Genomic DNA, 115,343 nt, shown 5'->3' with positions numbered 1-115,343 from the left:
TGCATTAGAAACCGTTCGAGGAACGGGGTATCGGCTAATTGGAATATGGGAGCAAGAGGGGAAACAATGAAACTATTTTTTCGTGAGCACATCCCGTTAATTCTTTTAACTTTGGTACAGCTTACCGTTGTAACGACTGTATTTTACCTTGATGGTTATCGAAACTGGACAGTTGCAGCCTATGCCATCTCGTTAGGAATATGTGTATTTGTGGTTTATCTGATTTATCGTTATATCAGTCATAGGAAGTTCTATCAGCTTTTGAGCAAAAAAGAGTTCAAGCTTGAAGAGTCCTATCAACTTGGGGAACAATCGCCGCTTCCTGTTTCGGTTAACGAACTGCTACAGTCGCAGTATCGTCATTATGAGAATGCAATGGTCGAAGGTGAGCGCAATTGGCAAAACCATATTACGTTTATGAATCAGTGGGTACATCAGATGAAAACACCTCTATCTGTACTTGAGCTCATGCTGCAAGAGGATGATGAGCCACGTAATGAAAGTATGCTCGAGGAGACAGAGCGACTTCGCACAGGGTTAGAAATGATTCTTTATATGGCGCGTTTGGAAACGTTCGAGCATGATTTCGTAGTAGATAAAGTTGTACTCCGAGAACTTGCGAATGAAGTTATATTGGAAAATAAACGATTATTTATTCGGAACTATGTGTATCCTCGAATTGAGATAGAAAAAGATCTAATTGTCGAAACAGATCGGAAATGGCTTCGATTTATTTTGCTCCAACTTATTTCGAATGCGGTTAAGTTTGCTTCTGGAACTGAAACTCAGATTACGATTGCAGCATACGCTAATGATCGTGGTGTTTATTTGGAAGTTCGTGATCAGGGAGTTGGCATACCTTCATCGGATATGAAACGAATATTCCAACCTTTCTTCACAGGTGAGAATGGTAGGCGGTTTAAAGAATCTTCCGGTATGGGGCTATATATTGCAAAGACTGTTATGGACAAAATGAATCAAGGGATAGAGGCGGAATCGGAAGTTGGCCGGAGTACGGTTATTCGTCTTATTTTTCCATATGCAAGAGCTGGTAAGGCGAGAGATCGATAAGGTCTTCTCGCTTTCTTTCTGCATTCTTACAATATTGTAAGTTAGGTGAAGGGAATGTTCGTCGAAATAGAGTGAGCTTTGATTTACACTGAAGCTATCACAGACATAGATAAGGAGAGTGCGAATGATGGATCTACTCCAAGTGCGCAATCTAAATAAAATTTATCCGGGGAAAGTCTCTTATAAGGCTTTAACAAACATCGACCTCACGATCGAAAAAGGGGAATTCGTTGGCATAATGGGACCGTCGGGTAGTGGGAAAACGACGTTACTTAATGTTGTCTCAACAATTGATCGTCCGACTTCAGGTGAAGTTCGAATAAACGGCAACAACCCTTACGACTTGTCGCAGGAGAAGCTGGCACACTTTCGCAGACGCGAGCTCGGTTTTGTATTCCAGTCATTCAATTTACTCGATACGATGACCGTTAAGGAAAATATGTTGCTCCCTTTGACGCTAGATGGGATGAGCCTTCAAGAGATGAAGCGTAGAGCGGAGTCAATTTCGGAGAAACTTGGTATCGCACACATTATGGACAAGCGCACATTTGAAATATCAGGTGGTCAGGCACAACGTACGGCTATCGCACGAGCGCTCATTCATGGGCCACAATTACTTCTTGCAGATGAGCCGACGGGAAACCTTGATTCCAAGTCAGCACGAGATGTAATGGAGCTGATGGGTAAGCTTAATAAGGATGAAGGCGCAACGATGATGCTCGTAACACATGACGCGATGGCGGCAAGTTATTGTGATCGGGTCGTCTTCATTAAAGATGGTCAATATTATACCGAAGTTCATTGTGGGGATAATCGCTCTGCCTTCTACCAAAAAATTATAAACGTTCTTTCTTTGCTGGGAGGTCAAGAAAATGAATTTCCGACAGTTCGCGTTTAGAAATGTCATCCGCAAAAAAAGAACGTACGCGGCTCACTTTTTGAGTAGTGCTTTCTCTGTTATGGTATTTTTTATCTACGCCGTGTTGCTATTTCATCCAGATCTGCAAGGCCAATTGAAATCTAGCAGCGGAGTTGCTTCTTACCTTGGGACGATGGGGCTTAAAGTGTCACAGTATTTGATCTTCATCTTTTCATTTCTGTTTCTGCTCTATTCAACAAGTGCATTTCTGAAGGTGCGGAAGAAGGAATTTGGCATTCTCGCTATACTTGGCATGTCGGAGTCACAACGAAAGAAACTCACTTTTATCGAAAATATGATCATTGGAACAGCTGCAATTGTAGGTGGTATTTTAGTAGGCGTATTGTGTACGAAATTAATGTTGCTAGCTAGCTCACGGTTACTTATGCTCGAAGAGGGGTTAGCTTTTTATATTCCATTTCAAGCAATCTGGATGACGGCAGGTGCATTTACTCTTCTTTTCATTGTGATCTCCCTATTAACGACTAGAATTGGTAGACGCAATGAGGTGCTGGAACTTATTAAGTCGGATGAGAAGCCAAGGCCAGAGCCGAAAGCATCGCTTCTGCTAACTTTGCTTTCTATCGTATTGATAGGTGCAGGTTATGGCATGGTGTTTCATTTCGTTAATAACGATGCTTACTATTTATGGCTTATTGCCTCTGCGGTTGGTTGTGTCGTATTAGGTACTTATTTTTTGTTCACGCAGCTAAGCGTTTATGTTATTCGTGCACTTAAACGCCGTGAAGGACTATTTTTCCGCAAAGTTAATTTGTTAACGTTCACTGATCTTGCTTACCGGATGAAAGATAATGCGATTATGTTTTTTATGGTGGCTACGGTCATGGCAGTAGCATTTTCGGGTGTGGGTGTTTGCCTAGTCATTGGTGATCCTGATCGCTCAGAGCGGGAAAACCCGTATGCCTTTACTTACGTGACTTATCCAGGCAGTGAGCTGACGGAGAAGCATTTGAATAGTATTGACGGGGCTTTGCAAGAAGAGGGATTTATATTTGAAAAAACGGCAGTAGAAACAAATAACGATGACAAATACCCTGTTATTAGACTTTCGGAATACAATAAACTTGCAAAGCTGCTTAATTATAAGCAAAGGACATTAAACGATGATCAAATGTTTATTCTATCAGGCTCCATCGGCAGGAAGGGTAAATCTAATCATGTAGATTTTGTTGTTGATTCAAGTTTGTTAGAGGGAAAGCAAATAACGGGGCTGGAACTTAAGGAAAGAGTAAATGATTATATTCTTCCAGTTGCAATCGATACGATTATCGTTCCGGATGTCATATATGCTTCGATATCTTCGAACAAAGCTACTCAATCAACCGTCTATTATGTGATGCCTGAATGGGAGAAAACACTTCCTATTGCTAGGGAGCTTCAATCAACGGTAGATAAGGATCTGAAAGTAGAGAAAGTAGAGGGTTCGACTGAAAATGAATCCACTCTGCAAATTGTCTTGTCCGCATTAGTGGTAGATTGGTATAATGCAAAGCAACTAAATGGTATATTGCTAATAATAAGTGTTCTCGTTGCAGTTGTGTTTTTCACCTTTGCTGCCAGCTTTATTTACTTCCGCTTGTATGCGGATTTAGATCGGGACGAAAAGCAATATGAGATGATTGGAAAAATCGGATTAAGTAGCAAAGAGCTAGGGAGATTAGTCACAAGACAACTTTTACTTATGTTCTTCTTGCCATTTGTAATAGGTGCCGTTCATAGTACCATTGCTTTCGTAAATATGGGTAATCTTGTGCAGCTACCGATGTTGAAACACGCACTTTATATTTATGGAGCGTTTCTTGCTGTTCAAATCATTTATTTCTTCCTTATTCGATCACGTTATCTTGGGCATATGCGGAGGAAGTTAACGTAGAAATACACTTATTATCTTGCTCCAATCGATAAAGTCGAGTTTTAAGCACATAAATACGCTTATTCTCTAGAAGGAGCAGATTTTTGAGGATTCTAACCATATAAATGTACTTATTCGGTGGTTGATTTTTGATATGAAAAGGGATATCTCACTTGTGAGACATCCCTTTTTGTTTAGACGTCGTTATTTACCGCTTTCTTAGCTCAAAAAATTCACATTCCCCGCGATTATGATACATGAGATCGCTGACACCAGATTGTGTCACAACTAATCGCTCATCGAAGCGAACGATAAGAGAGCTTGCATCTACGATATGATTATCTTTAAACACTCGAACTTTTACTTGTTTATCGAGAACTTCCTGAAAATCGGAATCAGTCATTAGCTTAAAGTGAAGAGACATGAGTACACTCCTTTGAATCGACGTCTATTTGTTCCTGCTTTAGTCTAACGTATCCTAGTGTAATGAACAACTATACGATTCGGCATACCTTCTTTTTTACCCTAATCCCGCATAAGTATGGATAGAGTCGTTGGACAGGGTACGAGGAGGCGAGCCGATATGGCCAAATGGGGGAAGAAAGGCTGGCGGTTTGGACCGCCACGAGGCTTTCAGTTCAATTTATTTCAGGGCAAATCCTTCAAACGAGTGAAGACAGTTAGTTGGGGAAGTGGTAAGTCTAAGCCTGCTCCTACTAGAAATAGCGGTATGAAGTGGGGGATGCGGCAAAGTTCAAGTAAACCCGCAACAAGTTGGGGAAGCAAAGGGGCTAGGGCTAGCTTTTCTTTTGGACGTCAAGGCGTGAAGAAAAGTGCTACACCATCTTGGGGAACTCGGGAGCCGCGTGTTCGTCCACGTATGCGAAAGAGAAAGATTTTTCTCATGTTTATCGTATTTATGATGTTGCTTTCTATTCCTTCATTTATTTTTATAGAAAGAAATTTGCGTCCACCGCTTATGACGATTGCCAAAGTAAGGGTGAAGCAGGTTGCCACACAAGCGATTAATAAAGCGATAACTGAACAAGTCGCCCGCAAGTCAGAATCCGAAAAACTGATCGATTGGAAGATGAACGGTAATGGCAAAATATCTGGATTTATGCTCAACTATGCGGAACATATGAGCATCACTTCACAGACAATTGAAACGGTCCAGTCTACGTTAAGTGAAATTAAAGATATTCCTGAGCATATTCCGATTGGTCATGCGCTTAACAGTGCGATTATCTCGTCGTTTGGCCCTAGAGTTCCTGTTAAATTCGAGCCAGTTGGCGCGGTTAAAGTGGAACTGAGTACACGCGAGAGGAACGCAGCGATCAATATGGTGCTTGTGGAGGTTTATATAAAGGTTGTTGCAGAGGTGTCAATTATTATTCCGTTTGATACAGAGCCGCAAATTGTTGAGACGGAAATTCCTATCTCATATTTGCTCGTCGTTGGCGATGTGCCTATGTATTATTACGACAGCACAGGAAAAGCTGTAGGAGATACGGCGCAACAAGCACCTAATATTTCTGTGCCGCTTGCACCAGGTTCGGGAGTTACTTCTAATCCGAATGAAAGCGAGTCGGGCGCAGAAGGTGGGAAAGAGGCAGGAAATGAAGCTGGGGCAGCAGGTGAAGTTGATGCAACGCATGAAACCGAGTCGTCAGCGGAGTAGATTTTCTCATCTATATCCCGATCATTGGACAGCGTCAGTGTAGTAATAACATAAAAACAGGGAGGCGAAAAATCGCTTCCCTGTTTTCAATCCCGTGTAATATACGAATGTAGCGAATTAACTATTTACAAAATTCATAAGCCCTTTGTTTAAGTCATCGGCTTGACAGATCGGTGACCCGTGACCACTGTTATCCAGAGGATACAACTTAGAACCCCGGATCTGCTGCTGAGTGAGCTCGGCACTTTTGAGTGGAATGAGTTGATCATGTACGCCATGAAAGATTGCTGTAGGGACATTGATTTGTGCTAGATCTCGAGTAACATTTTGCCTTGCCGCTTCTTGTAATATTTTTATAAGTGCATATGAAGCAGATTGGAAACCAAGATTCACAAACCAATCTAATGTAGCTGTTCCCAGATTTCGATTAAAGAACATTAAAGACACATCGCTCAGAAACTTTGGCATGTTGACATACATTTGATTAATAAGGGCGTCTGCTTGCTCCTTCGTAACCCCGTATGGTGAATCGGGAGCTTTAACAAAGGAGGGAGAAACAGCATCAATTAATGCCAATTTGTTAATATGGCGTCCTCTATAACGAGACATATAACGGATGGAAATGGCACCGCCAACAGAAAAACCAACCAATGTCGCATTTTCTATCTGCAGTGTGTTTAAAACGATAGCCAGATCGTCCGCTAATCGGTCATAAGAATAACCGTGCCATGGCTTCGAGGATTGTCCATTGCCGCGAATATCCATACTAATACATCGGAAACCATGCTCTGGCAGTACGTTGAATTGGTATTCGTACATCTGATGATTTAAAGGCCAGCCGTGAACGAAAAAAATAGGTTTGCTGCCAGGACCGGGGTCGATATCCTGTACAAAGATATGAACACCTTTTTCGACTTCAATATACATGGGCAGACCTCCACAGAAATTTGTTAGGTAGTTCATGTTATGACTGTCGCTAGGTGGATATGTACATATTTCTTAGAATACGTGTAACATGATCATATTGAATAGGGATAGATCGAATAGTAGGCTTAAAGGATATATAACTAGTCGCAACTCTACTTATAATCGACCTAATCGATTTTATTAAGCATCAGAGCATGAGTGCGAACACCTAAAGAATGCTAAAAAAGCTGACACCGATTAAATATCGATGCCAGCTTTTTCGAACTTTTCTACTTATTGATTACCGAGCCACTTTAACTATAACATTACTACTTAGATCTCCGACTTCTCCACTCCGCTTGCTCCCAGCGCCGAAGCATTGGATATGGATCGAATGCCCACTCGATAAGACCACGATCACTGTACACTCCATAATGCAAATGAGGTGGGAATTTGCCGGAAGTACCCGGATTTCCGTAGCCAGAACTGCCTACCCAACCAACGACTTGCCCAGGCTCAACGATATCGCCAACTTTAATCGTTTTGTCGAACCCGGATAGGTGTGCGTAATAGTGATAATGATTGTTCAAGTCGCGAATACCAATTCGCCATCCCCCAAAGCGGTTCCATCCCATAATTTCAATTATCCCATAACAGGTGCTTCGAACTGGGGTCCCGTGCCCAGCAAAAATATCTGTCCCTTCATGAATTCGCCGACCTCCCCAGCCCCTCTTATCTCCCCATGTATCTTTATAGGAGTAATTATTGCCGATTGGAAGTGGGAAAGCATGATCATACAGATTAAGTTTCCCATAATGCTTATAGATTGCTGCGAATTGTTCGATACGTTGAACGGACCGGCTGTTCTGATAATAATCCCATAATCCAATAGGGAACTGTTCATCAGACGTTCCTTGGCCAGACACATGACGGATGAGCGAATAGAGAAGGTCAAAATCACTATTGCGTTCAGCGACACCATTTCCATCTCCATCTTTGCCGATACCATTGAACCATTGAATGGAGAGTGGTGAATTATCCTCATCATCGGGGTTCAACATACCTGCCCATCGCTCCTTATCGATAAATACACCAACTGTCTCTCCTAATAAAGGTCGAGCCTTCGGGCGAGCTTTAGACATCGATCTTTCGTACTGATCAACTGCAGCGACCCAATACCATTCGACATCAGTGACGATGCTGAGTTTGTTATACAATTCGCGCTGAGTATCGTATGGATTTTGGCTGGTCGTATTGATCGAATCATCTTTACGGAATTGTGTTATCGCAGATGAAGCTTTAGCCGTCGAACATGTTGGAGATAAGAGCAGCGTTAGAGCTACAAATGCTGCTGTCATCGGAATCATTACCTTCAATCGTCTCACCCTTTCAGAAGTATGACGGTCATAAAGGTATGATTTGCAAATGATTGGTTTTTATCCAACAAATTCAAAGGACGATAAATAGCTCAACATGAAAATTAGTGGTTGAATGTTAGGGCTCAATTTCGATCGATCCGTTTTATTGCGATATTCATCGTTAGTGGAATCGTCAGAAGACTAATTACCGTGAATGCGACTATTACATTAAATAACCAACCACTGAGATCGCTCAATGAAAGCACGATCGTCAAAAGCAAGATCCGGGAAATACAAAGCAGCCACTCCCGCCAAACGAGAAACATCGTCCTTTGTTGATCGCTAAGAAAACGAATGGAGTTAAAGGTTATAGCATTCCAAGTGGAAGCGAATAATAACATACCAATTGCAGAAATGACGTTTGAAGATATGAGCAAAATTGATTTGGCAGAAGCTGTAGGCATCGGTATCGTAACAATGATAAATCCAAAGCTAAGTAGTGCAGCACCAATCCAAAGCCATTTCATATTTGTAAGTTTTATCCGTTTATATAAGAACAGAGCACCAACACCAGCAAGAGTATATAAAGCATTCAATAATGAAATGAGCGTTTTGTCTTGTGTAACGGAAAAAGTAAATAGTAACGTAAATAAGTTCTGGAATTGAAGAAATATACCAGCCGCAAAAATGCTAAAAGTTAGCCAAAAGTATTTGGGCTGCATCATCTGCTTACCAACTTGTTTAAAAATACCTAATGGGCTTAAAGTTGGTTCCCCACTGTTACCTTGAGTTGAAATACGACTTTCCTCTTTAGGCAAATGAGGGAGCAGTTTAGCATAAATAATCATGATAATTACAAAAACAATCATTGCAATAAATGAAGCAGAATAACCAAACTTCAATATGACTTGTGCATAAATAATGGGTACAATCATCGACAGCACTTGGCCAGCAAGTGTACTATAGGCAAAATATACAGAGAAGTCGTTATCTCGGCCGATAATCGTTAAACTAATGTTTTGTGTTGCTGAATATAAGCCCCAGCTTAATCCAACAGGCAGTGCAATGGAAGCGAGCCACCATATTTTTTCAAAAGGAGGCATCCAAGCTAATAAAGCGAATGCTAATCCAACACTAATCGCAGAAATCGTTATCAGCTTCCGCATACCGAGTTTATGAACAAGGAATGTCCCACACCCATACGAGATGCTCCAGCCTGTAAATAATACGATATTGTACCAGGCTACATCCGAAATACTTTGCCCAGCTTCCCAAATGTACAAATTAATAAATATGCCCACATAAATGTAGATGATGGAGCTGATGATGTTCATTATAAATATTTTTCTAATACTTGATGACATGGCGCATTCCCTCTTCGTTACGAAATTTCTGCTTTAGTTACAGCAATGATTAGTGTGTTTTATTGAAAAAATTATCAATGTGCAGGTGAAATAAGTTTTAAAATGTCTAAAGGATCTTCTAATTTATATTGAGCATGTATGCCATCAACTGAAGGAGCACCCCATAAAGCAAGACCGAAGTCGATACCGGCGTCAGCTGCGCACTGCATGTCGTATACTGTATCGCCGATATAGATAGCTTCAGATTTTTCTACACGAGATATTTCAATAAATTTATGAAGTGGATCTGGGTTCGGTTTATGTTTCAGTGTATCGTCTGCGGTTACGGCAAACGGCAAATATTTCATAAGACCAAACGGGATAAAATCATCTTGCAGTTGCTGTTTCGTCTTAGATGTGACGATTCCTGTCTTTATATTCGCGTCATGCAACGTTTTTAATACAAGGTCAAAGTTCGGATAGACATGTATGTCTGTATAAAATTGCTTCATATAATCGTTCCAGAGGATGTTCGCTTCATCAACATTTTGAATTCCTAGCATGGGTAGCGAAATTGATCCTGGTATGCCAAGTACAAAGGCCAGTTCTTCCCTTGCGAAATTACGTCCTAGCAGGTCTTTGAGCGTTTTTTGAAGTGAACCGATAACCGCTTTTTCGGTATTGATGATCGTTCCATCTACGTCAAAAATGATACATGAATACATATAAATCCCTCCGCATTGTTCAAAGTTATATGAAATAAATACGGCAGCTATTGTTGCTCAACATGCTCCCCAGCAACCATAATGTCTACCTCCAAAGCTTCCAGTTGTGCTCTCATTTGCTCGTCAGGTGTCTCATTCGTAACAATGATATCGATTTCTGCAAGATTGGCAATACGATGAAATAACTTTTTACCAAATTTGTTGGAATCAGCAAGTATAATAACTTGTTCTGACTGCTCTATAATTTTACGGATAAGAAAACGTTCTTCTTCAAAGTAGGTTGAAAGTCCGTCAGCCGTGATACCGCATGCGCCAAGAAATGCTTTTTCTATTTGATAATCACCGAGCATATCGATGGCTCTCTGTCCATATACAAAGCGATTTTCATTATGAAATATCCCACCAAGCAGATGGATGCGCATTCCCTCTTTGTGGGCAAGCACGTCAGCAGTATGAATGGAATTGGTTACAATTGCATTCATCTTGCTAGTCATAAACTCTACGGTATGGCGAACAGTTGTAGAGGCATCCATATACAGATAATCACCATCATGAATAAGCGTTGCAGCTAGCTGACCAATCGTTTGTTTTGAAGTGAGGTTTTGCTGCATTCTCTGCTCATAGTTTGGAAAGTCCTTGGACATTGGGGGAAGTATTGCTCCTCCACGAGTTCGTAAAATACTTCCTTGTTGTTCAAGTTTGATAATATCCCGTCTTGCTGTATCCCGTGAGATATTGAGCAGGCTACATATTTCATCTACTTCAATCCGTTGTTTTTCTTGTAAATAGTTCAAAATAGCGACCAACCGTTCCTCTTGGAACATTGTAAACGCTCCTTCCTGCATATTCACTTAAGTTAAATTAAGTAATTGTAAGTCATATTACTGATTATAAGCACTTCTTTGGAAATTTCAAGTAAAATTCATATATCTCATATTGCGATAGAAAACATTCCAATAAACTATAGATTGTGCGCTATCATTAGAGGGCTTGACAATACTTTTTCTGTCCCAGACATGTTATAATGTTGACAATGCCGTAAACTTATAACTGATCGTGAAAGCAGGTAATGTGGAATGAAACAACGTGAGAAGCTTCAAAAGCCTGACTGGCTTCGCATAAAATTAACAACTGACGGTAACTATGCCGAGATAAAAGAGATGATGCGCCATAAGACGCTACACACGGTCTGTGAAGAAGCGCGTTGTCCGAATATTTATGAATGCTGGTCTAATCGTACAGCAACGTTTATGATTCTAGGTGATATTTGTACTCGTGCTTGTCGTTTCTGCGCCGTGAAAACGGGTATGCCAACGGAGCTTGATACTGCTGAGCCAGAACGTGTTGCAGAAGCTGCTGAGCAAATGGGGCTACAACATTGTGTTGTAACATCGGTAGCCCGTGATGATCTAGCAGATGGTGGAGCATCAATCTTTGCAGCTACAATTAAAGCGATTCGTAAACGTCTTCCGTTCTGTCGTGTGGAAGTACTAATTCCTGACTTTATGGGTAATAAAGATGCTCTACAAGTTGTTATGGATGCTAACCCAGATATTCTTAACCATAATATTGAAACGGTTGAGCGTTTATCTGACCGTGTTCGTGCCAAGGCCAAATATAGCCGTTCGTTAGAACTGCTGAAGCGTGCAAAAGAAATGAAACCGAAAATCCCTACGAAATCAAGCATTATGCTTGGGGTAGGCGAAGAGTGGGATGAAATATTGAAATCGATGGATGATCTGCGTGCAGTAGATGTCAACATTTTGACACTTGGTCAATACTTGCAGCCTACACCGAAGCATATGCGAATCGTACGTTATGTTCACCCAGATGAGTTTGCTGGATTGAAGGAAGAAGGTAAGAAGCGCGGCTTCCGCCACGTGGAGTCTGGTCCACTTGTACGCAGTTCATACCATGCGCATGAGCAAACGGATTCTGCACACGCAGCGATTGAAGCGGACACTTTAAACGCTATGACAGCTACTTATGAGTTCGAGTCATCAGGCTCCTGCGCTAGTGCTGGCGCTAGCATTAAGTAATTCATGCTCAAGTGAGGTGTAACAATGGCTTTGATCCATATCGGTGGCAAATCGTACGAGCTTATCCATGAAAATAGAAGCGGCTGGAATCCAGAAGCCTTTCGTAATCGCTTTAGTGAAGTGTTAGAACGTTATGATTACATTATCGGCGACTGGGGTTACAATCAGTTGCGTTTGAAAGGTTTCTTCAAGGATAATCATCAAAAGGCGACTAAAGAAAGCACATTTTCGGCAGTATCGGACTACATTAACGAATATTGTAACTTTGGCTGTGCTTACTTTATTTTGGAGAAGCAGAGTGGTGGCCGTAGAGAAACAACTGAAGATGATATGGATCTTGATCTTGATTTAAGTGACGAAGTTGTTCGTTTAGAAGGTTTTGATCTGCGTGCAGCTGCCGAATCTGCTGCATCAGCTACAAGTGAGATAATTTCTTCTGAGGATGAAGTTAAGCCCCCTCAAAGGGAATTAATCTTCTCTTCATCCCGTCATCGTAGTACAAGCAACAAAAATAGCGAGCGTAGTGCAGAAGATCAAAGTAAGCCTGCTACTAACGAAGGTCGTCGCCGAGATCAAAATTATCGAGGTAAAAACCATCGGGGTGGAAATGATACCAAAGGCAAGAAGCCAATTAAGCTTGCTGCGAATGAAGCAGCAGCTACTTCAGAGCCAACTCGCAGCCATACTAACAAAAAAGACGCCGGACGCTCCTAGAAGGAGCGAACCAGCGTCTTTTTTTATGATTAACGAGGATCGATATCGATAAAGGCTTCACGAACACGATTCCAAAATGGGAACGGGCGATATCTTGGAAAACTAACTTTACGGGTAGCGACACTGCACCTGATGGATCGGATATCGCTATGTGTAATATTGACATGATCAATACTAAGTTGGATACGTTGTTCCTTCTTTGAAATAATGTCGCAATGATGATGCTTCGGCAACAAAACGGAAGAACCTAATGTACGGAATACCCGATTATTGATGGAAGCAATCTCAGCGATTTGTAACGATTCAATGGAAGGATGAACAATAGCTCCACCTAAACTTTTATTATAAGCTGTACTGCCCGAAGGTGTTGAAATTACGATGCCGTCACCTCTGAACATCTCAAACATTTCATCGTTGATATCAATCTGAGCAACGAGTGTACCGTCTACGCCTTTTAAAGTGAACTCATTTAATGCTAAATAATGAAGAGTTTCCGAGCTTGTCTCTACCTCAATTTGGGCTAATGGGTACCTTACCATACGAGGTGTTTCTTCTGCCATTAGACGTACCAGCTCTTCCAGCTCATCTGCGTTCCAATCAGCATAAAAGCCGAGGTGACCAGTATGTATACCTACAAACCCAACTTCAGCAATACAATCCACGTATTTATGGAAGGCTTGTAACAGTGTGCCGTCACCGCCGATAGATATAACAATGTCAGGGTGCGTTTCATGTTGCGTAAAACCTCGATCTGCGGCTAAGGAATGAAATTGTTGAACTAGCGATTTGGACAGAGAGTCGCCCCTGTCAATAACGGCGTATTTCAAAGTCGTAATTCTCCTTCCGAGCAATCATTCATGTATCTTTGATGATATAGGAAAACCGTTCTAAATTCAATGAAACAGTGTAATCTTCATTCAAGGGCCAAGCCATCCCCATAATAGATAGACAAGAATCATCGCAATAAATCCGTGCAGAAGTCTTGCAAGTAGAAATGGTCGATATCTTAAATTAGTGCGACTAAGTAAACTAGCTATTTGCGCATGTACCGATAACCCGCTCCAAGAGAGTACCCAAGCGGCCATTGCGACTCCATGCATTAGTCCAGTACTGCTAGATCCAGAAGCTCTTGCCCCTAGTGTTACTTCAAATAAACCGAATATACCGGCGTCTGCTAGCTGAATAGGCATTCCAAGCAAACCAAAACATAATCTTAGTATCTCTGTTAGTAGCTCTACAAGTCCAATATGAGTTAACATTTCCATCACGACGGAAAAGAAGACGACAAGTCCACCTACGACGATCATAAGTCTTAGGGCTGATTGTACGGAGTCTTGGAGCAGTCTGCCAAGTCCCCTTCCATCGAGCAGTCTAGCCTCGTGCATTGCTTTGAGTGCAAGTGCAATACGGCTTTTTGCTATGCGTCCTTTTATAAGTAAGGAGGCGTTAGAGTTGTTTTTTTGTACATGATTCAAAGAAAGAGAATCGGATTTAGCATCGTGAAATCGCATCAGAAATCCAATCAACAGCCCTCCTCCATAGTGTGCGAAGGCTAATATGGGAGCTACTGCGACATTTTGAAAGAAGCCGACGGATACTGCTCCAATAAGAAAGATGGGATCTGAAGTTGTTGTAAAAGCGACAAGTCGTTCCCCTTCCGCACGTGTAATAAGTTTTTGCGCCCAAAGCTGGGCTGTAAGCCTTGCTCCAACTGGGTAGCCAGACATGTACCCCATCGCTACAACAAATCCGCCAATGCCCGGTAAACGAAACAAAGGACGCATAAAGGGGTCAAGCAGTTTTCCGAAGAAATGGACGATTCCGAACCCTAATAGAAGCTCTGATATGACAAAGAAAGGGAAAAGTGCTGGAAATAATACTTCCCACCAAATAGATAATCCTCGAAGGGAGGACAACAACGTTTCTGTCGGGTAAACGGCCATCAGTAACGCAATAAAAAAAGCGACGAATGCCGTAATCGATAAAGGATGAAAAAACACTCGCAGCATAGGCTCCTCCTAAGGTAATTGCTTGTACACACTCTTCTACTACTTATATGAGTAAAGAAGCACTTCCATCACTAAAATGCCATTGAATGATCATATGAATTTCCTCGAAATCTTCTGCGGTCAGACTAGTTTTTGTGTTCCGTTATGGTACAATAGAATCATCCTGACATACTTGGAGTGATGATAATGAGTATTATCGCTGGCATTGTTGTTTGTGCTTTTATCTACGTCATCAGGGAATCAATTGCATCGCCGCAAGAAGAGGAATATGAAGCTTAATAAAGGTTTATTATGGATAAAGTCCGCGTCTTTCGCATGCGGGCGTTTTTTTTTACTCGAGAAATGAACGAAATATATAATTCTAAATACCTACAAAATGGAGCTGGATATGACGATGAATAGGAATATAAGCATCTACGAAGCAATTGGAGGAGCAGAGGTTCTTAGGTCTATAGTCGAATCTTTTTACCCGAAAGTGAAAGAACATCCACTATTAGGCCCGCTTTTCCCAGAAGACATTGATCCAGTTATAGACAGGCAGTTTCAGTTTCTAACTCAATTTTTTGGAGGTCCAACTCTATATTCTGATGCACATGGTCATCCGATGATGAGAGCACGCCATCTGCCTTTTCCAGTAACGCCAGAGCGCGCGATGGCTTGGCTTGATTGCATGAGGAGGGCGCTTGAGGAAATGAATATAGATGCTGAGCTGCGGAAAATTATTTTAGATCGTTTGTCTGGACCTGCGCATCATTTTATTAATACAACCGAATAGGAGACTAAGCCTATGGAGCCGCTATATGAGTCCAAGATTTCATGCATTTGCTGTGAAACAGTTTTTATTACAACTAGAGTGCGACCAAGTTTCAAAAAAGCTACCGCTGTGGATTCTGATTTTTGTGGTCATTATGCTAAAGGAACCAACCCTGAATTTTATGTCGTACGTGTATGTCCGAAATGTGGATTTGCTTCAACAGAAAACGGGTTTTCAAGTTTGAGCGAAGTCCAGAGGAAAAGTTATTATGAGAGAATTGGAAATAATTGGAGAGGTCAAAATTTTAGCGGTGAAAGATCCATTGAGGAAGCGATGATGAGCTACAAGCTAGCATTATTGACTGCGCAAGTAACGGATTCGAAGGATCGAGTAATCGCAAGTATTCTCCATCATATAGCGTGGTTATACCGATACCAAAATAACGAAACCGAAGAGAAGAAGTTTTTGACGTTCGCGCTGGAAGCTTACATTCGTGTGTTTGAGACTGAGGGCATTTCATTGAACAACGCGAAGTTAATGTACTTAATTGGGGAATTGAGCAGAAGAACGGGTGAATTTAATGAAGCGGTTAAGTGGTTCTCTCGTGTCGTAAACGACAAAAAAATTGTAGACGCCGCGATGATTCGTGCATGCCGAGAGCAATGGCAACTCATACGTGAGGAATCGGAGGCCAGACGATTAAGCTTGTCCGGCACTTCTTCCTAGTGAGTAAGTAAATGGTACGGGGATTTAGACCATACGCTTACTTAATGGACCATCCGAAAGTAAATAATCTTGATCTGCATCAATTAAAGTGATTTTATTATGGCAGCATGGAAATACCAACAGTCGCTTTTTCCCATCGTGGATTTCTGGAAGTTCCTTTGGTTTTAAGGGAAGAAGCACGTTTTCCGCATCGCAGAATGGGCAGGTAGATACATAAAGATCGCCCATTACTGTTTCATAAGGCCATGCATTCTGGAATGGGATCATCATTATTCGTTGCTCTCTGGTTCAGAAGTTGCTTCTTTTTTGGCAAGCTCGGCAAGCTTTTGAAGTAAAATATGCTTTGGCATATGCATTAGGTGCTCCAGGGGCACATTTAATTGTTCGGATAACTTGATAGCTGTTTCAGCTGAGATTTGCAAAGGTTTAGACATGGTTTTGTCCCTCCAATCAGGATATAATAAAGTTATACACCGCCGAGTAAGTTTGCGCAAATTTTTTGCGGGTACTGCTCGGTTTTTTATTTGTTCTATACATAAATACTATCAACTTAATGAGGTGAACGATAATGTCTAGCAAATATCCTTTGACTTGGGATTTGGAAGTGATTTATCCAGGTGGATCTAGTTCTGAAGCTTTTGCTCAGGAACTGGCAGGAATGGAGTCCAACATAGGAAAACTTAATGAGTTTTTAAAAGGAAATGAAGGCGCATTATCTATTCGTGTTGGGGCAATGACGGAGCTTGTACAATCAATATTGCTTGCATTAAGGCAGTCAGAATCGTTTGTGGGTTGCTTAATCGCTCAAAATGTACGTGATCACGCAGCAATTGGACTTAATGATCGTGTAAAAACAATCGGAGCGAAATTGCTGTCTGCGATGACAAAGTTTGATAGTGAGCTCCGTGGCATTGACGATTCCACTTGGACTGAATTGTTGAAGGATGTCAATCTGAATAAGGTTGCATTTAACTTAAATGAACGTAGAGAAATTGCTAAGTTAAAGATGGCTCCTGAGCTCGAAGCTTTGGCAGGGAATCTTGCTGTAGATGGTTATCATGGTTGGGCCGATAATTACAATGTCATTGTATCCCGTGCTCAATTCCATACAGAAGAGCCAAATGGGGAGAAAAAGATATTATCTGCAGGTCAGATGAGCAACCGTCTCTCAAACGCGGATCGTTCAGTACGTCAAGCGGCATTTGTAGAATGGGAACGTGAGTGGTCTTCCCTTGCTGATCTTAGCGCTGAGACATTAAATAGAATCTCTGGTTTCCGCTTGAAGCTATACGAAAATCGTGGTTGGTCTTCCGTTTTGCAAGAGCCGCTTCAAATGAATCGTATGAGTGAAGCGACGCTGAATGCAATGTGGGAAGCAATCGAAGAGGGCAAAAACGCGCTTGTTCCTTATTTGAAACGCAAGGCTGAACTGCTTGGTCTTGAGAAGCTGGATTGGCATGATGTCGAAGCGCCAATTGGATCAGCTACGCGTACAATTCCATTCGACGAAGCAGCCGACTTTATTGTAGAGCAATTTCGTGCGTTTGATCCTGCGCTTGCCCAGTTTTCAGAGAAGGCTTTCCGTGAAGGCTGGGTAGAAGCAGAAGATCGATCAGGCAAACGTCCAGGCGGTTTTTGTACTTCATTCCCGAAGAGCGAGCAAACGCGCATTTTTATGACGTTCTCTGGAACTGCGGATAATGTTTCGACGTTAGCTCATGAACTAGGACATGCTTATCATCAGCATGTTATGAATGATCTTCCAGGGCTTGCTCAGGAATACGCAATGAACGTTGCGGAAACGGCGTCTACTTTTGCTGAAATTATCGTATCGGACAGAGCGATGAAAGCAGCGACGGACGAGGCAGAGAAGCTTGTTCTGCTTGAAGATAAGATTCAACGCTCTGTTGCGTTCTTTATGAATATCCATGCTAGATTCCTGTTTGAAACACGCTTCTATGAGCGTAGAAGTGCAGGACTTGTAACGGCAACGGAGTTGAATGAATTGATGGAGAGTGCTCAGCGTGAAGCATACCGAGATTTGCTTGGTGAAGTGCATCCTCATTTCTGGGCTTCTAAGCTTCATTTCTATTTAACAGATGTACCGTTTTACAACTTCCCGTATACGTTTGGTTATTTGTTCAGTGCAGGATTGTATGCTAAAGCACTCCAAGAGGGCGAAGGTTTTGCTGAGAAATATGTAGCTTTGCTTCGTGATACGGGTAGATTGACTGTGGAACAACTTGCGGACAAACATTTAGGCGTAAATCTCGAACAATTAGACTTCTGGAGAGATGCAGTTTCACTTACAGATGAAGATGTTAAGTTGTTCTTGCAAATGACTGAGAAGAAGTAATTGTAACGCATATCGAACGATTAGTTATGATGGCGCGTAGCCTCAATGAAAGCGTTTCTATTTTATATTGTGTAATATATATGATTATGATATCTTAAATACAGCGATTTGTTGTTATGACAAGGTATTATGAGTCATATAAGGAAAGAGGGGAGTACGATTCAGCTTTCTTCAAGACAAATGGAGCTTATCGAGCTGGTTCAGAAACATTCACCTGTTACAGGTGAACAGTTAGCTGAATATTTAGGAGTTAGTCGTCCAACTCTTCGTTCGGATCTATCTCTTTTGGTTATGTTAGGCATGCTGGATGCCAAACCGAAAGTGGGCTATTTCCTTGGAAAAACATTTCGACAGACTCATGAGCCGCTTGGGCGATATAGCAGCATGAAGGTTAGAGAGGTACTAGGAGTACCCGTTAATATTCCAGAAACTCTCTCCGTGCATGATGCGGTCATTACGCTCTTTATGGAGAATGCAGATACGTTGCTCGTAGTGAATGAGGAGAAACGTTTTGCAGGTATTATTACGCCGAAGGATTTGCTTAAGATTACATTAGGCAATGCTGGTGCGGCGTCAATTCCTGTCAGTATGGTCATGACTCGTTATCCCAATATCGTTACGCTTTTGCCTGACGATTCTGTAATAGACGCAATGAGGAAGATGTCCCAGCATCAAGTGGACTGTTTGCCAGTCGTAGTTCCTTCCGCTTCCCCTGGACAATATCCTGAGGTAGCAGGTTGGGTGTCGAAATCGAACATTATCCGACTTATGGCAGATATCGCAACTGAAGGTGAATTGGGGGACACAGATTTATGACACATCAAATCATTTACGTATGCTCCGATGCAGTAGGTGAAACGGCGGAAGCTGTAGCCAAAGCAACGGTCAGACAATTTCCCTCTGAAAGTGTAAAGATTAAACGATATGGACATATTCGTTCCGAGGACGAAATCGTTCGTATTATCGCAGAGGCAGCAAATACAGGAGGCTTTATTAGCTACACACTCGTTCAACCAGAGCTTCGTGAACTGATGAAGGTTGAAGCGATTAAGCAAGGTGTACGAGCAGTAGATGTTATGGGGCCAATGATGCAAGCCTATATCGATACCTTTGGAAGTTTTCCAAGGAGAGAGCCGGGTTTGCTTCATTCTATCGACGAAGCCTATCATAAACGTATGGAAGCGATAGAGTTTGCCGTAAAATATGATGATGGCAAAGATGCGAGAGGGTTATCTCAAGCTCAAGTTGTACTCATTGGTGTGTCACGGACTTCGAAAACGCCGCTTAGTGTGTTTCTTTCGCATAAAGGAATTTTAACGGCTAATTTGCCGCTTATGCCAGAAGTGAACCCGCCAGTTGAGCTTAAGCAAGGTCCTGGTCGACTAATTGTAGGACTAACTATGCAGCCTGACCATCTGCTCGGCATTCGATCAGAGCGACTTAAAACGCTTGGATTGCCTTCATCTGCCCAGTATGCCTCTGAAGAGCGGGTACTGGAGGAACTTGAATACGCTGCATCTGTTATGAAGTCATTGAATTGTCCCGTTATCGACGTGACGAATCGCGCAATTGAAGAAACTGCTGGTATTATTATTGATTGGATAAGTAAATAACTTACAATAATATATATGGAGGGTTTTTAAGATGAGCAAAACATTTGTAATGGTTAAACCAGATGGTGTAGAACGTGGACTAGTAGGTAAAATTGTTGCTAGATTTGAAGAAAAAGGCTTTACGCTTGTAGATGCAAAGCTTACACGTTTAGACAGAAAATTGGCTGAAACACATTATGAGCATTTGAACACTAAGCCATTCTTTGGCGAATTGGTTGACTTTATTACTTCTGGTCCAGTATTCGCAATGGTACTAGAAGGCAAGGACGCTGTTCAAAATGCACGCTCTCTTATTGGTGCTACTAACCCTACCGAAGCAACTCCAGGTACAATTCGCGGTGATTATGCAATTGACGTTTCCAGCAATATTGTTCATGGTTCCGATTCAGATGAAAATGCTGAAAGAGAAATCAATTTATACTTCTAATAAAAATTACCATTAGTGGTAGTTGACGACTCAACTATCCTATGGTAAATTCTATACCAAGAAAACAAGTCATTACGGAAGCACCGTATAAGGTTGCAGCATGCTGCGCCTTAACGGTGCTTTTTTGCGTGCACATTTTGATAGCGTCTACTATAATCTGGCTGGGTTTAGGGAGGAGGAATGATTTTGAAACGTTATCAGCTAGCGATTGCAGTAAAGGAAAAAGAGTATTCACTCAGGCTTGCAGAGTATGTTCGTAGCAGTCCTTTTGGGGATCGATGGCAAATTTCTGTTTTCACTCATCCAAATGCATGTAAGCAGTTTTTGAATCAAGGTTATAATATCGATCTTCTAGCCGCTGAGCCTGATCTACTGGCAGAGTTACAGCCCGATTTATCACAAATACCTTCAATTGCACTAGTAAGTAAGCTTGGCGAAAGTGGTGAGAAGTTCGAGCTTCTGCAATATCAGTCCTTGCCACAATTGCTTAGAGGAATGTCTGGACACTTTGATGTGATGTCTCAAATGGGGAAGCAGTCAAGTAAAGGCAGTAGAAACAAAGTTACAATATTGACCGTCCATTCCGCCTCAGGAGGGGTGGGGAAGACAACATTTGCATTACATTTAGCCAATGCGGCTAGCAATCTCGGGCACCGTACATTCTATTTAAACTTAGAGCGCTTTAATACAGCAAATCTTTGGCTAAACCATGATGGGTCAGAATATGAGTCAGGTGTCGGATTGTCAGACTTACTCTACGGAATAAAAACGAGAGCACAACTATCTGATCAGTGGCTTCTGCAGCATCGAAAGTATCACTCTCTACTGAAATGCGATTACTTGCCTAGTTTTACTAATTTAGAAGATCGACTCTCTTTAAGCGCTGAAGATGCAGTTGCAATCGTAAATACGATTTCCGAAAGCGGTCATTATGATGTGATCGTCCTCGATATGGAAGATGGATTGGATGAGCTGCATGTATCACTACTGGAACGGGCTGATCATAATTTTTGGATTGTAAACGGGGAGCAGTCGGTTCTTCGTAAACAACAATTAGCAGAAAAGTACGGAGAACAGAAGTGGGGAGAACAGTTTCAGAGTCTTATTCGAAAGTCAGAGTTAGTGTGTAATCGAGTAGACGAAGTCAGTAAGCATAAGTCTAATGGATTAAAGTTTGCTCCTTATTCTCTGCCAGATGTTCAAGAGTGGAGAACTGGTGAACCTCACATTCTGCTTTCATCTTCACATTATCGTGCAGCAGTAGGCAAGTTATTGAAACACGTACTATCTGAAGGAGATCATGCTTATGGTATCCGATGAAATTGTTTATGAGCTTCGTTGCAAGATTAGAGGCAAAATTGATTTTGGCGGAGCGATGTCGGATGACGAACTGATGGAAAAGACAGAAGAGATTGTTTTTCATTGGTGTGAACAGAATCCAATAACAGCAGTCGAAAAAGTTAAGTTAGTACGGCGGTTATTTCACTCTTTCCGAGGTTTAGATATTCTTCAACCTTTGATGGAAGACCCTACCGTGAGCGAGATTATGATTAACAGCCATACAGAAATATTTGTGGAAAGAGATGGTCATATCCATTTACTGCAAGGGGTATTCGAGAGCAAGGAAAGGCTTGAGGATCTCATTCAAACGGTCGTAGCTGGAGTGAACCGTGTCGTTAACGAATCATCACCAATCGTAGATGCTAGGCTACAGGATGGCTCACGAGTAAATGTGGTATTACCTCCTGTGGCATTAAAGGGACCATGTATGACGATAAGGAAGTTTCCAGATCAGCCGATGACGATGGAGCAATTGGTCAAAAGGGGATCGATTACTGAGGAAGCGGCGTTATTTCTTCAAGAGCTAATGGAAGCCAAATTCAATATGTTTATTAGTGGAGGTACTGGCACTGGGAAGACAACATTCCTAAACGCTTTGTCACAGTTTATCCCAAGTGATGAGCGGATCGTCACGATAGAAGATTCGGCAGAGCTACAAATTCGTTCAGTGCCTAATCTCGTATCTATGGAAACGAGAAACGCCAATACAGAAGGAAAAGGTGAAATAACGATAAGAGATTTAATTCGGACTGCGCTTAGGATGCGCCCAAATCGGATTGTCATTGGTGAGGTTCGAGGTGGTGAAGCGCTCGATATGCTTCAAGCTCTGAACACTGGGCATGAAGGTTCGATTTCTACGGGACATGGTAATAGTGTCAAAGATATGGTGGGCCGTCTTGAGACGATGGTACTAAGTGCTGCGGAGTTACCATTACTCGTCATACGTCAACAAGTAGCATCAGCAATCGATGTTATGATCCACCTCTCTAGATTTAGAGATCGCACTAGAAAAGTAACTGAAATAAGTGAGGTGCTTGGGGTAGTGAATGGGGAAGTGCAGCTAAATCCCCTATTTCGATTCCGTGAAGAGGGCGAGCGAGATGGATATGTAGTAGGTCAATTAGAACGAACAGAAAATGTCTTGCAAAGTACCGAGAAGTTTCGGATGGCTGGGAAGGGGCTGAGTGGCGGAATTGCAGGTTAAAAATAATGGACGTTCTTTTAATCGGATGAAACGCTTCGCAACTTGGTGTGGATGGGAAAGTATTTTACCTTCCAGTAGCAATTACGAGTCTAGGCCGCTCCCGCGTTATACGTACTATCAACTTAGTAGAAAAGAGTTATTTAGTTCCATTCTGGTTGGTTATGTTGTCATTTTTATGGCTCTATATTTATTTTATCATTCCTTTATTTTTTCTATTATTGTGGCTGTTGCTGGCGTAGCAGCTCCGAGAATTAGAAGACAGGCTTTACTCAATCGGCGAAGAAATCAACTGAAGTTGCAATTCAAAGAAGCTTTGTTTTCTCTTACTTCTTCACTTGCGGCAGGTCGTTCTCTTGAAAATGCTTTTCGCGGCACTTTAGAAGATATGAAACTTCTTTATTCTAATCCTGAAACAGATATATTGAAGGAATTTCAAATTGTTTGTTATCGGCTGGAAAATGCCGAGCCGATAGAAAGCGCTCTCAGAGATCTAGCGGAACGGGCAAAAATTGAGGAAATTACACAGTTTGTTGATGCTTTATCTGCTTGCAAGCGTTCAGGTGGTGATTTACTTGAGGTTATGAAGCGTGCATCTACGATTATTGGCGAGAAACTTACAGTAGATAGCGAGATTATGGTATTGCTCGCACAAAAACGTTTTGAAGCAAAAATTATGATGGCTGTCCCTTTTGTTTTTCTTAGCTTTTTAGCATTCGCAGCACCTGACTATATGCAGCCATTGTACAGCGGGGCAGGCTATTTAGTATTGACTGCAGCCTTTCTACTTTTGCTTGGCTGCTTTTGGCTAATGAACAAAATTATGAGTATTCAAATATAGAGGGTGACGGGCATGGGGCTGGTCATAGCCATATTATTGACAGGAATGTGGCTCTATCTCATTTGTAAGTCCTCCATACAGCAGATAGGGCAATTGTTTACTGGGAAAGTTGTGAAGGGTAAAAGAAGTCAGTACTTAATCAAGAAATATGCGATCATAAAGCCGTTTCAACATTTGATGGAACTACTGTATCAAATGGATGGGGTACAACTTCAACTAAACGCATTTCATATGAAGCTTCTAGTTCTGAAAGGTGCCACATGGACAATTGAAAGTTCGAAAGAAGAGGCTGCAGCTTCCGTGGCAAATGGTTATGTATCGTTAGTTATTTTTATTTGGTTATCGTGGTTCAGCAATGAAAAGTTGCTTATGTTTGTTGGTCTATTGTTAGGAGTAGGGATAGGTCTTCGCAGTTTCGTTGATGCAGGACGTAAAATTGATCAACGTAGGAAGCAAATCATAATGGCTCTTCCAGATATGCTCAGTAAGTTGATGTTATTAGTAGGGGCAGGAGAAACCGTACAGGGAGCTTTTGTAAGATGTTTGGATGGTAAAGAGGAGATAGAACATCCTCTTTACAAGGAGTGGAGATCAGCCCTTGTCTCTATGCGTAATGGTCAGTCGTTTAGCACCGTTTTGGAGCAATTTAATAGACGTTGCGCTGTGCAAGAAGCAGCAATCTTTACAACAGTCATGTTACTGAATTATCGCAAGGGTGGTGAACATTTTGTTTTGGCGGTGAAGGAACTTTCCTTTTCACTTTGGGAAAAGAGGAAAGCCATTGCCCGAACAAGCGGGGAGGAAGCTTCATCTAAGCTTGTATTTCCGCTTGTTGGTATTTTGTTGATTATGATGGTAATCGTTGCAGCACCAGCCATTTTATTAATGGCTTAACTAATCAAAATGATGAGGAGATGTTAATGATGAAGAAACTAATAAGTGGGATTGGCGCATTTTGGAGAAATGAAAAAGGTATGGGTACTCTTGAAGTCATTCTAATCGTGGCTGTTGTTATTATTATTGCGCTTTTATTCAAGGATTGGATTGTAGCCCTAGTTGAGGATCTTTTGGGTAAGGCTGATAAAAAAGCAGATACAATATTTGAATAAGAAGATGTTGTTCAAATGGTATCGGGAGGAGCGGGGGAGCTTCACGATAGAGTCTGTTATCGTATTCCCTATGCTTCTAGGGCTAGTATTGTTGTTTATCCTCTTCGGCATGTATCTCTATCAAAATGTAATCGTTCTTTATTCTTCGAACGTTACAGCAGAACGAGCTGCTTTTGGCTGGGACAATAGTCATCGTGAGCCTAAGAGTGGAATGCTTCTAAAATCTGAATATGACGGTTTATATAGAAGGATGGGTTCAGATGGGATGTTAGCTAGTTTGTTTGGTATGACTGGCTCTACTGAGGAAACATCGCTAAAGTTGCCGAATTCTAGTGAGGGCGGACAAGCTAATGATTCACAGAGTTTGACCAATAAGAAGATGATGCAAGCTGCAAGTTGGATGAGTGTTTTAGATGGGGCCTATTCGGGTCAAATGGTTTATACGGGTAGCGGGCTTAAACGATTCGTTGAAGTTCGAATGGAAAAGCCGATTGATCTGCTCACATGGGAAAAGAGCTGGATGAAAGAAGATCCAGCTGCAACTTCGATGGGGCATATCGTTGATCCTGTTGAATTTATTCGAAGCGTTGATCTAGTGCGATATTACACGGCTAAGTTCATAAATAGTCCGGTAGGTAAGACAACAGCTAAGGATCGAGCGAATCAAGCGCTCGCTCCTTACCAACAACCTTAATGAGGGAGGGAAGAACTGTGAAGAAAATGCGCCCATCCGGATTACTATTTGAGCAAAATGGAGCGGTGACTATATTTGCAGTCATTGTTTTATCTTCTCTTCTATTATTTTTTTCGGTATTGATAGACTATGCTAGAATTGCAGCTTTTCATATGTTGGCAGAGGATGCCGCTCGAACAAGCACAAGATCAGTGTTATCTGCGTATGATTCTTGGCTATATGAGCGATATGGTTTGTTCGGACGTGGTGGAACGGAAGGAAATGAAATTTTCAAAGCAGTTATGAAAGGTAATAGTGAAGCAACTAAACATAGTTCTTCAGACTGGTTTAATCTGTTGGATACAAAAGTAGAAAGTGCTGTAGTTCAGCCAGCATCCGTACTTGGAGAACATCCAGTATTTAAACGACAGCTTCAAGAAGAAATGAAATATAAAGCACCGATCGACTTTACGCTGGAGGTTATTGCGAAGTTTACTCCGCTAGCACAAGGATTAAAGGAAAGTTCTAATGCTGTTCAGACATTGGAGCAACTTCGTAAATTGTATGAGAAGAGAGAAAAGCTGCTGGAACAATCTCTTCTTCTGCAAGAACAAGCAGTAGATGCATTAATAAGCAGTGAGGCGTTACCTTTAGTACCTGTTGGTGCTGGGGGCAGTGGAGGAGGAATAACCTCTTTAAGTTTGACTGAAGGATTCAACACCTATATGACTCAGGTCGAGCATGACGCTGTACTACAAGAAGGCCAGTTACCAATTTTCACAAGTTCAATTGCACAATATGAATCCGATGTTTCAAGTCTAACTAATCAGCTAAGAAGTTTTAGTAGCAAGCTTGAGCAACGACATTCTAAGCTACTTTCGGATGCAATCATTAAGGTTGAGGGAGCGGAGCAACTAAACTTGCAAATGGAGCGGGTGCTCCTTCAAGCAAATACAAATGTACCTAATGGATATGATGGTGTCGCTGGTAAAAAGGTGCCTGGTTCTGGTGCAATTGCTACTAATGGAAATCCAGCACAGGAGTTAGCTGACATTAAGAAATCAGGTCAGCAGCTAATCCGAAAACAGAGTTGGTTTGCGGATTATACAATGGAATTAAGACTACAAGGGACACGCAATACAACGCTAACAAGTGAGTTCGAACAACTTGCAAGTAGATGGACAGGTGCAATGTCAAAGCCATTATCGGCAATGGATCAAGCGCATCTCGTCATCGCTCAAGGGGAAATAACTAAAGCCTATACAACGTATGAAACGCAATATTCACTTCCAGGCTCAATTATCGTTGCACGTAGAGCTTCAGTTCTAGATAGCTCAATAAAAGATCAACTAGCTGTGCAACAGCAGAAAAAGGAATCTTTGTGGGTACAAGCAAGCCGAATGATGCAAGGACTTTCATCCATTCCAAATCAATCGGGCCATCATGCTGTGTTCCAGAAGGTGCAAGATCGTTATAAACAAAACCTTCTATATAATCAACAGTTAGATGATGCTACGGGGTCTAGTCAGCGTCCAAAAGCCCGCGATGCTAATGAAGCAGCGGAACAGTCAGCAACATTTACGGATGGGCTATTTTCGGGAATGTCGGATATGCTCTCGCAAAGCCGCGATTATTTCTATTTGGGTGAATATGCCGTTAATAAATTTTCCTTTTTTGAACCACAACAACTGCGAATGTTGTTCCAGAATGGAGATGTTGAAGGGGTAGCTCAAATGACTTCCTTTCACAATCAAGAAGTGGAATATGTATTGTATGGATTTCATGATCCTTTGGGAAATCTTATCGCTGCTTACGGTGAACTATTTGCTATCCGTATGGCTATTCGAACGATGGAAGGGCTTGTCGTAAGTCGTACATTAGGTCATCCACTACTTATTCTATCTGCTGCGTTAATTTATGGTTTGGAGAAGACGATGGAAGATATGATTTCATTTGCGACTAGAGGTTCTGCTCCACTGTCCAAATATGTAAAGGTTGAAATGTCCTATACGGATTATCTTAGAGTCTTTATGTTGCTTCATGGAGGCATGGAGGAAAAAAGATTAGGTCGCATTATTGCAGTAATCGAACAAAGCACAGGACTAACGCTTACTTCCGTACCAGCGGGAATAACGAGTGAAACTAAAGTATCGATGGAGCTGTGGTTTCTACCTGGAGTTATGAGTATGCTAGGACGCTTCGATTTACTCAAAGGAAAGGTTGTTGGCAATCGTTATGAGACGACGCAAACAATGGGTTCATCCTACTAAAAGGGTAAGTCGAGCTATTACGTCCAATCAACAAGGTTCAATTGTTGTGGAAGCGGCAATTGTGATGCCAATTATTGTTTTTGTACTACTAATATTTGCAGTTATTTTATCGCTTTGTTCTGCTCAAATGGCGCTCCATTCTGCGGCGAACCAAAGTGTTCGACAGCTAGCTGCACACATATACCCAGTGGAACTTGCAAGGGTACAGGCAGCAGCAGCTGCCGGCAATGCAATACCATCTGGACCAGCGTTGCCGGTTCCTTTGCCCAACTGGACGGATATTGCGGCAGAGGCTGCAGAATGGCTTCCCAATCCCACGGGAGAATTTGTTTCCTCGGTACTTCGAGGAGATTTTCGTCCGGTACAAAATATGGCTGCAACTGAGCTTGGTCGAGGTGTAATTGAACCATTTGTCAGGCAATACGCAAATACAAGCTTATTACGTCCTGAACGTATAAATTTGAAGCGAATAACATTACCAGATTTAAAAAATAAGGAAGATCTATATATCGCGATTGAGCTGGAGTATGAGTACCCTTTCAAAGTACCTTTCATTAATAAGCCAATTGTATTACGAGAACAATCGTATGAACGCGTCTGGCTAAGTGATGCCATAGGTGCAAAAACGACGGATCCCAATACTGGTGAAAAGGCAAACGTAAGCTTGCAGATTGTTACGATTGAACCTAGCCCTTTGCGACCGGGAAATAAGGCTACTGTCGTTGTGAAGACGAAGCCAGGTGAGGTCGTTTCACTAGAAGTCGCGTATAAGAGCGGGAAGAGCCAAGCGAAGCATCTGGGTAAAGCGACAGCCGATGAAAATGGTTATGTGAAGTGGACATGGCACGTTTCAGGCAATACAACTCCAGGAATATGGGAGTTAACCGCTGAAACACCGGATGGAGCAAGCAGTGTATCCAAACACTTTTCAGTAGAAAAGAAAGGTGTGGTGTCTCCTTAGTTGTCGATTATGAACTAGCAATTAGGATTGGAGGGAATTAGTTGAACGTCGTCACAATAGCTGCAATATTATTGATTATGATTGCTTTTGTTACAGACATTCGAAAACAACTTATACCAAACTGGTTATCAGTAGGTGCATTCGTTTTAGGTGTGAGTTATCACAGTGTATTTAGTGGTGCTAATGGGTGGTTATGGACATTGTGGGGCGCCGCTGCAGGATTTTTCCCTCTCTTACTTCTATATATGATGAAGGGTATCGGTGCAGGTGATGTTAAGTTATTTGGAGCAATTGGGGCTTGGATCGGAGTATTGGGAGTTGCAGAGCTTATGATGTATTCAATTCTGTATGCTGGAGCAATTGGAGTGCTACTGCTTGCAATACGAAGGACATTCGCAAAAAATATTGCAATTGCCGTCGTTGCCATTGTTTCACCGTCTGCCTCTTGGACAAAAGGGGAATGGCTTGCATGGACTAAAGCAGGTAAAAGCTTTCCTTTTATGCTAGCAGTTGCTCCAGCGGCTGTCACCTTATTCATATTGAACTATTAAATAGAGAGGGAGGAGTTTGAGTTGCATCAATTTCGAATAGATTTTGCGATGAATAGAGATCATGAAATGATGATTGACCTTGAAGGTGGCATTAATAGAAGCCAGTTGGATGAAGTAGAGCTTAATATGTTGCGATCAGTAAAAGTACCCTATCTTCTTCCAATTGATTGGTTAGAGATGAATGGGAAAATAACGTTTCGATATACGTTAACGGGATCGAAAATGGTTGTTCATCGTCTACAGCAGCAGCCGATCACAATGTCGCAGTATTATAGTTTAATTCTCGCGGTAACCGATGCATTGTTGGAATGCAAACAATATATGCTGAGACCTGAGGGTTGCATATTAAACGATCAATTTATATTTACGGGTGAGCGACTTGGTGACATTCGGCTTGCATATGTGCCACTAAAAAGTAGTGAGGAAGATTATATTCATAAGAAGGAAGATTTGCTTTCACTTGTCGTTCGGTGGACATCATTTGTGGAACCCATCGACGGGGCAGGCTTAAAACGAGTTCTTCAACTACTCAATAATAATCGGTTGCCACTTACAGAACTACGTGATACGCTACTAGATTTGATTTCTTCAAAGGCTGAACCAATATCTTCAGAACAAGCAGAAACCCGTCAAAATGTTTCGAGCCAGATGCCATCTTCTCTACAAATGAAGGTGGATACTGATGGGGAGCCAGATTCCGCGACACATCCGCGGCGAATAGAAAGTAAGCCGGATATGGGGCAGAGTCAGCGAGCTATTGATAGGGCTAACATGTCCTTAGAAGAAGGGGATGATATCCTTCCCCATGAAGATACTACTTTTGAAAATATAATGAAAAACCGTAGAAAAAATAAAATAATAGTTGCAATATTTCTCGTATTAGCTGCTTGTTTGTGGAGATTTGTTTATGTAGAATCTCCGTCTAATCAAAATCTTTTGATGAGTGCCGGAATAACATTATTATTGTTAGCCAGTGTACTTTATATAAGAAAACGCAATGCAGTAGTACTACAGGAGAAGCAGAGCAGAGTGGAGTATGGAGAGGCATTAGAGTCAAATTCCGAAAAGCTTCGAATGAAGAAGCAATGGGATATGGTTCAAGAGCAGATACCAAATACTACGAATTCTTTTGGGAGTTATGCCGTACCTTCAGAGCGTTCTGCATCACAAATTCTAGGAGGCAGTATACTTCCAACAACTGTTTTGGGTAATGCACTAAAGGAAGATGAAAATACGATGTTACTGGAGTCGACTGAAGGTCACTCAGCAAGGTTGAGACGAGTATGGAGGGGTCAAGAGGAAGAAATTGAATTAGCATCTGAAAGTTTTAAAATTGGTAGAGCTACTGAAGGAGTAGGTTATGCGGAAAGTGCGGATGGTGTTTCTCGTGTACATTTAGAGATTGAGCGAATTGACGGGGAACATCACGTTAAAGATTTGGGATCTAGAAACGGTAGCCTGTTAAATGGTAACCTAATGGTCCCTTATAAATCATACAAGCTTGCGACTGGAGATACGATTCATCTTGCAGGGAATAAGGGACCAGTCTATGAATTGCAGAGAGGGTAATCGTTTGCTATTTTCCTATCAACTGACTTAACGCACCTTTGACGGTTGGATAGCGGAAAACATATCCGTTATCCAGAGCTTTCTTAGGCAATGCACGTTGACCATCAAGTAATAACGTAGACATCTCTCCAAAAAAAGTACGCATAAGCAAGGCAGGTACTGGAAACCAATGAGGTCTGCCCAAAGCGTGCCCGATTGCTTGGCCAAATGTATTGTTAGATACTGGTTCGGGGGCTGATGCGTTTACGGCCCCCCGCATTTTGTCATTGTCCAGGCAATACAAGATAAGTCCAATCATATCCTCGATATGAATCCATGAAAGTCCTTGCTTGCCAGTTCCGATTTTCCCGCCTCCGAATAATCGATAAGGTAATATCATTAAGGGAAAAGCACCGCCTTTACGATCAAGCACTAAGCCTATTCGTAATTTCACAAGACGATCAACAGAGATGCGATCAGCGGCTTCTTCCCATAGCTGTACAACTTCAGACAGGTAATCTGTAACATTCGTTTTGCTGTCCTCATCGAACACTTCATCTTGAGAAATACCGTATGCTGATATGCCGGAGGCATTAATAACAACTGATGGTTTTTGAGAAAGTGACTCCATTAGAGTAGCAACTTTTGCTGCAGCCCATTGTCTGGAATGGAGTATGCGATCTTTTGCAGATGTTGTCCATCTTTGATTGATCGATTCTCCTGCCAAGTTAACGATTGCGTCGCACCCTTCAAGTTGAGAAGAATCTACTTCAAGCTCACTCCAAGTTACAAAACGCAGCATTCGATGAATGTGGATTGCTTTTACAGACCGGCTCCTCGTAATAATCCAAACTTGATCTCCACGTTTTAGTAGTGCATTCGTTAACGCTTTTCCAATAAATCCAGTCCCTCCGGCAATCGCAACGCGCATGGTATATATCCCCTTATTGAGCGTTATTTCACTTCTTCAATTTTCGTTAACCATAGCTGCTTAATGCTTGTATCATCCTCAACAGATTTCTCGATATATTCAAATTTCACTTTGCTGTCAAAAGGTAATGCTTCAATAACAGCTGTAAGCTCTTCAGTAATTCTATACGCTCCTGCGCCGTCGCCTGTTGTTATTTCAATTGAAGTGGAATCAATCTGTCCCGAATAGATACCTTCTGCACTAATTTTTGCGCTTTCAGAAGCATCTCCACCGTTAGTTGCTTTGTTGTCATCTTGACCATCAGTTGATGGGGTGCCCGGCTCCATAATGCCATTCTCATTCGGTAAGTTGTCCGTTGGAGCGACAGTTGGGATGTTGCTCTGACCATTGTTAGCGCCTGTTTCCTTCGTTGTTGATCCACATGCTGACATCGTTAACATGATTGCTAGAAGTACTGCACCTGCGGTTGCGGCTTTTGTTCTTTTTTTGCGTGATAAGTTCATGATGAACCACCTCCTATATATTAAAACGAAATGTCGGGCGGGGAGGTTGCATATTTCGGAAGACTTATGAAGCTCTAGGACTACTTAAGTCTATTTATTTAGCAAATGTTTAAACGCAGAATAATCGATGCCTTTGTTGTCTAAAAAAGTAACTAGGCTGCGATAATCACGTTTAGGAGTAGCTCTTATGTAACCTTCTATACAATGATCTCGAGTCACGCTTGTAGCACCATATTCAATAGCAACTTGTCCGATTTTAGCTGCAATCGAATGTTTGGCGATATCCCGGAATGCGGTTGGAACCGGAGATACAAGCACATCAAGAAACTCTTTGGAAGGTTCGGTCCACATACTGCGGCTACGTTCAACCCAGTAGTTTTGCCAATCTAATTTAGACTTCCCATCTCTCATCGGCAATACCTTTAAAAACTTTCGGAACATAAAAAATCCACCGATGGACATGGCTATTACCATGACAACGGCCCAAAAAGCAATAAAATACATGAACCAACTCGGCGCTGCACTCATAATTAACTGTCACCTCAATTATGAATTATAGCGTATTCCTAGATTTATTTCGACATTCCTTGTAAAATAAGGTGTGATCAACCGAAAGGGGCGTTTTAATAATGTTGAAAATAGGTTCCCATGTATCATTTTCGGACAAGGGGTTGCAAACAGCAGCCAAAGAGGCTATTTCTTATGGCTCAAGTACTTTCATGATTTACACCGGAGCTCCGCAAAACACACGGCGCAAACCGATAGAAACGTTATATATTGAAGAAGGCAAGGCACTTATGGAGAAGGCCGGTATTAACGAAATCGTTGTACATGCGCCATACATCGTAAATTTAGGTTCTTACAAGGACGATACTTTTGAGCTTGGTGTGAATTTTCTGCAAGAGGAAATTCGTAGAACAGATGCTATTGGTGTCCGTAATATCGTATTGCATCCAGGTGCATATACGGATAAGGACGCAGAATACGGAATTGCTCGAATTGCTGAAGGATTAAATGAAGTATTAGCTGGAACAAGTGGCACAAATGTAAACATTGCACTAGAAACGATGGCTGGCAAAGGAACTGAAATCGGTCGGAGTTTTGAAGAGATCGCTGCGATTATCGACAAGGTTACTTACAATGAACGACTTACTGTTTGTATGGATACTTGCCATATGCATGATGCTGGTTACGATTTGGTCGACGATTTAGAAGGTGTTCTTGATCAATTTGATCGTATAGTTGGATTGGATCGTGTAGCTGTTGTTCACGTCAATGATAGCAAAAATGGCAGAGGTGCCGGTAAGGACCGTCATGCACCAATTGGAGCGGGCTGGCTAGGTCACGATGCACTTTCAGCTATCGTTAACAACGAGAGGCTTAAAGGTCGTCCATTTATATTGGAAACACCATGGATTGGGAAAGAAGATAAGTCAGAACGTCCAATGTATGAAGTTGAAATTGCACTTCTGCGCGGTGAAGTTAAGTCGCGTTTTGGCGATGAATTCCTAGCTGATGTGGAGCGTCTGCACCATTTCTTCGGAAAACAAGAAGTTGATTCAAGAGGTTTCGTGTTAGATACATGGTCTTTGCTCAAAAATGATGCAAAAGCGAAAAAAGCTGATCCACGTGAACCAATGGAACGTCTATATGACCTAATCATCGCTGGTGATGCGCTATCTTCAGAACTATCTGAAGAGCAAGTTAACCAGAGATTGACGGCATGGTTCGCAGGTAAAGGTTTGCTTGCTAGAGCTTAATAATGAACAACAAATATAATATAGAAAAGGAAGATTGAAGGTTATGTCATCCCAATCACATAACATGCCGAAGCCGAACGCATCGAGAGACAACAGCGGGCGTGCACGCATGCTAATTTCTTGCCCGGACCGTCCGGGTATCGTAGCTGCCGTATCGCATTTCTTATACGAGCATGGAGCGAATATCGTGCAATCGGATCAATACACGATGGATCCAGAAGGTGGCATGTTCTTTATCCGCTTTGAATTTGATTTGACAGATCTTGAAAAAGAATTGCCAATATTGGTTGAAGATTTCGCACGCGTAGCTGATCGTTTCGAAATGAAGTGGCACACATTCCGTGCTAGTCGTAAGAAGCGTCTTGCTGTGTTTGTATCCAAGGAAGATCATTGTTTGCTGGAGCTATTATGGCAATGGCGAGCAGGCGATCTAGATGCTGATATCTCCATGGTAATAAGCAATCATCCAGACATGAGAGAATTGGTTGAATCATTTGGCATTCCTTATCATCATATTCCGATAACTGCAGAGACTAAAGCAGAGGCGGAGCGTAAGCAAATGGAGATTGTGGCAGACAAAGCTGACATTATTGTACTTGCTCGCTATATGCAAATTATTTCGCCGAAGTTCATTGAGCATTTCCCGAATAGAATAATCAATATCCATCATTCCTTCTTGCCAGCATTCGTTGGGGGCAAGCCATATGCGCAAGCGTATAAACGCGGAGTGAAAATTATTGGAGCTACGGCGCATTATGTTACTGAAGAGCTTGATGGTGGTCCAATTATCGAGCAGGATGTTCAACGTGTAAGCCATAGAGACAATGTGGATGATTTGAAACGAATTGGTCGTACAATTGAGCGTGTTGTTCTTGCAAGAGCTGTTAAATGGCATATCGAAGATCGTGTTCTTGTTCATCAGAACAAGACAGTTGTTTTCAATTAATCGTAAATGGTATAATGGTTTAAAGCTTTAGTGCCTTAAAGTTATGCAACACCCGAGACAATAGGAGGAAAATAATATGACTGTTATTCAAAAATCGATTGATCAACTTTCCATAGATACAATTCGTACACTTGCTATTGATGCGATTGAGAAAGCGAAGTCTGGACATCCTGGGATGCCGATGGGCGCTGCACCAATGGGATATCAATTATTCGCTAAAACAATGAAACATAATCCGTCCAACCCGGAGTGGGTGAACCGTGACCGTTTCGTATTGTCTGCAGGGCATGGATCGATGTTGCTATATAGCTTACTTCACCTATCTGGTTATGATTTGCCTATGGAGGAGCTTCAAAACTTCCGTCAATGGGGTTCACTTACTCCAGGGCATCCAGAATTTGGACATACAGCAGGAGTAGATGCGACGACTGGTCCTCTTGGTCAAGGCTTAGCGATGGCAGTTGGTATGGCAATGGCAGAAGCGCATCTTGGCGCTGTATATAACAAAGAAAACTTTAATGTCATTAATCATTTCACATATTCGATTTGTGGCGACGGCGATCTAATGGAAGGTATCTCTCATGAGGCAGCTTCACTTGCAGGTCACTTGCAACTAGGCAAGCTAGTTGTACTATACGATTCAAATGATATTTCTCTTGACGGCGAGCTTAACTTGTCTTATTCCGAAACGGTTCAAAAGCGTTTCGAAGGATACGGTTGGCAAGTACTTCGCGTAGATAACGGAAATGATCTAGGCGCATTGTCCGCTGCGGTAGCAGAAGCACAAAAGGACCAATCCAAGCCTACTTTGATTGAAGTTAAAACAGTTATCGGCTACGGAAGTCCAAATAAGGGCGGCAAAGGCGGACACCAAGGAACACATGGTTCCCCACTTGGTCCAGACGAAACTAAACTTACGAAGCAATATTACGGATGGTCAGAAGACCACCAGTTCCATGTGCCGGATGAGGTAAGAGCTCATTTCGCAGATGTGAAGAGCCAAGGTGAAGGTGCTAATGCTGAGTGGAATGCACTATTTGCATCTTACAAAGAAGCACATCCAGAGCTTGCAGCACAGTTCGAACTTGCTATTTCTGGAGACCTTCCAGAAGGCTGGGATGCGGATCTTCCCGTTTATACGACAGAGGACAAGCCTGTTTCAACTCGCGTTGCTTCGGGTAATGCATTAAACGGTCTTGCAAAGAACGTTCCAAGTCTTGCAGGTGGTTCAGCAGATCTTGAAAGCTCGACAATGACGAACCTTAAAGGTATTGCGCAGTTTAAACCAGGCAGCTACGATGGCCGCAACATCTATTTCGGCGTACGTGAGTTTGGTATGGCTGCAGCAATGAACGGCATCAGCTTGCATACAGGTATGAAAGTATTCGGTGGAACGTTCTTCGTCTTTACTGATTACTTGCGTCCAGCTATTCGTCTTGCAGCGCTTATGAACCAACCTGTTGTCTATGTACTTACACATGACAGTATCGCAGTTGGAGAAGATGGCCCGACGCATGAGCCGATCGAACAACTTGCTTCGATACGTATTATTCCTGGTCTAACAGTTATCCGCCCTGCGGATGGTAATGAAACGTCTGCAGCTTGGGCTTATGCAGTAGAGAACAAAGCGAACCCAGTTGCGTTAGTGCTTACGCGTCAAAACTTGCCGATCCTTGAAGGCACAGTTACTGGCTCGCGTGAAAATATCCGTAAAGGTGCATACGTTGTATCCGATGCGGCGAATGGAAAACCTCAAGCTCAAATTATTGCGACAGGTTCAGAAGTTCAACTTGCTGTTGCAGCTCAGAAGGAATTGGCGGAACAAAATATTCATGTTCGTGTCATCAGCATGCCAAGCTGGGATCTGTTTGAGAAGCAGTCGAAAGAATATAGAAATTCTGTCATCCTTCCAGAAGTGAAGGCTCGTCTTGCTATCGAGATGGCACATCCATTTGGTTGGGAGCGTTATACTGGTGATCAAGGAGATATCCTTGCTATTGACCGCTTTGGCGCGTCAGCACCTGGTGATCGTGTTATTAAGGAATACGGTTTTACGGTCGAGAATGTCGTTAGCAAAGTAAAAGCTTTGCTGTAGTAATGGCTTCTGGGCATTGATTCCATATATAAAGGAGCACACATCATCATGTCCCAATTTGAAAATGTAACAGTCGTCAAAAAAGCTAATGTTTACTTTGACGGCAAAGTAACAAGCCGCGCTGTGTTGTTCGCAGACGGTACAAAAAAAACGCTTGGTATTATGATGCCGGGCGAATATGAGTTCGGAACGGATTGTCTTGAAATTATGGAAATTTTGGCAGGAGATTTGAAAGTTCTTCTTCCTGGCGAATCCGAATGGATTCATATTCAAGGCGCTGGTGAGTTCAACGTTCCAGCAAACACGAAGTTTAAGCTTCAAGTTGCTGAAGTTACGGACTATTGTTGCTCATACATTTACGAATAAGTTTGTGATCATGAAGAAACCCATCCGCGATTTGGATGGGTTTCTTTCATTGAAGTCCAAAGATTCGTTAATTTGTGACATTACAAGCTGCTTTCGCATTGAATCCTTTCCTACAAATCGGCTAAAGTTAAGACATACAACTGAGTTGAAAATTGGAGGTTTGTAACGAATGAAAGAAAAAAACTACACGCCGCTGGTGGCGGTGCTGACGGTCGTCATCGTGGCGCTCATTGCCATTTTGTTTTTCCTGCCGGCATATGACGGGGAGATTGGCTTTGATGTAAAAATATTGCCGATGTTGAATGCGATTTTTAATAGCTTCACGTTCCTTTCACTACTTATTGCATTGTTTGCTATTATGAAAAAGAACGTGAAGATGCATCGTACATTTATCGGCCTTGCGTTCACAACGACTACGCTGTTCCTTGCTTCTTATGTGACGTATCACTATTTAACAGAATCGACGCCTTTCGGCGGAGAAGGTATTGTGAGAAGTATTTATTTCTTCATCTTGCTCACACATATTGTTCTTGCAATTGTTGTCGTTCCGCTTGCTCTTCTTTCAGTTGCCAAAGGTCTTTCTAATCAAATTGACAAGCATAGAAAAATAGCTCGCTGGACGATGCCAATATGGCTTTATGTAAGCTTGACCGGTGTAATCGTTTACTTAATGATTTCGCCTTACTATACGTAACATAGTCCGAAGTTGAAGGATTTCTTCATCTAGTTTTCACCTGTACGTTGCTTGTATTTGGACCTGTAATCCGATATCCTTAATTAAAAGTTGAAGGCCGTTCTCATTAATTGGGAACGGCATGTACGAACATTTTGGGAGGTAATTGATATTATGAGTAAAACAATACAATTTGACTATAGCAAAGCTCTTTCGTTTGTTGGTCAGCATGAAGTTGATTATTTAACACATCAAGTACGTCTTGCCCATGAGCAATTACATAATGGCACTGGCGCTGGCTCTGACTACTTAGGCTGGATTGATTTGCCTACGAACTACGATCAAGAAGAGTTCGCACGTATTAAGAAATCAGCAGAGAAAATCCAAGCTGATTCTGAAGTGTTAATCGTTATCGGCATCGGCGGTTCATATTTAGGCGCTCGCGCTGCCATTGAAATGTTGTCACATTCCTTCTATAACATACAATCTAAGGAACAACGCAAGACTCCTCAAGTTCTATTTGCAGGGAACAACATCAGTTCGACTTATGTTACGCATCTATTGCAGTTGCTTGAGGGTAGAGACTGGTCAATTAACGTGATTTCAAAATCAGGTACAACGACTGAGCCTGCTATTGCATTCCGTATTTTCCGCGCTGAGCTTGAGAAGAAATATGGCAAGGAAGAAGCTCGCAAACGTATCTATGCAACAACGGATAAGGAGAAGGGTGCTCTTAAGAAACTTTCTTCGGAAGAAGGTTACGAATCCTTTATCATTCCTGATGACGTTGGTGGACGTTACTCTGTACTAACGGCAGTTGGCTTGCTACCAATAGCAGTTGCTGGCATCGATGTTGATGCCATTATGAGAGGTGCGGCTGATGCATCTCAAGAATATAGCAATCCTAACTTAGCGGAAAATGAAGCTTATCAATACGCAGCAGTGCGTAATGCTTTATATCGTAAAGGCAAAGCAACAGAAATACTTGCAAACTACGAGCCATCCCTACACTTTATTTCGGAATGGTGGAAGCAGCTATTCGGTGAAAGTGAAGGAAAAGACTTCAAAGGTATTTATCCGGCAGCAGTTGATTTCTCAACAGATTTGCATTCTATGGGTCAATTTATTCAAGAGGGTAACCGTAATATTTTTGAAACGGTTATTCAAGTAAGAGAAGTAGCGGAACATATTACAATTCAGGAAGATCCAGCTGATCTAGATGGTCTTAACTTCTTAACTGGTAAAACGATGGACTTTGTAAACAAAAAAGCTTTTGAAGGTACGCTTCTTGCGCATACAGATGGTCAAGTACCAAACCTAATTGTGAACATTGCTGATTTGACACCTTATACGTTTGGTTATCTTGTTTATTTCTTCGAGAAAGCTTGCGGAATTAGTGGTTACTTGTTAGGTGTTAACCCGTTCGACCAACCAGGGGTAGAGGCTTACAAGAGTAATATGTTCGCATTGCTTGGCAAACCAGGTTTCGAGAAGGAAAAAGCAGAGCTAGAAGCTCGCCTGTAATAGGGGAGACTAGGAGTGTTTGAATGATGTTGAACAGATATTCCACTGTCAGGATGGAAGCGAGTAATGAGATTGTTATAAAAAAATCTCGCTTCATAGGATATGCGAAGCCAGTTGAATCAGAGGAGGAAGCAGTCGCGTTTATCGATGAGATTAAGCGGCTGCACCGATCAGCCACTCATAACTGCTCCGCTTATCTCATTGGTGAACGTGATCAGTGGCAGAAGGCTTCTGATGATGGTGAGCCAAGCGGGACGGCTGGCAAGCCTATATTAGAAGTTATCAAAAATAAAGGCCTTAAAAACGTCGTAGTTGTCGTTACCCGTTACTTCGGAGGCATAATGCTTGGTGCAGGCGGACTTGTACGTGCTTATACAGATGGTGCAGTAGCTGGAATCGAAGCAGCTGAAGAGATTGTAAAGGTGCTTCACCGTGAGGTATATGTTGACGTTGACTACACGTGGTACGGGAAGCTTGAGAATGAGCTTCATGGTCGCGGTACGCGTATAGGCGGTACAGACTTCACTGATAGAGTAATTGTCCGCTGCTTGCCAGAGACGACTGAGGCAGAACCTTTCGTCGCTTGGATGACGGATTTGACGCAAGGTCAGGCAATTATTACGATGGGGGAAGATCTTTACTTTATCGATGGCGAATAAATAGGAAAGAGCCGAGCGAATATGCTCGGCTCTTTTTCTGTTTTTAATACGGAACCTTCTATATAAGTTAATTAAATAAATCTCTTAAATAATTGTTATTTAACCATTGACTTCCTTTAGGGGTGAATGCTACATTTATAATACCTAGTAAGTTCATAGGAATTATATATTTATACGTAAGGCAATACCTACGGCACGAGTCGATGGTTTGGAGGTAAAGTCACAGTGAATGCTTTATTTAGGGGAAAAGGCTGGAGCTTTGGGTTTAGATCTGCAATTATCATTTATTTTATTTTCCTTATCGTTTTACCCATAGGCGGCATATATACCCAATCTTTTTCGCTTGGGTGGACGCCATTTTGGGAGAGTGTCACTGATCCACTTGCATGGAAGGCCGTATTGTTAACGATTAAACTTGCAGCTATCGCGACCATACTTAATATGCTGCTTGGTACGATGATCGGATGGGTACTTATTCGTTATCGGTTTCCAGGCAGAAGTCTACTGAATAGTCTAGTAGACTTGCCATTCGCACTTCCTACTGCCGTGTGCGGATTGCTTATTCTTCTCCTTCTAGGCCCGAATAGTTTAGTAGGCTCACTTTCACAATCGATTGGCATAGACATTGTGTTCCATGAACCTGCGATTGTAGTAGCGATGTTGTTTGTTACATTTCCGTTTGTTATTCGGGCTATCCAGCCGCTCTTAGAGGAACTGGACAAATCCGAAGAAGAAGCGGCCTATACACTAGGTGCCTCCAAAGCGAGGACGTTTATTTCAATTATTTTCCCTGCGATGCTTCCCGGCATTCTAAGCGGAGCGATGTTAGCGTTCTCCAGAGGACTTGCGGAGTTCGGAGCAGTCGTGCTCGTAGCAGGCAATATTCCTGGGAAGACACTCGTAGCATCTGTATATATTTTTGGTGAAATTGAAAGCAATAATCCTCAAGGAGCGGCAGCAGTGTCTGTCATGCTACTTACGTTATCCTTTCTCATACTCTGGGTAGTCAACCTTCTTCAAGCAAGGAGGTCTGGACGATGACGATAAAGAATCTTTGGATAACATTGACGTATATCGTATTCGGAGTTCTTCTCGTAATACCACTCATTAAGATTTTCACTGGTGCCTGGGCGGATGGAATTGAAGGTTTTGTAGATGCCATTCTACGACCGCAATCACTTCATGCCTTAATGATGACTGGAATAATTGTCATTGTTGTAACGGTAATTAATACGTTGTTTGGCGTTATGCTTGCGCTGTATCTTGTTCGTGCTGAGTGGCTCGGCGTAAAGCTGAAACGATTGCTCAACAGTATTGTGGATTTACCATTTGCAGTGTCACCTGTTATAGGCGGATTAATGATTGTACTTATTCTCGGACCCAATACAGTGATGGGTGCAATGTTTGCGGATGCGGGAATTAATATCGTTTACGCATTGCCAGGAATGATTTTGGCGACGTTGTTTGTGACATTCCCTATTATGGTACGTGAAGTGATGCCTGTACTGCAAGAAATCGGGGCACAGCAAGAGGAAGCGGCCTCAACTTTAGGCGCCTATTCGTGGTATACCTTTTGGCGAGTGACATGGCCATCTATCCGCTGGGGAGTTATTTATGGAGTCGTACTTACGGTGGCACGTTCACTTGGCGAATTCGGCGCAGTGCTCGTCGTTTCCGGAAATATAATGAACAAAACGCAGACAGCTACAACATTAGTTTATCAGGATGTAGAAAATTTCAATGTCGTTGCTGCTAACGGAATTGCACTAGTGCTTGCAGCTACCTCCGTGGCGCTGCTACTTCTTATGGAATGGTCCAAAAAACGAAAGGAAGTGCATTAACGATGCATATTGAAGTGCGCAACTTGGACAAAAGCTTCGGCGACTTTCACGCGGTTAGAAATGTAAGCTTTGATATTGAAAAAGGAAAGCTGATTGGTCTACTAGGACCAAGTGGCGGAGGGAAAACATCGATACTTCGTATGCTCGCCGGTCTTGAGACACCGACATCGGGGGACATCGTGTTCCATGGGAAACGTGTTAACGATCTTCCACCACAAGAACGTGGAATTGGCTTCGTTTTTCAAAACTATGCGTTGTTCAAACATATGACGGTTTACGATAATATCGCTTTTGGCCTTAAGGTGAAAAAACAATCTAAGGAACAAATTAAGGAGCGAGTCACGTACCTTGTGGAGCTTACTGGGCTTAAAGGCTTTGAACATCGCTATCCTCATCAACTTTCTGGGGGTCAAAGGCAGCGTGTTGCTTTCGCACGAGCGCTGGCACCAGAACCACAATTGCTTCTCCTAGATGAGCCGTTTGCTGCGATTGATGCGAAGATTCGTACGGAGCTTCGTACGTGGCTGAAGGAAATGATTGAACGTGTCGGGATCACTTCTATCTTCGTTACTCATGACCAAGAGGAAGCTATCGAAGTAGCAGATGAAATTATGATTATTAATAAAGGTCAGTTAGAACAGAAGGGCAGCCCATGGGATATTTATAAAAATCCTGAATCGCCTTTTGTCGCAAGCTTTATCGGAGAATCGTCAATTGTTGAAAATATTGGATCTCTTAAAGGGTTTGAAAGCGCGCTTAAAGAAGCTGGAACAAAAGCACTTATCCGTCCTGAGTATATTGAGCTTGGCAAGCCAGGTGAAATAAAAATAGCGTCTGCAGCGATGCCAGCAGTTGTGAAACATTTGCATTTCCGTGGCAGTGAATGGATGGTTGAATTAGAGATTGGAACAACGAAGTTGATCACATACCGTTCGCTTGAGAAGGAAGTTCTTAAACCAGGAGAAGCGGTTAATGTTCTCGTTCACCGTGCTTACTTGTTTAATGATTATGACAGCTGGATTATGGAAAATCCGCTTAAAGTAGATCCAATGCCAATTCATATTTAAGGGGACGACCCCGCAGAAAGAGTGTTGTTATGATGATACAAATTCAAATAACAGCAAGGCGAATACTTCCGATCGTGCTTTCCATCTTTCTTCTGATGGCAACGGTTGGTTGCAGTAATAAAGAAGTACCGGATGATGGAAATGTTGTACCTGAAGGTGATGTAACGCTAGTAATCGGAGCCTATTCTGTAGTGAAGGATGCTTTCGGGGAGTTGCTCCCAAAGTTTCAACAGCTTTGGCTTGAGCAAACCGGACAACGAGTCACCTTCCAAGAATCTTACGAGGCATCAGGGACACAAGCTCGTGCTATCGTCGGAGGTTTCGAAGCAGACGTAGCGGTTCTTGCTATGGAAGGGGATATTGATCGAATATCCAAGGCAGGATTTATAACGCATGACTGGAAAGCAAAACATGATGGCGGAATGATCACAAGCTCTATTGTTGTACTTGGTACGCGTGAGGGCAATCCGAAAGCTATTCAAGATTGGACTGACCTAGCTCGTGATGGGGTTAAAGTATTATATCCTAATCCGAAAACATCAGGTGGAGCGCAATGGGACATTAATGCAATCTATGGCGCAGGTCTGAAAATTTCAGAAGAGCAAACGGGCACTCCATCGGCGCAGTATGCGAAGGACTTTTTGAAGGCAATACACGCAAATGTTGAGTCGCTTGATAAGAGTGGCAGAGCTTCAATGGCTGCTTTCGAATATGGAGTAGGAGATGTCATCGTTACGTATGAAAACGAGCTGAGAGCTCGAATTAATAAAGGTGTCAACTATGATATCGTTATTCCAAAACATACGATACAAATAGATAATCCTGCTGCAGTTGTAGACGCAAATGTTGATAAACATGGTACACGTGCTGTTGCTGAAGCTTTTATTGCTTATTTGCACAGTGAGGAAGTACAACGATTATTCGTGGAGCATGGTTTCCGCTCAGTGAATGAAGTAGTGGCAGAAGAAACAAAGGATCAATTTGTAACACCAGAAGGATTATTTGATATCACCTATTTAGGAGGTTGGGATAAAGTTCGTGAGACTCTCTATTCGAAAAAAGGTGTTTGGTATCAAATTTTAGCTGATATATAAGATGCACTATGTGCAAAGAAAATGGCTATACAGGCTCAATATTGAACTACAACCCGTAAGATGGACACTTGAAAAAAGTGAACTCTTACGGGTTTTTGTGTTTTAATTATCCCATTAAAAAATAAGTATGAAAAAGATAGAAGAGCTTATGTGTTACATTAACTAAAACGTAAATAGCAACGTCTAATTAAAACGAGGAGAATAAAAAATCTAACTATGACAAATTAGAAACACTATTAACTTTTGGAGATACAAAGACGAAAAAGACTATACAATCTGTTGGCATCGAGATTGAGTATCAAATTTGTATCGTAGTAAGAGAAGAAGGATTGATATTCCTTTTGACAAATTAAATCGATGAATCGACGGTTGCAATCTCAAACGAAATCGACTACCATTAGTTTAGAATAATTCTAATTAGATGGTGAACGAACAGATAAAATCTTTGACCATAGATGAATCATTAATAAGGGAGTGAAAACATGAGCGTAACGGCTGAGATCGATAAAGTAAAAAGATGCTTGATGGAGAACGGATACAAGCTAACGACGCAACGTGAAATCATCGTCCGAGTACTACTTGAGAATGAACAAGATCATCTTAGTGCTGAAGATGTATATATGCTAGTAAAAAAGAATTTTCCAGAGATAGGTCTTGCAACCGTTTATCGTACATTGGAGCTACTATCCGAACTACAAATCGTTGCTAAGATGAATTTTGGCGATGGGGTAGCCCGCTTTGACCTTCGTGGTGAAGACCATGAACATATGCATCATCATTTGATCTGTCAGAAATGTGGAGCACTAGAAGAGATTAAGGAAGATTGGTTAACTGAGCTTGAGGAACGCCTTGAGAGGGAATATGGCTTTAAAGTGCTTGACCATCGACTGGACTTCACTGGTACTTATAAAGAATGTAAAAATGAAACGTGTAAACGAAGTAATAAAGCTGTTTCATAAAAGTTTGCTATAACTAGATATAAGTAAACGAAAGATCGCATTCATTTAGCCGACTTGGCTAGGTGAATGCGATCTTTTTCATATTGCATTTGACGATAAGAATGATCGTAACTAGAATGGGAATGATGGAAAAATGTCCGGTATCGCAGTTAAGGAGGGATTAATGTTGAAACGTATTTTACTCATCGAGGATGAAGCTAATCTTGCAAGATTTATTGAATTAGAGCTTCAGCATGAAGGTTTTGCTGTAACGGTGGCATCGGAAGGCATCACCGGATTAAAGTTAGCATTAGCAGATCATTGGGATCTTATATTGTTAGATCTTATGCTGCCTAATATGGGCGGTTTGGAAGTATGCAAGGAAATTAGAGCGGTGAAGCAAGTGCCGATCTTGATGATAACAGCGAAGGACAGTATAACTGACCGTGTTTCTGGACTCGACAGTGGAGCGGATGACTATATTTCAAAACCGTTTGCGATAGAAGAATTATTTGCAAGAATTAGAGTTGTGTTCCGAAGACAGCAGGATGTGGATGGTGATCAAGATTCTCTACTTAGCTGTGGCGTATTGAAACTTGATTCTGCTTCTCGAATTGTAAAACGCGGGTCAGATACGATAGATCTAACGAAACGTGAATTTGCGTTGTTGGAAGCTTTTATGAAAAACATTAATCGTGTGCTACATAGAGAAACGTTGCTTGATATCGTGTGGGGTTATGAGGCGGTTGTAGATACGAATGTTGTAGACGTGTACGTTCGTTATTTGCGAAATAAAATCGATGTGCCTGGTGCAGTCAGTTATATCGAATCCGTTCGTGGAATCGGGTATGTGATGCGTAAATGAAGCGGATTTTTTCGGTTTTTTCTTATATCCCTATCCACTGGAAGTTAACGCTATGGTCGGCATTATTGTTATGTTTGTTGTTTGCTGCTAACAATGTCGTTCAATTTGTATTTGTAGAGAAGTGGATGATGAAGCAGGAAGAACAAGAAATCGAACGGGATATGAAGGAGCTTCTTAATTTATTGCTGGCCAAAGAGGTCGCATTCGAAAAAGAAAATTATGCACTAATACGAACGCAATTGGAACGGATTAATGTACGTAACGGGATGATTAGAATAATATCCGATGAAGGAAACCCGATTATCGTTGCGGCAGACAATATGTCAGATGAGTGGGTTAGCCGCAAAATAACGGATGAGAATAGCAAAAATATTTTACAAATAGAAGATGAAATGATCGTGATGCGTAGATCCATTACGATTTTCAATTTTCAAGGAACGGTAGAAGTTGTTCGAAGTATTGCAGAAGTTGAACGTTTAATAATGGCCTTTTATCGGATTATGGTGATCAGTAGTATCGTTGTTATTATCATAAGTGGTTTAGGCGGCAGATTATTAGCGAGAGGACTCATGAAACCACTGCAATCGATGAACGAAACGATTCGTAAAGTTAAGCAGAATGGTCTTAAAGAGCGAATGTCGCCAGGACTTGCGAATGATGATATTTCGTCGCTCAAAATAATGTTCAATGAGATGATGGATCAAGTAGAACGTTCCTTTCATCAGCAGAAACAATTTGTAGAGGATGCTTCTCACGAATTGCGCACTCCGATTGCAATTATTGAAGGTCATTTGGCATTACTCCGCAGATGGGGGAAAAATGATCCTAAAGTGCTTGAGGAGTCACTGCAAATTTCTATGACTGAATTAGTGCGTTTAAAAAAACTTGTTGAAGATTTGCTTACCTTATCAAGGGCAGAAAAATTAAATTCCGTAAGAGTAGAAGAGTATTGTTCTGATCCGATGGAAGTCATTTCGGAAGCAGTCAAAAAGAGAGCAGTTGTGCACCCAGATTTTCATTTCAAGCTTGAGCTTGAATATTTTCAGTTGATCACTTTGAGAATAAGCGATATGCAACTAGAGCAAATCATTCAGATCTTACTTGATAATGCAATTAAATATTCAGGGAATAGTAAAAACATAGTGATACTTACTTCAAGAAGCAATGGTGATGCGATACTAACAATCAAAGATTACGGTATCGGTATTTCTGAGCAGGATTTACCTTTTGTTTGGGACAGGTTCTATCGTGCTGATAAATCGAGAAACGGAAGTAGTGAAGGTTATGGCTTAGGGTTATCTATTGCGAAACAACTTGCAGTCAGCTTGCAAGGGGATGTCCGGCTTATGAACAATCCAGAAGGAGGGACGAGCGCGTTGTTAGTACTCCCAATTTATGAGGAAACGATAAAGTAATATAGATTTTTTCGTTTTCACAGCGTTTTCTCATTTTTATGGGATACAATAAGTTTGGTAATGATATTCATTATCAAACAAATTGTTCGGAAACGAGAGGGAGTCAAACAATGAGACAGAAGTATGTAGCAGGGTTTTTAACTTTTATGATGATGGCAGTATTTGTTCTATCCGCATGTGGTACTGACAAAGAGAAAGCCAATGAGAAAGCAGTTGAAAACACAGGAGCAACGAAAAAGAATCAAGTCGTGAATGTATTCACGGCGAGACATTATGATATAGACTTTTCAATGTTTGACGAGTTCGAGAAACAAACGGGTATCGTTGTTAACGAAATTAAAGGTACTGCAGAAGAGCTAGTAGAGCGTATGAAACGTGAAGGCGCAAGCTCAGAAGCGGATCTATTCATTACTGTAGATGGCGGCGTACTTGATTATGCAAAATCAAATGGCGTTCTTCAAAAAATCGAATCAGAAGTTGTGAACGGCAACGTTCCTGCTAAACTTCGTGATAAAGACAACAACTGGGTTGGCGTAGCTACAAGAGCACGCGTTATTGCTTACGCGAAAGATCGTGTAAAACCAGAGCAATTGTCAACATACGAAGCTTTGACTGAAGAGCAATGGAAGGGTAAAGTACTTGTTCGTTCTTCAAGCAACTTATACAATCAATCCCTTGTAGCTTCCTTGATCGCATTGAATGGTGAAGAGCAAACGCAGCAGTGGGCAAACGGAATGGTAGCAAACTTTGCTCGTACACCTGATGGTGGCGACCGTGACCAAGCAAAAGCTGTAGTTGCTGGACTTGGTGATGTAGCGATTATGAATACGTACTATGTTGGTCAAATGCTTAACTCCAAAGATGCAGAAGAAGTTAAAGTTGCACAAAACATCGGAATCTTCTTCCCTAACCAAGAAACAACAGGAGCACATTTGAACATTAGTGGTATTGGTCTTGCTGCACATGCTAAAAACAAAGACAATGCGATTAAACTAATTGAGTTCATGACAGGCAAAGAAGGTCAAGAAATGTTGACTAACGCAAGCTTCGAATTCCCAGTTAATGAAAAAGCAGAAGTGCCTGCATTGCTAAAAGAGTGGGGAGAGTTTAAGACGCAAGAGCTTGATTATGCGAAACTAAGCGAGTTTAACAAAAAAGCGACTGAACTTATGAACAAGGCAGCTTGGAAATAAGATGAAAAAGCTTTCCAAACTGCTCAGATTTAGACATAAAATGAACGGTTGGATGTTATTGAGCGGAATAGGGGCTATTGCAGCCCTTCTTCCGTCTCTTTACATTTTGATGGGATTAATCGGCAAACCAAATGAAAACTGGGCTCATATTAAAGAGTATATGTTGCTTGATTATGCGTGGGAGTCCTTCATTCTTGTTGTTGGAGTTGTAAGTATTACAGTTATACTAGGCGTGTCGCTGGCGTGGTTGACTGCGGCTTATGAGTTTCCTCTGCGTAAGTTTTTTTCATTTGCTTTAGTACTTCCTCTTGCCATTCCGCCATATATAGCAGCGTATACATATGGTGAGATGTTTAGTTATACAGGCAGTATTCAAGTGTTTTTGCGCAATAAATTAGGAATAACAGTCGATCCAACCTTATTTGACATCATGTCTATGAAGGGTGCGATTGTACTGTTCAGCTTATCTCTTTTTCCTTATGTATATCTTATTACTAGAACTTTTTTGGAGAAACATAGTGCCTCATACATTGAGAATGCGAGACTGCTTGGCAGACATCCGATTACTGTTTTTTTCAAAATAGTGCTGCCACTATCACAGGGTGCTATCGTTGGCGGCGCTAGTCTAGTTGCCTTTGAGGTGCTGAATGACTACGGTGTATCGAAACATTTCGGCCTGCAAACCTTTACGACGGCTATATTCAAAACATGGTTTGGTATGTACGATGTTGATTCTGCTATTCGTTTGGCTGCCCTACTGATGAGTCTGATTGTTGGCATATTTGTTGTGGAGAGATTGCTCCGCAAGCGTAAGAGGTATAACAGTCCTGTTAATCGGAGCACTCCGCTCCGCAGAATTCGTCTTAGTAAAGTCAGTAGCATATTAACTGTTTTATTTTGTACTGTGCTGACGATGTTGTCGTTTTTCATTCCCGTCGTTCAAATGATCGTATGGTCGACATGGACATATGCTGATGTTTTGGATGATCGGTTCTTACGAATGATTGGTAATACGTTGTTGGTTTCCATCATTTCTGTTTTGCTGATTATGGTATTAGCTGTAATTGCTGCGAATGTAAATCGAACGTGGAGATCTACGTTTACGTTAACGATGAGCAAGCTGCTTTCGACGGGCTACTCTATACCAGGGGCAGTTTTATCGATTGGAGTGCTCGCTGTATTTATATCGCTTGATAAGAGATTATCAGGATTATATGAATCGCTTGGACTTGGGGCGAACAAGCTGGTGCTAAGTATGTCGCTTATTATGCTTGTTTTTGCATTAGTCATTCGGTTCGTTGCGGTAGGTTATAATGCGGTGGATGCAGGGTATGACAAAATTGGTAGTCGCTACTCGGAAGCGTCGAGAATGCTCGGGCATGGAATGACCTCAACGTTTTTTAAAATCGATTTGCCGTTAATTAAAGGTGCTGTACTTACAGGTTCGATTCTAGCTTTTATGGAAATTGTAAAAGAACTTCCGCTAACGCTTTTGCTGAGACCTTTTAATTTTGATACATTAGCTACTAAATCCTATCAATATGCTAGTGACGAACAAATTCATCAGGCAGCAATTCCTTCGCTTTTAATTATTATGCTCGGCATCGTTTCTGTGTGCTTATATCATTGGATGGGAAGGAGAGACACGGAATGACTTATGTATCATTAACGAACATGACCTACGCATATCCTGGCTCCTCCTCAGATGTTATTAAAAACTTCTCGCTAGAACTAAATAAAGGAGAAGTTGTAGGCCTTCTAGGGCAAAGTGGTAGTGGAAAAAGTACGCTGCTAAGACTTATTGCCGGTTTAGAGATGCCTAAAGAAGGAACGCTCAACATCAATGGGACAACAATGGTAAGTGATTATCAGTATGTTCCACCAGAGCGACGCGGAGTAGGAATGGTTTTTCAAGACTATGCTTTATTCCCCCATATGACCGTTGCACAAAACATTGCATTCGGCCTTCACGGGATGAGTCGTGTAGATCGTAATAATCGAGTATCTGAGATGCTGGCACTCGTAAAGCTAGAAGAATACGGGAAACGTTACTCTCATGAACTGAGCGGGGGACAACAACAAAGGGTTGCATTTGCACGTGCGTTAGCTCCGAAGCCCATGCTTCTGCTCATGGACGAACCGTTCAGCAATCTCGATGCTGATTTGAAAGTTAGCATTCGTGAAGAACTTAGAGAATTGCTGCGCATTTCGGGGATAACGTCCATACTCGTCACACATGATCAAGAGGATGCTGATGCAATATGTGATCGCATCATTCGGATGCCGTCTCTTGTGTTAGCGTAAACGAATGAGCGATTAGTTTCTTAGCTTGGAAGCGTAGCTTTAAAGTTGGTAACACATCGGCTGCATACGCAAGCCTTCCCGCGATCAACTTCTGGGATGAGAGCGAGAAGCTCCTTTGGAATAGAAGCGTGGAAGCACCAGCAGTCGGATACTTCTTTGCTAGTAGATTGTTCCATTTCGCACTTGTTGCTTTCTTTACAAATAGGACATCTGTCACTCAACTATAAAACCCTCCTTGAAGAAGCAGCCCCATGATTTAGTCATGGGGCTGCTTTTATTATTTTGCGTTCTTTAGTACAAATTTCTCAATGACATGTTTAATACCATCTTCATTATTTGATAAGGTTACGTAATCAGCAAGAGCTTTTAAAGAATCAACAGCATTCCCCATTGCAACACCAAGACCTGCCGCTTGAATCATCTCACGATCATTCCATGCGTCACCGATAGCAATGGTTTCATTCATCGTACAACCAAGATGTTCAGCCATAAACTGCAGCGCGTGTCCTTTTGTTCCTTCCTTATGCATAAACTCTAAGTAATGAGCTTTCGATTTCGTAATATGAACACGATCACCGATAAGTGGCTGCAGCTCTAGAGCAATTTCGTCCAAACGAGCGGGCTCATCAATAATGAGCAATTTGTTCATTGGACGATCGATGAGTTTATTTGTATCAGGTTCGATATGATAAGGTATATTAGTAAGCTCGGAGTAAGTTTTAATCCGATCATTATCGTGTGCGCCATATAGCACATCGTCCACATAAAGCTGGAGATGAAGTCCGTTTTTCTCGCAGTAGGCGTGAAGTTCTTTGGCTGCATCTATCGGTACATTTCGTTCATACAATACTTGTCCATCAAGCAGAGTTTTGACGAGTGCTCCCTGATAAGTAATAATAGGTACATTGAGGTTAATTTGGCTTGCGATTTTTTGAGCTGAAGCAAACATGCGCCCAGTGGCAAGTGTGACGGTAACGCCTGCCGCAATTGCTGCCTCCAACGCTTTTTTTGTTCCTTCAGTTACGATCAATTCGTCATTTAGCAATGTGTCGTCTACATCAATGGCAATCAGCTTATACATACTAGGGGTAAAGCTCCTCTCCCTGTCACTATAGTAACAATAAGGATGATTGTAGCGAAAATCTAGTATACATACAAGGAGATAATGGAATGAATAACTACTCGGATACACCAATTAAGCAACGATCAGGCTTTGTATATGTGATAGGCGTAGTTTTGTTGCTTGCAGTTGGTTACGTACTTGGTATGTACTCTTCAAGCATGCGTTATCCTATCTTGAAGGAGCCAGAATTTAAAAATTTGAATGCGTCCTATACGAAAATATTAAATGATTATTTGGACGGAGCAACGCCAAAGCAGCTCATTAATGGCGCAGCTGAGGGCATGCTTGCCTCATTAGAAGATCCATATTCGCAATATTTGGTTGGGGAAAAAGGGGAAGAATACACACAATCTTATGAAGGGCAGTTTTATGGTATCGGGGCTGAGATGAGGCTCGAAGAAGGATTTTATATCATCACAACTGTAATAAAAGATATGCCAGCTGAGCATGGAGGAGTATTGCCTGGGGATGCGATCTTAGAAGTAGATGGAAAGGATGTTAAGGGCAAGTCATTCCATGAGCTTCTAGCATTAGTTCGCGGAGAAGAAGGTTCTTCCGTTAAGTTGAAATTGCAAAGAGCAAGTGAAAAGGAACCAATCGAGCTTACACTTAAACGTGCTCCTATTCCAGTACACACAGTTACTTCTGAGCTTCTTGATGGAGGTATCGGACATGTTACGATTAACCGTTTCGCCGAAAATACAGCTAAGGAATTTGAAGCGGAGCTAGCAAAACTTAAGAAGCAGGGTGAGCTGAAGAGCCTATTGCTCGACATGCGCTCGAACCCGGGCGGACTGTTAACTACGACGATTGATATTGCAAGTATTCTTATACCGAAGGATAAGAAAATATTAGATGTCGTTTACAAGGATGAGCGAGAGGTTAACAGCTATCGTTCTAAGCAGAAGGAAAAGTGGACGATTCCAATTGCTGTTCTTGTGAATAACCGTTCCGCTAGTGCGAGCGAAGTTATGGCTGCAGCACTTAAGGAATCCGCAGGGGCTATCGTGATCGGTGAGAAAACATATGGTAAAGGTGTTGTTCAAGCGTTCAATCAATTTAAAGATGGATCTGTACTCAGTTTAACAGAAGCGCAATGGAAAACGCCGGGTGGCGTTTGGATCAATAAAGAGGGTGTAGCTCCAGATCATGTTGTAGCACTTCCCGACTTTGCTAAACTTAGACCGCTTTCAGTAGGTGTGGAGATGAAACGTGGCAGCTATGGCGACGATGTAAAAACGCTTCAATCTATGTTGAAGGAGTTAGGCTATGCTCCAGTTGGGGCAGATGGAGTATTCGATGAGGTCACAGAATCGGCGCTTAAGGGATTCCAGGCCGCAGAAGGTCTAACTGTTACAGGACAATTTGATGATAAAACGGGTTATCGACTAATTGAACTACTTCGTGCGAAGCTCGAAAAAGAAGATACCCAGTTGCTTAAAGGTATTGAGTTGTTGAAGAAGTAAGGTTTTAAACAATTACCGGTGGTAAACATGATCTTCTGATGACAGGTGGATAAGCTTACTTCCATTAATCTGCTCTGTGTGGAAACTTCCTTATGGGAGGATGACGAAGGGTAAGGGACTTAACCAGTGATTAACGGAGAGCCAGAGTAAATAAGCGTATTAATGCGCTAAGATCGGCTGATTAGTGGGAAGTCGGAGTAGATAAGCGTATTAATGCGCTAAGATTGGCTGATCAGTGGGAAGTCAGAGTAAATAAGCGTATTAATACGCTAAGATTGGCTGATTAGTGGGAAGTCAGAGTAGATAAGCGTATTAATACGCTAAGATTGGCTGATTAGTGGGAAGTCAGAGTAAATAAGCGTATTAATACGCTAAGATTGGCTGATTAGTGGGAAGTCAGAGTAGATAAGCGTATTAATACGTTAAGATTGGCTGACTAGTGAAAGGCCAGAGTAAATAAGCGTATTAATGCGCTAAAATGTGCTGATTAGTGGAAAGTTAGCGCAATAGATATCGCTACGCTCGCAACGTTACTTTAGTGACTATCCTCAATATTACAAATTGCTATTTTTATTAAAAAAGATGCTGTCTCATTGGTTCGTTGTTACTCGACCATTGGGACAGCATCTTTAATTTGCTTATTTTTAAATGGTATGAATTATCTTGTCGAAGCAATCGACTTGGCTTGGTACAGCTTCGATGCCAGTAAGAAGCAGACAACACCCCATAACGCCATAATGCCCATTCCAGTCCAGAACGTACTGCTGAATATGCCATTAGCATAAATTAATCCGTCGCGCATACCTTCAACGAAATAAGTGAGCGGCAACATTTTGGGAACAGTCTGTAGCCATTCGGGCAATGTTTCTACTGGGAAAAATATACCGCTTAGGAACATCATGAGCATACTAACTATATTAGCTACACCCATGTAGGACTCGATTGTTTTGCTAAATGAGGAGAATAAGTAACCCATCGCATTAAATACGAGTGTACCGACAAAAAATGCGATTACAAGGCTAAGCACATTAATATTAAGATTTGCTCCGAAAATAAATACACCGACAAGTGCTAATATGAAAATCTGTACGATACCAAGTAAAAACCTTACAAGCATACTCGAAAGTCCGAAGAGTCCCATTCTTGCAGGAGTCATGCGAAGACGCTTTAACAATCCACTTCTACGCATATCAATAAGGTTAGCCATTCCGAAAAGTCCACCCTGTGCTACAGATAAGCCGATCATACCGGTAAACAGGAAATCTTGATATTCTGTATCTTCCGAAGCCGAAGTAATGGACTCCATACTAATTGTATAAGTAGGCGTTGCACCAATGACAGCAAAGTTAGCTTGCTGAATGAATTTATCAAGAATGCCAGATAGGGCCTGAGTTGTAGCACCCATTTCATTTTCTCTATTGACGATGAGTTGAACCTCTGAGGTTCCTTCCTTCTCCGGTAAAATAATTAAAGCATTGATTTCATCGTTTTCTACAAGCGCTTTACCTTGTTCTAAAGTGACAGGCTGCTCCTCTTTCAATTCGAATACAGGGATTTGTTTAATTCCGTCATATAGCACTTTAGATGAAGCGTTCGGAACAGCATCAACAAATGCAATTTTCGCTTTAAAACTGCTAGTTGAATTACCACCACCAAATATCGACATAAATATAACCATCAAAATGATTGGAAAGAAGACGTTCCAGAACCATACCTGCTTTTCGCGGAACATCATTTTTATTTGAGCCATGAACATACTAGTGAACTGTTTGGCAGCCATTTCTTAATCCCTCCACTCTTTGCCTGTGAAGGCAATGAATACATCTTCCAGACTCATTTCACGGATCGAAATTTGTTCTAAGCGATAACCACGATCCTTCGTAAATCCGAATAACTCGAACAACGTTTCTTCTGGTTGAGTGGACCATAGTTTTAGTGAAGCACCATCAAGCTCAGTTCTAACAACGGACTGCTGCAATTTTGCTACTGATTCCGTAGCAACTGCTGCGGCTTTCCCATCAAGAAATGACAATCTAACTTCGCGTTCCTTTGTTAGTCGATCTATAAGAGCTGCAGGTGTATCGAGCGTAACGACTTTGCCTTGATCAACAATACATACACGATCACTAAGCTTCTCAGCCTCTTCCATGTAATGCGTCGTTAAAATCGTTGTTTTGCCCAGTTCCTTCAGTTTCAAAATAATATCCCATATATTGCGCCTTGCCTGCGGATCGAGACCAGTTGTAGGTTCATCAAGGAAAATAAGATCGGGGTCGTTGATCATAGCAAGTCCGATTGCGAGTCGTTGTTTCTGTCCACCAGACAGCTTCTTTACGTACTTATTTCGCTGATCCGTCAAACTAATCATATCCATAACTTCAATTGCAGGACGGGATTTGGGGTAAAAGGTAGCAAACAGCTCCAAATTTTCCTCCACGGTCAGTAAATCAAACAAAGCGCTTGATTGTGGTTGGACACCAATGTCACGTTTAATCTGATCACTGTCTTTCGTCCAGTTCAAATTGCCGAAACGAATATTACCAGAATCGGGTGGCAAGAGCCCTTCGATCATCTCTAAAGTTGTTGTTTTTCCAGCACCGTTAGGGCCAATTATAGTAAATATTTCACCTGGCTCGACGGAGAAGCTGATGTCTTCTACAGCTACAACCGTACCAAACGATTTGCGTAATTTACTTACTTCCAAAACAGGCATAATGGAAACCTCACCTTCGAAATTGTGATCATGACTTAATCTCTAATTATTGTAAATTTTTTCGAGGAAAGGGTACAGAGTCTCTAGACTACACTAATCTCCGTCTTCAGACTGAGATACAAATAGTTACCGAAAAGGTTGTTATTCATAATTAATGTCTCCGCTTCGCTTTAAACGGTGGTACTATGAGTAGTATTGAGATTGTATACGAGGCAATAAAGAGGGCAAGTGGAAGGAGAAATAAAATCATATGTGGCTTACGTTTTCTTTACTCGCGGCTTTGGGCTTCGGAGTAAGGGGTATTCTCTATCATTGGACGAGTCAAAAACCGCTTAATCGAAATATACTGCTTTGTGGAACTTTTGCTATGGGTGCAGTCGTTAATTTGATCATTGCAATCGTGCTTTCATCTACGTGGTCAATAGCTTGTCTCATTGGTATACAAATGGGTCTGTTCTCTTTTGGCGCTAATGCAAGCATGTTCAAAGGGTTTGCCGTTGGAAAAGCATCGCTCGTGGCCGTATTAACAGCACTTCCTTCGGTTGTTGTAGTCATTGTTGCATATTTATTGTGGAACGAGCAGCTACGCAGTATGCAGTTAATTGCGTTCCTTATTATTATTGGTGGTGTTCTTTTGGTCCGTTATTCCAATGATCTTACGCTGCGGAATCTACAAGGAGCACAGTGGGGGCTTCTTGCTATGCTTTTGTTCGCGGGTAATGATTTGTCTGGTAAGTGGTCCACTTTAATGGAAGCTGAGCTTTATCCTACAATGGTTATGATGTTTGCGACTGGTGCGATATGTTTTGGACTATGGTGGCTGAATGATATAAGGGTGGCTAAGAATAGGGGATTAGAGCAGGAATCTCCATCAGGTATTGTATCGGTATCGTCGAAAGATACGGTTAAGAGCAACAATCATTGGAGTAATAAGCGAACCTTCTTTGTAGGGATGGCGATTGGTACGACCAATACCATAGGGATGATGCTCATTGTAACTGCATTTGATCTTGGGAAAGCAGGGCTTGTATCTGCTGTAGTCGCTTTGAATGTCCTAATTGTACTCCTTTATACGAGATTTGTAGTTAAGGAAAAGTTTACGCCTACTGAAGTTGCTGGCATACTGTTAGCTTTCTCTGGCATCATACTAATGAGACTTTTTGGAGCATAGAACAATGATAACTACGGTTGACATCCGAAAATTACGGTGCTAAGATAAAAACTATAAAATCAAACTATTTCGCTTGGTATTGTAGGTTATAAAAAGTGGCATTGACCATTCACATGGAGATGTATGTTTTCATATCGTTGAAATTTGCGGTAATCGCACATTTTTCGATAGGGGAGCGTGCATCTTTTTTTATTTTAAGAGCCCAGGAGGAGAAGAGATGAAGAAACAGAGTTGGATTAGTTTAGGGTTAGTAGCTATTCTCCTTGTGCTTAGTGGGTGTGGAAAGGTAAGTAGTTCTAACGAAGCGGTGACTAAGGAGAAGCAGCCAGTAACGCTGACTTTTTGGAATTATGGCAATACGATTACGGATACGGAATTTAACAAGCTAATCGTAGAACCAACGAGAGCAAAATATCCTCATATTACGTTAGAACGAATTAAGACGGACGCTGAAACAACGCCAGATGAACTCATTTTGACAGGCCAATTGCCGGATATTGTTTATACAAGTAGCGGTCCAGCCTTCTATCGTTTTCTCGATATCGGGGTCGTTCAAGAGCTAGATAACCTTATTAAAAAGTATGAGGTTGATACGAACCGTATAAAACCAGTTATTTTGAAATCGATAAAGAGTTTTTCTCCACAAGGTAAAATAATCGCAATCCCGCTATCATTTAACTTGCTAGTTACTTATTACAACAAAGAAATATTTGATAAGTTTTATGTTCCCTATCCTTCAGATGAACCTAAAACGTGGTCGGAGTGGTTGGATCTAGGACGCAAGTTGACCGTAGCTGACGATGGTACACAATATATAGGTATTGATCTTGGAGGGCCTGGCATAGTTGCACGAAGCATACATACAGGCAATGTAGACGAAGCGACAGGAAAATCAGCGCTATCGGACCCTGATTGGACGAAAGTGTATGACTTGATGAAAGAACAATACGATATTCCTGGTTATGTCGGACCGAATAACGAACTTTTGTATGATCGGTCTGTATTTATGGAAGAACGTCGTATCGCAATTAAGCCGCATTTTCTCGCCAATATGGTTGGACCGCTAGAGGAGCTTAGAGCAAAAGGTGTTGAACTCGATTGGGATATCGCACCTGCTCCTCATTTTGGTAACAACGAAGTTGGTGGTAGCATACATTCCCTTATCTTGTCTAACCAAAGTAAACATATCGACGATGCTTTTCTTGTTATTGCTAACATTCTATCCGATGAAACGCAAAAACTAGTATCACGAAATGGCCGTGTGCCATCAATCGTAAATCCAGAGCTCGAGAAGGAGTTCGGAGCTGACATCGAAGTATTGAAGGGCAAAAAAATAGAAAATGTGTTTAAGCTGACTCCGAAGCAGAATAATCCACCTCATCCGCTGGACAACGAACTAAACACGGTTCTAACAAAAGCCGCGGAAGATATTGCGCTGAACGGGAAAGATGTCAATTCTGCTCTTCGGTCGGCTGAGGAAGCAAGTAATCAATTGATTGATACATGGGAAAATACGAGAGCTAAATAAATTGTTTAACAACGCCAATAAAGAAAACGGAGGGAGGCGCAGCAATGAGTGAAGCTATTGAGCTTACGGCAGACGTACTGGTCATTGGTGGTGGGCCAGCTGGCGCTTGGGCAGCATGGAGTGCAGCATCTAAAGGTGCAAAAGTGGTGCTTGTAGACAAAGGATATTTGGGATCAAGTGGAGCAACCGCTCCTGGTGGAACAAACTTACTTTATTTGCCCCCTGACAAAGAGCTTAGGGAACAGGCAGTAGAGCAACGAATGAAATCCGGTGGTTATTTGTCGGAAGCTCATTGGATTCATCGCGTACTGGATCAAGTATATATCAGCTTGGAAATGGTTGAGCAATGGGGTTATCCATTCGTAAAGGATGAAACGGGTGTCCCTCAGCGCAATCATTTGCAAGGACCGGAATATATGGCTCTTATGCGTAAGGCAGTTAAAAAAGCAGGGGTGAAGGTGCTTGATCATGCACCAGCACTTGAACTTCTCGTAGATGAGCATGGTGTCGGAGGGGCAAGAGGGGTGCTTCGCCAGCAAAACAAAGAATGGGAAGTGAAGGCTAATGCGGTCGTTATTGCGACTGGCGGATGTGCATTCCTCAGCAAAGGACTTGGCTGCAATGTGCTCACTGGCGATGGCTATTTAATGGGCGCGGAAGTAGGTGCTGAGTTTTCGGGAATGGAGTTTACCCGCAGATATGCGCCTGCTCCAGCTTTTAGCTCGAATACAAGATCAAGGTTACTCTCGTGGGCAACGTATTACGATAAAGATGGAAACGAGATGAGCAGTGGACGTAATGATGATCTTCTAGCGGAGAGACTGCTCGAAGGGCCTGTATACGCCATTATGAACAAAGCTGATACGCCGGAGAAACAAGCGATTCTCCGTTCATCGCATGCGATTTTTTTCTTGCCGTATGATAGAGCAGGTATCGATGTATTTACGCAGCCGTTCCCGCTCACCCTTCGTTACGAAGGAACAGTTCGTGGAACTGGCGGGCTTCGTATCGTCGGAGACTACTGCGAAACAACAGTTGCAGGTCTGTATGCGGCAGGGGATGCAGCGACGAGAGAGCGTATTACTGGAGCAGCTTCCGGTGGTGGAGCATTTAACGCCTCTTGGGCAATTAGTTCGGGTACATGGTCTGGAGAAGGTGCAGCAAAGTATGCATTATCTGAGCAGAATGGTGCTGATGTACGCGAGCTCCGTTCGGCAGGACAATACGGGCTAGGGGCGGAACGAGCTGGTCAAACGCCACCTGCAACTAGAGTAGAGACACCAGAGTTAGTACGAGCGATACAAGATCAAGTATTACCTCTCTCTATTAATTACTTTAGAACGGAAGCTGGACTTACGTCAGCATTAAATAAGCTTAACAGTTACTGGCCAAGTGTGAATGAGCAAGTGCCGAAGAATGTACATGAACGAGTTCATGCAAGGGAAGCTGCTGCTATGCTTGCAACGGCTAGATGGATGTATACAGCTGCGCTCGCTCGCAAGGAATCGCGTGGATCGGGTCTTCATTCCTTTGCAGAATATCCGAATGTAGATCCGAACCAGCATTATCGTCTTCTTGTATCTGGACTCGATCATATTGAGGTTAGGCCGGATCGAACCTTTCTTGGTAGTAGAGCAGGGGTTTCCCTCTCAGTAGCAGAACGGGAGGTTCAAACAGGATGATCGAATTGGTCAGCTCAGAGCGCTGTATTAGCTGCAATATATGTGTGAAGGTATGTCCAACGAATGTGTTCGATAAGACAGAGTATGCACCTGTAATTGCTAGACAAGAGGATTGTCAAACTTGCTTTATTTGTGAAGCCTATTGTCCTGTCGATGCACTTTATGTATCGCCATATACTGACGAACAAGTTGATGTGGATGAAGTTGACCTCGCCAAACAAGGCATACTTGGAAGCTGGAGAGCTACGATTGGCTGGGGAACAGGTCGAGCGAGGCTCGCGGCAGTTGATACGACGCCATTTATCGATCGCATTTTGCCACTTAAACCGATTCGTACTACTGGAGTGTCCGATGTGAAACTACCAACAACAAACTAATTGTTATGAAACAAACGTAACTATGAAAGGATTGATTAATATGAGTTCTATGTCCAATTCTGCAAGTGGTGCATTGCTTCAAGAGGCTTATAGTGTGGAGGTTGCTGAAAATAGAAAACCTGATTATCCCGTTCATTCTCTTATTTTGAATCGGTGGTCACCGAGATCATATACGGAGCAGTCCGTATCTGATCAAGATCTTTATACCGTTTTGGAAGCTGCACGATGGGCACCATCTTCTAGTAATTTGCAGCCATGGCGTTTTTATGTGGCTACACATGAAGTGGAACACAACCAGTTCAGGAAATTTATAAAGCCACGTAATCGTTTATGGACAGACAAGGCACCTGTTCTCTTGTTATTAGCTTCCGTTAAAGTGAAGGAAAATGGGGAAAGCAATGGAGCACATGCATTTGATGCGGGAGCAGCATGGGCTACATTAGCATTTCAAGCAAGGCTACTTGGCTTGTCTACGAGAGCAGTAGGCGGTTTCGATCATGACATCGCTAGGGAAACGTTAGAGACGCCAGACGATATTGTGCTACATGCGGTTATTGCATTAGGTTATCGCGGTGATAGTGATACGTTAGATGAAGGTTTTAGGGAGCTTGAGAAACCGAATAATCGTCGACCATTAGTAGAAAGCATTCTACCCATTAGTGTAGTGGGATAATTGATTAACCGAAAATGATAGATTCGAGAAGGAGTGATAAATCATGTCAGAGTTAACGATAGCTTCTGAGTCATTTGAAATTGTTATTGCAGATGAGATAAAAGTGAAGGGACGCGTAAAAAGTGTTGTGGACGGTTTGCATAAACCTGCGGTCGTTGTAGCCCACGGTTTTAGAGGAACTCAAGATTGGGGATTCTGGCCTGAAGTACTCGAACGTCTGGCGCAATCTGGTTATTATGCTATTAGCTTCAATTATTCGCGAATTGCTGTACAAGAAGAAGGAATTGATGAACAAAGGGTAGCAGAAGCAAGTACAATTTCGCAGGATTTGAAAGATATAGGAGCGGTTATTAATCATTTGAAACAAGGGCTGTTACCGCTTAGTAACGAGGTTAATGCGGAAAATATAGCTTTTCTCGGACACAGTAGATCAGGAGGGAGCGGGATTATCTATGCAAGTGAGCACCCTACCAATATTCAAAATCTGATCGTTTGGAATGGCGGAGCATCACCGATTAGTGCGTCTACTGACCCTAATTTGTCCCCGATTCAACTAGCTGTCGCACTAGATAAGGAAGCGAATGAAAACCGCTTTAATGTTACTGACCAATTTATTGATTTAAAGCAACCCGTACTTATTGTACAAGGTGATAGTGATAGTGAGCGCTTATTATCTTTTGTAGCTAAATTGAAGGAGCTTGCGCCTCATCAAAGTTATGTATCTATTCCTGAGGCTAATCATACGTTTGGTGTTGCTCATCCATACGAGGGTGCTACTGAGCATCTGCGTATCGCTTTAGAAGAAACGATTTCATTTCTGGATATACATTTGAAGACAAAATAGGAGGATTACTGTAATGGCTAAAATCGTTAACAATATAACTGATTTAATTGGTGATACACCATTGGTTCGTTTAAACAAAATCGTGCCGAACGGAAGCGCAGAAATTTATTTAAAATTGGAGTTTTTTAATCCAGGGAGTAGTGTAAAAGACCGTATTGCTATAAGTATTATTGAGGACGCGGAACAGCAAGGGAAACTTAAACCTGGAGCCACAATCGTAGAAGCAACAAGTGGCAATACAGGAATTGGTATAGCATTAGTAGCAGCTGCTAGAGGTTATAGAGCTATACTTGTTATGCCAGAAACGATGAGCTTGGAGCGGAGAAATTTGCTTAAAGCTTATGGTGCTGAGCTTATTCTTACACCTGGTCCTGAAGGTATGAAAGGGGCTATCCGAGTTGCAAAAGAATTGCTCACAGCAAACCCAGACTATTTCCCTGCACAGCAGTTTGATAATCCCGCTAACGTAAAAATTCATCGTGAAACGACTGGCCCAGAAATTGTTGAAGCAATTCAATCGCTGGATGGCAAATTGGACGGCTTCATTGCTGGAATCGGAACAGGAGGAACGATTACTGGAGCGGGTGAAGTGCTTCGTAAAGCGTTTCCTGATATTCATATTGCAGCTGTCGAGCCTGCTTCTTCCCCAGTATTATCAGGAGGAAGTCCAAACCCGCACAAGATTCAGGGTATTGGAGCTGGCTTTGTTCCGTCGATTCTAGATACCGACATTTATAATGAAGTCATTAAAGTTTCGAATGAGCAAGCATTCGATACAGCAAGGCTAGTTGCAAGACAAGAAGGTATTCTTGGAGGAATATCTTCGGGTGCAGCTATACATGCCGCATTACAATTAGCGGAGAAATTGGGCGAAGGTAAACGAGTAATTGCTGTTGTGCCAAGTAACGGCGAGCGCTATTTATCAACGGTTCTTTATGCTGAGGAGCAGCAAGCATAAGTAATTCAACATGAGATTAATAATAATGCAGTATAGGGTTCACTGATTAATAGGAATTATTTTAATAAAAAATTCGATAGATTGAATTTCCTTATCGTAGATTACTCGTCGAAACGATATGATCGTACTCAATTCTTTATGTAATGAATCCGAAGCAGTCATTGCTATAGAAATGGATGTCGTTTCTGTATTTAAGGCTAACGAACTCAGTAACTCTTATCTGACCAAATTGTACCGTTTAAAATGTTTAACGAACTCCAGAATGCTTATTCCTAGTAAAGTAGCTTTGTTTAGACTAAAGACTACTCAATAACGACACTGGAGTTCGCTAGACCAAATTGCACATTATTTTCTACGATATAAGCACACTACGATTCGTTAGTGGATAAGCATACCAATCATTAGTAGTAGCACACTTTGCCGAACATAACGTTAACGCATCACTCGCAAGGCCAAAGCTAACTTAACCAATCGCTAGTTTGTATGCTAAGTTCCATATCAAGGCGATTATTATGAGATGTACTTATGGCAACCAAAAATGATATATTTGTTAGTCAATTAAAGAAAACTACTAACTCAAAAAGTAAAGAACGTTTTGTTATGCCAAGCAAGCTACTCAACGATTGATTCCAAGCGATACGCCCATAAATAGCCTTTTGATTCGAGTAGAAGTGCATCCGGCTTTTGTTTGGGTTCTATTATGATACTGTTGTTGGTGTTCATGATGTAACCATCATTTATTCGATCGATGACGATGGGTATATCGAGCTCCATAAAAAGTTGTCGCATACGGTAAATCGTATTATATAGATTGGCAAGTGCACGTTTTTCCTCACCATGAATCCATAGATCATCGATAATTCTCCACTTTAAGCACAATTTATTTTCATGAAGTAGAAAATAATAAAATAGTTCCTCCGTAATACGGGTAGGCCACTTTACAAGTTGATCTCCTTTTTTAACGTAAGCTTCTCCATGTAATTGGACATAGAGTTCTTTTTTAGTAGGCTGCTTCTGTTTCTGACCATAATATTTCTGAAGACGTTCATCCAGTTGCTTAATCGAATACATAGTCATCGGTTTTAATATATAATCCAGTGCTTGAACGCGAAAGGCCTGCACGGCATATTGTTGGTGAGCTGTTATGAAGATTACAGGTACGTCAATGCCGATATCGACTAAGTTCTGGGCAAGCTGAATTCCTGTCATTCTTGGCATTTCGATGTCAAGCAAAAGAGCATCTACTTCTAGATTAGGTATTTCATGTAGCGCATCGGATGACGATTCGAAGCTGCCTACAATTTGAAAGGAACCATGGGTTTGCAGTAATCTAGTATGTAGCCCTAGAATCGCATGCTCATCCTCTACGATAATTACTTTCCACATCATCTCGTCCCTCCTTAATTGGAATCATTAATTGAACGGTCGTTCCCTTACCTGGCGAGGAGCTAATTTCCAAGTTGCCTTGGGTGTGATCATGCACACGCCGACGCACATTCGTAAATCCGATTCCGGCATTTGCAGTCGTTCCGTCCATTAATTGAGCGCATTGTATAGCTGTCATGCCTACACCATCATCGATGACTCTTATGCGAAGGTAAGATTGTTGTAATTCAATCGAAACTTGAACATGCCCCGGACCTTCTTTATCAAATAGGCCATGGCGAATTGCATTTTCGACTAATGGTTGTAAAAGCAAACTAGGAATTAGTACATTCTCAGCAGCAATTATTGGCTCGATATCATAGGCGAATGTCAGTCTATCACCAAATCTCGCTTTTTCCACAGCAACATAAGCTTCAATAATATCCAGTTCATTTTGTAGGGAAGCATGTTGTCCATCCCGACTCGCTTCAAATATATAACGAAGGAATGAACTAAGCATTGTCAGAAGATGTGCTGCACGCTCACCGTCCGTGTAACAAAAGAAAATAATGTTGCTAAGTGCGTTGTATAGAAAGTGCGGTTTGATTTGAGTTTGCAGAAATGCCATTTCATATTGAATAGCTTTTTGCATAAACTGCTTTGTTTGTTCAGCTGCGTTCAAGCGAGCCATCAAAGTTTCTTTTGAGAAAGGCTTTAATAAATAATCATTAGCACCTGAAGCAAAGATTTTTTCAACATGACTTGGATATTCGGAAGAAACCATCATAATAACGGGCAGATCCATTAAAGACGATTGCTTACGAATGTGCTGAAGCAATTCGAGACTATTCATAGTTCCTGGAATGATGTCATCAATAATCATCATCGCTATTTCTGGGTGACTGCTATAATAGTCAAGCGCCTCTTCAGTCGTGTAAGCGACTCGTATTTTGTACGAACTGCCGAGTATGCCTCTCATAACTTCTGCGTGCATCACATCATCATCAACGATAAGAAGTGTTCCTAGCGCTCTATTTTCAACGTGCTTGGCAGAACGAAAGTTGCTTACGTATTCTATTATCGTATTCGGCTCTTTACATTCACTGAAAACCAATTTAAGAGTGAAGCGAATACCGTTTTCCATATGTTCATATGTAATTTTTCCATTCATTTGCTGTATAAGCGCCTCTGTCATCATGAGCCTCGAGGAATACTGTCGCTCCTTGGTCGTTACTGTTGACGCGCGAGTTGTTGTCACAACAAGTAGGACATCTTCCCCAGCAAGTATAGATTCGATCGATAAGCTGTCATTTGCGGTATCGTGAGATAGTTCTGTCATCATACGGATGAGTACTTGGGTCAGACCCTGTTCATCCGCCCAAACATAAAGCTGCTTCGATATATTTTCGTTAATGTGGACCTTTTTCTTTGTAAATGTAAGCTCCATCAAATGGATGACATGAAGCATGACCATCCTGAGATTGGTGGATTTAAGCTCGACTACATAATCATCAAATCGAATACGGGTAAAGTCATGTAGATCTCTTAGCAAATAAACCATGTTCCCAATTAGTTGCTCAGCTAAATATAATTGCTCGCCTTGTTTCTCTTGATCTCGTTCACGTGTAATCGATTTAATCAAGTGGGCGGTATCATGTAGAGGTCTCTGTAAATCTTGTGTAGCGACTTTCAAAAAATTATCCTTCGCATCGTTTGCTTTCTGCAATCTACTAGTCAGCTTTTCCGATTCTTCAGCCCGATTCATGAGGCGAATTCCGAGAAATACATTCATCGTCATCATAACCCCGATCAAGCCTATTCTGTTCATGCTGTTGCGGCCAGAGAAGTACAGACTATCGGACGAGCTGCTTATAGCAAATATCGCTAGAAACAAAAGCATCGACATAAGAATGATCGCTTCGTTTCTACGTATGGAAATTTGATTTTTAATAGTCAAATACAAGATGCGAGCGATAATGCCAAGAAATAATCCATCCATATAATAAAAGAATCCAAACTGCACGCTTGATACAGATCTAGCCGGAAGAATAAGATTTAAAAACATGTAAATTATGATCGGAAGAAAAAGTAGAAACAACGTCTTACGCTTCATAATAGAAGGAATCATTTTTACGATAAAGGCAATAAGCAAAATAACGCTCAGGAAGGTGCCCGTATCTTGTAGCCGAAAGTAAAGCTCAAATGGAAAGGATGGAAACTCTCGTATAAGTAGACGCTCACCGCGCAACACAATGACGAATGCTAGCACTAGAAAGTGCAATCCGCTGTATAAGAAGGCCTCGTCTTTTGTTCGCAGTAAGTAAATGGTTATATGAAAAATGCTGAATATGAGCAAGCATAAGGTTGCTGCTAGCTCCAAAGTGAGATCTCGATTTACATCTTTCTTTATATGTTCAGCGTTGCCAATATCAATGGGTAGAACGATACCGCCTCTTGCATTGTAGAAATTAGACACATGGACGGTAATAAGCAGTTGTTTGCTGTCTGGTTTAAAATAGACTTCATAATAGGGATTTTCCGGAGTAGTTGCTTGTTGGGAAGCGGCTACTTTTCCTTTTTCCGAGACTAGTTTCCCATCGATGTAAATCGTATGAGCAGACCAAATATTCCGAACACGCAGCCCAATATCAGACCAATCATGAGGTAAATGCACAACTAACTGATACGTACCCCATTGTACATGAGATGCCCAAGGACCTGGTACTTTTATAGTGGCTGCATTTTTTGAAAAATTAGTAGGATCGATAAACGTTTCTGCACTAAATTTCCAATCGCCAGCAAGCGATACAAACGGTGAATCTGTTAGTTCACTTAGGTCAAGTACGCCGTCTGTCGCATCTATATTAACGGTACTTGTATCCTGGTCGCTAAAAATGATATAAAGTATGGCGATTAAAGCGCATGCTACACCAAGGTAGCCAAACCATTTCTTCATGACTATTCACATCCCTGTAGATCCTATCATACGTTAAATATCTCTCAAAAAACTACTATTAGTATGTTTGTGTTTGAGAGAATTTTGAGAGATGGGTTTGGTATGTTGTAATTATTGATTTTTTGATAGTAGGAAAATAGGCTCATTTTTTTTGGGCGAAAGATACTTAAGTGGGAGGGTGTTGTCGACATATATCGTGATTAAGTGGGGATAAAGGCACAAATTGTTGCTACTAAACGAATAGGATGGTGAATCAGATGAACAAAAAAATGATTGCAACTGTACTCACATTATTATTAATTTTTACTAACGCGTCAATCGTATCCGCATTATCACCGGTAGCAGAGGTTTATTATAATACCGGATCAAGTACATATGATTCAAGTGCATTTGAAAGCAAATTAAACGAAGCTATTAAAGCAAAGCTAAATGAGGCGGGCGTAAACCCTAAATATGTATCAATTATGGATGCTAGTGCGGATCCGACAACCGTGACGGATATGACTTATGTACATACTGGTCGTGATAGTTGGTATATGGGCGCTACCCCGGAAGTTGAAACAGCCGATTACAACCATGTTCAAATGACTAACAACGGCAAAACGTTTACGTTTTACGGATATACTCGTCCGGGATATAAAGATTTTATGCTGACAGATGGAAGTCCTTCCGGTAAAAAAGTGATCACTTTTGAGATGGATGAATCCAAAGTGAATTATCACAGTATGGAAGGCGGAGGGTTTTTATTTAATACGATGATCGATAGCGAAGAGAAATTAAGCGGCTACGCTATTTTATATGTTAACAACGCTGTTAACGTATATAAGATCAATGGGGTGAACGTAAAAAATCTTCATAATGAGCAAATGAACGGTTTAAGTGGAATTACAGGCGTTAGCCTCGTCAAAAGTTACTCAAAAGGAACAGCGACAAAACATAGTATTAAAATAAACGCAACGGATTCGAAGTTGAATATGTGGGATAATGGCGAGCAAATCATTAAAGATTTAGCTCTACCAAATGTTTATGGAAACGAGTTTGGTCCGATCGTTAGCCATGTAGGTCATGGTTGCTCTATCATATCAATCTTTTCGTATGACAATATGAAGTTATTTTCTACTTCGAGCAAAACACTTGATGAAGCTGCAGTAGCAATTCCTTGGGATACGAATTCTCCTTTGCGTTATGTGGTGGACATCAACGAGGACCCACTTAAGAGTTTGGATGGAGGAACGAACCAAGAGACTCTGACTAACTCGTTAAATACGAGTGGTGCACAATATGTTGGGGTAACGGATTCTGTTTATAAGACTACTAGTGATACCTTTATTGAAGGCATTACAAATGGCGGAGTGCATATCAATTCCAACGAATCAGAGGAAACGATTATTGAAGCAATTGCTGAACGTGTAGCGAATCAGATTATTGCGGATTATAAAAATGCTATTCTTGCTATTGAAAAGGCAGAGGATAAAACAACGATTACATTTAAATCAGGAGATTCTAAGACTGCGGTCAAAAACAATATTGCATTAGTGCAAGACCCAGATGTAACTACAGTGTGGTCATCGGATCAGCCTTCGATCATTGCACCTGACGGAACAGTAACAAGACCAGACATTGATCAAAAGGGTACTTATGTAACCTTGAAGGCAACTATGACTAAAGACGGCCTTACAAGTGAAAAAACTTTTACTGTATATGTACTTGCTGCACAACCAGGTCCACTAACGAACCTGTCTGTAACTCCAGGAAATAGTCAAGCAACATTGAAATTCCCACCTTTGAAAGGGACATTGGATGGAGATATTATTGTTGAACAATCGACTAACGGAACTGACTTTAAGCCAGTTAATCCAGTTGAGTCGCTGACTGCCTCTTCAACGAGTGCAACAGTAACCGGTTTAACAAACGGTGAAACCTACCATTTCCGCTTAACAGTTAAATCTGGATTTTACACGGGTGTGTCCAATAAGGTCACAGCAACGCCATCTGAACCTGTAACCACTTTGTCAGTTGTTGCAGGCGATCAACAAGCAACATTGAACTTCCCCGTTTTAACAGGGGCAACAAAAATCGTTGTTGAGCAATCGACAGACGGCATCACTTTTACACCGGCAACGATAACAGGTGAGCTGAATGCTGCATCAACGAATGTAACTGTAACTGGATTAACGAATGGGACAACGTACCAAATTCGATTAAACGTAGAATCGGGTAAGCATGCAGGTGTGTCCAATATTGTTACTGCAACGCCTTCTGAACCCGTAACCACGTTGTCAGCTGTTGCAGGAGATCAACAAGCAACATTGAATTTCCCTGCTTTAACAGGAGCAACAGATATCGTTGTTGAAAAATCCATTGATGGTATCACATTCACACCAGCAACTACATCGGGTGAGCTGAATGCCGCTTCAACGAGTGTAATTGTAACTGGTTTAACAAATGGCACAACATACCATATTCGATTAAATGTAGAATCGGGTAAGCATGCAGGTGTGTCCAATGTCGTTACTGCAACACCGTTTAAACCCGTAACTACTTTGTCAGCTGTTGAAGGCGATACAGTAGTAACATTAAACTTCCCAGCTTTAACAGGAGCAACAAATATCGTTGTTGAACAATCGACTGATAGTATCAATTTCACACCAGCAACGATATCGGGTGAGCTGAATGATGCTTCAACCAGTGTAAGTGTATCTGGATTAACGAATGGGACGACTTACTTTATTCGATTAAACGTAGAATCGGGTAAGCATGCAGGTTTGTCCAATATTGTTACCGTTATACCAAACGAACCTCCTGCTCCGGAAGCTCAAAAACCTACGATGGATACGAAAGTTATCGTTTCTGATCCATTGAATGGTGGCAAAGTAGTCGAGGAAAAAATTACGAAGCTAATTGGAGACAACTTAAAAGTATCGGGAAAAATTGTTTCAACAGACGGCAAGGTACTTGATTTACCTTCTATTGTAATGAACGCTAATGGCACGTTTACGCTTCCTAAGGTTGCAACTGGCGAATATACATTGTCGATGAACATTATCGCACCAAATGGTGAAAAACTGGCTGGCCCTGCTGGTAAATTAGTTGTAGACAATAACGGAAAAGCAAGTTTAACAGTAGATTTGGTCGATCCATATGGCACGATTCTTGATACGATTACTGAACAGCCTGTTGCAGGTGTGAAAATGCAATTGTATTGGGCAGATACAGAGCTGAATCGTTCCAAAGGAAAAGTACCTGGAACTCTTGTTAATTTGCCTGTGTTGCCTGATTTTGCACCAAACCAAAACCACAACCCGCAAATTAGCTCGGCAAGCGGAGAATACGGTTGGATGGTTTATGCAGATGGCGATTACTACTTCTTGGGCGAGAAGGATGGATACGTCGTATTTGACAGCCGTAACGATAAGCGTGAAGAGAAATTTGGAAGCGACAGTTTTATTAAAGACGGAATTATCCATGTAGGCCAAACGATCGTGAAATTCAGCTTCAGCGCACAGCCGAAGGTGAAAGCAACAGGCGATCATAAACCATTCATGGTTGGATATCCTGATGGATCATTCCTACCGGATCGCGGAATTTCCCGATCTGAAGTCGCAGCGATCTTGTCTAGATTGTATACATCTGAAGCTAGTTCTAACCAAGTAGCATATTCAGATGTAAATGCAAAGAATTGGGCTCAAGAAGCTATTACGATAGCAGCAAGAAATAAATGGATGGTTGGTTTCGGCGACGATATGTTCAAACCGAAGAAGCAGATCACTCGCGCTGAATTCGCACAAATCCTTGCGAATGTGTACAAATGGGATGTTGTTAAGGAAAGCACATACACAGACGTAGCAGGACACTGGGCAGCAAATGCTATTGCAACAGTTCAAAAGCAAGGTTTATTGTTTGACTTTACAGAGAAGACTTTCGATCCGAATAAGCCAATTACGAGAGTAGAAGTTGTTCGTATCTTTAACAAGCTTCATGATCGTAAACCGTGGCATATCGACATTGAACAAAAATGGACGGATGTTCCGACAGGTCATGAGTTCTATAAAGATATTATGGAAGCTTCGATTGAACACCCATTTGAGCAATTCGAGACTGGAATTGAGACTTGGAAGAAATAGAATCGAGCCAATGAAAAAAAGCCTGAAGCTCCTTGAAATAAGGGGCTTCAGGCTTTTTTACGCGACGATCGGTTATATGGACATAGATTGACTTGTTTTTTCTTTGATGTATCTTAAATGATGATCCGCTAACGAATCGTACGTCTTTTTTACACTTCTTTAATGATAAACCGCATGCGCAGTTTCATATGTAGATTACTCTACTTTGAAAACTGTGCATACGGCTTCCTACATAAGATCGTTAAGCATCTTTTACTATTTCTGAATGTTTTTTCTTCGAGGATTCAGTCGTTAAAAAAGCTCCCCCGATTAATAAAGCTCCACTTACATAGAAAATAACGATAATGCCTGTCCATGCACCAACTAGTCCAAAAAATAATGGAGCGATCGTTTGGGATAATCGATTAGTAGCGAGTCTAAGTCCCAGTACTTCACCCGTTCTATGTTTAGGAGAAGCATTATAAGTTGTTGTCATCGATAGCGGCTGTCCGCAGCCAAGACCTGCCCCCATCAGAGCACTTATTAACGCGCATAGTAGCACATTTTCCACTAATGGAACGAACAAGAAGGATACGCCAGCCAATATAATGGAAGCTAGTAGAATTGTTTCTCTACCAAAACGTGACGTCAGGCGACCGAGGAACAGTCTTACTAGAACCATCGACAAGCCCTGTACGCCGATAATTAAACCGATCATCGAGGTGGACATGCCTGAAGCACTGGCAAACAGCGGGAAGTAAGCGATATAAATATCGCGAGAATATAAGACGAGAGCGCTAGATGCAAGCGCTTTCCGAATTAGTGGAATACGAAGTAACGCAAATGTGGAGCTATTAGATTCGTCACTAGAGATTACTACCTTTTCTCGCTTTAATTTTGGCAGAAACAACGATAAGGTTAGTGGAATAAGTCCAGCGATTGCAGCTATTCCAAAAGCAATTCCATAGGAACTGAGGTCCGCGAGAACGCCGCTTACGATTGGTCCAATAATTCCAGCCAGAGCTACAGTCATACTTAGTAAGCCGAAATGATGATCTCGATTGTTAGCATTAGACAAGTTGCCAATTAGGTTTTGCAGCGAGATGCTAATAAAAATGTACGATATGCCAGTTAGTGCTTGAGACACATATAACGACCAGATTTCAGGGAATAGAAAAGGTAAACCTACTCCGATAATGATACCTGCAATACCAATTTGTACTGGTAAACGATCTCCGACGATATCAGCGATTTTTCCAATCGGAATGGCGAAAATAAGTGGGAATAGAGCATAGGTGGCTGTTATGAAGCCAACTTCGAGTGTACCCGCCCCTAGACTGATACTAAACAAAGTCATTAACGGTCTGGTCAAACCCATCATCAATTGGAAGCCGAATGCAATCGCTATTATAGTGCTTACTCGTAATGTGCCTGTTTTTGAAGCTTCCACTTAGTAAGTTCCCCCTAGATAGTCATAAAAAAAGCCAGAGATGAGCTTCATGCACAAATCCCCGGCCGTCCAATCGATTACCTACTACACCAGGTAATTTATATGAAATTATGGTGGTATCATATCAACCTTTGGTAATACTGTCAATTCAATTTATAGTTAATTTTGCACAGAATGACTAGTCATTTTGACTGTTGACATACCTCCTAGTGAGATGCTAACATTGGAAACAACTAAAATTCAGACTATTTCAATTGGAATTATAGGTTAAATAATTAGTGTAGCGCTCACTGGTAAACTGGCGGCGCACGTCAATCGAGACGAAACTCGGTAGACGTGCGCCTTCTTCTATTTCATTTTAGAGAGGATGTTGTATATGTCCCACGTTGTTCAATCGACTGATGAATGGGTGAAGAGGATTAAGGAGAAAGTCACTGGTCTTGAGTACGGCACTGTACAGATAACGGTTCATAATGGGCAAATTGTACAAATAGACAAAACAGAGCGTAGTCGTTACGACGTTGTGAAATCATCACCAACAGTTAAAAACAGAGGTAAATAGAAGGAGGAGAAATAAGATGCCAAAGATCGTTATTTTATCAGGCAGTGCAAATAAAAATTCTCGTTTGAATGGGATTATTCAATATAGTCGTAGCAAGCTGGAACAGGCTGGTCATGAAGTGAGTATCGTCGAAATTACAGAGCTGCCCGCAGAGGACTTGATTCATTCTAATTGGAATAGTGCGGCTGTACAGAAAGCACTCACGCTTGTAGAAGAGGCCGATGGAGTTATTGCTGCAAGTCCGGTTTATAAAGCGGCATACTCTGGAGTGTTCAAAACGTTTCTTGATCTAATTCCGCAAAAGGGGCTTGAACGCAAAGTCATCCTTCCTTTGTTCATAGGCGGCACGATCTCGCATTTGCTTGTTATTGATTATTCACTCAAACCGGTGCTTAGTGCACTAGGGGCAACAAACATATTAGGAGGCGTTTATGCTGTAGATCAGTCCGTTATTCGACTAGAAGATGGCACATTTCATTTAGCTGAGGAAATATCTGCTCGTTTGGAAGATGCTTTGGTACGACTTAATGAAGAGACTGCGTTAATCTCACCTAAAGTAACAATTTAAATAGCTCCGAGGAGGATTGAAATGGAATATCGTAAATTTGGTAGAACAGGACTTAAAGTATCAGCAGTAAGTTTGGGGACGATGGCATTCGGGCGTTGGATCGACGAAAAAGCTTCGGCAACGATATTGGATTTGGCGCTCGAGAAAGGTATAAATGTGGTAGATACGGCGAATGTGTATGGAGGGGGAGAGTCGGAACGTATTCTCGGCAACTTGTTAAAGGAAAGAAGAGCAGACATCGTATTAGCGACTAAAGTTCATGGCCGTGTTGGTGAAGGTGTTAATGATAGTGGACAAAGCCGATATCATATATTTAAAGCAGTGGAAGATAGTTTAAAAAGATTAAAAACGGATTACTTAGATTTGTATCAAGTACATCGTTTTGACCCGAATACGCCGCTGGAAGAGACGCTTCGTGCACTTGATGATCTCGTTCGTCAAGGGAAAGTACGCTATATCGGTGCTTCTAACTTTGCGGCATGGCAGCTTGCGAAAGCTCACGGTATAAGCGCTCTTCATAGCTTACATCGTTTCGAAAGCTTACAGCCGGAATATAGTCTTATCTCAAGGGAGATAGAGAATGAGATTATTCCATTTGTACAGTCGGAGCAATTAGGGGTAATCGTGTATAGTCCGCTAGGAAGAGGGATATTGTCCGGTAAATATCGGGTAGGGGAAGCTCCTCCAGCAGGATCGCGCCTTGCTGCGGGTGAAGAAAGACTTACGCAATTACTTCAAAAAAATGCGCTGCAAATTGCTGATGCGATTAAGCCTCTAGCTAGTGAGCATGGTTTGACTGGAGCTCAATATGCACTTTCGTGGGTACTTAGCCGCCCAGGCATTACGTCAGCAATATTAGGAGCGTCGAAGCCGGAGCATATTACAGAAGCAGCAAAAACATGGAGCGTCAGATTAAGTGATGAAGCGCTAGAACAAGCTGATAAAGCTACGACGTCTCTTCAATCCAAAGTAGCAGTTGCTATTTAAGAAGCAATTGAATATATTCTACCGTTTCAATGGAGGATATCAGAGCTAGATATGATATCCTCCTTTTTGATTGAAAAATAGTAGGCCCGAGTATGGAGGGAGGGTATTATGGCAGGCGTCCGAATTCAGCAGTTGTCAAAACGATACGGCAGGGATAAACATGCGGTTGTTAGCAACTTTCAATTAGAAATTCAGGATAAAGAATTTATTGTTTTTGTTGGACCGTCGGGCTGTGGCAAATCGACGACATTGCGCATGATCGCGGGGCTTGAGGATATTTCCGAAGGAGAAATTTATATCGGAGATCGACTAGTCAACAAACTTCCACCTAAAGATCGAGACATTTCGATGGTGTTTCAAAACTATGCTCTTTATCCAAATTTAACAGTGTACGAAAATATTGCATTTGGTCTTAGAATGCGTAAGCTTCCAAAGCATGAAATTGATCTTGCCGTCAAAAACGCCAGCCGAGTACTAGAAATCGAACCTTATCTATATCGCAAGCCTAAGGAACTGTCGGGCGGACAACGGCAGCGAGTAGCACTTGGAAGAGCGATCGTTCGGAATCCACAGTTATTCCTTATGGATGAGCCGCTTTCCAATCTTGATGCGAAGTTACGGGCGACGATGCGTTTGGAAATAACGAAGCTTCATAAGAAACTAGGAACGACATTTATATTTGTTACGCATGATCAAGTGGAAGCCATGACGATGGCTGATCGAATTGTAGTTATGAAGGATGGCGTTATACAACAATGTGATACTCCTGAGCTTGTTTATTCAAGACCAGCGAATACGTTTGTAGCAGCATTTATCGGTTCACCTTCTATTAACTTTATTCATGGCAAAATAACTGAGAATCCGATAGGGCGGTTGGAGTTCCATACTAGCAAATTTGTGCTAAAAGTTACTGAGACGATAGAGGGCGTTTTGCGGAGAAGTAACCAAGTAAATAAATCGGTTATATTAGGAATTAGACCAGAGCATGTGAAGTTGGAAGGTTTATTTTCAGAAACGATTATAACAGGCATTTATAAGGATAACGAGCTAATGGGTGCAGATCGATTTCTGTATTTGGATATCGGGCAAGAAAAGTTGCTTATTGCGAGAGTTGATCCAGACAATCGCTTTACTGACAATGAACGGGTGAAGCTGGAGCTCGATTTATCCAAAGCATTATTTTTTAACAAAGAGACAGGGGAAAGGTTTGTAGAATAAGCGGATTTGTATATGAAAGGCGGAGGGAGCAATTGTTATGATAACGGGACGTAATAAACTTCTGCTTGGCTTGATGCTGGCTGCGGGGATATTGTTGTCATCTTGTGGCTCGGAAAAACCAGTATTCAAGTCGGACAAGATGGCGGCACCTTATGACAAATTGACCTCCACCTTCCAGTATGAAACGGAGCCGTACTTTGCAGAGGCGCTTGAGAAGTGGAACGAGCTGAAAATGAAAGAAGCTACAACTGGGGTGTACATAGATGGTTCTAAGTATTCTGCCCTATCCGATAAGCAAACGATAAAAGTAGCTGATTATGGTGGGAAATCAAATGTGCTCGTATGGAACACGCAAAGTACGGATTGGGTCGACTATGAAGTTGAAATTACAGAAGATGCTTTGTATGAAATTCATGTTTCGTATCTTCCTTTAAAGGAGGGTGGGCAAAAGGGACCTATCCAATGGGATGTCACGATAGACGGCAAAAGAGTGTTCCGCGAGTCCTCCTCAGTAGCATTGTATCGCAGTTGGGCGGATGCTAGGCCGATATTGAAAAACTCGGATGGTGATGAAATTAGACCCAGGTCAACCGATGTTTCGGAATGGAGCGTTAAGCCGCTTGTTGATTCTAGAGGATCGTATTCGCAGCCGTTGCAATGGCATCTTTCAGCAGGAAAACATACGATTCGTCTTGCGGGTTATAGCTCTGTTGCAATTGAGAGAATCAAACTTGCTCCTAGTATACCTGTTCCAAATTATGACGAAGCAGTAGTTGGCTATACGGATGTGCCCGCCATCGAAGGTGATGTAATAACGTTGCAAGCGGAGGATTTCACTTTCAAAAACGATACATCAGTCAAATTATTTTCGGACAAAAATGTAAGAACTTTGCCACGTTACAAGGGACGTATCAAGTACAACACGGTCGGTGGATTAAGATGGATTGAACAAAATCAGGAAATTACATGGTCATTCGAAGTGCCAGAAACGGGGTTATACAAGATAGGTTTCCGTGCTCTGCAAAATACGATTGCGCAAAAAACGTCATATCGGACTATTAAAATTAACGGGAAAGTACCTTTCAAACCATTTCTAAACTACGGCTTCCCCTATTCAGCTTCTTGGCAAGGTGTTGTTCTAGAAGATGACAGCAACAATCCCTATCTAGTAAAGCTCGATAAGGGGACCAACACGTTGTCATTAGCGGTAACTCATGCACCTGTCAAATCAATCATTGTAGATACAGAAAATACGATCGCACATCTTGATGCGATCGACTGGGATTTACGTACGATAACAGGCTCGAACAACAAGAGGACGCTAGATCGAAATCGGACATGGACGATGGATCAAGATTTTCCGGGTTTGACGGATCGAATCAAAGTTGCGGCAGAGGTAATGGAAGATTTGTCTGCGCGCGTTGTTCAAGTTAACGGCAGGACGGATTCGATTAGCCAAGGTTTTGAAACGTCAGCAAAAGATTTACGATCATTGCTTCGAAAGCCAGAGGAAATACCTTATAACATCGACGAAATATCATCGATGCGAGAGAAGTTTGCTACATTCATTGATACGCTCGCCAAACAATCTCTACAGCTTGACGAGGTGTATATTATTCCAGAAAAAGCGGGCGAACCATCGATGGAGGCAGGTTTTTTCGAGCGTATTAAGGGCAGTGCTACGAACTTTACGTATTCCTTCGATGCTAGAGATTCGTTAAGAGAGATGGATAACAATAAGCTAAACATTTGGGTGCAACGTGGACGAGATTACGTTGACCAGCTTCAGCAATTGGTAGATGAATCGTTTACTTCTGAGACGGGCATCGAGGTTAAAGTAAATCTGTTGCCGAATCCAGAGCTTCTGCTCATGTCGAACGCAGCTGGTGTTCAGCCTGATGTGGCGCTTGGTCTGACACAAGATTTGCCTGTTGATTATGCGATGAGAGGTACACTTATCGATTTGTCTCAGCTTGAAGGCTTCAAGGAGCTGTATGGGAAGTTTAGCCCGGGCTCATGGCTGCCACTTCACTACGATGGCGGATACTACGGCGTCCCAGAAACACAATCGTTCAAAGTGCTTTATTACAGAAAAGATATATTAGAGCGCCTTGATGTAGACATTCCCGAAACTTGGGAAGATGTTTATCAATTGTTACCTACACTGCAACAAAATTTCATGAACTTTTATGTGAATCCGCAAGATTTTACGACTTATTTCTACCAGAACGGGGTAGAGTTTTATGAACCTGGAGGTATAAGAACAGGGCTTGATACACCTCAAGCTTATGAAGCCTTCAAGCAGTGGACGGGATTGTTTAATACATATGCATTAGAACGCGAGGTGCCGAGCTTCTATCAGCATTTCCGCAGTGGAACGATGCCTATCGGCATATCGGATTACAATATGTATGTTCAGTTGTCGGCCGCGGCGCCAGAACTAAATGGTCGCTGGGGGATAGCTCTATTGCCCGGTATCGAGAACGAAGACGGAACCATTAACCGCTGGGCAGGTGGCGGTCAGCGAACAGGGGTTATTTTCGACAAATCGGAAAAGAAGGAAGAAGCTTGGACATTCCTCAGATGGTGGCTGTCTGCTGAAACACAGGAGCAGTATGGCTCTGACATTGAGGCTATTAATGGAGTAGCGTTCCGCTGGAATACGTCTAATGTTGAAGCCTTTAACCAATTGCCTTGGAAGCGGGAAGATGCTGAAGTTATTTTGAAACAATGGAAGTGGTATAAAGATATTCCTAACGTTCCGGGAGGCTACTTTCTGGAGAGAGAAATGAATAATGCATGGATTCGTTCTGTTGTTCGAACGGATAACTACATGTCATCACTAGAGCAGACGGTCAGGGACGTTAACCGTGAACTTCTAAGAAAACAGCAGGAATTTGGATTCATTGATGAACAGGGCAATCGAGTGAAGGAACTCGTCATCCCAGTCGTCGATCGACCGTGGGAAGGAATTGACCGTTATGTTAAGTAGAGTATGGTCGTTTCGAACATCGTATTTGTTTATTGCTCCTTTCCTCATCTGCTTTGGGCTGTTTATTGTCGTACCGATCATTGCAGCAGTTGGTCTTAGTTTTACTTATTATAACGGGATTGAACCTCCACGATTTATCGGATGGAGCAACTTTCAATATTTAATTGCACAAGATTTATTGTTTCTTAAATATGCATTACCGAATACGTTCAAATTTGCTGTCATCGTTGGGCCTGGCGGCTATGTCCTTGCATTTCTGCTTGCTTGGCTTATCTCTCGCCTACGCGGATCGTTCAGGAAATGGGTTGCACTTGCGATGTATACGCCGTCACTCACGATTGGTATCGCGATGACAATCATTTGGCTTCCTTTATTGTCGGGAGACCGAATTGGCTATTTGAACAGTTTTTTACTTAAGCTCGGTTTTATCGATGTTCCTAAGCTCTGGGTAACAGATCCAGAATTTCTTATGAATTCGATGATTGTCGTGACGTTATGGTCCAGCATGGGCGTAGGTTTTCTTGCGATGTTGGCAGGTATTCTTAACGTAGATACGACGCTTTACGAAGCGGGGAAAATTGATGGCATCAAAAATCATTTACAAGAGTTATGGTTCATAACGATTCCATCGATGAAGCCCCAAATGTTGTTCGGCGCAGTTATGGCGATTGTAACGACGTTCAAAACGGGAGCGATCGGCGTTGAACTGTCAGGTCAAAACCCGACACCTGAATATGCAGGCCATCTTATCGTGAGTCATATAAATGATTATGGATTTATTCGATTTGAGATGGGGTATGCAGCGACAGTTTCTGTGTTTCTGCTTCTATTAATGTATTTTGCGAACAAGCTTAGCTGGGGATTGTTCGGTGCTAAGGAGGAGTAACAACTGAATAGGTCGAGCCTCATTTCTAAAATAAGCTTTAACATCATTATGCTGACGTTATCCATCCTGATGATATTGCCAATCATTTATATATTCAATCATGCATTTAAGCCTTACCATGAATTGTTTGTATATCCACCAAACTTTTTCGTGCGAGAGCCGAATGTTCAAAATTTTGTGGAGTTGTTTTGGGTGACTTCCAATTCGATTGTGCCTGTATCGCGTTATTTGTTTAACAGTCTATTTATTTCAGTTATTAGCGTGATCGGCATTACGGCAGTAAGCGCTCTTTGTGCGTATCCGTTATCGAAACATCCTTTTCCCGGGAAAAAGTACATATTTGCTACGATCATTCTTATGCTTATGTTTACGCCGGAAGTTATTCAAATTCCACGTTATTTGGTTGTAAGCAATGTTGGGATTATGAACACATATTTGGGGCATTTGTTACCAGTGCTTGCCTTGCCAGTCGCAGTATTTCTGCTTAAGCAGTTTATTGACCAAATACCAGATTCATTGCTCGAAGCATCTCGTATCGATGGAGCAAATGAACTTGTCGTATTTATACGTATTGTTATTCCGATGTGTATGCCAGCAATTGCTACAGTGGCCATCCTTGCGTTCCAAAATTCATGGGGCAATGTAGAGACATCGATGTTGTTTATGCAGGATGATGAGATGAAAAACTTCCCGTTTTTTCTCTCTACGCTTACAAACAATTTGGCTAACAATGTGGCAAGACAAGGAGCCGCAGCAGTTGCAGCACTTATTATACTTGTACCGAACTTACTCTTTTTTGTCTTATTGCAGAGCAAGGTCATCTCCACGATGGCCCATTCGGGTATTAAATAAATGGGGGGAAGCCGTTTGAACAAATGGAAGCTGCGGGTTCTTCCGCTCATGCTTGTCGCCATACTTACTATAGGCCTTGAGCTGCCGATCCTGCAGGCGGCGGCCCAGTGGCTGCCGTACGAAACCTATTATAAAGACGGCTTTGGTCAATTAGTAAAGACGCAGGCTGCATATATACCTGGTGAAGTGATCGGTTATAACGCGGATGTATCCGCAGGGAGTGGAGGGGGGGAGTCTGAGAAGAACGCGAAGCTACAGCTTAACGGGCCAAAGGATCTTTTTGTAGACGGACGGGATCATATTTATATTGCTGACACGGGCAATAATCGGATCGTGCAACTCGACGAAAAAGGAGCCTTTGTTCGAGAGCTATCGGTGACTGAAAGCCCACTTAAGCGACCAAACGGAGTTTTCGTAGATAGTGATGGAGAAATATATGTAGCAGATACGGGTAACAATCGGGTCGTTCATCTCGATGCGAACGGCAAGCTGCTCAAGAGTTACGGTCGACCGGAAACGAGCTTTATACCCGAGTCGTTCAAGTTTGATCCGGTTAATCTCATTGTGGATAAACGTGGTTTTCTCTACGTTACGACATTAGGAGCTTTTCAAGGACTTGTGCAGCTCGATACCGACGGCGAGTTTATTAGTTTTTTTGGTCCGAATAAAGTAGCATTTTCTCTATTTGATGTATTTAAAAGATTCGTATATTCGAGAGAAATGTATCAGCGAGAGCTTAAGAAACTACCTGGTGCAATAGTAAGTGCCGCAATTGATAGAGAGGGATTCATTTATACGGTTACCAAAGAAATTGAAACAGCTCAAGTGAAAAAGCTGAATATCGCAGGCATCGATCAATTGGAGGGGAAAAGTGATTTCGAATCACTCCAGAAAAACCGCTCGTTCGGGGAAAACTTTTATGGAAGAGAGAGGGGAGAAAAGCCGCAATTAAATGATCTCACTGTTGATGATGCTGGCAATATTACAGTTGTTGACACGATATCAAACATAGTCAGCCAATACGATACAAACGGGAACTTGTTATTTTTCTGGGGTGGCGAAGTAAGTGCAGCGACTTCTAAGAGAGGAGTAGTTACAGCACCCGCGGCGATTAGTGGTAATTCGAAAGGGGAATTGCTTGTACTGGACAGCACAAACAATCTTATTCAAGTGCTGAAACGATCCCAGTTCGGGCAATTAGTCCATCAGGCAAATGCGCTTACGCAAGAAGGGCGTTATGAAGAGAGTGAACCAATTTGGAATGAAGTTTATCGATTGAATTCGCAATATACGCCCGCCCTCATTGGGTTAGCAAAAGCAGCTTACAAGAAGGAGGACTATAAGCGAGCTGAGCAATTGTTTCGAAAAGCGGGCGTAGTCGGAGGTTATTCGGAGTCATTTTGGCAAAATCGTCTGTTATGGTTCCAAAATCACTTTGGGCTGCTGATGAATATCGCGTTGGTGCTTGGTGCTCTTTATCTAGTTCGGGTTAGATTGACGCGCAAGTTTTTTCCGAAGTGGGCATCGGACGTTCGACTTCCACCAAAGTTTTCTTTTTTTGAACGGTTAAAGCATGTTTTTTATTTAATTAAACATCCCGTCGATGGGTTTTATGCGATTCGATATGAAGGAAAGGCGGGCATTGCGAGTAGCATATTCTTACTTATACTTGTTACTGCATCCTATGGATATATGAAGTCGGGTACAAACTTTACGTTTAATGCTGCTGTACATGTTGGCGTTGATTTGCTACCTTTAACGGTTCAATTTATCGGCATATGGTTTGGCTTTGTTGTCTCGAATTATTTGATTAGCTCACTGCTCAGAGGTGAAGGAAGGTTCAGGGACGTATTTATAAGCAGTTCGTACGTCTTATTTCCGATTATTCTCATCGGTATACCCTTAACATTATTATCAAAAGCATTAACGTTAAATGAGCTTGCCATTTTTAGCTTTCTGAAATTATCAATTATGATTTGGATCGCATTGCTCATCGTCTGGATGGTTCAAGGCATACACAACTACACCTTTATTGAAGCATTGTTCGTTATTTTACTTTCGCTTGTTGCACTTGCAATCATCATTATTTTGATCTTTATTTTTATTAGCCTCAGCATGGAGCTGATTAACTTTATTAATTCGTTGTATCAGGAGGTGATCATCCGATGACGGGTCGCATATTCGCTTACAAATCCATCTTTAAAATAGCGGTTATTGCAGTGGTTCTGCTACTCGTTGGATGGTTAGCTTTGCAATTGTGGAACCCATGGGGAAAGGCTACGCCAGTTACTGTCGATGCATTGTCCTTATTTAATACGGGAGGTACCACCCCATTTAAATCAGGTTTACCTCTCGAAACAGCCTTTGCGGTTATAGCTGAAAATAAGGCTTTTAAGTTGCTTGCGGACAAAACAACAGCACATTTCCAAATCGTCGATAAGTCGACTGGTAAGCTGTGGCGCTCCTATCCCGACCCAGAACATTGGGCACAAGAAAAAGTGCCGCTTAATTGGAAAAATCAACTTTCCTCCCCCATAACGATTGAATTTGTAAATGCAAAAAATTATAAGTCTTCTTCGGTAACTTCCGGGTTAGCGGACAGCCAAGGTTATTTGGAACAATTTCAAACGACTGCCGATGGGTTTACCGTTACGTTCGCATTTCCGAAAGCAGAAATAAAAATTCCGATTGCAGTATCTCTTCAAGATGGCTACGTCGAGACAAGATTAATTGATTCGGGCATTGTTGAAGGTAATCTAAGTCTACTTAATGTGAGGTTGTACCCGTTGTTCGGGGCCCAACCTTCAGTAGGCCAAGATGGATACATTTTGTTACCCGACGGTTCGGGTTCGATCATCCAGTTCCAGCAAGATCGTGTTTTGCAGCAACTTACCTACAATGAAAGCGTCTATGGTCAAGATCTTTCCTTCTTTAATGAAAATACGGGCAGACAACGAATCGCGATGCCAGTGTATGGGCTGAAATCAGGAGATCAAGCTTTTGTTGCAATCATTTCGGAAGGCGAAGCATTTGCTAATATTTTTGCAGCGCCTTCGGGAGCAGTTGGTCTTTCCAATTGGGTGACGACCGAATGGAAGTATCGTAAACGATTTTTCCAAAGTGTTAGTAAAAGTACAGGAGACGGATTTTATACATACAGCGGTGAGAAGTTCATAACAGATAGTCGTGCAACCCGCTATTATCCAATTGCCCCAGAGAAAAGCGATTACGTTGGTATGGCAGGCGTATATCGTCAATATTTGATCGGTGAAAAGGGTGTTGCGCCACTTGCGTCTACCAAAAAGGATATCCCTTTAGTACTCGACATCATTGGGGCGGACATTGAAAAGGGGCTATTTTTTGACTCCTATTTGAAAGCAACTACGACGGACGAAGCGGCAGAACTAGTAAAAAACATTTACGATTCGGGTATTCAAAACTTACGTGTTCACTATACTGGCTGGCAACAAGATGGGTACAGCACACACGGCGATTATTTCCCTGTAGATAAACGGATTGGCGGTAACAAAGGGATGAAGAAGTTTATCGACTTCGCTCATTCCATCGACATTCCTGTTTATTTAACCGCTAACTATTCGCTGAATACAAACGGAGAAGATGGGTTCTGGTGGAGAAGGGATGGACAACGGAATTTGGCTGGAACGGTGCTTGAATGGTGGAGGCATCCCGATCAGGAGCCTGCGAAAGTGGTAAGCCCTGGTTTCTATGAGAAAGTTATTGATTCGGATCTTAACAAATTTAAGGAGCTTGGAGCTGATGGTATTTATTACGAGGATGGCATCGGTAAACAAGTGAACACAGATTTCAACACTCGCTACGCAGCAAGCCGAAGTGATGTAATCGATATTCAACAACGGATACTGACGAAGTCAAAAGAGCAGGTTGGATCGGTTGTAGTCAAAAATGCTAACTTCTACGCATTAGATCAAATCGATTATGTTTATCGTCTGACAGGAGACTACTCGTACGATGTTTTTATTAGTGAAGCAGTCCCTTTTGCCCAAATTGTTCTACATGGTCTTCGTCCATACTCATTGGAATGGTCTAATGTACGGGATGAGTGGGAAGAAGAATTTCTTCGCAGCATTGAATACGGGGCATATCCGACTTATGTATTAAGCGGGGACAAGGCGGAAGATTTACGAAGATCCTATTCGATATGGTATTACAGCTTAAATTATAAGGATTGGACGCAGCACATTTCTGAAGAGTACCGCAGAAGCAATGAAGCGTTAGTTGACGTGCAGAATGAATATATAACAGCTCACCGAACGCTTGCACCTGGAGTTAAAGAGACAGAATATGGCGGCAATTACCGCGTAATCGTCAACTATAACGAGAGCGAATTTAACGATGAAGGTCTAACTGTTCCTGCGAGAGATTTTGTAGTTGTGAAAGGAGGAACCAATCTATGAAGTGGGGGCGCAAGCTAGAGGCAAATACACTTCGTAAAGTAGAGGGCTCTCTTTTTATCGCACCATGGGTGTTTGGATTTCTTACTTTTGTTGCTTTCCCGCTTGGTTATTCACTCTATATGAGCTTTCATCAAGTGAAAATTACGGTGAGCAGCGTCAATTATAGTTTTATCGGCTTGCAGCACTACAGGGAAATATTGATCGCAAACGGCAGTCTCTTATATGAGGAATTGCTCCCTTTCCTTAAAGAATCAGCGATGATGATTCCAATCATATTAGTATTTTCATTACTTGTTGCGATTTTGCTTAATTTGCGATTTCCGGGTAGAACGTTGTTTCGGGTTGTTTTTTTCCTGCCTGTCATTTTCTCCTCGGGTCAAATTGTACAGGAGTTTATTGCACAAGGGGAAGGTTCACTCAGCATTATGGAGACGCTGCGGATTGATTATTATTTAAGAGAATATGTGCCAGCGGGCTGGGCTGCACCCATTCAGAAAGTGATGAGTTCATTCGTACTGGTGCTTTGGTATTCGGGCGTTCAGATTCTAATTTTTCTAGCTGGTAGACAGACGTTGCCTGCTTCAGTGTATGAAGCGTCACGCATTGACGGATCAGGTCCTTGGAACACATTTTGGAAAATAACACTGCCCGGCCTTGTGCCTTATATTTTCTTAAATTTGATGTATACGGTTGTTGATTTGTTCACCTTCCCATCCAATCCGATCATCAGCAGAGTAAACACTACTAATTATGGCAGCTCAAGCGCGCTCGCATGGATCTATTTTACGATTATATTAACATTTGTTTTGTTCGTTTTAGCGCTTTATAGCAGAGTGGATAAATCGATTTCGGGCAAGCGATAATGCGGGTGAGGTGGAAGGAAAGTGAAGATAGTTAAACGTGAGAACATTCCGGCCTCCAGATGGTTAAAGGAGGATACGCTGCGCAATGGACTCCAGCTGCTTCGTTACCGAGTAGTTGGCACAGAAATCGATAAAGGGCTTCTATTTCGAGCATTTGTTTATGTCATTTTAATTAATGTCGCTTTTATTTATATTAAGCCGATTTTGTACATGGTGACGACGATGGTCAAAGATGCGAGGAACATCCTTGATCCAGCAGTTATTTGGGTGCCAAAGTCGATCTATTGGGGTCATCTAAAGGAAGCTAGTGAAATGTTGAACTACGGGAAAAGTTTTCTGATAAGCATTTCGCTTGCTTCATCTGTTTCTATTCTGCAAGTCTTTTCTTGTGCAATTGCAGGTTATGCTTTCGCTAGACTCGATTTTCCGCTAAAAAAGCTTTGGGGAACATTGTTGCTGTTTACGTTTATTATGCCGCCACAAATAACGATATTGCCGTCGATTATGCTGTTTAAGGAGTTCGGCTGGATGAATACATTTCTTCCAATGGTCGTTCCTGCTTTATTCGGGCATGGATTAAAAGGAGCTTTGTTCGTCATTATATATCGTGCATTCTATTCAACCCTTCCGAAAGAGCTGGATGAAGCGGCGAGAATAGATGGCGCGGGTCCTTTTCGTTTGTTCTTCCGAGTGATGTTGCCGATTTCTAGATCGGCAACGGTAGTTGTTGTGTTATTCGCATTTGTTTGGAACTGGAACGATTTTTATTTCCCTTCACTCTTTATGTTTACAGCTGAGAACGTCCCGCTATCTATTACTCTCGCGCGGATGGCGGGGGAGATGGCTAATGCGGAAGGGGGAGGCGAGATTACGGTTTATGCGGAAGCAATTAAGATGGCAGCTTCTTTCCTCATCATTATGCCGCTTCTTATTATCTATTTGTTTGCACAACGGTGGTTTATTGAAGGTGTTGAACGAACAGGATTGGTGGAATAGAAACAACTATATAAAGAAGAGGTGTTTGGATAATGAGTGGAGCAAATCGGAACGTACATTTGAATGTGTTTTTGCGAGCGACTGGTCATCATGCAGGTGCTTGGCGACATGCTGATTCTCGCCCTGATCTGGAGCTCGACATTGACTATTTAGCAGAGCTTGTCAAGATCGCTGAACGTGGCAAACTTGATTCCGTCTTTCTTGCTGATGGTTACGCAGGGGGCGGGAGCAAATTAGAGCCATTTACGCTACTGTCTGCTCTTGCATCGGTTACTAAACATATTGGTTTGATTGCAACAGTCGGAACGGTGTACAACGAGCCATTCCATGTTGCACGGCAGTTTGCGTCACTCGATCATATAAGCGGCGGCAGAGCTGGTTGGAATATCGTCACAGGAGCAGGTTCGGCTGCACATAACTTTAGTAGAGACGAGCATCCCGAACATGCAGAGCGATATGAAACGGGGGAAGAATTTGTAGAAGTTGTGAAGCAGTTATGGGACAGCTGGGAAGACGACGCTTTGTTGTTTGATAAAGTTAATGGCAAGCAGATAGATTCGAAAAAAGTACATGAAATTAACTTTAAAGGCCATACCTATTCCGTCAAAGGACCTTTAAATATTCCGCGTCCGCCACAAGGATACCCGGTTCTTGTTCAGGCAGGTTCTTCAGAACAAGGCAAGGAGTTAGCTGCCAAGACAGCAGAAGTAGTATTTACAGCACAGCAGACATTCGAAGCGGGACAGCAATTTTATAGTGATCTCAAGTCACGGCTTGCCAAATATGGACGGACTCACGATGAGCTAGTAATATTGCCAGGACTTGCGCCGATTGTTGCTGATACAGAAGCGGAAGCACGAGATATTGAAGCGGAGCTTCATTCCTTCGTTGATACTCAGAAGGAGCTGAGTGCTTTGTCGGAGCGCTTTACAGTAGATTTAAACGATTATGATTTGGATGCGCCAGTCCCGCTACAATATGCAAAACCAGCAGAGCAGTTTAATGGTATTAGAAGTCGGCAGGAGGTCATTCTTGACGCTGCCAAACGTGAAAACTTTACGATTCGTCAATTGCTGTATCGCAGCAATGGCGGTCATGGACATATCACTTTTACGGGATCAGTACTTCAAACGGCAGATTTGATCGAAAAATGGTTCAGAAATTATGCATCCGATGGTTTTAACGTTTTGCCGCAATTGTTCCCAACGGGGCTTGAGACGTTCGTCGATAAAGTGATTCCAGAATTGCAAAACCGCGGTTTGTTCCGTACGGAATATGAAGGAACGACTTTAAGAGAAAGTTTGGGGTTAAAGCATCGCCCGAATACACGCTATTTTCAAACAAATGTATAGAAGAGAGGTGAAATGATGAGAAGACTTGTATCCATTCTATCCGTCGTACTTGTATTTACTTTGATAGCTGCTTGCAGCAGTGGTAATAGTCCTTCTCCTAATAGTGGGGGGACGGAGTCTAGTAAGCCGAACGAGAGCGGCACACCTTCAGCAAGCACGTTCAAAAAGCTGGGTGATGAGCCGCTGAAGCTCACGTTTTACAGTAGCGGCCCTACTTTTACAGACGTCGAATTTGAAACGATGATTGCTGGACCTATTCATAAGAAATACCCGAATGTAACGATTGAACGTATTACGCCAGCGGCAACAACGACCCCCGAGGAAGTTCTTTCTACTCATGCACCTGATATTTTATTTACGAGTGTCACTCAGCGGTTAATACGTGCAAGTGCATATGAGGATTTAAGGGAGCTTATTAAGCGACATAATTTTGACGAAAGTCGTCTGAAACCAATCGCATACAATTACATTAAGGAAGTGACGAAGGGCAAGGGCGATCAAATATTTGCACTTCCGTTCAATGTGAATCAGCATATTTTGTACTATAACAAAGAAATTTTCGATAAATTTGGTGTGCCTTACCCAACAGAGAAACAATTGACGTGGGATGAAGCGTTGGAGCTCGGGAAACAGCTTACTCGAACGGAAAGTGGCGTTAACTATGTAGGACTCGTAGTAGATAATTTGACTGGTTTGTCTAAATCGCTAGGACTTCCTTATTTGAATCGAGAAACGGGGCAAGCTGCTTTAGACAGTCCGGAATGGATAAGAACATTTGAGCTGTATAAGCAAATAGCTGAAATTCCAGGGTACGTAGCACCTGATGGCACTTGGAATTGGACACGCGACCATTTTATGAAAGATCAGAACATTGCGATGCGTACAGCGTGGCTTGCGAATATGGTAGGCCCGCTGGAAGAGCTTCGTCAGCAAGGAGTTGAGTTTAATTGGGATATTGCCCCTGTCCCTAATTACGCTGATCACTTGGGAACAACTAGAGAAGCACAAATACATTCGGTTTCGATTAATAGTCAAAGCAAGCATAAGGACGAAGCGTTTCAAGTGCTCGCTGAACTGCTTTCAGATGAAGGCCAACGCATAATTGCTAGAAATGGGCGTGTTCCTTCTATTATTAACGATGAACTTGAAAAGGAATATGGCGCGGATATTCCAGTGCTGCAAGGGAAAACGGTGCAAAATGTATTTATCGGTGAGCCTATTCAAGAGCATTACCAGCATCCTTATCAAGCTGAAATAAGCGTTAGGCTGCTAGAAGCTGCGGAAGATATTGCTACTAAGGGGCTCGATGTAAACTCGGCAATACGCAAAGCTACTGAAGCGATCAACAAAGACGTAGAAACGTTAAAAACGACGATAGGGGAATATTGAGTTCGATTTGTATGCATATGATGAGAAGATCCTCCTCAGTTGGCAAACCGAGGAGGATTTTCTATGCCGAATTTGCACGATTGGGGTTAGTACCTTTTAATCGTCTAAAAGGCGTCCGTTGTCATGCCATTGACCGTACAGTTTATTTTCTTTTGTGTTTGTTATAAATTTCTCTAGCCTACTATTAAATAGTTCCCGATCATTCTTAATACCTTGTATATTGTCGATCCGAACTCTTTTATAAAGAGCTGGAAATGCCAAAAAGTTCTCGTATACTTGAGCATCTTCTTTAAGTTTTTGTTCAATATCGGGATCTATTTTAAAAGCATCGAGGTCCATAGTAGGAAGGACCTTTCTTCCTTCGTCTGTCATTAAACCTAGCTTTTCGAGGCGGCGAACTCGTTCTTTATTTAGTTCAGTCCATGAACTTTTTTTGCTTCTAGGAGACAATCTTTGCGCCATCCCCAATCCATCAACTTTTTTTTTAACTCCATCAATCCATCCATAGCACAAACATTGCTCGACCGCGTCCAAATACAACAAAGTATTTTCTTTTGGCGTCATACTAACAATTACCCAACAACATTTTTCAGCCCTACTATTTGCTTGTAGCCACAGTCTCAATTCTTCGCTCGATGTTGCTGTGAGTAAATTTTCAATTTCCATAGATACGTTCTCCTATCTTCGTTTGAATTAAAATGGAACTGGACTGGCTTTGAATCCATTATAAAAGAAAAAGTATGACAACTGAGTGTCATACTTCTTTTTAAAGTTTGAATGTATTGATCACTAGCTGGATGCAGGGGGATTCATTACAGAAAAATCCAATTTTTGAGTAAATCACATGTTATGCTAGTAAATAAGTTGATACTGAATTCAGTCAGTACAATTTACTTAATTAAACTAAGAATATATAACGACGTTAGAAAATGAGGCTAATAGATGAAGAATAAATCATTTGCAAAGTTACTGAGTGCGTTCTCATTTTCTACATTAGGAGATGGGTTAACTTTAATTGCTATTCCATGGTTATCATCCAGCTTAACAGATAGTCCTTTCTTAGTAGCTTTAGTGACCGCTTCTATGTCTATTCCTTGGCTCATGTTCAGTCTACATGTTGGAGTAATGATTGATAAATACGATCATACTAAGCTACTTATGTTAAGTTTATATTCAAGAGTATTGCTTCTACTTATCTTAATAGCATTAATTATAATGAATGCTATTTCAATTTCGATCCTTATTATATTTGGTTTTTTGCTGGGGTGTTCTAAAGTTGTTTTTGACAGTACATCTCAAACGATCACCCCGGATGTTGTGCCGGAAGAACAGTTAGAAAAAGCGAATGGATGGATTACTACTGTCAGATTAACGATGAGTGATGTAGTCGGCAGAGCAGTCGGTGGAATTTTGATTACAGTCAGCATTATAACTCCTTTTATTTTTGATACTTTATTTTTGGTTATAGCAAGTTATTTTATATTTAAGTTAAATCTTAAACCGCATGTTGCAACAAATGAAAGAAAGAAATTGGAGTTAAGAGAAGGTTTTCGATTTGTATTTCGGGATAATAACTTACTTCTTGCCATTACATTAATCGGTTCAGTAGTAACTTTTGTATTCGCAAGCACGGTAGCTACGCAAATATTTTTAATGAGAGAAGTACTGAATCTATCCTCTTTTGGTTTTGGTCTTATTATATCAGTAAGTACAGTTGGTAGCTTATTAGCAAGCAACATGATAACTTTTACAAGCAAAATAGATTTGAAACTTAGATTAATAATCTCCTTATTATCTTACAGACAAAGAATTACGCCTAAGCCATTGCTAGGTCGTGTTGGAGGAATTGTCAGGCTGTTTTCATTAGGAGTATCACCTTTAGGAATGCTTTTTGGAGGTGGCATAGTAGCCATTCTAAGCAGTCATATGTCACGTGATTGGGCAATCCGTACTCCTAATCTAATATTGGGAGGTACTTTTATTATCATTTGTTTCTTCTTATTATTTCTTTTTACGAGTTCTTCATTTCATGAAAAAAGAAGCGCCTAAAACCTCTCATAGTATTACTGTAAATAATCTTTCAACGCACAGCAGGAGCATCATATTTCGTCCACCACGCTTTTTTACTCGTATTCTCTGGACGAGCGAGTCCGAGATTGTCTCGTAACGTTGTACCTTCATAGGAGGTACGGAATATACCGCGGTTTTGTAGCTCAGGTATTACTTTATCGACGAACGTTTCAAGCCCGCTTGGGAAAATATGAGGCATGATGTTAAAGCCATCTGAGCCATTGTTTTGCACCCATCGCTCAATAAAGTCAGCCACTTGAATGACGGAGCCGGCATACGTTACATGTCCATGTCCGCCGGCAGCACGATTGATCATTTGGCGAATAGTAAGCTTTTCTCGGCGTACAGCGTCTAAAACAACTTCATGTCGACTTGTTATTCCAGTTGTAAACTCGCTCGATGGTTTTGCTTTGTCTAGCGGAACAGGACCGTCTAGTGGATAGTCGGATAAATCGACTGTAAATCGGTTGGACAGCTGCTTTAACGCTTTTTTCATATCAAGTAATTCGCTCAGCTCATTTTCGATATCTTTAGCTTCTGCTTCTGTATCCGCAACGATAGGGCTTAATCCCGGCATAATAAGAAGCTGGTTTTGCGTTCTACCGTATTTGGCTAGTCGTGATTTAACATCGCTATAAAATTGTTGTGCTGCTCCTAATGTTTGTTGAGCTGTGAAAATAACTTCCGCAGTTTTGGCGGCAAGTTCCTTGCCGCCTTCCGATGAGCCAGCTTGCACGAGCACAGGATAACCTTGAGGTGGTCTTGGGATATTTAGCGGACCTTTAACATTGAAGTGATTGCCTTTAAAGTGAATTTCATGAATATTGCTTGATTCAACATTTTCCACTTCGTCGGAACTACCCAAACTATCCGCTGATTCCCAACTATCCCAAAGCTGCTTGACGACTTCGACAAACTCGTCTCCGATCGCATAACGCGTCAGCACATCTGGATGTTCTGGCCGTCCGAAGTTGGCGGCATCTTCCTTCGAGGCTCCGGTCACTATATTCCAAGCTGCTCTGCCATTACTAATATGATCGAGCGATGCGAATTGCCGCGCCACATGATAAGGATCGTTGTAAGTGGTGCTTACTGTTGCAATGAATCCGATATGTTTTGTCAGAACGGACAAAGCTGAAAATAGTGTGAATGGCTCCAATCTACGTCCCGTCCCTGCGTAATTGTCTGCAAGAAATAAGGAATCAAACAGACCTCTTTCTGCGATTCGTGCAAAATTTGCGTAATGCTCCAAAGTAAGCTCACTCTCTGGGTGTGACAATGGATGTTTCCATGATGCTGAATGATGACCCGTCCCGCGAACAAACACATTTAAATGCACTTGTTTTTTTGTTGTGCTCATTTCTAACACCTCAATTATTAGTTATTGTGGGACGTTGCTCTCCACTCTAGTTTCATTAGAGGCAGCAATATTTCTGTTCGCCCAAATGTGCCTATAGTTGTTTGCTGGACGAGCAAGACCTAAGTTTTCCCTTAGCGAAGTTCCTTCGTATTCTGTACGGAATAAACCGCGATTTTGCAACTCGGGTATAACTTTGTCTACGAAGGCTGTTAGACCGCTTGGCACGATGGGAGGAAGCAAATTAAATCCATCTGCCCCGCCTTCTCGGAACCATTTCTCGATATAATCGGCAACTTGAAGTACAGAACCTGTAAAAGTAAGATGTCCGTGACCACCTGCACTTCTAGCTAGAAACTGTCTTATCGTAAAGTTTTCACGTCGTGCCGCATCGACGACTGCCTCGTGACGACTTGTAATTCCGTTTGTAATTGATCCAAAAGGCTTTGATTTGTCGATTGGCACAAGTCCATCGAGCGGATACTCGGTTAGATCGACTGTAAAGTAGCGAGAGAGCCGCTTTAAAGCATGTTCAGTATTTAGATATGAATTAAGCTCTTCCTCTAAATCTCTTGCCTCTGCTTCCGTATCTGCTACAATTGGTCCAAGTCCCGGCATAATAATAAGTTGATCTGGCGTCCTTCCATATTTAGCTAACCTAGATTTGACATCGGTATAGAACTGCTGACCAGCCTCAAGCGTCTGCTGAGCAGTAAAAATAACTTCACCCGTCTTCGCTGCTAGTTCCTTACCACTCTCTGAGGAGCCTGCCTGCACAAGAACCGGGTAACCTTGCGGCGGCCTTGGAATGTTAAGTGGACCTTTAACGTTAAAATAGTTCCCTTTGAAATGAATTTCGTGCAATTTAGAATCATCGATTCTAGTATCTTGATTAATGTCATTAATAAGGGCGTCTTCCTCCCAGCTATCCCAGAGCTGCTTTGTAACTTCAACGAATTCATCCCCAATCGCATAACGTTCCGCATGCTCGGGATGTCCTAGTTTGCCAAAGTTATCTGCATCAGCTTGAGAATGACCGGTTACAATATTCCAAGCAGCACGGCCCCCGCTAATATGATCAAGCGATGCGAACTTTCTTGCTAGGTGAAAAGGGTCGTTGTATGTTGTACTAGCAGTAGCGATAAAGCCTATATGTTTGGTAAGGGCGGCGATTGCAGCAAACATCGTAAACGGTTCAAGTCTGCGCCCAGTACCAGAATAATTGTCTGCAATAAATAGGGAGTCAAGAAGGCCGCGTTCAGCAATTTGAGCTTGGTTCGCATAGTGTAAAATGTCCAGACTTTTGGAAGGATCGGCTAATGGGTGCTTTTTCGAACCAGCATGATGACCCGTCCCGCTAACAAATACATTGAAATGCAGCTTTTTACTTCTCTGACTCATCTCAATCCCCCCACAATATACATTTGATTTAGTGAAACAAAAAACAGCCGGAGCTGCCCTAAGGCAATCTCCGGCTGTCCGGTTTTATAGGTTCAATATAAAATTGTATTAAGCCAATAAGAATACTGTGATTAGTGAGCCCAGTATATCGCCTGCTTTTCACTTTGTCAATCAATGAGAAAAAAATAACAATTCCATGTCTAATTGACAAAGGAATAGGTGGGTGGTAAAGTCAATTTCAAATACTAAGTAAACCACTGTGATAAGTTTAATATCTACATACGATCGACCGGATAGCCGGAGATTGCCTTGGGGCAACTCTGGTCTCTTTGTCGTTACAATTAATTTTAAGAAGTGGAATTCGGAATGTTTTGATTCAATTTTTTGAGGAGGAATTTGTATGAGCAAAGGAAAACGTCAATTGCATTTAAATGCTTTTTTGTATGGAACGGGGCATCATGAGGCGTCATGGAGACTTCCAGAGTCAGAGCCAGAAAAAAATCTAGACTTTAATCATGTACTCGGAATTGTGCATACGGCTGAGCGGGGATTAATGGATTCCGTTTTTTTGGCAGATGGGTACGTTGGCCGATCCAACAAGTTCGAACCGTTTACACAATTATCTGCACTTGCGAGTCGAACGAAACATATTGGCTTAATTGCAACCGTTGGAACGACCTATAATGAGCCGTATCATGTAGCACGAAAATTCGCTTCACTAGACCATATTAGCAAAGGTCGAGCCGGTTGGAACATCGTTACTGGAGCAGGTTCCGCTGCACACAATTTCGGTAAAGATGAGCATCTTGAACATTCGCTTCGTTATGAGGAAGCGGATGAGTTCGTAGACGTTGTGAAGAAACTTTGGGATAGCTGGGAAGATGATGCAATCGTTAATAACAAAGTTACTGGGGTAGGAGTAGACTCGAATAAAGTACACACCGTCGATCACAAAGGAAAATATTATTCGGTCAAAGGACCGTTAAATATTGCTCGTCCACCACAAGGATATCCGGTTCTTGTTCAAGCAGGCTCATCAGAGAGCGGCAAAGAATTTGCTGCTAAGGTTGCGGAAGTAATATTTACTGCACACCAGAGCATCGGAAGTGCGCAAGCCTTTTATAAGGATGTGAAATCACGCCTTTCGAAGTATGGCAGAAGCGCTGATCAGCTTAAAATATTGCCAGGCATTAGTCCCATTTTGGCGGATACAGAAGCGGAAGCTCTTGAAATCGAAAATCAGCTATTTGAAGCGATCGATAAAGAGGGTGTTACTAGACGACTATCTGAAAGGCTTGGTCTTGATCTCCAAAATCATCCGCTTGATGAGCCAATATCGCTTGAGGGTGTTCGTGAAACAGATGAAGTGAACGGCAACAAAAGCAGACATCAGCTCATACTTGATCTGATTCGAGATGAAAATTTGACTTTGAAGCAGCTTATCAATCGATTGGGAGGAGCTAGAGGACATTTTACTTTTACGGGAACTCCGCTCGGACTTGCTGATGTTATTGAATCGTGGTTTTTGAATGGCGCTGCGGACGGTTTTAATGTTATGCCACAAATTTACCCTAGTGGATTAGACATTTTTGTAGATAAGGTTATTCCAGAATTACAAAATAGGGGGTTGTTCAGAACAGCTTATGAGGGGAAAACACTCAGGGATAATCTTGGTCTGAATAGACCGTCAAATGTACTTTTCCCCTATCAAACGGTGCAGTAAAGCGGGAATTATTGCTTATTTTAGAGGAGAGATTGCAAGTATGAAAAATAACAAGTTCACTATCATTTCACTCGTACTATTAACTGTATTAACTGCTTGCTCAAGTGAGGGGGGAAATGGTGGGAGCAAGGTGAAGGCTGAACTGAGCTCCCTGACAGATTCATCAACAACTGCGGCATCAGCAGAGGTAAAAGAGACCTTTAAAAAGTTAGGTGATGAGCCGCTTACGTTAACCTTTTATAATACAAGCGGTACTTTCCCAGATGTCGAATTTAAGACGTTAATTGCCGATCCAATCAAGAAAAAATATCCGAACGTCACGATTGAACGCATTACACCAGCAGCAACCGCGACGCTTGAGGAAGTATTGTCTACACATGTACCCGATATTATCTATTCGTCATCAACGTCACATCAAAGAGTAGTTAGAACCGGTGCTTTCGAAGATTTGAGAGAGTTAATCAAACGACATAACTTCGATGAGAGCCGTCTTAAGCCGATTTTGTACGATTACATCAAGGGTATTACGAAAGGGAAAGGAGAAGAAATTGTTGCTATCCCATTTAACGCGAATCAGCATGTCCTTTATTACAATAAAGATATTTTTGATAAATTCGGTGTAGAGTACCCAACTGAAAAGCAATTGACATGGGATGAAATATTGGATCTAGCAACTAAGCTGACGAGAACGGAAAATGGTGTTCAATATATCGGGCTTGCAGTAGATAACTTAACGGGCTTGTCCAAAGGGTTGGGTCTTTCCTATCTCGATCCTACTACAGGCAATGCGGCAATTGATACGCCTGAATGGCGACGAATTTTTGAACTGCAGAAAAGCATTCTCGAAATTCCGGGGTATGTTACTCCAGAAGGAACATGGAACTGGGGACGGGATCAATTTATGAAGGATCAGACGATTGCGCTGCGTGTTTCTTGGCTTGCCAATATGGTAGGCCCATTGGAAGAATTACGTCAGCAAGGTGTTGAGTTCAATTGGGATATCGCGCCTGCTCCAAACTTCTCTGAGCAGTTAGGCAAAACGAGAGAAGCACAAATTCACTCTCTATCGGTTAATAGTCAAAGTAAGCATAAGGATGAAGTATTTCAAGTGATTGCTGAAATATTATCAGACGAAGGTCAACGCATATTAGCGAGAAACGGTCGTGTTCCGGCAATTATTAATCCCGAGCTTGAAAAGGAGTACGGCCTTGATATCCCTGTGCTACAAGGGAAAACAGTGCAGAACGTCTTTGTAGGTGAGCCGCTGCAGGAGCATTATATCCATCCATACGAAGGTGAAATTGCGATAAGACTTACGGAGGCTACAGAGGATCTTGCTGTAAAAGGATTAGACGTGAACTCTGCCATTCGCAAGGCAACTGAGGCGATCAACAAGGACGTTGAAACGCTCAGAACAACTATTGGTGAGCAGTAAAGCAGATTTTAAGCCCATTTCAGAGGGCTAATCCGATGTGGAGGATATTAAACGATGAACGAAACGATCAAATTGTTAAGAAGCCATCGCTCAATACGCAAATATAAAAATACGGCCGTACCAGAGGGACATTTGCAGGAAATTATTTTGGCTGCACAATCCGCACCGACTTCTTCAAATATTCAAGCATATAGCGTTGTCGCTGTGAGAGATCCCGAAAGAAAAAGACGGCTAGCAGAACTGTCTGGCAATCAGCAACACATTATTGAAAGTCCAGTATTTCTCGTATGGTGCGCAGATCTGAACAAAATTAGAACCGCGATCCATTTTCATGAAGAAAGGGAGCTAGTTCAGAACGTTGAGCTCTTTTTACTTGGCACCATCGATGCTACTTTAGCTGCCCAGAACGCAACTGTTGCGGCGGAGTCGCTTGGATATGGCACAGTATATATTGGCGGCATACGCAATAATCCACAAGATGTTACTGATTTGCTGGAGCTCCCGCAGCTTGTGTACCCCGTGTTTGGTTTATGTATTGGGGTGTCCGATCAAGAGCCCGATATTCGGCCAAGATTACCGATTGCGGCTGTCTATCATCAAGAAGTGTACGGTGAGGAAGGACTTCAAGATGAAATTAAAGCGTACGACGAAATAACAAAATCGTATTATGCAGCTCGTAAAGGCGTAGCAAAAAGTGGAGAGCGGGATACGAGATGGTCGAAGGAAATACTGAGAAGATTTAATGGAGAACATCTGCGTGATCATTTGCACGACTTTCTGCATGATAGAGGTTTTAGGCTGAAATGAAATGAGGATGAGGAAAGTATCGCGAAATTACTAAAGTAGCTAGAACGGGGGAGTCATTATGAGCCTGAATACGGACATCGAACCGGAGTTTGGCTGGTATATGCCAACAAGAGGAGATGGACCATATATCGGTGTTCAGTCGGAGAGGGTTGTTGATAGTGCGTACAATATTAAGGTTGCTCAAGCCGTCGAAGAAGCAGGTTATACGTTTGCCCTTATACCGACTGGTGGCGATTGTTTCGACGCATGGCTCGTAGGAGCGACACTTGCGGCACATACAAAAATATTTAAGCCTCTAGTAGCGATGCGACCTGGCTTAATCGCACCGGCATTAGCCGCGAGGATGGGAGCGACGCTGGATGAGGTAACAGGTGGTCGGGCACTTATCAATATTGTGACAGGAAGCTCACCTGCGGATATGAAAGCGATGGGCGATGTTTTAGCTTTTGATAAAGATGCTCGTTATGAGCGGACGTTGGAATATGTAAAGATTGTGAAACAATTATGGATCAATTCAACGACGAAGCAAGGAAACAAGCTACTTGCCGCGCATGAGCCGTTTAAACATATTACGCCATACGATCATAAGGGTAAATATTTTCAGTTGGAGGGAGGGATCAGTTATCCTCCTCCCATACAAAGGCCGCATCCTCCATTTTATTTCGGCGGAAGCTCGCCAGCCGCCAAGAAGACGGCAGCAGAAATTGCGGACGTCTATCTTATGTGGGCAGAGCCACTCGATTGGATTAAGGAACAAATTGCCGAAGTGGAACATCATCGGCAGGAACTGCGCGAATCGCAAGGGGTTGATCGATTTATCCGCTACGGTTTGCGTGCACAGGTCGTTATTCGCGACACTGAGGAAGATGCTTGGGAGGCGGCGAATCGCATCGTAAGTCGCATCGATCCGGTACTCAAGCAAGGTTTCGAAGGGCAATTATTTTATAATCTTTCCGCAGGGCAGCAAAGGCAGACGGAACTAAAGAAGCTCGCGGAGGCTAACCATTTCGTAATTGGTCCTAACTTCTGGGCTGGTCTAGCACAAGTAAGAGGTGGGGGCGCGATGGCGTTTGTTGGTACGCCTGATCAGGTAGCTGATCGACTCCTTGAATACGTCGATATTGGCGTAACCTCTTTCATTTTGTCTGGTTACCCTAATTTGGAGGAGGCGACGATATCGGGTAAAGCTTTGTTACCTGTATTTAAGCGCAAATGGTTGGAGCGAAAACTTGAACGTAAGTCTGAGCACAAGCAAGAGAACAAGTTAGAGAACAAAACAATCTCATCGACGGAGATTACATTTTCATAATATTTTTTCGTTCAATCTATTTAGCAGATTTTGAAGTGATAGAACATCACTCCACAGGACATCATGTCCGCAGGTTGGATATTAGCATTCAAAAATCGATCAATGGAGGCGTTTAATAATGTCCGTTCAATATCGTCAATTAGGTGCAAGTGGCCTTAAAGTAAGTGAAATTAGTTTGGGAAGTTGGCTAACGTACGGTGGTTATGTGGAACGTGAAAATGCGGTGAAATCGATTCATAAAGCGTACGATTTAGGCATTAATTTCTTCGATACGGCAAATGTGTACGCTTTAGGTGAAGCAGAAATCGTGGTTGGAGAAACGTTGCGGGAATATCAACGAGAATCGTATGTATTAGCGACCAAGGTGTACGGCAAGATTGGAGAAGGTCCAAATGACAGAGGGTTATCTCGCAAACATGTTATCGAATCTACGAATGCGAGTTTGAAGCGATTAGGATTAGAGTATGTAGACATTTTGTACAGCCATCGCTTCGACCACAACACACCTTTAGCAGAGACGCTTCGAGCATTTGATGATCTGATTCGGCAAGGCAAGGTATTGTATATCGGTGTAAGTGAGTGGACAACAGCACAAATAACGGAAGCTTTCGCAATTGCGGACAAATATTTGCTCGACCGTATTGTAGTCAATCAGCCTATTTATAATTTATTTGAAAGATACATAGAGAAGGAAATCATTCCGCTCGGTCAGCAAAAAGGATTCGGCCAAGTCGTATTTTCCCCATTGGCACAAGGGTTGTTATCTGGGAAATATAGTTCAACAGGTGTTGTGCCTGATAATTCGAGAGCGGCTAATCACAGTAATTTCAAAAATAAAATTACAGAGGAAAGGCTCGCTAAAGTTGAGCAGTTAAAAGTTATCGCTTCTGAACTTGAGATAACAGTTGCTCAATTGTCGCTTGCATGGATATTGCGTCAATCCAATGTATCCAGCGCGTTAATCGGAGCAAGCCGCCCCGAGCAGATCGAAGAGAATGTGAAAGCTTCGGGCATTGCCCTTAATGACGATATTTTGCAACGAATTGACAGCATTATCGAGAATGAACCCACTTTGGTGAGGGGATCATTTTAACACTCGGTTAGCTGAAGTTACTTTAACTCCAGTAAATGGGCTCCATTTACTGGAGTTTGCTTTGCGAAGGTAAGAAGGTAAAACTGGAAAATAATGATTGAAATTTAACGATATATCGCTTATGATTCAGTTAATACGATATATCGTTAACGGGAGTTGAAACCGTATGAGCGGACAATGGCAACAAGAGGAGCGATTATTTCTTCATCTTGGGAATGAAAGAGAAACGGGAGGGTCAGGTAGACGATACTTCAGCAGAGGCGGAGTAAAGTACGCGTTACTTGAACTGCTCGGAGGGGAGAATATGCATGGCTACCAGATGATGAAAGCTTTGGAGGAGCAGTCTGGAGGCACGTATAAGCCAAGTGCGGGCTCCATTTACCCCACTTTACAGATGCTCAGAGATCAAGGTTTCGTTGAAGCCTATAAGCAGGATGGAAAGAAGATATTTCAGATTACGGAAGATGGTCGAGCTTATTTGGAAGAGGAGAATGAGCGACCGGATCCTTCTGAAACTTGCGAACAACGAGATGATAGAGACTCACGCGAAGGGACCCATTTTGACGAAGAAAAAGGTGAGTTAGAAGGTGTAAAAAGAAATCGAAGACTGACTCCAAAAGGGAAGGAACTACTGCATCTGCTAAAAGCTGCGGAGCGGGCCGCGCTAATGGACGTGGACAAAGCGGTGAAGTTGAGGGAGTTGCTTAGTCAACTACATGATTCACTTCGTAAGATTACTTCGGAATCGGATAGAAAGGAAGCGATTAATGATTGACTCAAACACGCATTTTAGCCGACTTTTTTCGAAAAACGTGGTTTATATATATGTGTTCATTGCTTTGCCATCTCGTTTCTAATTTAATAAACGTTTTTTACCCGAAAGTGCTCGGTCAATTTACAGATAAGCTACACTTAGGAGATCTGACAAAAGATTTAATAGTCGATTACAGCTTATTGCTTCTTCTTATTGGAGTTGGGCATGTACTATTTAACGGCACAGCTATGTATCTCGTCATGTTTGTCGGAAGAAAGTTTGAATATCTCGTCAGAGGCGATTTGTTTCGTCATTTTACAAGGATGAGTGAGAAGTTTTATTCGAAAAATGGGGTCGGCAAGCTGCTGAACTATTTTATGAATGATGTAACTTCCGTACGAGAATCAATTTCTATGGGATTTAACTCAACAGCTAATGCCACCATGCTTCTAATTGCAGCAATTACGATGATGATCGTGGGTGGGATTCCTTATTATTTGATTGCGGCTTCTGTGTTCCCGCTTCTGTTAATTCCACTTATCGTCGTCTACTTAGGTCCTATCATTAGAAAAAGATCGCTTGAAGTCCAAGAAGCATTAGGTAAAATGACGGAAACGGCTGAGGAGCAATTCGGAGGAATTAGAGTTACAAAGAAGTTTGCAGTGGAACAAATTATGGAGCGCAGGTTTGGTCATACGGTAGAAAAAATTCGTGACAACCAAATTAGACTAGTACGAGTCTCATCTTTTTTTCAAGCGCTAATTCCTTTTTTAGGTACGATTGCATTAATTATCGCCTTAGCATTCGGCGGTTACTTGACGATTATGAAACAAATAACGATTGGTAATTTTGTTGCTCTGACACTCTACGTTCGTATGTTAATGAACCCTTTACAGCAAATTGGAAATGTCATTAATACAATTCAGCGTTCCAAAGCTTCATTGCATAGACTTAATGAGTTACTATCACAGAAGTCGGACATCATCGAATTAGAAAACGCAAAATCAATTGATCTAACTACAGCAAGTATACGGATTAACAATCTCTCCTTCGCTTACAGTAAGTCCTCACATCATGTACTCAAAAATATTAATTTAGTTATAAACCAAGGCCAGACGTTCGGCATTATTGGTCGAACAGGGAGCGGGAAGACAACTTTGATGAAGTTGTTGCTTCGTACGTATGATCCACCGCCAAACTCAATATGGTACGGGGGGATGGATGTTCGGGAACTTACACTTGAAAGCTTGCGCGGCGGCATAGCCTACGTCCCCCAAGATGGCTTCTTGTTCAGCACCACCATCAGGGAAAATATTGCATTCTTTAAACGAGACACTGACTTTTCAAATGTTGAGACCGCAGCACGCAATGCACAAATTTACAATAATATCGTCGATCTGCCAAGTAACTTTGAAACGAGACTTGGAGAACGAGGTTTAACATTGTCTGGTGGTCAACGTCAACGAACGAGTCTTGCGCGTGGTTTGATCAAAGAGGCTCCGATTATGATTCTTGATGATAGCGTAAGTGCGGTAGATGCCGTAACGGAAAACGATATTATTGAATCGATCCAGAGAGAACGGAGCGGGAAAACAACAATCATTATTGCGCATCGAATAAGTGCAATTAAACATGCTGATGAAATTATCGTTCTTGATGACGGTGTGATTGTACAGCGCGGGACCCACTCCGAATTAATCAAGGAACAGGGGTTATATGCTGAGCTTCACGCCATACAAGAGGAGGGGAATCAGTATGCGACCGGCACAAGCGATTCATAATTGGCAAGCAGATCAAAAGGCTGACTTAAACCAATCAGAGCAGAAGCCACCCTATATCTCGGCATTTCGAGCTTTATCAGGACATATCAAACTTCATAGATTAGGTTTTATTGGTGTATTTCTCTGTACACTTATCGCTATTTTATCTGAGCTGCTTCAGCCTTATTTAATGAAAGTAGCGATTGATGACAATTTACTCGCAGGCAAAAATGATTATGGAAGTTTACTTCTCATATGTGCCGTTTATCTAGCATTATCATTATCGAGCTTCTTGTTTACGTATTTGCAGAGCAATTTATTGCAACATATCGGACAAAACATTGTAGCTTCCATCCGTAAACAAATGTTTAGTCATATTATGAAGCAATCGATGCGATATTTTGATCGGATGTCGAGTGGTAGTTTGATTACGCATATCTCTAGCGATACCGAGGCGCTGAATCAATTTTTTAACCAAGTGTTGCTTAGCTTATTCCGTGATGGTCTTACACTTATCTTCATTATCGTTATGATGTTCCAGCTTGATACGACGCTTGCCTTGTATTGCTTAATTTTATTGCCGATTATTTCGCTTATTGCGATCAGCTTTCGCTCTTTTATGAGAACGACTTACCAACTCGCTAGAACAAGATTATCTCGAATGGTAGCTTTTGTAGCGGAAAATTTGTCGGGGATGAACCTTGTCCAAGTATTTCATCAGCAGAAGGAGCAACAGAAACAATTTAACGAACGGAACAGTTCGTATTTCAAAGCAAATATTCGCGAAATAAAGACGAATGTTGTGTTTGGGCGGACATTTGATGTACTCAGCAATTTATCCATTGCTTTTGTTACATGGGTTGGAGGGTACGCTGTATTAGGTAAAAACTTGGAGTTTGGTGTGCTTTATGCTTTCATCACGTATATAAGGCAGTTTTTCCAACCGATCAATACGATTACACAGCAATGGAATACGTTGCAATCAGCGACTGTAGCTATATCTCGTATATGGACTGTGTTTGACAGCAAGCCGGATATTAAGGATCAGGAGGAGAAAAGTGGGGACTTAAGGATAGAGAAAGTGAAAGGAAAACTTGATTTTAACGAAATCTCTTTTAATTACGAGGAAGGTATTCCAATCATTAGTGATCTAGATTTACATATACGTCCTGGCGAATTAATTGGTGTAGTAGGCACAACCGGTGCCGGTAAAAGTTCGTTGATTAGTTTATTATGCCGATTTTATGATGTGAAAGAAGGCAGTATATGGATTGACGGAACCGATGTTCGCGATATTCCGCAAGCTGTATTACATCGGATCGTTGGCCTTGTTCAGCAGGAGCCATATTTGTATTCCGGAAGTATTATTGATAATGTTCGTATGTTCGACGAAACGATTAGTCGTGAGGAAGTCATTGCAGCATGCGAATTTGTCGGGGCAGACGCTATTATTCAAAAGTTGCGCCATCGATATGATACGGAGTTGTCCGAACGGGGAAGCGGCTTGTCAGCTGGTGAGCGACAGATGATCTCTTTTGCCAGAATTATTGTGTTTAAGCCGAAAGTATTGATTCTTGATGAAGCAAGCGCTCATCTTGACTCTCATACGGAGCAATTGATTCAGAACGCTCTTACTCTCGTATCACAAAATCGTACTACGATCGTAATCGCTCACCGATTATCTACGATTATGGGCGCAGACCGTATTCTCGTTATGAGCAAAGGACGAATTGTAGAAGAGGGCACTCATGCCAGTCTTTTGAAATTAGGCGGTTACTACGATGAGCTTTATAGACATTCGCAAGGTCATCACGAAAAGATTGAAGCGGGTTGATTGGTTGCAAAATTTTCCATATTATGTTCTTTACGAGTTGGCTGTACAGGGTTAGAATAAAAACTAGCGTGCCTAAGCGCAAGTTCTAACGGAAAGAAGCAGATGCAGCCATGAGTATATTTCTTCATATCTTAGTTACGAACGTGCTACCAATGGCTATAATGGCCGCGATCGGAATTATTTTGCACAAGGCGTTTTCACTAGATATTAAGACGTTGTCAAAGTTGAATTTTTATTTATTTAGCCCAGCTATCATGTTCGATTTAATTTATAATACCGCGATTTCGGGAAACCTAATCGTTAAAGTAATGTTGTTTTTCGTCATATTTATGGTAGGCCAGTACATTTTAGTAGAAGCGGTTATTCGTACTAGAGGTTATAGCCCAAGTATGAAAAGTGCTATGCGGAATAGTGTATTGTTTTACAATAGTGCAAACTATGGGATACCGCTTAACCAGCTTGCGTTCGCAGGCAATAAGGAAACACTTGCAATTCAAGTGCTCATTATGATTACGCAATCGTTTTTGCCAAACACATATGGCGTATATAGTGTAAATGCGCACAAGGCGGACAAACGGCAAATGTGGCTGACGATTCTTTCAATGCCAGTCATCTACATTATCCCGCTTGCATTTCTACTTAGAGGGTTCGATGTGCCGATCCCTCAGCCAATTGAAACGCCAATTAACTATTTGTCTAGCGCATTTATAGGAACTGCACTCATCACATTAGGTGTTCAGCTCGGTAGTATGGAATGGCGGATCAATCGTTCCTTGCTTATTGATGTAAGTCTTTCTGGTGTGCTACGCTTAATTGCAGGTCCAGCACTCGCATTGCTCATCGTTTGGCTGATGGGGTTAGATAAGCTCACTGCTGCTGCGCTTATCGTTTCTTCGGCTGTACCGACTTCACTTAGTAGCGTACTGCTTGCAGTAGAGTTCGATAATGAAAAAGAGTTTGCTTCACAGGCTGTTTTTGTATCGACATTAATAAGTGTTGTTACCGTTACAGCAGTTATCTTTTTCCTTCAGATTGATATATAAATGAAATAGTGTAGGCGGTGTTTGTCTCTATGACATTCACCGTTTTTGTATTCATATACGGGTAGAGCAAAAAAGACTATTCAGAGAAAGTAACGGAGGAGTTTAACACGATGAATGAAAGAGGCTATCGGGGTTCAGGTTATTCCCGAGGGACAGGTGGACGTAGGTTCGGAACTGGGGAGAAGGTGAAGCCAGCTAGCATCCTTGATATGTTTCGCCTTGTTATTCAACATGCGAGGACGGAATGGCGGTTAATAGCAGTTGCCCTAAGTTGCATTATATTCATTTCGTTACTGGAGTTTGTCATCCCGCAGTTGACTAAATATACGATTGATACAGTAATTGAAAATCGTCTTTTTAATAAGCTTTTCTTAATTGGCGCGAGCGTGATCGGTGCGGCAATCGCGCTTGGCATATTGCGTTATTTAAGCACGTCTGTGATGGCTGGTATCGGGCAGAAGGTGCTTTTTAAACTTCGCAACGATCTTTACCGTCATTTACAACGGTTGGATGTTGCTTATTATGATCGTACAAGAACAGGCGATTTGATGTCTAGGGTGACAAGTGATGTCAGTGTCCTGCAACAACTAATTTCTTCTAGCATGATTCAGTTGTTTACAGACTTCTTTACTTTTACTGCAATTGCAATCTATATGCTGTGGATCGACTGGAAGCTGACAGTGTTGCTACTTGCTACATTCCCATTTATGATCGTAACGACTAGAGTTTTTGGGAAGAAAATTCGTACTTCTTTTCGAAAGGTTCAGGAATCATTGGCTGACGTAAGTGATCATCTTCAAAACTCGTTGACAGGTATTCGACTTATTAAATCATTTACTGCGGAGGAATATGAAGCAGAACGCTTTTCTAAGAAAACTGAGCGTAACATGGAAGCAAATGTACAAGTCGTAAAGCTACGTGCTGCTTATGAGCCAATCATTGATTTTATCAATTTTGTAGGGCTCGCAATCGTTCTCGTATTCGGTGCGTGGCTTGCGATGAAAGATCTTATGACCGTAGGGACAATAGTAGCTTTTATTGCTTATCTACGTCTTTTGCAAAATCCAGTTCGTCACTTCAGTCGAATATTGAATACCATTCAACAGGCAGCAGCCGCATACGAACGTATCTTAGAAGTTATGAATACGAAGGCAACGATAGTTGATCATGAACGTGCTGTTTCCCTTCCACCAACGAAAGGACATATTCAATTCCGTGATGTTACATTTTCATATCCAGGAACTGAGGATGTAGATATATTAAGGAACTTTGATCTAGAGCTTAAAGCTGGAGAAATAACGGCACTTGTTGGTTCATCTGGTTCAGGAAAAACAACAATTGCACATCTCATTACTAGGTTCTATGATGTACAAAAAGGTAGTATTACAGTGGATGGTTTCGATGTAAGAGATGTGATGTTGGATTCTTTAAGAAGTCAGGTCGGAATCGTTTCACAAGATATCGTCTTATTTAATGGTTCTATTGAGGAGAACATTCGATATGGTTATCAAGAAGCAACAGAAGCGGAAATTGTCTCTGCGGCACAAGCTGCTAATGCGCTTGATTTTATAGAGGGTTTTAAGGACGGTTTTAAGACGCAGATCGGAGAAAGAGGTATTAAATTATCAGGCGGTCAGAAGCAACGTATCTCCATTGCTCGTGCAATACTCAAAAATCCAAGCATCATAATATTAGATGAAGCTACTGCTTCGCTCGATACAGAATCGGAGCAACTCATTCAAGGGGCATTAACGAAATTGCTGAAAGGTCGCACTTGCCTTGTTATAGCCCATCGTTTATCAACTATTCAACAAGCGGATCACATTTACGTTTTGGAAAATGGTCAAATCGTAGAGAACGGCAAGCATAGGTCATTATTAGAAAGAAAAGGGAGATATTTCAAGCTTCACGAACGACAATTTCCTGTTTCAACAAAGACCTGAGGCGTTTATTCAGATAAAATGGAAATGGCTAATTTATAGTTATTACGAAAAAATGATAGTTATACATGAATGTTATATTTATTGCAAATTAAATGATACTTTTTAGACCCTTTTTATAAAAAGAGGGTCTTTTTTCTATAGTTTAATACAATAAAATGGCTAGAATCGACCCTTGTTAAAATGGAGATATCGCGTTAATATGGTAAAAGATAGTATAAAATTTAGATAAGAAAAGGAGGGGATTTCAATGCAATCAGCGTCATCAGATATCATTGTCGCAACTAATTTGCAACGAACCTTCGGCAAGGGTTCGGGCGCTGTTCACGTATTGAAGGGTGTTGATATAGCTATTCCGTCTGGATCGCTAATTGCGTTCAAAGGTAGATCAGGCTCAGGAAAGACTACACTAATCAATTTATTGAGCGCACTTGATCGACCGAATGAAGGACGTATTATGTTCGAGGGCCGAGATCTATCTTCAATGTCAAGCAAGGATCGTGATAATGTGCGACGCACAAGAATGGGATTAATATTCCAATCTTTTGCCCTCCTTCCTCTTATGTCAGCATACGAAAATGTTGAATTTGTACTACGAGTATCCGGATTTCCTGCAAAAGAGCGAAAAGATGCAGCGATTTGGGCACTGGAGCAAGTTGGTTTAAAACCGCGGATGAATCATCGCCCGTTTGAAATGTCAGGTGGCGAGCAGCAGAGGACCGCAATTGCTAGGGCAATTGCCCATAAGCCAAGTCTACTTTTGGCTGATGAACCGACTGCGGAGCTTGACACAAAAACCGGGTTTCAAATAATGAAAGCGTTTCGAAATTTAGTAGAAACTTCTGGCATGAGCATTATCATGACAACTCACGACCCAGCCATTATGGAAATTGTAGATCATGTGTATGAATTGGAGGATGGGCAAATTGTTGTTCCGACCTAAATATAAAGTTATTTTACTCCTAATTATGATTACCTCAATTGCTTTATCAGGCTGCACGCTTCTTCCAGTTGAAGAAGAGCCATTAAAACCTCCTCTTATTAAACCTCAACAAGACAATTATCGTACAATACCGGTAAAAAAAGATACGATAGCACATCAAATAGTTGGAAATGGAACTTTAGAATCTTATCATTCAGAGGAAATTCATTTTAAGGCTGAAGGAAGTAAAATTCAAGAGATATTCGTAAGATCTGGTAATTTTGTGAAAAAGGGTGACCTCCTTGTCCAATTGAATGTTGGAAATTTAGATATCGATTTAAAGGTACTTGAGCTAAATATGGTTAAATCTGGTCAAGCGATTAAAGCGGCAAAACTTGCAGAAAATGCCGAGGCTCTTGAAGTATTAGAGCTGCAATATGAAGTTGATCAAATGAAATATGAACGTACATTGGAAGCATTCAATAGTAGTCAATTACGAGCTGGTATAGATGGTCTTGTCACATTCGTCGGTGATGTGAAGCCTGGTGATCCAGTCAAAGCTCTTGAAACGATGGTAACGATAGCGGATCCTACTAAATTAAGATTTTCATTTCAAATCTTGTCTGGAGACGATGATATTTTTAATAAGGCAGTTGGTGATAGTGGGTATAACATTGGTGTAGGGACTGATGCATTAGTAAAGGTGAACGGCGTGACAGAGTTACAAGGGAAAATTACACAGACGCCAATGACAGCACCAGAAACGGATAACGAAATTTTAAAGAAACGATATGCTAATAATATATTTGTTGAAGTGGCAGAGCTTCCAGAAGGAATAACGATTGGCAGCCGTGCAGATGTCTTTATTTCGCTTCAAGAGCGAAAAGATGTACTTGTTATTCCAAAAAGCGGACTGCGAAACTATTTAAATCGTAAATTTGTTCGAATATTGGAAGAAGAAAACAAGATAAGAGAAGTTGATGTGGAAACAGGCATTGAGGGTGCAACGACAGTCGAGATTACAAATGGAGTAGTAGAAGGTCAATTGATCGTTCTGCAATAAATGTTGTAAGGATAAAGGGTCTGTTCATTTGTAATGCCTTTGGACATGGGAGGTTTGTTGCATGGCTTTATTTGTAATGATTGTGCGTAAGATGTTGCAGAACAAATGGCTGGTTTTCAGCATGTTCATCGGCATCTTAATCACTGTAGCGCTTGTAAGCAGCATGCCGATATATTCTGAGGCCATTTTATCACGTATGTTGAAAAAAGAATTGGAACAATTACAAACGGATAAAGGAAACCATCCAGGAGCTTCTTATTACAACGTATATCTTCGACCTAATACACACAAACAAATTAATAGCCATTTTAATAGTATTGACAACATGATCAAGACAGAAGGAGTTCCTGGATTCCAATTGCCTGTAAACGAACTGGTTACAGATATTAGCTCACTTGCGATGGACATGAAACTAGAAAGAGATCCGAATCCAATATCAAGAAGTAACAAGCATGAAATTGTGATCAAAGCATTAGATAAACTAGAGAAACACATCAAACTTAAAGATGGTCGAATGCCTGCTGCAGAGCCAGTTGATAATGTCTATGAGGTATTAGTGACCCAAAGTGCTTTGAATCATTTTAAAACGGTATTGGATACAGTGTTCATCGTTGAAGATAACGATGTATTCACAACAATTAAATTAAAGCCTGTAGGGATTATTGAAAAGGCGGCAGATGATGATCCATTTTTCCGATATGGTAATTTGGCAGATTTGAATAAAAGTTTTATATTGCCGTTTGAAACAGCCAAAAAACATATGCTTAAGGAAGAGAAAATACCTATAGCAGGTGCTGGTTGGTTTATTGTCCTCGATTATTCGAAAATAGAGTTTCGACATATCGTTCCTTTTGTTGACAATTTTGAGTCCATACAATCGTTTTTACGAGGAAAGTTTTCGCGATATCAGATTGGAGCAGGAGCAAACGCATTAGAAACGATGTCGACCTACATGAACAAAGCGGCTAATCTTAAAACATTAATGTGGGCATTAAATGTTCCTGTATTAATTATGTTAGCTTTCTATATGTTTATGGTTTCTAATTTAATAGCAGGTAGGCAAAAAAATGAAATTGCAGTTCTTCGAAGTAGAGGAGCAGCTAGATGGCAAATTATTTGTTCCTACTTTATTGAAAATGCATTACTTTGTGGGATAGCTTTTGCGCTTGGGCCTATAATGGGCGCATTGTTGACGAGAATTTTAGGGGCATCGAGTGGTTTTATGGAATTTGTACAACGAGTCAGTTTACCTGTACGAATTACGGATACTGCTTATAACTATGGATTAATTGCAGCCGGATGTTGTTTACTTATCGTTCTTATACCTATTGTTATCGCAACACGTGTTTCAATCGTTGATCATAAGCAACAGATGGCGAGATTAGTTAAGACTCCGATTTGGCATAAATTGTTTTTGGACGTTATTGCACTTGGTTTGTCCATCTATGGATTATTTACATTCCGAAAATGGCTAACTGACTTGCAAAAATTAGGGTTAGAAACGACTGATTTAAAAATTGATCCATTGCAGTTCATCGTTCCTGCATTGTTTATTATGGGTCTAGGATTGTTATTGCTTCGCTTTTATCCATGGCTTCTACGATTAATATATTGGATAGGGCGTAAGTGGTGGCCTCCTTCATTATATGCAACGCTTATTCAAGTAGGGAGATCTAGTAGCCAGTATCAATTTTTAATGATTTTTTTGATTATGACGATCGCTACTGGTGTATTTAGTGCATCCGCAGCTAGAACCATTAATGAAAATACTAAGGATAAAATTAGATATGAAAATGGAGCGGATTTAGCGCTAACGGTTAGTTGGATAAGTGATGCCCCTCCCCCACCAATTATTGGTAGACAACCAGCTCCACCTCCAAGTGTACCTAAAGCTATTAATTATTTGGAGCCATCCTACGACTCCTTTTTAGCGTTGCCTGGTGTGGAACACGGTGCAAAAGTATTTACGAAAGAGGAAGCGAGCATTGTTGTACACGATCAAGGAGGGCAAGCAACCTTGATCGGGATTGATACAGATGATTTCGGGAATACAGCATGGTTTCGCGATAAATTACTTAATTATCACATCAATGATTATTTGAATTTAATAGCTACTGATTCTACTGCTGTTCTTATATCAAAAACGCTCGCTGAGCAGAAGAATGCCAAAGAAGGAGATACGATCTATATTGGATGGGAAGGAGTTTCTCCACAGCCATTCATCGTTTATGGAATTATCGATTATTTCCCGACTTTTAACCCTAATCTTCAACCAAACGCAGACACAAAAGTAGGATTAGGATCAAATACCAATCCTATGTTAGTTGTTGGTCATCTTGGTCGAGTTCAATCCATGCTTAAACTTGAGCCGTATGAAGTTTGGCTGAAAATTGATCCTAAAACACCGATAACAGACGTATATACAGCTATACAGGAAAATAAGCTGCCAGTAACAAAAATTAAAAACACACGAGAAGATTTAATTAAAGCACAAAATGATCCTTATATTCTCGCTATAAACGGTTTGCTTACACTAGGGTTTGTAGTATCAATTATCGTTAGTTTCATAGGGTTTTTATTGTATTGGGTACTATCTCTGCGAGGAAGAACGCTACAAAATGGTATTTTGCGAGCAATAGGATTGTCCCTGAAAAACTTAATAACGATGCTCGCCTTGGAACAGTTGCTAACCTCAGGGGTTGCAGTAATGTTTGGCATTATTGTCGGTAATGTTGCAAGTCTACTATTTGTACCGAACTTCCAAATTGCGTTTAATCCGAGCAGTCTTGTTCCACCGTTTATGGTCAGAATTGAATCAAGCGATATTATGCAGATATATGTGATGGTCGGTATTATGCTTATGGTTGGCCTTGGCATATTAGCCTTCATGTTGTCTCGTCTGCGTATCCATCAGGCGCTCAAACTTGGGGAGGACTAAAGCATGATTCATTGCGAAGGACTTGTGAAAATTTACAAAACCGCAGATCTAGAAGTGTTCGCTCTACAAGGGCTCGATTTGCAGATCGAAACTGGTGAATTAATGGCGATTATCGGTAACAGTGGCAGTGGAAAATCGACCTTGCTCAATATGTTAGGTGGGCTCGACAAACCAACAGCCGGGAAGTTAATCGTGGATGGAAAAGATATGTTGAAGTTCAAAGAGCGCGATTTGGTTCGCTACAAACGAAAGAGTGTCGGATTCGTATGGCAAAACAATGCACGCAACTTAATTCCCTACTTAACGGCTCAAGAAAATGTAGAGCTTCCCATATTACTGACAGGTAGTCGGAAGCGTTGGCGTGCGAAGGAGTTGTTAGATGCCGTAGGACTTAGTCATCGTGCAAAAAATAAGCTCTATCAATTGTCAGGTGGTGAGCAACAACGTGTTGCTATCGCCATCGCACTAGCTAACCATCCAAAATTGCTTTTGGCAGATGAGCCTACCGGATCAGTTGATTCCAAAATGTCTAATCAAATATTAGACTTATTTCGTGAACTGAATCGCAACATTGGAATAACGATTGTTATTGTAACCCACGATCCAGAACTTGCGAAAAAAGTAGATAGAGTAGCGGCTATACGTGATGGAAAAATTTCTTCGGAAATGTTACGAAGACGTTCTTATGCAGAGGAACTGGCTCATTACGAGCAGGATGAAGCAGAGGGCTCACATGTTGAATATGCAATCTTAGACAAAGCAGGAAGACTGCAAGTACCTACGAACTACTTAGAGACGATTGGACTGAAAAACTCTAATAAAGTTCGTTTAGAAATGGTAGATGGAAAAATCGTTATTCTTCCGCCAGAACAAAAGGAAGAGGACTAAATAATCGTTAGAAGGGCTTTCTTGGTGATAGGTGCCGTTGTGATTTTATCACAAGCACTAGATCGCTAAGTTGGCCTTTTCCCTCTTGCAAATAAAAAACCGCTACACACCGTATCTGAACGGTAGAGTAGCGGTGCCATTATTCGTTAATTTGGTATTCTTGTTTCATTATTTTTCATTCGTTGTATAAATAATTGTTCAATGACAGAACGTTTGCGACGATTGACTGGTAAGTGCTTCGCATCAGAATGTTCCGAACCGAAGTAGATCGTTTTACTTGCGATTGATTTTATTTTTGTAATATTGATAAAGC

The 115,343-nt window shown here is 41.7% G+C and carries 101 protein-coding genes (2 of these 101 running past the window's edge); 77 read left to right on the top strand and 24 right to left on the bottom strand.

Annotation, left to right across the window (positions count from 1 at the left end):
* The 4 genes from I6N90_RS06665 to I6N90_RS06650 all read left to right on the top strand — a co-directional run.
* Nucleotides 1-70 carry the 3' portion of a response regulator transcription factor gene (locus I6N90_RS06665; RefSeq protein WP_197934663.1) on the top strand. 638 nt of this gene lie to the left of the window's left edge, so the window shows 70 of its 708 coding nt (coding positions 639-708); the start codon falls outside the window, past its left edge; its stop codon occupies nucleotides 68-70.
* Nucleotides 67-1,071, top strand: a complete 1,005-nt coding sequence (locus I6N90_RS06660) for a sensor histidine kinase (RefSeq protein ID WP_197934662.1) — start codon at nucleotides 67-69, stop codon at nucleotides 1,069-1,071. Before I6N90_RS06665 ends, I6N90_RS06660 begins: the two co-directional genes overlap by 4 nt.
* A gap of 127 nt (nucleotides 1,072-1,198) precedes the next feature.
* Nucleotides 1,199-1,969 (top strand): ABC transporter ATP-binding protein, encoded by a 771-nt coding sequence (locus I6N90_RS06655; protein WP_197934850.1) that lies wholly within the window; start codon nucleotides 1,199-1,201, stop codon nucleotides 1,967-1,969.
* Entirely contained in the window at nucleotides 1,944-3,884 is a 1,941-nt protein-coding gene (locus I6N90_RS06650) for an ABC transporter permease (protein WP_197934661.1), read from the top strand. Before I6N90_RS06655 ends, I6N90_RS06650 begins: the two co-directional genes overlap by 26 nt.
* A gap of 187 nt (nucleotides 3,885-4,071) precedes the next feature.
* Here I6N90_RS06650 and I6N90_RS06645 read toward each other — a convergent pair whose 3' ends face one another.
* Nucleotides 4,072-4,287 carry a hypothetical protein gene (locus I6N90_RS06645; RefSeq protein ID WP_197934660.1) on the bottom strand — a complete coding sequence of 72 codons (216 nt, stop codon included), beginning with the start codon at nucleotides 4,285-4,287 and terminating at the stop codon, nucleotides 4,072-4,074.
* A gap of 159 nt (nucleotides 4,288-4,446) precedes the next feature.
* Here I6N90_RS06645 and yunB point away from each other — a divergent pair, with 159 nt between their 5' ends.
* Nucleotides 4,447-5,544, top strand: coding sequence for a sporulation protein YunB (gene yunB, locus I6N90_RS06640; RefSeq protein ID WP_232242567.1), 1,098 nt, complete (start codon nucleotides 4,447-4,449; stop codon nucleotides 5,542-5,544).
* 117 nt (nucleotides 5,545-5,661) lie between these two features.
* On the opposite strand, the gene I6N90_RS06635 is transcribed toward yunB, so the two are convergent.
* The 5 genes from I6N90_RS06635 to I6N90_RS06615 all read right to left on the bottom strand — a co-directional run bounded on the left by I6N90_RS06635 (nucleotide 5,662) and on the right by I6N90_RS06615 (nucleotide 10,700).
* Nucleotides 5,662-6,471, bottom strand: a complete 810-nt coding sequence (locus tag I6N90_RS06635; RefSeq protein WP_197934659.1) for an alpha/beta fold hydrolase — start codon at nucleotides 6,469-6,471, stop codon at nucleotides 5,662-5,664.
* A 308-nt stretch (nucleotides 6,472-6,779) separates the two neighbouring features.
* A complete protein-coding gene (locus I6N90_RS06630) occupies nucleotides 6,780-7,817 on the bottom strand; it encodes a M23 family metallopeptidase (RefSeq protein WP_197934848.1) in 1,038 nt (345 codons plus the stop codon).
* Nucleotides 7,818-7,951: 134 nt separating this feature from the next.
* Nucleotides 7,952-9,172, bottom strand: a complete 1,221-nt coding sequence (locus tag I6N90_RS06625) for an MFS transporter (protein WP_197934658.1) — start codon at nucleotides 9,170-9,172, stop codon at nucleotides 7,952-7,954.
* A 74-nt stretch (nucleotides 9,173-9,246) separates the two neighbouring features.
* The gene (locus I6N90_RS06620; RefSeq protein ID WP_197934657.1) at nucleotides 9,247-9,876 is read right to left on the bottom strand and encodes an HAD family hydrolase; all 630 of its coding nucleotides are present in this window, start codon (nucleotides 9,874-9,876) and stop codon (nucleotides 9,247-9,249) included.
* Between the two features lie 47 nt (nucleotides 9,877-9,923).
* Nucleotides 9,924-10,700 (bottom strand): DeoR/GlpR family DNA-binding transcription regulator, encoded by a 777-nt coding sequence (locus I6N90_RS06615; protein ID WP_197934656.1) that lies wholly within the window; start codon nucleotides 10,698-10,700, stop codon nucleotides 9,924-9,926.
* 252 nt (nucleotides 10,701-10,952) lie between these two features.
* Between I6N90_RS06615 and lipA the strand changes: the two genes are divergently transcribed.
* Together lipA and I6N90_RS06605 are read left to right on the top strand one after the other, a co-directional pair.
* Nucleotides 10,953-11,915: a lipoyl synthase gene (gene lipA / locus I6N90_RS06610; protein ID WP_197934655.1), complete on the top strand. Its 963-nt coding sequence runs from the start codon at nucleotides 10,953-10,955 to the stop codon at nucleotides 11,913-11,915.
* A 24-nt stretch (nucleotides 11,916-11,939) separates the two neighbouring features.
* Complete coding sequence (locus I6N90_RS06605) at nucleotides 11,940-12,629, top strand: YutD family protein (protein ID WP_232242566.1); 690 nt, start codon at nucleotides 11,940-11,942, stop codon at nucleotides 12,627-12,629.
* Nucleotides 12,630-12,658: 29 nt separating this feature from the next.
* Here the strand turns inward: I6N90_RS06605 and I6N90_RS06600 are convergent, their stop codons facing one another.
* Together I6N90_RS06600 and ylbJ are read right to left on the bottom strand one after the other, a co-directional pair.
* On the bottom strand, nucleotides 12,659-13,456 hold the full coding sequence (locus I6N90_RS06600) for an NAD kinase (protein WP_197934654.1): 798 nt from the start codon (nucleotides 13,454-13,456) through the stop codon (nucleotides 12,659-12,661).
* Between the two features lie 90 nt (nucleotides 13,457-13,546).
* Nucleotides 13,547-14,638 carry a sporulation integral membrane protein YlbJ gene (gene ylbJ / locus I6N90_RS06595; protein WP_197934653.1) on the bottom strand — a complete coding sequence of 364 codons (1,092 nt, stop codon included), beginning with the start codon at nucleotides 14,636-14,638 and terminating at the stop codon, nucleotides 13,547-13,549.
* 394 nt (nucleotides 14,639-15,032) lie between these two features.
* On the opposite strand from ylbJ, the gene I6N90_RS06590 reads away from it, so the two are divergent.
* Together I6N90_RS06590 and I6N90_RS06585 are read left to right on the top strand one after the other, a co-directional pair.
* Entirely contained in the window at nucleotides 15,033-15,413 is a 381-nt protein-coding gene (locus tag I6N90_RS06590; RefSeq protein WP_197934652.1) for a globin domain-containing protein, read from the top strand.
* A 12-nt stretch (nucleotides 15,414-15,425) separates the two neighbouring features.
* Complete coding sequence (locus tag I6N90_RS06585) at nucleotides 15,426-16,118, top strand: DUF2225 domain-containing protein (RefSeq protein WP_197934651.1); 693 nt, start codon at nucleotides 15,426-15,428, stop codon at nucleotides 16,116-16,118.
* A 24-nt stretch (nucleotides 16,119-16,142) separates the two neighbouring features.
* On the opposite strand, the gene I6N90_RS06580 is transcribed toward I6N90_RS06585, so the two are convergent.
* The gene (locus I6N90_RS06580) at nucleotides 16,143-16,385 is read right to left on the bottom strand and encodes a hypothetical protein (protein ID WP_197934650.1); all 243 of its coding nucleotides are present in this window, start codon (nucleotides 16,383-16,385) and stop codon (nucleotides 16,143-16,145) included.
* A 2-nt stretch (nucleotides 16,386-16,387) separates the two neighbouring features.
* Complete coding sequence (locus tag I6N90_RS06575; protein WP_197934649.1) at nucleotides 16,388-16,552, bottom strand: YycC family protein; 165 nt, start codon at nucleotides 16,550-16,552, stop codon at nucleotides 16,388-16,390.
* A gap of 134 nt (nucleotides 16,553-16,686) precedes the next feature.
* Here I6N90_RS06575 and I6N90_RS06570 point away from each other — a divergent pair, with 134 nt between their 5' ends.
* The 14 genes from I6N90_RS06570 to I6N90_RS06505 all read left to right on the top strand — a co-directional run bounded on the left by I6N90_RS06570 (nucleotide 16,687) and on the right by I6N90_RS06505 (nucleotide 31,030).
* Entirely contained in the window at nucleotides 16,687-18,474 is a 1,788-nt protein-coding gene (locus I6N90_RS06570) for a M3 family oligoendopeptidase (protein ID WP_197934648.1), read from the top strand.
* Nucleotides 18,475-18,603: 129 nt separating this feature from the next.
* Nucleotides 18,604-19,290: a helix-turn-helix transcriptional regulator gene (locus I6N90_RS06565; RefSeq protein ID WP_232242565.1), complete on the top strand. Its 687-nt coding sequence runs from the start codon at nucleotides 18,604-18,606 to the stop codon at nucleotides 19,288-19,290.
* Nucleotides 19,287-20,087, top strand: a complete 801-nt coding sequence (locus I6N90_RS06560) for a pyruvate, water dikinase regulatory protein (RefSeq protein WP_197934647.1) — start codon at nucleotides 19,287-19,289, stop codon at nucleotides 20,085-20,087. The genes I6N90_RS06565 and I6N90_RS06560 overlap by 4 nt, the downstream gene beginning before the upstream one ends.
* A gap of 31 nt (nucleotides 20,088-20,118) precedes the next feature.
* On the top strand, nucleotides 20,119-20,514 hold the full coding sequence (ndk, locus tag I6N90_RS06555; protein WP_197934646.1) for a nucleoside-diphosphate kinase: 396 nt from the start codon (nucleotides 20,119-20,121) through the stop codon (nucleotides 20,512-20,514).
* Nucleotides 20,515-20,700: 186 nt separating this feature from the next.
* A complete protein-coding gene (locus I6N90_RS06550; protein ID WP_197934645.1) occupies nucleotides 20,701-21,834 on the top strand; it encodes an AAA family ATPase in 1,134 nt (377 codons plus the stop codon).
* Nucleotides 21,821-23,059 carry a CpaF family protein gene (locus I6N90_RS06545; RefSeq protein ID WP_197934644.1) on the top strand — a complete coding sequence of 413 codons (1,239 nt, stop codon included), beginning with the start codon at nucleotides 21,821-21,823 and terminating at the stop codon, nucleotides 23,057-23,059. The genes I6N90_RS06550 and I6N90_RS06545 overlap by 14 nt, the downstream gene beginning before the upstream one ends.
* Nucleotides 23,040-23,897 (top strand): type II secretion system F family protein, encoded by an 858-nt coding sequence (locus I6N90_RS06540; RefSeq protein ID WP_332262408.1) that lies wholly within the window; start codon nucleotides 23,040-23,042, stop codon nucleotides 23,895-23,897. Before I6N90_RS06545 ends, I6N90_RS06540 begins: the two co-directional genes overlap by 20 nt.
* A gap of 12 nt (nucleotides 23,898-23,909) precedes the next feature.
* Entirely contained in the window at nucleotides 23,910-24,791 is an 882-nt protein-coding gene (locus tag I6N90_RS06535; RefSeq protein WP_197934643.1) for a type II secretion system F family protein, read from the top strand.
* A gap of 26 nt (nucleotides 24,792-24,817) precedes the next feature.
* Entirely contained in the window at nucleotides 24,818-25,006 is a 189-nt protein-coding gene (locus tag I6N90_RS06530) for a Flp1 family type IVb pilin (protein ID WP_197934642.1), read from the top strand.
* Nucleotides 24,999-25,700 carry a TadE/TadG family type IV pilus assembly protein gene (locus tag I6N90_RS06525; protein WP_232242564.1) on the top strand — a complete coding sequence of 234 codons (702 nt, stop codon included), beginning with the start codon at nucleotides 24,999-25,001 and terminating at the stop codon, nucleotides 25,698-25,700. Before I6N90_RS06530 ends, I6N90_RS06525 begins: the two co-directional genes overlap by 8 nt.
* Before the next feature lie 17 nt (nucleotides 25,701-25,717).
* Nucleotides 25,718-27,949 carry a hypothetical protein gene (locus tag I6N90_RS06520; protein ID WP_197934640.1) on the top strand — a complete coding sequence of 744 codons (2,232 nt, stop codon included), beginning with the start codon at nucleotides 25,718-25,720 and terminating at the stop codon, nucleotides 27,947-27,949.
* Complete coding sequence (locus I6N90_RS06515) at nucleotides 27,915-28,910, top strand: pilus assembly protein (RefSeq protein WP_197934639.1); 996 nt, start codon at nucleotides 27,915-27,917, stop codon at nucleotides 28,908-28,910. Before I6N90_RS06520 ends, I6N90_RS06515 begins: the two co-directional genes overlap by 35 nt.
* A 41-nt stretch (nucleotides 28,911-28,951) precedes the next feature.
* Entirely contained in the window at nucleotides 28,952-29,461 is a 510-nt protein-coding gene (locus I6N90_RS06510; protein ID WP_197934638.1) for an A24 family peptidase, read from the top strand.
* A gap of 21 nt (nucleotides 29,462-29,482) precedes the next feature.
* Nucleotides 29,483-31,030, top strand: coding sequence for a DUF6382 domain-containing protein (locus I6N90_RS06505; protein WP_197934637.1), 1,548 nt, complete (start codon nucleotides 29,483-29,485; stop codon nucleotides 31,028-31,030).
* Nucleotides 31,031-31,037: 7 nt separating this feature from the next.
* On the opposite strand, the gene I6N90_RS06500 is transcribed toward I6N90_RS06505, so the two are convergent.
* The 3 genes from I6N90_RS06500 to I6N90_RS06490 form a co-directional block, all read right to left on the bottom strand.
* Complete coding sequence (locus tag I6N90_RS06500) at nucleotides 31,038-31,940, bottom strand: TIGR01777 family oxidoreductase (RefSeq protein WP_197934636.1); 903 nt, start codon at nucleotides 31,938-31,940, stop codon at nucleotides 31,038-31,040.
* A 23-nt stretch (nucleotides 31,941-31,963) separates the two neighbouring features.
* Entirely contained in the window at nucleotides 31,964-32,443 is a 480-nt protein-coding gene (locus I6N90_RS06495) for a hypothetical protein (RefSeq protein WP_197934635.1), read from the bottom strand.
* A gap of 90 nt (nucleotides 32,444-32,533) precedes the next feature.
* Complete coding sequence (locus I6N90_RS06490) at nucleotides 32,534-32,971, bottom strand: DUF2621 family protein (protein WP_197934634.1); 438 nt, start codon at nucleotides 32,969-32,971, stop codon at nucleotides 32,534-32,536.
* Nucleotides 32,972-33,072: 101 nt separating this feature from the next.
* Here I6N90_RS06490 and I6N90_RS06485 point away from each other — a divergent pair, with 101 nt between their 5' ends.
* From I6N90_RS06485 to I6N90_RS06405, 17 genes are all read left to right on the top strand, one after another.
* Nucleotides 33,073-34,203 carry a deoxyribonuclease IV gene (locus I6N90_RS06485; protein ID WP_197934633.1) on the top strand — a complete coding sequence of 377 codons (1,131 nt, stop codon included), beginning with the start codon at nucleotides 33,073-33,075 and terminating at the stop codon, nucleotides 34,201-34,203.
* Between the two features lie 43 nt (nucleotides 34,204-34,246).
* Nucleotides 34,247-35,149: a formyltetrahydrofolate deformylase gene (gene purU, locus I6N90_RS06480; protein WP_232242563.1), complete on the top strand. Its 903-nt coding sequence runs from the start codon at nucleotides 34,247-34,249 to the stop codon at nucleotides 35,147-35,149.
* A 76-nt stretch (nucleotides 35,150-35,225) separates the two neighbouring features.
* Entirely contained in the window at nucleotides 35,226-37,244 is a 2,019-nt protein-coding gene (tkt, locus tag I6N90_RS06475) for a transketolase (RefSeq protein WP_197934631.1), read from the top strand.
* Nucleotides 37,245-37,292: 48 nt separating this feature from the next.
* The gene (gene ppnP / locus I6N90_RS06470; protein WP_197934630.1) at nucleotides 37,293-37,610 is read left to right on the top strand and encodes a pyrimidine/purine nucleoside phosphorylase; all 318 of its coding nucleotides are present in this window, start codon (nucleotides 37,293-37,295) and stop codon (nucleotides 37,608-37,610) included.
* Between the two features lie 169 nt (nucleotides 37,611-37,779).
* Nucleotides 37,780-38,304, top strand: a complete 525-nt coding sequence (locus tag I6N90_RS06465; protein WP_197934629.1) for a DUF420 domain-containing protein — start codon at nucleotides 37,780-37,782, stop codon at nucleotides 38,302-38,304.
* A gap of 153 nt (nucleotides 38,305-38,457) precedes the next feature.
* Nucleotides 38,458-39,807: a glucose-6-phosphate isomerase gene (locus I6N90_RS06460; RefSeq protein ID WP_197934628.1), complete on the top strand. Its 1,350-nt coding sequence runs from the start codon at nucleotides 38,458-38,460 to the stop codon at nucleotides 39,805-39,807.
* Between the two features lie 26 nt (nucleotides 39,808-39,833).
* Complete coding sequence (locus tag I6N90_RS06455) at nucleotides 39,834-40,466, top strand: YigZ family protein (RefSeq protein WP_197934844.1); 633 nt, start codon at nucleotides 39,834-39,836, stop codon at nucleotides 40,464-40,466.
* Nucleotides 40,467-40,691: 225 nt separating this feature from the next.
* Nucleotides 40,692-41,507, top strand: a complete 816-nt coding sequence (gene cysT / locus I6N90_RS06450) for a sulfate ABC transporter permease subunit CysT (protein WP_197934627.1) — start codon at nucleotides 40,692-40,694, stop codon at nucleotides 41,505-41,507.
* 2 nt (nucleotides 41,508-41,509) lie between these two features.
* Nucleotides 41,510-42,307 carry a sulfate ABC transporter permease subunit gene (locus tag I6N90_RS06445; RefSeq protein WP_197934843.1) on the top strand — a complete coding sequence of 266 codons (798 nt, stop codon included), beginning with the start codon at nucleotides 41,510-41,512 and terminating at the stop codon, nucleotides 42,305-42,307.
* 2 nt (nucleotides 42,308-42,309) lie between these two features.
* Nucleotides 42,310-43,374, top strand: a complete 1,065-nt coding sequence (locus I6N90_RS06440; protein ID WP_197934842.1) for a sulfate/molybdate ABC transporter ATP-binding protein — start codon at nucleotides 42,310-42,312, stop codon at nucleotides 43,372-43,374.
* A 32-nt stretch (nucleotides 43,375-43,406) separates the two neighbouring features.
* A complete protein-coding gene (locus tag I6N90_RS06435; RefSeq protein WP_197934841.1) occupies nucleotides 43,407-44,468 on the top strand; it encodes a sulfate ABC transporter substrate-binding protein in 1,062 nt (353 codons plus the stop codon).
* Nucleotides 44,469-44,950: 482 nt separating this feature from the next.
* Nucleotides 44,951-45,427 (top strand): ferric iron uptake transcriptional regulator, encoded by a 477-nt coding sequence (fur, locus tag I6N90_RS06430; protein ID WP_197934626.1) that lies wholly within the window; start codon nucleotides 44,951-44,953, stop codon nucleotides 45,425-45,427.
* A gap of 166 nt (nucleotides 45,428-45,593) precedes the next feature.
* On the top strand, nucleotides 45,594-46,271 hold the full coding sequence (locus I6N90_RS06425; protein ID WP_269669445.1) for a response regulator transcription factor: 678 nt from the start codon (nucleotides 45,594-45,596) through the stop codon (nucleotides 46,269-46,271).
* Nucleotides 46,268-47,686 carry a sensor histidine kinase gene (locus I6N90_RS06420; protein WP_197934624.1) on the top strand — a complete coding sequence of 473 codons (1,419 nt, stop codon included), beginning with the start codon at nucleotides 46,268-46,270 and terminating at the stop codon, nucleotides 47,684-47,686. Before I6N90_RS06425 ends, I6N90_RS06420 begins: the two co-directional genes overlap by 4 nt.
* A 110-nt stretch (nucleotides 47,687-47,796) precedes the next feature.
* Nucleotides 47,797-48,879, top strand: coding sequence for a Fe(3+) ABC transporter substrate-binding protein (locus I6N90_RS06415; protein ID WP_197934623.1), 1,083 nt, complete (start codon nucleotides 47,797-47,799; stop codon nucleotides 48,877-48,879).
* A gap of 40 nt (nucleotides 48,880-48,919) precedes the next feature.
* Nucleotides 48,920-50,533, top strand: coding sequence for an ABC transporter permease (locus tag I6N90_RS06410; protein ID WP_232242561.1), 1,614 nt, complete (start codon nucleotides 48,920-48,922; stop codon nucleotides 50,531-50,533).
* Entirely contained in the window at nucleotides 50,530-51,183 is a 654-nt protein-coding gene (locus tag I6N90_RS06405; protein WP_197934622.1) for an ABC transporter ATP-binding protein, read from the top strand. Before I6N90_RS06410 ends, I6N90_RS06405 begins: the two co-directional genes overlap by 4 nt.
* Before the next feature lie 20 nt (nucleotides 51,184-51,203).
* Here I6N90_RS06405 and I6N90_RS06400 read toward each other — a convergent pair whose 3' ends face one another.
* Together I6N90_RS06400 and I6N90_RS06395 are read right to left on the bottom strand one after the other, a co-directional pair.
* Nucleotides 51,204-51,359: a cysteine-rich CWC family protein gene (locus tag I6N90_RS06400; protein ID WP_197934839.1), complete on the bottom strand. Its 156-nt coding sequence runs from the start codon at nucleotides 51,357-51,359 to the stop codon at nucleotides 51,204-51,206.
* 101 nt (nucleotides 51,360-51,460) lie between these two features.
* Entirely contained in the window at nucleotides 51,461-52,264 is an 804-nt protein-coding gene (locus I6N90_RS06395; RefSeq protein WP_197934621.1) for a Cof-type HAD-IIB family hydrolase, read from the bottom strand.
* 89 nt (nucleotides 52,265-52,353) lie between these two features.
* On the opposite strand from I6N90_RS06395, the gene I6N90_RS06390 reads away from it, so the two are divergent.
* Nucleotides 52,354-53,772, top strand: a complete 1,419-nt coding sequence (locus I6N90_RS06390) for a S41 family peptidase (protein ID WP_197934620.1) — start codon at nucleotides 52,354-52,356, stop codon at nucleotides 53,770-53,772.
* 658 nt (nucleotides 53,773-54,430) lie between these two features.
* On the opposite strand, the gene I6N90_RS06385 is transcribed toward I6N90_RS06390, so the two are convergent.
* Complete coding sequence (locus tag I6N90_RS06385; protein WP_232242559.1) at nucleotides 54,431-55,552, bottom strand: ABC transporter permease; 1,122 nt, start codon at nucleotides 55,550-55,552, stop codon at nucleotides 54,431-54,433.
* 3 nt (nucleotides 55,553-55,555) lie between these two features.
* The gene (locus tag I6N90_RS06380) at nucleotides 55,556-56,485 is read right to left on the bottom strand and encodes an ABC transporter ATP-binding protein (protein WP_197934619.1); all 930 of its coding nucleotides are present in this window, start codon (nucleotides 56,483-56,485) and stop codon (nucleotides 55,556-55,558) included.
* 250 nt (nucleotides 56,486-56,735) lie between these two features.
* On the opposite strand from I6N90_RS06380, the gene I6N90_RS06375 reads away from it, so the two are divergent.
* From I6N90_RS06375 to cysK, 7 genes are all read left to right on the top strand, one after another.
* Complete coding sequence (locus tag I6N90_RS06375; protein ID WP_197934618.1) at nucleotides 56,736-57,656, top strand: EamA family transporter; 921 nt, start codon at nucleotides 56,736-56,738, stop codon at nucleotides 57,654-57,656.
* A 217-nt stretch (nucleotides 57,657-57,873) separates the two neighbouring features.
* Entirely contained in the window at nucleotides 57,874-59,184 is a 1,311-nt protein-coding gene (locus tag I6N90_RS06370) for an ABC transporter substrate-binding protein (protein WP_197934617.1), read from the top strand.
* A gap of 44 nt (nucleotides 59,185-59,228) precedes the next feature.
* Nucleotides 59,229-60,866: an FAD-dependent oxidoreductase gene (locus tag I6N90_RS06365; protein ID WP_197934616.1), complete on the top strand. Its 1,638-nt coding sequence runs from the start codon at nucleotides 59,229-59,231 to the stop codon at nucleotides 60,864-60,866.
* Nucleotides 60,863-61,243, top strand: a complete 381-nt coding sequence (locus I6N90_RS06360) for a 4Fe-4S dicluster domain-containing protein (protein ID WP_197934615.1) — start codon at nucleotides 60,863-60,865, stop codon at nucleotides 61,241-61,243. The genes I6N90_RS06365 and I6N90_RS06360 overlap by 4 nt, the downstream gene beginning before the upstream one ends.
* Nucleotides 61,244-61,283: 40 nt before the next feature.
* Nucleotides 61,284-61,916, top strand: a complete 633-nt coding sequence (locus I6N90_RS06355) for a nitroreductase family protein (RefSeq protein WP_197934614.1) — start codon at nucleotides 61,284-61,286, stop codon at nucleotides 61,914-61,916.
* Nucleotides 61,917-61,959: 43 nt separating this feature from the next.
* Complete coding sequence (locus I6N90_RS06350; RefSeq protein WP_197934613.1) at nucleotides 61,960-62,760, top strand: alpha/beta hydrolase family protein; 801 nt, start codon at nucleotides 61,960-61,962, stop codon at nucleotides 62,758-62,760.
* A 13-nt stretch (nucleotides 62,761-62,773) separates the two neighbouring features.
* Nucleotides 62,774-63,718: a cysteine synthase A gene (cysK, locus tag I6N90_RS06345; protein WP_197934612.1), complete on the top strand. Its 945-nt coding sequence runs from the start codon at nucleotides 62,774-62,776 to the stop codon at nucleotides 63,716-63,718.
* A 612-nt stretch (nucleotides 63,719-64,330) separates the two neighbouring features.
* Here cysK and I6N90_RS06340 read toward each other — a convergent pair.
* Together I6N90_RS06340 and I6N90_RS06335 are read right to left on the bottom strand one after the other, a co-directional pair.
* Nucleotides 64,331-65,104, bottom strand: a complete 774-nt coding sequence (locus I6N90_RS06340) for a response regulator (RefSeq protein ID WP_197934837.1) — start codon at nucleotides 65,102-65,104, stop codon at nucleotides 64,331-64,333.
* The gene (locus I6N90_RS06335) at nucleotides 65,076-68,039 is read right to left on the bottom strand and encodes a histidine kinase (RefSeq protein ID WP_197934611.1); all 2,964 of its coding nucleotides are present in this window, start codon (nucleotides 68,037-68,039) and stop codon (nucleotides 65,076-65,078) included. The genes I6N90_RS06340 and I6N90_RS06335 overlap by 29 nt, the downstream gene beginning before the upstream one ends.
* Before the next feature lie 257 nt (nucleotides 68,040-68,296).
* On the opposite strand from I6N90_RS06335, the gene I6N90_RS06330 reads away from it, so the two are divergent.
* Nucleotides 68,297-72,163 carry an S-layer homology domain-containing protein gene (locus tag I6N90_RS06330; RefSeq protein ID WP_197934610.1) on the top strand — a complete coding sequence of 1,289 codons (3,867 nt, stop codon included), beginning with the start codon at nucleotides 68,297-68,299 and terminating at the stop codon, nucleotides 72,161-72,163.
* 241 nt (nucleotides 72,164-72,404) lie between these two features.
* On the opposite strand, the gene I6N90_RS06325 is transcribed toward I6N90_RS06330, so the two are convergent.
* On the bottom strand, nucleotides 72,405-73,592 hold the full coding sequence (locus tag I6N90_RS06325) for an MFS transporter (RefSeq protein ID WP_332262406.1): 1,188 nt from the start codon (nucleotides 73,590-73,592) through the stop codon (nucleotides 72,405-72,407).
* 376 nt (nucleotides 73,593-73,968) lie between these two features.
* Between I6N90_RS06325 and I6N90_RS06320 the strand changes: the two genes are divergently transcribed.
* The 13 genes from I6N90_RS06320 (at nucleotide 73,969) to I6N90_RS06260 (ending at nucleotide 90,693) form a co-directional block, all read left to right on the top strand.
* The gene (locus I6N90_RS06320; RefSeq protein WP_197934609.1) at nucleotides 73,969-74,154 is read left to right on the top strand and encodes a YezD family protein; all 186 of its coding nucleotides are present in this window, start codon (nucleotides 73,969-73,971) and stop codon (nucleotides 74,152-74,154) included.
* 16 nt (nucleotides 74,155-74,170) lie between these two features.
* Nucleotides 74,171-74,722 (top strand): NADPH-dependent FMN reductase, encoded by a 552-nt coding sequence (gene ssuE / locus I6N90_RS06315; protein ID WP_197934608.1) that lies wholly within the window; start codon nucleotides 74,171-74,173, stop codon nucleotides 74,720-74,722.
* 21 nt (nucleotides 74,723-74,743) lie between these two features.
* The gene (locus I6N90_RS06310; RefSeq protein WP_197934607.1) at nucleotides 74,744-75,709 is read left to right on the top strand and encodes an aldo/keto reductase; all 966 of its coding nucleotides are present in this window, start codon (nucleotides 74,744-74,746) and stop codon (nucleotides 75,707-75,709) included.
* A 108-nt stretch (nucleotides 75,710-75,817) separates the two neighbouring features.
* The gene (locus I6N90_RS06305; RefSeq protein WP_197934606.1) at nucleotides 75,818-76,927 is read left to right on the top strand and encodes an ABC transporter ATP-binding protein; all 1,110 of its coding nucleotides are present in this window, start codon (nucleotides 75,818-75,820) and stop codon (nucleotides 76,925-76,927) included.
* Nucleotides 76,928-76,964: 37 nt separating this feature from the next.
* Complete coding sequence (locus I6N90_RS06300) at nucleotides 76,965-79,919, top strand: extracellular solute-binding protein (protein ID WP_197934605.1); 2,955 nt, start codon at nucleotides 76,965-76,967, stop codon at nucleotides 79,917-79,919.
* Nucleotides 79,909-80,805: a carbohydrate ABC transporter permease gene (locus tag I6N90_RS06295; protein WP_197934604.1), complete on the top strand. Its 897-nt coding sequence runs from the start codon at nucleotides 79,909-79,911 to the stop codon at nucleotides 80,803-80,805. Before I6N90_RS06300 ends, I6N90_RS06295 begins: the two co-directional genes overlap by 11 nt.
* Before the next feature lie 3 nt (nucleotides 80,806-80,808).
* Entirely contained in the window at nucleotides 80,809-81,657 is an 849-nt protein-coding gene (locus I6N90_RS25045; protein WP_442950944.1) for a carbohydrate ABC transporter permease, read from the top strand.
* 15 nt (nucleotides 81,658-81,672) lie between these two features.
* Nucleotides 81,673-83,826: an SMP-30/gluconolactonase/LRE family protein gene (locus tag I6N90_RS06285; RefSeq protein ID WP_232242555.1), complete on the top strand. Its 2,154-nt coding sequence runs from the start codon at nucleotides 81,673-81,675 to the stop codon at nucleotides 83,824-83,826.
* Complete coding sequence (locus tag I6N90_RS06280; RefSeq protein ID WP_197934602.1) at nucleotides 83,823-86,093, top strand: DUF5696 domain-containing protein; 2,271 nt, start codon at nucleotides 83,823-83,825, stop codon at nucleotides 86,091-86,093. Before I6N90_RS06285 ends, I6N90_RS06280 begins: the two co-directional genes overlap by 4 nt.
* On the top strand, nucleotides 86,090-86,956 hold the full coding sequence (locus I6N90_RS06275) for a carbohydrate ABC transporter permease (protein WP_197934601.1): 867 nt from the start codon (nucleotides 86,090-86,092) through the stop codon (nucleotides 86,954-86,956). Before I6N90_RS06280 ends, I6N90_RS06275 begins: the two co-directional genes overlap by 4 nt.
* Before the next feature lie 21 nt (nucleotides 86,957-86,977).
* Nucleotides 86,978-87,952: a carbohydrate ABC transporter permease gene (locus tag I6N90_RS06270; protein WP_332262404.1), complete on the top strand. Its 975-nt coding sequence runs from the start codon at nucleotides 86,978-86,980 to the stop codon at nucleotides 87,950-87,952.
* Between the two features lie 32 nt (nucleotides 87,953-87,984).
* The gene (locus I6N90_RS06265) at nucleotides 87,985-89,304 is read left to right on the top strand and encodes an LLM class flavin-dependent oxidoreductase (protein WP_197934600.1); all 1,320 of its coding nucleotides are present in this window, start codon (nucleotides 87,985-87,987) and stop codon (nucleotides 89,302-89,304) included.
* A 12-nt stretch (nucleotides 89,305-89,316) separates the two neighbouring features.
* Nucleotides 89,317-90,693, top strand: coding sequence for an ABC transporter substrate-binding protein (locus I6N90_RS06260; RefSeq protein ID WP_197934599.1), 1,377 nt, complete (start codon nucleotides 89,317-89,319; stop codon nucleotides 90,691-90,693).
* A 96-nt stretch (nucleotides 90,694-90,789) separates the two neighbouring features.
* Here the strand turns inward: I6N90_RS06260 and I6N90_RS06255 are convergent, their stop codons facing one another.
* The gene (locus I6N90_RS06255) at nucleotides 90,790-91,359 is read right to left on the bottom strand and encodes a YdeI/OmpD-associated family protein (protein ID WP_197934598.1); all 570 of its coding nucleotides are present in this window, start codon (nucleotides 91,357-91,359) and stop codon (nucleotides 90,790-90,792) included.
* 276 nt (nucleotides 91,360-91,635) lie between these two features.
* Here I6N90_RS06255 and I6N90_RS06250 point away from each other — a divergent pair, with 276 nt between their 5' ends.
* The gene (locus I6N90_RS06250) at nucleotides 91,636-92,742 is read left to right on the top strand and encodes an MFS transporter (protein WP_197934597.1); all 1,107 of its coding nucleotides are present in this window, start codon (nucleotides 91,636-91,638) and stop codon (nucleotides 92,740-92,742) included.
* A 31-nt stretch (nucleotides 92,743-92,773) separates the two neighbouring features.
* Here I6N90_RS06250 and I6N90_RS06245 read toward each other — a convergent pair whose 3' ends face one another.
* Both I6N90_RS06245 and I6N90_RS06240 read right to left on the bottom strand, forming a co-directional pair.
* Nucleotides 92,774-94,123: an LLM class flavin-dependent oxidoreductase gene (locus I6N90_RS06245; RefSeq protein WP_197934596.1), complete on the bottom strand. Its 1,350-nt coding sequence runs from the start codon at nucleotides 94,121-94,123 to the stop codon at nucleotides 92,774-92,776.
* Between the two features lie 21 nt (nucleotides 94,124-94,144).
* Nucleotides 94,145-95,521 carry an LLM class flavin-dependent oxidoreductase gene (locus I6N90_RS06240; RefSeq protein WP_197934595.1) on the bottom strand — a complete coding sequence of 459 codons (1,377 nt, stop codon included), beginning with the start codon at nucleotides 95,519-95,521 and terminating at the stop codon, nucleotides 94,145-94,147.
* Nucleotides 95,522-95,921: 400 nt separating this feature from the next.
* Here I6N90_RS06240 and I6N90_RS06235 point away from each other — a divergent pair, with 400 nt between their 5' ends.
* The 14 genes from I6N90_RS06235 (at nucleotide 95,922) to I6N90_RS06170 (ending at nucleotide 115,030) form a co-directional block, all read left to right on the top strand.
* Nucleotides 95,922-97,244, top strand: coding sequence for an LLM class flavin-dependent oxidoreductase (locus I6N90_RS06235; RefSeq protein ID WP_197934594.1), 1,323 nt, complete (start codon nucleotides 95,922-95,924; stop codon nucleotides 97,242-97,244).
* 40 nt (nucleotides 97,245-97,284) lie between these two features.
* A complete protein-coding gene (locus I6N90_RS06230) occupies nucleotides 97,285-98,679 on the top strand; it encodes an ABC transporter substrate-binding protein (protein ID WP_197934593.1) in 1,395 nt (464 codons plus the stop codon).
* A 54-nt stretch (nucleotides 98,680-98,733) separates the two neighbouring features.
* Entirely contained in the window at nucleotides 98,734-99,486 is a 753-nt protein-coding gene (gene nfsA, locus I6N90_RS06225; RefSeq protein ID WP_197934592.1) for an oxygen-insensitive NADPH nitroreductase, read from the top strand.
* 58 nt (nucleotides 99,487-99,544) lie between these two features.
* Nucleotides 99,545-100,795: an LLM class flavin-dependent oxidoreductase gene (locus I6N90_RS06220; RefSeq protein ID WP_197934591.1), complete on the top strand. Its 1,251-nt coding sequence runs from the start codon at nucleotides 99,545-99,547 to the stop codon at nucleotides 100,793-100,795.
* A 118-nt stretch (nucleotides 100,796-100,913) separates the two neighbouring features.
* Nucleotides 100,914-101,888 (top strand): aldo/keto reductase family protein, encoded by a 975-nt coding sequence (locus I6N90_RS06215; protein ID WP_197934590.1) that lies wholly within the window; start codon nucleotides 100,914-100,916, stop codon nucleotides 101,886-101,888.
* A 166-nt stretch (nucleotides 101,889-102,054) separates the two neighbouring features.
* Complete coding sequence (locus I6N90_RS06210; RefSeq protein WP_197934589.1) at nucleotides 102,055-102,663, top strand: PadR family transcriptional regulator; 609 nt, start codon at nucleotides 102,055-102,057, stop codon at nucleotides 102,661-102,663.
* Between the two features lie 50 nt (nucleotides 102,664-102,713).
* Nucleotides 102,714-104,423, top strand: a complete 1,710-nt coding sequence (locus I6N90_RS06205; RefSeq protein ID WP_442950943.1) for an ABC transporter ATP-binding protein — start codon at nucleotides 102,714-102,716, stop codon at nucleotides 104,421-104,423.
* Nucleotides 104,398-106,236: an ABC transporter ATP-binding protein gene (locus tag I6N90_RS06200; RefSeq protein ID WP_197934587.1), complete on the top strand. Its 1,839-nt coding sequence runs from the start codon at nucleotides 104,398-104,400 to the stop codon at nucleotides 106,234-106,236. Before I6N90_RS06205 ends, I6N90_RS06200 begins: the two co-directional genes overlap by 26 nt.
* Nucleotides 106,237-106,346: 110 nt before the next feature.
* Nucleotides 106,347-107,279 (top strand): AEC family transporter, encoded by a 933-nt coding sequence (locus I6N90_RS06195; protein ID WP_197934586.1) that lies wholly within the window; start codon nucleotides 106,347-106,349, stop codon nucleotides 107,277-107,279.
* 110 nt (nucleotides 107,280-107,389) lie between these two features.
* Nucleotides 107,390-109,222 (top strand): ABC transporter ATP-binding protein, encoded by a 1,833-nt coding sequence (locus tag I6N90_RS06190; RefSeq protein WP_197934585.1) that lies wholly within the window; start codon nucleotides 107,390-107,392, stop codon nucleotides 109,220-109,222.
* 247 nt (nucleotides 109,223-109,469) lie between these two features.
* The gene (locus tag I6N90_RS06185) at nucleotides 109,470-110,162 is read left to right on the top strand and encodes an ABC transporter ATP-binding protein (protein ID WP_197934584.1); all 693 of its coding nucleotides are present in this window, start codon (nucleotides 109,470-109,472) and stop codon (nucleotides 110,160-110,162) included.
* Nucleotides 110,146-111,204 carry an efflux RND transporter periplasmic adaptor subunit gene (locus I6N90_RS06180; RefSeq protein ID WP_197934583.1) on the top strand — a complete coding sequence of 353 codons (1,059 nt, stop codon included), beginning with the start codon at nucleotides 110,146-110,148 and terminating at the stop codon, nucleotides 111,202-111,204. The genes I6N90_RS06185 and I6N90_RS06180 overlap by 17 nt, the downstream gene beginning before the upstream one ends.
* A gap of 61 nt (nucleotides 111,205-111,265) precedes the next feature.
* Nucleotides 111,266-114,142: an ABC transporter permease gene (locus tag I6N90_RS06175; RefSeq protein ID WP_197934582.1), complete on the top strand. Its 2,877-nt coding sequence runs from the start codon at nucleotides 111,266-111,268 to the stop codon at nucleotides 114,140-114,142.
* A gap of 3 nt (nucleotides 114,143-114,145) precedes the next feature.
* Nucleotides 114,146-115,030 carry an ABC transporter ATP-binding protein gene (locus I6N90_RS06170; RefSeq protein ID WP_197934581.1) on the top strand — a complete coding sequence of 295 codons (885 nt, stop codon included), beginning with the start codon at nucleotides 114,146-114,148 and terminating at the stop codon, nucleotides 115,028-115,030.
* A gap of 146 nt (nucleotides 115,031-115,176) precedes the next feature.
* Here the strand turns inward: I6N90_RS06170 and I6N90_RS06165 are convergent, their stop codons facing one another.
* A protein-coding gene (locus I6N90_RS06165) for a LytTR family transcriptional regulator DNA-binding domain-containing protein (RefSeq protein WP_197934580.1) crosses the window boundary here: on the bottom strand, nucleotides 115,177-115,343 show its 3' portion. Its footprint extends 196 nt past the window's final position; 167 of the gene's 363 nt are visible here — the last part of the coding sequence; its start codon lies off the right edge, out of view; its stop codon occupies nucleotides 115,177-115,179.

The sequence above is a fragment of the Paenibacillus sp. GSMTC-2017 genome (genome assembly GCF_016019935.1).
Taxonomy (GTDB): Bacteria; Bacillota; Bacilli; order Paenibacillales; family Paenibacillaceae; genus Pristimantibacillus.
This window is presented reverse-complemented; position numbering and strand designations above follow the sequence as displayed.

Coding starts and splice junctions, on each gene's coding strand:
- I6N90_RS06660 (WP_197934662.1), top strand. CDS start 67: ATGAAACTATTTTTTCGTGAGCACATCCCGTTAATTCTTTTAACTTTG.
- I6N90_RS06655 (WP_197934850.1), top strand. CDS start 1,199: ATGGATCTACTCCAAGTGCGCAATCTAAATAAAATTTATCCGGGGAAA.
- I6N90_RS06650 (WP_197934661.1), top strand. CDS start 1,944: ATGAATTTCCGACAGTTCGCGTTTAGAAATGTCATCCGCAAAAAAAGA.
- I6N90_RS06645 (WP_197934660.1), bottom strand. CDS start 4,287: ATGTCTCTTCACTTTAAGCTAATGACTGATTCCGATTTTCAGGAAGTT.
- yunB (WP_232242567.1), top strand. CDS start 4,447: ATGGCCAAATGGGGGAAGAAAGGCTGGCGGTTTGGACCGCCACGAGGC.
- I6N90_RS06635 (WP_197934659.1), bottom strand. CDS start 6,471: ATGTATATTGAAGTCGAAAAAGGTGTTCATATCTTTGTACAGGATATC.
- I6N90_RS06630 (WP_197934848.1), bottom strand. CDS start 7,817: ATGATTCCGATGACAGCAGCATTTGTAGCTCTAACGCTGCTCTTATCT.
- I6N90_RS06625 (WP_197934658.1), bottom strand. CDS start 9,172: ATGTCATCAAGTATTAGAAAAATATTTATAATGAACATCATCAGCTCC.
- I6N90_RS06620 (WP_197934657.1), bottom strand. CDS start 9,876: ATGTATTCATGTATCATTTTTGACGTAGATGGAACGATCATCAATACC.
- I6N90_RS06615 (WP_197934656.1), bottom strand. CDS start 10,700: ATGTTCCAAGAGGAACGGTTGGTCGCTATTTTGAACTATTTACAAGAA.
- lipA (WP_197934655.1), top strand. CDS start 10,953: ATGAAACAACGTGAGAAGCTTCAAAAGCCTGACTGGCTTCGCATAAAA.
- I6N90_RS06605 (WP_232242566.1), top strand. CDS start 11,940: ATGGCTTTGATCCATATCGGTGGCAAATCGTACGAGCTTATCCATGAA.
- ylbJ (WP_197934653.1), bottom strand. CDS start 14,638: ATGCTGCGAGTGTTTTTTCATCCTTTATCGATTACGGCATTCGTCGCT.
- I6N90_RS06590 (WP_197934652.1), top strand. CDS start 15,033: ATGAATAGGAATATAAGCATCTACGAAGCAATTGGAGGAGCAGAGGTT.
- I6N90_RS06585 (WP_197934651.1), top strand. CDS start 15,426: ATGGAGCCGCTATATGAGTCCAAGATTTCATGCATTTGCTGTGAAACA.
- I6N90_RS06580 (WP_197934650.1), bottom strand. CDS start 16,385: ATGATCCCATTCCAGAATGCATGGCCTTATGAAACAGTAATGGGCGAT.
- I6N90_RS06575 (WP_197934649.1), bottom strand. CDS start 16,552: ATGTCTAAACCTTTGCAAATCTCAGCTGAAACAGCTATCAAGTTATCC.
- I6N90_RS06570 (WP_197934648.1), top strand. CDS start 16,687: ATGTCTAGCAAATATCCTTTGACTTGGGATTTGGAAGTGATTTATCCA.
- I6N90_RS06565 (WP_232242565.1), top strand. CDS start 18,604: ATGAGTCATATAAGGAAAGAGGGGAGTACGATTCAGCTTTCTTCAAGA.
- I6N90_RS06560 (WP_197934647.1), top strand. CDS start 19,287: ATGACACATCAAATCATTTACGTATGCTCCGATGCAGTAGGTGAAACG.
- ndk (WP_197934646.1), top strand. CDS start 20,119: ATGAGCAAAACATTTGTAATGGTTAAACCAGATGGTGTAGAACGTGGA.
- I6N90_RS06545 (WP_197934644.1), top strand. CDS start 21,821: ATGGTATCCGATGAAATTGTTTATGAGCTTCGTTGCAAGATTAGAGGC.
- I6N90_RS06535 (WP_197934643.1), top strand. CDS start 23,910: ATGGGGCTGGTCATAGCCATATTATTGACAGGAATGTGGCTCTATCTC.
- I6N90_RS06530 (WP_197934642.1), top strand. CDS start 24,818: ATGATGAAGAAACTAATAAGTGGGATTGGCGCATTTTGGAGAAATGAA.
- I6N90_RS06515 (WP_197934639.1), top strand. CDS start 27,915: ATGAGACGACGCAAACAATGGGTTCATCCTACTAAAAGGGTAAGTCGA.
- I6N90_RS06500 (WP_197934636.1), bottom strand. CDS start 31,940: ATGCGCGTTGCGATTGCCGGAGGGACTGGATTTATTGGAAAAGCGTTA.
- I6N90_RS06495 (WP_197934635.1), bottom strand. CDS start 32,443: ATGAACTTATCACGCAAAAAAAGAACAAAAGCCGCAACCGCAGGTGCA.
- I6N90_RS06490 (WP_197934634.1), bottom strand. CDS start 32,971: ATGAGTGCAGCGCCGAGTTGGTTCATGTATTTTATTGCTTTTTGGGCC.
- I6N90_RS06485 (WP_197934633.1), top strand. CDS start 33,073: ATGTTGAAAATAGGTTCCCATGTATCATTTTCGGACAAGGGGTTGCAA.
- purU (WP_232242563.1), top strand. CDS start 34,247: ATGTCATCCCAATCACATAACATGCCGAAGCCGAACGCATCGAGAGAC.
- tkt (WP_197934631.1), top strand. CDS start 35,226: ATGACTGTTATTCAAAAATCGATTGATCAACTTTCCATAGATACAATT.
- ppnP (WP_197934630.1), top strand. CDS start 37,293: ATGTCCCAATTTGAAAATGTAACAGTCGTCAAAAAAGCTAATGTTTAC.
- I6N90_RS06465 (WP_197934629.1), top strand. CDS start 37,780: ATGAAAGAAAAAAACTACACGCCGCTGGTGGCGGTGCTGACGGTCGTC.
- I6N90_RS06460 (WP_197934628.1), top strand. CDS start 38,458: ATGAGTAAAACAATACAATTTGACTATAGCAAAGCTCTTTCGTTTGTT.
- I6N90_RS06455 (WP_197934844.1), top strand. CDS start 39,834: ATGTTGAACAGATATTCCACTGTCAGGATGGAAGCGAGTAATGAGATT.
- I6N90_RS06440 (WP_197934842.1), top strand. CDS start 42,310: ATGCATATTGAAGTGCGCAACTTGGACAAAAGCTTCGGCGACTTTCAC.
- I6N90_RS06435 (WP_197934841.1), top strand. CDS start 43,407: ATGATACAAATTCAAATAACAGCAAGGCGAATACTTCCGATCGTGCTT.
- fur (WP_197934626.1), top strand. CDS start 44,951: ATGAGCGTAACGGCTGAGATCGATAAAGTAAAAAGATGCTTGATGGAG.
- I6N90_RS06420 (WP_197934624.1), top strand. CDS start 46,268: ATGAAGCGGATTTTTTCGGTTTTTTCTTATATCCCTATCCACTGGAAG.
- I6N90_RS06415 (WP_197934623.1), top strand. CDS start 47,797: ATGAGACAGAAGTATGTAGCAGGGTTTTTAACTTTTATGATGATGGCA.
- I6N90_RS06410 (WP_232242561.1), top strand. CDS start 48,920: ATGAACGGTTGGATGTTATTGAGCGGAATAGGGGCTATTGCAGCCCTT.
- I6N90_RS06405 (WP_197934622.1), top strand. CDS start 50,530: ATGACTTATGTATCATTAACGAACATGACCTACGCATATCCTGGCTCC.
- I6N90_RS06400 (WP_197934839.1), bottom strand. CDS start 51,359: ATGGAACAATCTACTAGCAAAGAAGTATCCGACTGCTGGTGCTTCCAC.
- I6N90_RS06395 (WP_197934621.1), bottom strand. CDS start 52,264: ATGTATAAGCTGATTGCCATTGATGTAGACGACACATTGCTAAATGAC.
- I6N90_RS06390 (WP_197934620.1), top strand. CDS start 52,354: ATGAATAACTACTCGGATACACCAATTAAGCAACGATCAGGCTTTGTA.
- I6N90_RS06385 (WP_232242559.1), bottom strand. CDS start 55,552: ATGGCTGCCAAACAGTTCACTAGTATGTTCATGGCTCAAATAAAAATG.
- I6N90_RS06380 (WP_197934619.1), bottom strand. CDS start 56,485: ATGCCTGTTTTGGAAGTAAGTAAATTACGCAAATCGTTTGGTACGGTT.
- I6N90_RS06375 (WP_197934618.1), top strand. CDS start 56,736: ATGTGGCTTACGTTTTCTTTACTCGCGGCTTTGGGCTTCGGAGTAAGG.
- I6N90_RS06370 (WP_197934617.1), top strand. CDS start 57,874: ATGAAGAAACAGAGTTGGATTAGTTTAGGGTTAGTAGCTATTCTCCTT.
- I6N90_RS06365 (WP_197934616.1), top strand. CDS start 59,229: ATGAGTGAAGCTATTGAGCTTACGGCAGACGTACTGGTCATTGGTGGT.
- I6N90_RS06360 (WP_197934615.1), top strand. CDS start 60,863: ATGATCGAATTGGTCAGCTCAGAGCGCTGTATTAGCTGCAATATATGT.
- I6N90_RS06355 (WP_197934614.1), top strand. CDS start 61,284: ATGAGTTCTATGTCCAATTCTGCAAGTGGTGCATTGCTTCAAGAGGCT.
- I6N90_RS06350 (WP_197934613.1), top strand. CDS start 61,960: ATGTCAGAGTTAACGATAGCTTCTGAGTCATTTGAAATTGTTATTGCA.
- cysK (WP_197934612.1), top strand. CDS start 62,774: ATGGCTAAAATCGTTAACAATATAACTGATTTAATTGGTGATACACCA.
- I6N90_RS06340 (WP_197934837.1), bottom strand. CDS start 65,104: ATGTGGAAAGTAATTATCGTAGAGGATGAGCATGCGATTCTAGGGCTA.
- I6N90_RS06335 (WP_197934611.1), bottom strand. CDS start 68,039: ATGAAGAAATGGTTTGGCTACCTTGGTGTAGCATGCGCTTTAATCGCC.
- I6N90_RS06330 (WP_197934610.1), top strand. CDS start 68,297: ATGAACAAAAAAATGATTGCAACTGTACTCACATTATTATTAATTTTT.
- I6N90_RS06320 (WP_197934609.1), top strand. CDS start 73,969: ATGTCCCACGTTGTTCAATCGACTGATGAATGGGTGAAGAGGATTAAG.
- ssuE (WP_197934608.1), top strand. CDS start 74,171: ATGCCAAAGATCGTTATTTTATCAGGCAGTGCAAATAAAAATTCTCGT.
- I6N90_RS06310 (WP_197934607.1), top strand. CDS start 74,744: ATGGAATATCGTAAATTTGGTAGAACAGGACTTAAAGTATCAGCAGTA.
- I6N90_RS06305 (WP_197934606.1), top strand. CDS start 75,818: ATGGCAGGCGTCCGAATTCAGCAGTTGTCAAAACGATACGGCAGGGAT.
- I6N90_RS06300 (WP_197934605.1), top strand. CDS start 76,965: ATGATAACGGGACGTAATAAACTTCTGCTTGGCTTGATGCTGGCTGCG.
- I6N90_RS06295 (WP_197934604.1), top strand. CDS start 79,909: ATGTTAAGTAGAGTATGGTCGTTTCGAACATCGTATTTGTTTATTGCT.
- I6N90_RS06280 (WP_197934602.1), top strand. CDS start 83,823: ATGACGGGTCGCATATTCGCTTACAAATCCATCTTTAAAATAGCGGTT.
- I6N90_RS06275 (WP_197934601.1), top strand. CDS start 86,090: ATGAAGTGGGGGCGCAAGCTAGAGGCAAATACACTTCGTAAAGTAGAG.
- I6N90_RS06265 (WP_197934600.1), top strand. CDS start 87,985: ATGAGTGGAGCAAATCGGAACGTACATTTGAATGTGTTTTTGCGAGCG.
- I6N90_RS06260 (WP_197934599.1), top strand. CDS start 89,317: ATGATGAGAAGACTTGTATCCATTCTATCCGTCGTACTTGTATTTACT.
- I6N90_RS06255 (WP_197934598.1), bottom strand. CDS start 91,359: ATGGAAATTGAAAATTTACTCACAGCAACATCGAGCGAAGAATTGAGA.
- I6N90_RS06250 (WP_197934597.1), top strand. CDS start 91,636: ATGAAGAATAAATCATTTGCAAAGTTACTGAGTGCGTTCTCATTTTCT.
- I6N90_RS06245 (WP_197934596.1), bottom strand. CDS start 94,123: ATGAGCACAACAAAAAAACAAGTGCATTTAAATGTGTTTGTTCGCGGG.
- I6N90_RS06240 (WP_197934595.1), bottom strand. CDS start 95,521: ATGAGTCAGAGAAGTAAAAAGCTGCATTTCAATGTATTTGTTAGCGGG.
- I6N90_RS06235 (WP_197934594.1), top strand. CDS start 95,922: ATGAGCAAAGGAAAACGTCAATTGCATTTAAATGCTTTTTTGTATGGA.
- I6N90_RS06230 (WP_197934593.1), top strand. CDS start 97,285: ATGAAAAATAACAAGTTCACTATCATTTCACTCGTACTATTAACTGTA.
- nfsA (WP_197934592.1), top strand. CDS start 98,734: ATGAACGAAACGATCAAATTGTTAAGAAGCCATCGCTCAATACGCAAA.
- I6N90_RS06220 (WP_197934591.1), top strand. CDS start 99,545: ATGAGCCTGAATACGGACATCGAACCGGAGTTTGGCTGGTATATGCCA.
- I6N90_RS06215 (WP_197934590.1), top strand. CDS start 100,914: ATGTCCGTTCAATATCGTCAATTAGGTGCAAGTGGCCTTAAAGTAAGT.
- I6N90_RS06210 (WP_197934589.1), top strand. CDS start 102,055: ATGAGCGGACAATGGCAACAAGAGGAGCGATTATTTCTTCATCTTGGG.
- I6N90_RS06205 (WP_442950943.1), top strand. CDS start 102,714: ATGTGTTCATTGCTTTGCCATCTCGTTTCTAATTTAATAAACGTTTTT.
- I6N90_RS06200 (WP_197934587.1), top strand. CDS start 104,398: ATGCGACCGGCACAAGCGATTCATAATTGGCAAGCAGATCAAAAGGCT.
- I6N90_RS06195 (WP_197934586.1), top strand. CDS start 106,347: ATGAGTATATTTCTTCATATCTTAGTTACGAACGTGCTACCAATGGCT.
- I6N90_RS06190 (WP_197934585.1), top strand. CDS start 107,390: ATGAATGAAAGAGGCTATCGGGGTTCAGGTTATTCCCGAGGGACAGGT.
- I6N90_RS06185 (WP_197934584.1), top strand. CDS start 109,470: ATGCAATCAGCGTCATCAGATATCATTGTCGCAACTAATTTGCAACGA.
- I6N90_RS06175 (WP_197934582.1), top strand. CDS start 111,266: ATGGCTTTATTTGTAATGATTGTGCGTAAGATGTTGCAGAACAAATGG.
- I6N90_RS06170 (WP_197934581.1), top strand. CDS start 114,146: ATGATTCATTGCGAAGGACTTGTGAAAATTTACAAAACCGCAGATCTA.